At 65.4% G+C, this 113,670-nt stretch carries 109 protein-coding genes, 1 tRNA gene and 6 pseudogenes (2 of these 116 only partly in view); 30 read left to right on the top strand and 86 right to left on the bottom strand.

The genetic code is table 11. The annotated features are described in order from the left end of the window. The 3 genes from ACT9TC_RS10580 to ACT9TC_RS10570 all read right to left on the bottom strand — a co-directional run. Positions 1-421, bottom strand: partial view of an ABC transporter substrate-binding protein gene (locus ACT9TC_RS10580; RefSeq protein WP_458040475.1) — the start only. 632 nt of this gene lie to the left of the window's left edge; the window shows 421 of its 1,053 coding nt (coding positions 1-421); its start codon is at positions 419-421; the stop codon falls past the left edge of the window. Positions 422-467: 46 nt separating this feature from the next. After that, positions 468-1,853: an NtaA/DmoA family FMN-dependent monooxygenase gene (locus ACT9TC_RS10575; protein ID WP_458040474.1), complete on the bottom strand. Its 1,386-nt coding sequence runs from the start codon at positions 1,851-1,853 to the stop codon at positions 468-470. A 218-nt stretch (positions 1,854-2,071) separates the two neighbouring features. Continuing rightward, the gene (locus ACT9TC_RS10570; RefSeq protein WP_458040473.1) at positions 2,072-3,400 is read right to left on the bottom strand and encodes an amidohydrolase family protein; all 1,329 of its coding nucleotides are present in this window, start codon (positions 3,398-3,400) and stop codon (positions 2,072-2,074) included. A gap of 185 nt (positions 3,401-3,585) precedes the next feature. Here ACT9TC_RS10570 and ACT9TC_RS10565 point away from each other — a divergent pair, with 185 nt between their 5' ends. Beyond that, the gene (locus ACT9TC_RS10565; RefSeq protein WP_458040472.1) at positions 3,586-4,623 is read left to right on the top strand and encodes a substrate-binding domain-containing protein; all 1,038 of its coding nucleotides are present in this window, start codon (positions 3,586-3,588) and stop codon (positions 4,621-4,623) included. 559 nt (positions 4,624-5,182) lie between these two features. Here the strand turns inward: ACT9TC_RS10565 and ACT9TC_RS10560 are convergent. The 12 genes from ACT9TC_RS10560 to ACT9TC_RS10505 all read right to left on the bottom strand — a co-directional run bounded on the left by ACT9TC_RS10560 (position 5,183) and on the right by ACT9TC_RS10505 (position 17,936). Beyond that, positions 5,183-6,406 (bottom strand): IS256 family transposase, encoded by a 1,224-nt coding sequence (locus tag ACT9TC_RS10560; protein WP_458040471.1) that lies wholly within the window; start codon positions 6,404-6,406, stop codon positions 5,183-5,185. Positions 6,407-7,107: 701 nt separating this feature from the next. After that, positions 7,108-8,058 carry a flavin reductase gene (locus ACT9TC_RS10555; RefSeq protein WP_458040470.1) on the bottom strand — a complete coding sequence of 317 codons (951 nt, stop codon included), beginning with the start codon at positions 8,056-8,058 and terminating at the stop codon, positions 7,108-7,110. Between the two features lie 110 nt (positions 8,059-8,168). Continuing rightward, on the bottom strand, positions 8,169-8,357 hold the full coding sequence (locus tag ACT9TC_RS10550; RefSeq protein ID WP_458040469.1) for a tautomerase family protein: 189 nt from the start codon (positions 8,355-8,357) through the stop codon (positions 8,169-8,171). Between the two features lie 68 nt (positions 8,358-8,425). Then, positions 8,426-9,730 (bottom strand): amidohydrolase family protein, encoded by a 1,305-nt coding sequence (locus tag ACT9TC_RS10545; protein ID WP_458040468.1) that lies wholly within the window; start codon positions 9,728-9,730, stop codon positions 8,426-8,428. A gap of 43 nt (positions 9,731-9,773) precedes the next feature. Next, complete coding sequence (locus ACT9TC_RS10540) at positions 9,774-10,766, bottom strand: ribose-phosphate diphosphokinase (RefSeq protein ID WP_458040467.1); 993 nt, start codon at positions 10,764-10,766, stop codon at positions 9,774-9,776. Further along, entirely contained in the window at positions 10,763-11,773 is a 1,011-nt protein-coding gene (locus ACT9TC_RS10535) for a ribokinase (RefSeq protein ID WP_458040466.1), read from the bottom strand. Before ACT9TC_RS10535 ends, ACT9TC_RS10540 begins: the two co-directional genes overlap by 4 nt. A gap of 28 nt (positions 11,774-11,801) precedes the next feature. Beyond that, the gene (locus ACT9TC_RS10530; protein WP_458040465.1) at positions 11,802-12,605 is read right to left on the bottom strand and encodes a glutamine amidotransferase; all 804 of its coding nucleotides are present in this window, start codon (positions 12,603-12,605) and stop codon (positions 11,802-11,804) included. Next, positions 12,605-13,294, bottom strand: a complete 690-nt coding sequence (locus ACT9TC_RS10525) for an HAD family hydrolase (RefSeq protein ID WP_458040464.1) — start codon at positions 13,292-13,294, stop codon at positions 12,605-12,607. Before ACT9TC_RS10525 ends, ACT9TC_RS10530 begins: the two co-directional genes overlap by 1 nt. Then, on the bottom strand, positions 13,291-14,796 hold the full coding sequence (locus tag ACT9TC_RS10520; RefSeq protein WP_458040463.1) for an aldehyde dehydrogenase: 1,506 nt from the start codon (positions 14,794-14,796) through the stop codon (positions 13,291-13,293). Before ACT9TC_RS10520 ends, ACT9TC_RS10525 begins: the two co-directional genes overlap by 4 nt. Further along, positions 14,793-15,182 (bottom strand): NIPSNAP family protein, encoded by a 390-nt coding sequence (locus ACT9TC_RS10515; protein WP_458040462.1) that lies wholly within the window; start codon positions 15,180-15,182, stop codon positions 14,793-14,795. Before ACT9TC_RS10515 ends, ACT9TC_RS10520 begins: the two co-directional genes overlap by 4 nt. Before the next feature lie 54 nt (positions 15,183-15,236). Then, on the bottom strand, positions 15,237-16,331 hold the full coding sequence (locus ACT9TC_RS10510; protein ID WP_458040461.1) for an LLM class flavin-dependent oxidoreductase: 1,095 nt from the start codon (positions 16,329-16,331) through the stop codon (positions 15,237-15,239). Between the two features lie 138 nt (positions 16,332-16,469). After that, positions 16,470-17,936, bottom strand: coding sequence for a nicotinate phosphoribosyltransferase (locus ACT9TC_RS10505; protein ID WP_458040460.1), 1,467 nt, complete (start codon positions 17,934-17,936; stop codon positions 16,470-16,472). Positions 17,937-18,240: 304 nt separating this feature from the next. On the opposite strand from ACT9TC_RS10505, the gene ACT9TC_RS10500 reads away from it, so the two are divergent. Then, on the top strand, positions 18,241-19,266 hold the full coding sequence (locus ACT9TC_RS10500; RefSeq protein WP_458040459.1) for a LacI family DNA-binding transcriptional regulator: 1,026 nt from the start codon (positions 18,241-18,243) through the stop codon (positions 19,264-19,266). Between the two features lie 145 nt (positions 19,267-19,411). Here the strand turns inward: ACT9TC_RS10500 and ACT9TC_RS10495 are convergent. The 10 genes and pseudogenes from ACT9TC_RS10495 to accB all read right to left on the bottom strand — a co-directional run. After that, positions 19,412-19,660: pseudogene (locus ACT9TC_RS10495) on the bottom strand (alpha/beta hydrolase); the annotation flags it as partial. A gap of 1,313 nt (positions 19,661-20,973) precedes the next feature. After that, positions 20,974-21,738 carry an IclR family transcriptional regulator gene (locus ACT9TC_RS10490; RefSeq protein WP_458040458.1) on the bottom strand — a complete coding sequence of 255 codons (765 nt, stop codon included), beginning with the start codon at positions 21,736-21,738 and terminating at the stop codon, positions 20,974-20,976. Next, positions 21,735-22,637 (bottom strand): amidohydrolase family protein, encoded by a 903-nt coding sequence (locus ACT9TC_RS10485; RefSeq protein WP_458040457.1) that lies wholly within the window; start codon positions 22,635-22,637, stop codon positions 21,735-21,737. Before ACT9TC_RS10485 ends, ACT9TC_RS10490 begins: the two co-directional genes overlap by 4 nt. Beyond that, positions 22,634-24,610, bottom strand: a complete 1,977-nt coding sequence (locus tag ACT9TC_RS10480) for an acetoacetate--CoA ligase (RefSeq protein WP_458040456.1) — start codon at positions 24,608-24,610, stop codon at positions 22,634-22,636. Before ACT9TC_RS10480 ends, ACT9TC_RS10485 begins: the two co-directional genes overlap by 4 nt. Beyond that, entirely contained in the window at positions 24,603-25,697 is a 1,095-nt protein-coding gene (locus tag ACT9TC_RS10475) for a PEP/pyruvate-binding domain-containing protein (protein WP_458040455.1), read from the bottom strand. The genes ACT9TC_RS10480 and ACT9TC_RS10475 overlap by 8 nt, the downstream gene beginning before the upstream one ends. After that, positions 25,694-27,526, bottom strand: a complete 1,833-nt coding sequence (locus tag ACT9TC_RS10470; RefSeq protein ID WP_458040454.1) for a PEP-utilizing enzyme — start codon at positions 27,524-27,526, stop codon at positions 25,694-25,696. Before ACT9TC_RS10470 ends, ACT9TC_RS10475 begins: the two co-directional genes overlap by 4 nt. Before the next feature lie 2 nt (positions 27,527-27,528). Then, positions 27,529-28,374, bottom strand: coding sequence for an HAD-IIA family hydrolase (locus tag ACT9TC_RS10465; protein ID WP_458040453.1), 846 nt, complete (start codon positions 28,372-28,374; stop codon positions 27,529-27,531). Further along, positions 28,371-29,831 (bottom strand): pyruvate/oxaloacetate carboxyltransferase, encoded by a 1,461-nt coding sequence (locus ACT9TC_RS10460; RefSeq protein WP_458040452.1) that lies wholly within the window; start codon positions 29,829-29,831, stop codon positions 28,371-28,373. Before ACT9TC_RS10460 ends, ACT9TC_RS10465 begins: the two co-directional genes overlap by 4 nt. Then, positions 29,828-31,180 (bottom strand): acetyl-CoA carboxylase biotin carboxylase subunit, encoded by a 1,353-nt coding sequence (locus ACT9TC_RS10455; RefSeq protein WP_458040451.1) that lies wholly within the window; start codon positions 31,178-31,180, stop codon positions 29,828-29,830. The genes ACT9TC_RS10460 and ACT9TC_RS10455 overlap by 4 nt, the downstream gene beginning before the upstream one ends. After that, positions 31,177-31,674 (bottom strand): acetyl-CoA carboxylase biotin carboxyl carrier protein, encoded by a 498-nt coding sequence (gene accB / locus ACT9TC_RS10450; protein ID WP_458040450.1) that lies wholly within the window; start codon positions 31,672-31,674, stop codon positions 31,177-31,179. The genes ACT9TC_RS10455 and accB overlap by 4 nt, the downstream gene beginning before the upstream one ends. Before the next feature lie 205 nt (positions 31,675-31,879). Between accB and ACT9TC_RS10445 the strand changes: the two genes are divergently transcribed. Both ACT9TC_RS10445 and ACT9TC_RS10440 read left to right on the top strand, forming a co-directional pair. Continuing rightward, the gene (locus ACT9TC_RS10445; protein WP_458040449.1) at positions 31,880-33,769 is read left to right on the top strand and encodes an FAD-dependent monooxygenase; all 1,890 of its coding nucleotides are present in this window, start codon (positions 31,880-31,882) and stop codon (positions 33,767-33,769) included. 4 nt (positions 33,770-33,773) lie between these two features. Next, positions 33,774-34,217 (top strand): MarR family winged helix-turn-helix transcriptional regulator, encoded by a 444-nt coding sequence (locus ACT9TC_RS10440; protein WP_458040448.1) that lies wholly within the window; start codon positions 33,774-33,776, stop codon positions 34,215-34,217. A gap of 684 nt (positions 34,218-34,901) precedes the next feature. Here ACT9TC_RS10440 and ACT9TC_RS10435 read toward each other — a convergent pair. After that, a complete protein-coding gene (locus ACT9TC_RS10435) occupies positions 34,902-36,116 on the bottom strand; it encodes a DDE-type integrase/transposase/recombinase (protein ID WP_458040447.1) in 1,215 nt (404 codons plus the stop codon). Positions 36,117-36,377: 261 nt separating this feature from the next. After that, positions 36,378-37,220: a universal stress protein gene (locus tag ACT9TC_RS10430; protein ID WP_458040446.1), complete on the bottom strand. Its 843-nt coding sequence runs from the start codon at positions 37,218-37,220 to the stop codon at positions 36,378-36,380. A gap of 234 nt (positions 37,221-37,454) precedes the next feature. On the opposite strand from ACT9TC_RS10430, the gene ACT9TC_RS10425 reads away from it, so the two are divergent. Continuing rightward, complete coding sequence (locus ACT9TC_RS10425; protein WP_458040445.1) at positions 37,455-40,286, top strand: cation-translocating P-type ATPase; 2,832 nt, start codon at positions 37,455-37,457, stop codon at positions 40,284-40,286. A 79-nt stretch (positions 40,287-40,365) separates the two neighbouring features. Here the strand turns inward: ACT9TC_RS10425 and ACT9TC_RS10420 are convergent, their stop codons facing one another. From ACT9TC_RS10420 to ACT9TC_RS10380, 9 genes are all read right to left on the bottom strand, one after another. Further along, positions 40,366-41,385, bottom strand: coding sequence for a CNNM domain-containing protein (locus ACT9TC_RS10420; protein ID WP_458040444.1), 1,020 nt, complete (start codon positions 41,383-41,385; stop codon positions 40,366-40,368). Continuing rightward, a complete protein-coding gene (locus ACT9TC_RS10415) occupies positions 41,382-42,815 on the bottom strand; it encodes a hemolysin family protein (protein WP_458040443.1) in 1,434 nt (477 codons plus the stop codon). Before ACT9TC_RS10415 ends, ACT9TC_RS10420 begins: the two co-directional genes overlap by 4 nt. A gap of 165 nt (positions 42,816-42,980) precedes the next feature. Next, positions 42,981-44,216 (bottom strand): MFS transporter, encoded by a 1,236-nt coding sequence (locus ACT9TC_RS10410; RefSeq protein WP_458040442.1) that lies wholly within the window; start codon positions 44,214-44,216, stop codon positions 42,981-42,983. Then, positions 44,213-44,593 (bottom strand): ArsR/SmtB family transcription factor, encoded by a 381-nt coding sequence (locus ACT9TC_RS10405; RefSeq protein ID WP_458040441.1) that lies wholly within the window; start codon positions 44,591-44,593, stop codon positions 44,213-44,215. The genes ACT9TC_RS10410 and ACT9TC_RS10405 overlap by 4 nt, the downstream gene beginning before the upstream one ends. 23 nt (positions 44,594-44,616) lie before the next feature. Beyond that, the gene (locus ACT9TC_RS10400) at positions 44,617-45,855 is read right to left on the bottom strand and encodes a Dyp-type peroxidase (RefSeq protein ID WP_458040440.1); all 1,239 of its coding nucleotides are present in this window, start codon (positions 45,853-45,855) and stop codon (positions 44,617-44,619) included. A gap of 2 nt (positions 45,856-45,857) precedes the next feature. Further along, positions 45,858-46,397: a copper chaperone PCu(A)C gene (locus ACT9TC_RS10395; protein ID WP_458040439.1), complete on the bottom strand. Its 540-nt coding sequence runs from the start codon at positions 46,395-46,397 to the stop codon at positions 45,858-45,860. Continuing rightward, the gene (locus tag ACT9TC_RS10390; RefSeq protein WP_458040438.1) at positions 46,394-46,852 is read right to left on the bottom strand and encodes a copper resistance CopC family protein; all 459 of its coding nucleotides are present in this window, start codon (positions 46,850-46,852) and stop codon (positions 46,394-46,396) included. Before ACT9TC_RS10390 ends, ACT9TC_RS10395 begins: the two co-directional genes overlap by 4 nt. Positions 46,853-47,183: 331 nt before the next feature. After that, the gene (locus ACT9TC_RS10385) at positions 47,184-47,789 is read right to left on the bottom strand and encodes a hypothetical protein (protein ID WP_458040437.1); all 606 of its coding nucleotides are present in this window, start codon (positions 47,787-47,789) and stop codon (positions 47,184-47,186) included. A 114-nt stretch (positions 47,790-47,903) separates the two neighbouring features. Further along, on the bottom strand, positions 47,904-48,254 hold the full coding sequence (locus tag ACT9TC_RS10380; protein WP_458040436.1) for an ArsR/SmtB family transcription factor: 351 nt from the start codon (positions 48,252-48,254) through the stop codon (positions 47,904-47,906). A gap of 349 nt (positions 48,255-48,603) precedes the next feature. Here ACT9TC_RS10380 and ACT9TC_RS10375 point away from each other — a divergent pair, with 349 nt between their 5' ends. From ACT9TC_RS10375 to ACT9TC_RS10330, 10 genes are all read left to right on the top strand, one after another. Next, on the top strand, positions 48,604-49,356 hold the full coding sequence (locus tag ACT9TC_RS10375) for a hypothetical protein (RefSeq protein WP_458040435.1): 753 nt from the start codon (positions 48,604-48,606) through the stop codon (positions 49,354-49,356). Position 49,357: 1 nt separating this feature from the next. Next, complete coding sequence (locus ACT9TC_RS10370) at positions 49,358-49,981, top strand: M23 family metallopeptidase (RefSeq protein WP_458040434.1); 624 nt, start codon at positions 49,358-49,360, stop codon at positions 49,979-49,981. Positions 49,982-50,004: 23 nt separating this feature from the next. Further along, a complete protein-coding gene (locus ACT9TC_RS10365) occupies positions 50,005-50,307 on the top strand; it encodes a hypothetical protein (RefSeq protein WP_458040433.1) in 303 nt (100 codons plus the stop codon). A 5-nt stretch (positions 50,308-50,312) separates the two neighbouring features. Then, positions 50,313-51,752, top strand: coding sequence for a hypothetical protein (locus tag ACT9TC_RS10360; protein ID WP_458040432.1), 1,440 nt, complete (start codon positions 50,313-50,315; stop codon positions 51,750-51,752). Beyond that, the gene (locus ACT9TC_RS10355) at positions 51,749-51,946 is read left to right on the top strand and encodes a hypothetical protein (protein ID WP_458040431.1); all 198 of its coding nucleotides are present in this window, start codon (positions 51,749-51,751) and stop codon (positions 51,944-51,946) included. The genes ACT9TC_RS10360 and ACT9TC_RS10355 overlap by 4 nt, the downstream gene beginning before the upstream one ends. Before the next feature lie 63 nt (positions 51,947-52,009). Next, complete coding sequence (locus ACT9TC_RS10350; RefSeq protein WP_458040430.1) at positions 52,010-52,912, top strand: IS982 family transposase; 903 nt, start codon at positions 52,010-52,012, stop codon at positions 52,910-52,912. A 25-nt stretch (positions 52,913-52,937) separates the two neighbouring features. Beyond that, positions 52,938-54,242, top strand: coding sequence for an SCO6880 family protein (locus tag ACT9TC_RS10345; protein ID WP_458042915.1), 1,305 nt, complete (start codon positions 52,938-52,940; stop codon positions 54,240-54,242). Then, a complete protein-coding gene (locus ACT9TC_RS10340; protein ID WP_458040429.1) occupies positions 54,242-55,834 on the top strand; it encodes a hypothetical protein in 1,593 nt (530 codons plus the stop codon). Before ACT9TC_RS10345 ends, ACT9TC_RS10340 begins: the two co-directional genes overlap by 1 nt. Next, a complete protein-coding gene (locus ACT9TC_RS10335) occupies positions 55,831-57,099 on the top strand; it encodes an AAA family ATPase (protein WP_458040428.1) in 1,269 nt (422 codons plus the stop codon). Before ACT9TC_RS10340 ends, ACT9TC_RS10335 begins: the two co-directional genes overlap by 4 nt. Positions 57,100-57,116: 17 nt before the next feature. Further along, on the top strand, positions 57,117-58,925 hold the full coding sequence (locus tag ACT9TC_RS10330; protein ID WP_458040427.1) for a type IV secretory system conjugative DNA transfer family protein: 1,809 nt from the start codon (positions 57,117-57,119) through the stop codon (positions 58,923-58,925). 53 nt (positions 58,926-58,978) lie between these two features. Here ACT9TC_RS10330 and ACT9TC_RS10325 read toward each other — a convergent pair whose 3' ends face one another. Next, on the bottom strand, positions 58,979-59,233 hold the full coding sequence (locus ACT9TC_RS10325; RefSeq protein ID WP_458040426.1) for a hypothetical protein: 255 nt from the start codon (positions 59,231-59,233) through the stop codon (positions 58,979-58,981). Between the two features lie 77 nt (positions 59,234-59,310). On the opposite strand from ACT9TC_RS10325, the gene ACT9TC_RS10320 reads away from it, so the two are divergent. The 3 genes from ACT9TC_RS10320 (at position 59,311) to ACT9TC_RS10310 (ending at position 60,709) form a co-directional block, all read left to right on the top strand. Continuing rightward, entirely contained in the window at positions 59,311-59,790 is a 480-nt protein-coding gene (locus tag ACT9TC_RS10320; RefSeq protein WP_458040425.1) for a hypothetical protein, read from the top strand. A 37-nt stretch (positions 59,791-59,827) separates the two neighbouring features. Then, a complete protein-coding gene (locus ACT9TC_RS10315) occupies positions 59,828-60,274 on the top strand; it encodes a single-stranded DNA-binding protein (RefSeq protein ID WP_458040424.1) in 447 nt (148 codons plus the stop codon). Positions 60,275-60,388: 114 nt separating this feature from the next. Further along, positions 60,389-60,709, top strand: a complete 321-nt coding sequence (locus tag ACT9TC_RS10310) for a hypothetical protein (protein WP_458040423.1) — start codon at positions 60,389-60,391, stop codon at positions 60,707-60,709. A 47-nt stretch (positions 60,710-60,756) separates the two neighbouring features. Here ACT9TC_RS10310 and ACT9TC_RS10305 read toward each other — a convergent pair whose 3' ends face one another. The 13 genes and pseudogenes from ACT9TC_RS10305 to ACT9TC_RS10245 all read right to left on the bottom strand — a co-directional run bounded on the left by ACT9TC_RS10305 (position 60,757) and on the right by ACT9TC_RS10245 (position 77,507). Next, on the bottom strand, positions 60,757-63,528 hold the full coding sequence (locus tag ACT9TC_RS10305) for an AAA family ATPase (protein WP_458040422.1): 2,772 nt from the start codon (positions 63,526-63,528) through the stop codon (positions 60,757-60,759). A 543-nt stretch (positions 63,529-64,071) separates the two neighbouring features. After that, a pseudogene (locus ACT9TC_RS10300) lies at positions 64,072-64,672 on the bottom strand (integrase core domain-containing protein); the annotation flags it as partial. Between the two features lie 363 nt (positions 64,673-65,035). Continuing rightward, positions 65,036-66,007, bottom strand: a complete 972-nt coding sequence (locus ACT9TC_RS10295; RefSeq protein ID WP_458040421.1) for a sugar kinase — start codon at positions 66,005-66,007, stop codon at positions 65,036-65,038. Continuing rightward, positions 66,004-66,627 (bottom strand): bifunctional 4-hydroxy-2-oxoglutarate aldolase/2-dehydro-3-deoxy-phosphogluconate aldolase, encoded by a 624-nt coding sequence (locus ACT9TC_RS10290; protein WP_458040420.1) that lies wholly within the window; start codon positions 66,625-66,627, stop codon positions 66,004-66,006. Before ACT9TC_RS10290 ends, ACT9TC_RS10295 begins: the two co-directional genes overlap by 4 nt. Continuing rightward, positions 66,624-67,394 carry an SDR family oxidoreductase gene (locus tag ACT9TC_RS10285; protein WP_458040419.1) on the bottom strand — a complete coding sequence of 257 codons (771 nt, stop codon included), beginning with the start codon at positions 67,392-67,394 and terminating at the stop codon, positions 66,624-66,626. The genes ACT9TC_RS10290 and ACT9TC_RS10285 overlap by 4 nt, the downstream gene beginning before the upstream one ends. 1 nt (position 67,395) lies before the next feature. After that, positions 67,396-68,418, bottom strand: coding sequence for a zinc-dependent alcohol dehydrogenase (locus ACT9TC_RS10280; RefSeq protein WP_458040418.1), 1,023 nt, complete (start codon positions 68,416-68,418; stop codon positions 67,396-67,398). 1 nt (position 68,419) lies between these two features. Next, positions 68,420-70,903 (bottom strand): gluconate 2-dehydrogenase subunit 3 family protein, encoded by a 2,484-nt coding sequence (locus ACT9TC_RS10275; RefSeq protein ID WP_458040417.1) that lies wholly within the window; start codon positions 70,901-70,903, stop codon positions 68,420-68,422. A gap of 59 nt (positions 70,904-70,962) precedes the next feature. After that, positions 70,963-72,027, bottom strand: coding sequence for an ABC transporter permease (locus ACT9TC_RS10270; protein WP_458040416.1), 1,065 nt, complete (start codon positions 72,025-72,027; stop codon positions 70,963-70,965). Between the two features lie 28 nt (positions 72,028-72,055). After that, positions 72,056-73,546: a sugar ABC transporter ATP-binding protein gene (locus tag ACT9TC_RS10265; RefSeq protein ID WP_458040415.1), complete on the bottom strand. Its 1,491-nt coding sequence runs from the start codon at positions 73,544-73,546 to the stop codon at positions 72,056-72,058. A 125-nt stretch (positions 73,547-73,671) separates the two neighbouring features. Further along, the gene (locus tag ACT9TC_RS10260; protein WP_458040414.1) at positions 73,672-74,691 is read right to left on the bottom strand and encodes a substrate-binding domain-containing protein; all 1,020 of its coding nucleotides are present in this window, start codon (positions 74,689-74,691) and stop codon (positions 73,672-73,674) included. A gap of 193 nt (positions 74,692-74,884) precedes the next feature. Then, entirely contained in the window at positions 74,885-75,775 is an 891-nt protein-coding gene (locus ACT9TC_RS10255) for an SMP-30/gluconolactonase/LRE family protein (RefSeq protein WP_458040413.1), read from the bottom strand. A 52-nt stretch (positions 75,776-75,827) separates the two neighbouring features. Continuing rightward, entirely contained in the window at positions 75,828-76,580 is a 753-nt protein-coding gene (locus tag ACT9TC_RS10250) for an SDR family NAD(P)-dependent oxidoreductase (RefSeq protein ID WP_458040412.1), read from the bottom strand. A gap of 174 nt (positions 76,581-76,754) precedes the next feature. Then, positions 76,755-77,507 (bottom strand): acetoacetate decarboxylase family protein, encoded by a 753-nt coding sequence (locus ACT9TC_RS10245; protein WP_458040411.1) that lies wholly within the window; start codon positions 77,505-77,507, stop codon positions 76,755-76,757. Positions 77,508-77,836: 329 nt separating this feature from the next. Between ACT9TC_RS10245 and ACT9TC_RS10240 the strand changes: the two genes are divergently transcribed. Then, a complete protein-coding gene (locus ACT9TC_RS10240; protein WP_458040410.1) occupies positions 77,837-78,643 on the top strand; it encodes an IclR family transcriptional regulator in 807 nt (268 codons plus the stop codon). Between the two features lie 383 nt (positions 78,644-79,026). Further along, a pseudogene (locus ACT9TC_RS10235) lies at positions 79,027-79,155 on the top strand (IS3 family transposase); the annotation flags it as partial. A gap of 25 nt (positions 79,156-79,180) precedes the next feature. Here the strand turns inward: ACT9TC_RS10235 and ACT9TC_RS10230 are convergent. The 8 genes from ACT9TC_RS10230 to ACT9TC_RS10195 form a co-directional block, all read right to left on the bottom strand. Then, the gene (locus tag ACT9TC_RS10230) at positions 79,181-80,311 is read right to left on the bottom strand and encodes a hypothetical protein (RefSeq protein WP_458040409.1); all 1,131 of its coding nucleotides are present in this window, start codon (positions 80,309-80,311) and stop codon (positions 79,181-79,183) included. 2 nt (positions 80,312-80,313) lie between these two features. Then, positions 80,314-80,616 carry a helix-turn-helix domain-containing protein gene (locus ACT9TC_RS10225; RefSeq protein WP_458040408.1) on the bottom strand — a complete coding sequence of 101 codons (303 nt, stop codon included), beginning with the start codon at positions 80,614-80,616 and terminating at the stop codon, positions 80,314-80,316. Positions 80,617-80,653: 37 nt separating this feature from the next. Beyond that, the gene (locus ACT9TC_RS10220) at positions 80,654-81,781 is read right to left on the bottom strand and encodes a tyrosine-type recombinase/integrase (RefSeq protein WP_458040407.1); all 1,128 of its coding nucleotides are present in this window, start codon (positions 81,779-81,781) and stop codon (positions 80,654-80,656) included. Positions 81,782-81,890: 109 nt separating this feature from the next. After that, complete coding sequence (locus ACT9TC_RS10215) at positions 81,891-82,310, bottom strand: DUF2269 family protein (protein WP_458040406.1); 420 nt, start codon at positions 82,308-82,310, stop codon at positions 81,891-81,893. Positions 82,311-82,339: 29 nt separating this feature from the next. Further along, complete coding sequence (locus ACT9TC_RS10210; RefSeq protein WP_458040405.1) at positions 82,340-82,909, bottom strand: ABC transporter ATP-binding protein; 570 nt, start codon at positions 82,907-82,909, stop codon at positions 82,340-82,342. A 669-nt stretch (positions 82,910-83,578) separates the two neighbouring features. Continuing rightward, positions 83,579-84,622, bottom strand: coding sequence for an NAD(P)-dependent alcohol dehydrogenase (locus ACT9TC_RS10205; protein ID WP_071043064.1), 1,044 nt, complete (start codon positions 84,620-84,622; stop codon positions 83,579-83,581). Between the two features lie 115 nt (positions 84,623-84,737). Continuing rightward, a complete protein-coding gene (locus ACT9TC_RS10200) occupies positions 84,738-85,391 on the bottom strand; it encodes a TetR/AcrR family transcriptional regulator (RefSeq protein WP_458042914.1) in 654 nt (217 codons plus the stop codon). Positions 85,392-85,630: 239 nt separating this feature from the next. Beyond that, complete coding sequence (locus tag ACT9TC_RS10195; protein ID WP_206494301.1) at positions 85,631-85,921, bottom strand: hypothetical protein; 291 nt, start codon at positions 85,919-85,921, stop codon at positions 85,631-85,633. On the opposite strand from ACT9TC_RS10195, the pseudogene ACT9TC_RS10190 reads away from it, so the two are divergent. Beyond that, positions 85,917-86,291, top strand: a pseudogene (locus ACT9TC_RS10190) (excinuclease ABC subunit A); the annotation flags it as partial. The gene ACT9TC_RS10195 and the pseudogene ACT9TC_RS10190 sit on opposite strands and share 5 nt — an antisense overlap. A gap of 105 nt (positions 86,292-86,396) precedes the next feature. Here the strand turns inward: ACT9TC_RS10190 and ACT9TC_RS10185 are convergent. The 5 genes from ACT9TC_RS10185 to ACT9TC_RS10165 all read right to left on the bottom strand — a co-directional run bounded on the left by ACT9TC_RS10185 (position 86,397) and on the right by ACT9TC_RS10165 (position 88,065). Further along, positions 86,397-86,699, bottom strand: coding sequence for a putative quinol monooxygenase (locus ACT9TC_RS10185; protein ID WP_206494300.1), 303 nt, complete (start codon positions 86,697-86,699; stop codon positions 86,397-86,399). Further along, positions 86,696-87,265 carry a DJ-1/PfpI/YhbO family deglycase/protease gene (locus ACT9TC_RS10180; protein ID WP_206494299.1) on the bottom strand — a complete coding sequence of 190 codons (570 nt, stop codon included), beginning with the start codon at positions 87,263-87,265 and terminating at the stop codon, positions 86,696-86,698. Before ACT9TC_RS10180 ends, ACT9TC_RS10185 begins: the two co-directional genes overlap by 4 nt. 1 nt (position 87,266) lies before the next feature. Next, entirely contained in the window at positions 87,267-87,476 is a 210-nt protein-coding gene (locus ACT9TC_RS10175) for a hypothetical protein (RefSeq protein WP_458040404.1), read from the bottom strand. A gap of 113 nt (positions 87,477-87,589) precedes the next feature. Next, a complete protein-coding gene (locus tag ACT9TC_RS10170) occupies positions 87,590-87,760 on the bottom strand; it encodes a hypothetical protein (protein WP_458040403.1) in 171 nt (56 codons plus the stop codon). Then, positions 87,757-88,065 (bottom strand): hypothetical protein, encoded by a 309-nt coding sequence (locus tag ACT9TC_RS10165; RefSeq protein ID WP_458040402.1) that lies wholly within the window; start codon positions 88,063-88,065, stop codon positions 87,757-87,759. The genes ACT9TC_RS10170 and ACT9TC_RS10165 overlap by 4 nt, the downstream gene beginning before the upstream one ends. A gap of 327 nt (positions 88,066-88,392) precedes the next feature. On the opposite strand from ACT9TC_RS10165, the gene ACT9TC_RS10160 reads away from it, so the two are divergent. Continuing rightward, positions 88,393-88,635, top strand: coding sequence for a hypothetical protein (locus ACT9TC_RS10160; RefSeq protein WP_458040401.1), 243 nt, complete (start codon positions 88,393-88,395; stop codon positions 88,633-88,635). A 104-nt stretch (positions 88,636-88,739) separates the two neighbouring features. Further along, a complete protein-coding gene (locus ACT9TC_RS10155; protein ID WP_458040400.1) occupies positions 88,740-89,003 on the top strand; it encodes a hypothetical protein in 264 nt (87 codons plus the stop codon). Between the two features lie 56 nt (positions 89,004-89,059). On the opposite strand, the gene ACT9TC_RS10150 is transcribed toward ACT9TC_RS10155, so the two are convergent. The 13 genes from ACT9TC_RS10150 to ACT9TC_RS10090 all read right to left on the bottom strand — a co-directional run bounded on the left by ACT9TC_RS10150 (position 89,060) and on the right by ACT9TC_RS10090 (position 96,888). Beyond that, positions 89,060-89,419, bottom strand: a complete 360-nt coding sequence (locus ACT9TC_RS10150) for a hypothetical protein (RefSeq protein ID WP_458040399.1) — start codon at positions 89,417-89,419, stop codon at positions 89,060-89,062. A gap of 17 nt (positions 89,420-89,436) precedes the next feature. Then, positions 89,437-89,685: a glutaredoxin domain-containing protein gene (locus ACT9TC_RS10145; RefSeq protein ID WP_458040398.1), complete on the bottom strand. Its 249-nt coding sequence runs from the start codon at positions 89,683-89,685 to the stop codon at positions 89,437-89,439. Positions 89,686-89,935: 250 nt separating this feature from the next. Beyond that, positions 89,936-91,000 (bottom strand): M23 family metallopeptidase, encoded by a 1,065-nt coding sequence (locus tag ACT9TC_RS10140; RefSeq protein ID WP_458040397.1) that lies wholly within the window; start codon positions 90,998-91,000, stop codon positions 89,936-89,938. A 152-nt stretch (positions 91,001-91,152) separates the two neighbouring features. After that, positions 91,153-91,713, bottom strand: coding sequence for a recombinase family protein (locus ACT9TC_RS10135; RefSeq protein WP_458040396.1), 561 nt, complete (start codon positions 91,711-91,713; stop codon positions 91,153-91,155). Next, entirely contained in the window at positions 91,710-92,585 is an 876-nt protein-coding gene (locus tag ACT9TC_RS10130) for a zeta toxin family protein (protein ID WP_458042913.1), read from the bottom strand. Before ACT9TC_RS10130 ends, ACT9TC_RS10135 begins: the two co-directional genes overlap by 4 nt. A gap of 77 nt (positions 92,586-92,662) precedes the next feature. Continuing rightward, on the bottom strand, positions 92,663-92,878 hold the full coding sequence (locus ACT9TC_RS10125; RefSeq protein ID WP_458040395.1) for a hypothetical protein: 216 nt from the start codon (positions 92,876-92,878) through the stop codon (positions 92,663-92,665). Between the two features lie 238 nt (positions 92,879-93,116). Then, positions 93,117-93,371: a hypothetical protein gene (locus ACT9TC_RS10120; protein WP_458040394.1), complete on the bottom strand. Its 255-nt coding sequence runs from the start codon at positions 93,369-93,371 to the stop codon at positions 93,117-93,119. Positions 93,372-93,492: 121 nt separating this feature from the next. Next, positions 93,493-94,281: a hypothetical protein gene (locus ACT9TC_RS10115; RefSeq protein ID WP_458040393.1), complete on the bottom strand. Its 789-nt coding sequence runs from the start codon at positions 94,279-94,281 to the stop codon at positions 93,493-93,495. Between the two features lie 141 nt (positions 94,282-94,422). Then, on the bottom strand, positions 94,423-94,734 hold the full coding sequence (locus ACT9TC_RS10110) for a glutaredoxin family protein (protein ID WP_458040392.1): 312 nt from the start codon (positions 94,732-94,734) through the stop codon (positions 94,423-94,425). Next, entirely contained in the window at positions 94,734-95,045 is a 312-nt protein-coding gene (locus tag ACT9TC_RS10105; protein ID WP_458040391.1) for a hypothetical protein, read from the bottom strand. Before ACT9TC_RS10105 ends, ACT9TC_RS10110 begins: the two co-directional genes overlap by 1 nt. A gap of 167 nt (positions 95,046-95,212) precedes the next feature. Continuing rightward, positions 95,213-95,872, bottom strand: a complete 660-nt coding sequence (locus ACT9TC_RS10100; protein ID WP_458040390.1) for an AAA family ATPase — start codon at positions 95,870-95,872, stop codon at positions 95,213-95,215. A gap of 280 nt (positions 95,873-96,152) precedes the next feature. After that, positions 96,153-96,617: a helix-turn-helix domain-containing protein gene (locus ACT9TC_RS10095; protein WP_458040389.1), complete on the bottom strand. Its 465-nt coding sequence runs from the start codon at positions 96,615-96,617 to the stop codon at positions 96,153-96,155. A 40-nt stretch (positions 96,618-96,657) separates the two neighbouring features. Beyond that, positions 96,658-96,888: a helix-turn-helix transcriptional regulator gene (locus tag ACT9TC_RS10090; RefSeq protein WP_458040388.1), complete on the bottom strand. Its 231-nt coding sequence runs from the start codon at positions 96,886-96,888 to the stop codon at positions 96,658-96,660. Positions 96,889-97,013: 125 nt separating this feature from the next. Here ACT9TC_RS10090 and ACT9TC_RS10085 point away from each other — a divergent pair, with 125 nt between their 5' ends. Beyond that, positions 97,014-97,592 carry a hypothetical protein gene (locus tag ACT9TC_RS10085; protein WP_458040387.1) on the top strand — a complete coding sequence of 193 codons (579 nt, stop codon included), beginning with the start codon at positions 97,014-97,016 and terminating at the stop codon, positions 97,590-97,592. Next, a complete protein-coding gene (locus tag ACT9TC_RS10080) occupies positions 97,585-98,697 on the top strand; it encodes a tyrosine-type recombinase/integrase (RefSeq protein WP_458040386.1) in 1,113 nt (370 codons plus the stop codon). The genes ACT9TC_RS10085 and ACT9TC_RS10080 overlap by 8 nt, the downstream gene beginning before the upstream one ends. Before the next feature lie 59 nt (positions 98,698-98,756). On the opposite strand, the gene ACT9TC_RS10075 is transcribed toward ACT9TC_RS10080, so the two are convergent. From ACT9TC_RS10075 to ACT9TC_RS10065, 3 genes and pseudogenes are all read right to left on the bottom strand, one after another. Further along, a tRNA-Ser gene (locus tag ACT9TC_RS10075) sits at positions 98,757-98,847 on the bottom strand. Positions 98,848-99,009: 162 nt separating this feature from the next. Further along, a pseudogene (locus tag ACT9TC_RS10070) lies at positions 99,010-99,414 on the bottom strand (DUF2231 domain-containing protein); the annotation flags it as partial. Between the two features lie 30 nt (positions 99,415-99,444). Beyond that, on the bottom strand, positions 99,445-99,999 hold the full coding sequence (locus tag ACT9TC_RS10065) for a DUF2231 domain-containing protein (RefSeq protein ID WP_458040385.1): 555 nt from the start codon (positions 99,997-99,999) through the stop codon (positions 99,445-99,447). Between the two features lie 200 nt (positions 100,000-100,199). Between ACT9TC_RS10065 and ACT9TC_RS10060 the strand changes: the two genes are divergently transcribed. Both ACT9TC_RS10060 and ACT9TC_RS10055 read left to right on the top strand, forming a co-directional pair. Further along, positions 100,200-101,597 carry an MFS transporter gene (locus ACT9TC_RS10060; RefSeq protein ID WP_458040384.1) on the top strand — a complete coding sequence of 466 codons (1,398 nt, stop codon included), beginning with the start codon at positions 100,200-100,202 and terminating at the stop codon, positions 101,595-101,597. 51 nt (positions 101,598-101,648) lie between these two features. Then, a complete protein-coding gene (locus ACT9TC_RS10055) occupies positions 101,649-102,602 on the top strand; it encodes an L-lactate dehydrogenase (RefSeq protein WP_458040383.1) in 954 nt (317 codons plus the stop codon). 94 nt (positions 102,603-102,696) lie between these two features. On the opposite strand, the gene ACT9TC_RS10050 is transcribed toward ACT9TC_RS10055, so the two are convergent. Further along, entirely contained in the window at positions 102,697-103,734 is a 1,038-nt protein-coding gene (locus tag ACT9TC_RS10050; RefSeq protein ID WP_458040382.1) for an MFS transporter, read from the bottom strand. On the opposite strand from ACT9TC_RS10050, the gene glpK reads away from it, so the two are divergent. Further along, positions 103,672-105,174, top strand: a complete 1,503-nt coding sequence (glpK, locus tag ACT9TC_RS10045; RefSeq protein ID WP_458040381.1) for a glycerol kinase GlpK — start codon at positions 103,672-103,674, stop codon at positions 105,172-105,174. The two genes, ACT9TC_RS10050 and glpK, sit on opposite strands and share 63 nt — an antisense overlap. 35 nt (positions 105,175-105,209) lie before the next feature. Further along, positions 105,210-106,610, top strand: a complete 1,401-nt coding sequence (radA, locus tag ACT9TC_RS10040) for a DNA repair protein RadA (RefSeq protein ID WP_458040380.1) — start codon at positions 105,210-105,212, stop codon at positions 106,608-106,610. A 15-nt stretch (positions 106,611-106,625) separates the two neighbouring features. Here radA and ACT9TC_RS10035 read toward each other — a convergent pair whose 3' ends face one another. The 5 genes and pseudogenes from ACT9TC_RS10035 to ACT9TC_RS10015 form a co-directional block, all read right to left on the bottom strand. Further along, positions 106,626-107,015 carry a dehydrogenase gene (locus ACT9TC_RS10035; protein WP_458042912.1) on the bottom strand — a complete coding sequence of 130 codons (390 nt, stop codon included), beginning with the start codon at positions 107,013-107,015 and terminating at the stop codon, positions 106,626-106,628. An 81-nt stretch (positions 107,016-107,096) separates the two neighbouring features. Beyond that, positions 107,097-107,798 (bottom strand): hypothetical protein, encoded by a 702-nt coding sequence (locus tag ACT9TC_RS10030; protein ID WP_458040379.1) that lies wholly within the window; start codon positions 107,796-107,798, stop codon positions 107,097-107,099. Between the two features lie 63 nt (positions 107,799-107,861). Further along, positions 107,862-108,647: pseudogene (locus ACT9TC_RS10025) on the bottom strand (IS982 family transposase); the annotation flags it as partial. 71 nt (positions 108,648-108,718) lie between these two features. After that, positions 108,719-109,219, bottom strand: a complete 501-nt coding sequence (locus tag ACT9TC_RS10020) for an amino-acid N-acetyltransferase (protein WP_458040378.1) — start codon at positions 109,217-109,219, stop codon at positions 108,719-108,721. Between the two features lie 266 nt (positions 109,220-109,485). Then, entirely contained in the window at positions 109,486-112,008 is a 2,523-nt protein-coding gene (locus tag ACT9TC_RS10015) for an ATP-dependent Clp protease ATP-binding subunit (protein WP_458040377.1), read from the bottom strand. Between the two features lie 352 nt (positions 112,009-112,360). Here ACT9TC_RS10015 and ACT9TC_RS10010 point away from each other — a divergent pair, with 352 nt between their 5' ends. Beyond that, positions 112,361-112,591: a helix-turn-helix domain-containing protein gene (locus ACT9TC_RS10010; RefSeq protein ID WP_458040376.1), complete on the top strand. Its 231-nt coding sequence runs from the start codon at positions 112,361-112,363 to the stop codon at positions 112,589-112,591. Positions 112,592-112,771: 180 nt separating this feature from the next. Here ACT9TC_RS10010 and ACT9TC_RS10005 read toward each other — a convergent pair whose 3' ends face one another. After that, positions 112,772-113,670, bottom strand: the 3' portion of a protein-coding gene (locus ACT9TC_RS10005; RefSeq protein ID WP_458040375.1) for an endonuclease domain-containing protein. Its footprint extends 64 nt past the window's final position; only the last 899 of its 963 coding nucleotides appear in the window; its start codon lies off the right edge, out of view — the gene reads right to left on this strand; its stop codon occupies positions 112,772-112,774.

Genomic DNA, 113,670 nt, shown 5'->3' with positions numbered 1-113,670 from the left:
CGAGCGAGACGATCGCGTTGGAGGAGTACTGGTAGACGGCAGCGACGCCGACGAGCGGTGCGCCACTCAGTACGGAATTCGCGAGCGATTCGGTCGTCATGAGCCCGACGAGCGCACCGCCGCTGACGATCTGTGCGTCGACGGCGACTTCCGGTCCGCCGGGAAGGATCTCGACGTCGAGGCCGAGGTCGTCGTAGTACCCCTCCTCAACGGCAGCGATGATGGCGCCGTTCTCGATGTTCGGAAGCCATCCGAATTGAATGGCTGCTGCACCCAGATCTGCCGGCGCTCCGTCGGCGGACGGGACGGATGCGGGCTCGGAGCCCCCCGCGCAGGCTGCGAGGGTGAGGGATATTCCGGTCACCGCCGCGAGTGCGGCGAATCGGCGGGCGGACAAAGAACGGGAAACGCGAGTGGACATCTCGGTGCTCCTTCTGGTGGAGGTGATTGGACGTGCAGTGTTCGGGTCAGATGGATTGGGAGGGATGGAGGACGGGACGCGGGAGCGCCGACAGTGCGGGCGTGGGAGTGCCGATGAGACGTTCGCGAAGTGTGCCGCCACGAGGTTCGGCGGGCATGATGCCGTTCTCACGCAGGAGCGGCACGACTTTGTCGATGAATGCGTCGTATGACACGGTTCCGCCGAAGGTGCACTCGATGAGGTAACCGTCCAGATCGGTCTCGCGCGCGATCTTTTCCAGCTCGGCAGCGCACTGGGACGGTGTTCCCGTGATCTTGAATCCGCCGGTCGTCTCGACGATCCCATCGAGGATCTCTCGCACCGTCGGGCTCTTCCCATCCGGCGACTGATACTTCAACGCGCTCGACTGGCCTACTTCGCTGCGAACGCCGTCGAGTGTGTCTTCCGGGTCGTACTGCATGAGGTCAACACCGCTCCAACCCATATACAGGGCCGCCATCGCGGCGGTGCTGGGTGCTGTCGACAGCGACCGGCGGAGCTCCCGGGCCTCTGCTTCGGTGTCCCCGACGATGACCGAGACGCTATTGACGACCTTCACGGAGTCGCGCGACCGGCCCGCGGCCTCTGCCGCGTCACGCACACGTGCGACCACGGCCTTCGCCGACGGGATGTCCCGCTTCTGTACGAAGACGGCCTCGGCGAAGTCCGCGGCGAAGCGCAGGCCTCTCGGGGAGGTACCGGCCTGCATGAGGGTCGGGGTGCGCTGCGGTGAGGGGTTGGCGGGATAGTAGCCGTCGAAGTCGAAGTACGTGCCGTGGTGCGTGATCCGCCGCACCGCGGACGGCTCGATCGCCACGCGCCTCGCCTTGTCGAAAACCATCGCGTCGTCGTCCCACGCTGTCTCCCACAACTCGAGGCACAGATCGACGAACTCCTCGGCGCGGTCATAGCGCAGATCGTGGGCCATGACCTCGGTCTCACCGAGCAGTCGCGTCAAGGATTCCTGCATGTCGCTCGTGACGATGTTCCAGCCCAGGCGTCCGTTCGTCAGGTGATCGAGCGTGGTGAAGCGGCGGGCATGGACATACGGTCGCTCCACCGTGGTCGATGCCGTCAGGACGAAGCCGAGACGATCCACCGTCGCCGCCAGGCCGCTCACGAGGGACATCTGATCGAGCACGGGAAACTGCACGGATTCGCGGATAACCGCCTCGGGCACCTCGCCCGCCGAGTTCATGGGGTATCCCGACGCATCGGCGAAGAACAGGTAGTCGAAGCCTCCGTCGTCCAGGCGGCGTGCCAGCTTCTGCCAGAACGCGAGGGTGGCGAACTCCTTGGTCTGGCTCAGGGGGTGCGACCACGCATTCGAGAGGAAGGCGGGTGACATCACCTCGAACGCGCCGAATGTGAGCGGCTTCGTGCTGGCGGTCATGTCGTGCCTCCTCTCGATAGAGCCTGCGGAATCGATTCTGCACTCCACGCGAGGTCGGGGCGCACCAGCGAGGCATTTCGTAAACGCCCCGAAAAGATTCGTCATCCGGCCGCAACAAACGGAGGCCGGATCGAAGTCATTCCGTCCCGCTGCGATTCGCGCACGGCGGATGGACCGAACACCGGTGACGATCCGGCCTGCGGGCGACAGGCGCGCGGTCAGGCGATGAGTTCGGCGAGTTCCTTCTGTCGCGACGCCGCACGAGCCCGGATCTCGCGGACGTCCACAGTCAGGATTTCGCCGTCCTGCACCACGATCTCTCCGTCGACCAGGACGTGCCGCACGTCTCGCCCTCCGGCGCACTCGTAGACGAACGCCTCCGGCGAGGCATAGGCCGCGGCATCGGGGCCGTCGGTTCGCAGAACGATCAGGTCCGCGCGCTTCCCGATCTCCAGAGATCCCGTGTGCTGCTCGAGCGCCATAGCGCGCGAGCCGCCGACGATGCCCATCGCGAGCACCTCTTCGCCGCGCACCCCGTTGCGGTTGTGGACGGGCGTCGCCTCAACGAGCTGCTGACCGATCCGTGCGAGCATCGCGACGCGGAAGAGGTCGAGTGTTCCCAGACTGGCGACCCCGTCGGTGCCCAGCCCGATCGCGACCCCGCGTCGCCACATCCGAAGGGCAGGGGGCGCCCCGATGGCGTAGTTCCCCTTCGCGCAGTGCGCGGCCGAGACGCCGTGCCGCGCGAAGGCGTCGATGTCGTCGTCGTCGACGAGGATCGAGTGCGCGCCGTGCAGGGTGTCGTCGAACAACCCCTCCTCAATCAGGTGGTCTATGGGGCGCCGACCGAACCGTTCCAGGGCGAAATCGATCTCGTAGGTTCCTTCGACGAGATGCGTATGGACCTTGACGCCGCGCGATTTCGCTTCGCGGTGGATGCCGGCGACCAGTTCCGGGGTCGAGGTGATGATCTGCCGCAGCGACATACAGCCCGTGACGCGCAGCGACCCGTCCGATGCGGACGGCAAAGACTCGACCACCGCGATGTTGCGCGCGATGGCCTCATCGGTGGTCATCCGCATGGAAGCGGGAATGCGTTCGCCGCTGTCCATAGTGTTCTGCGAGACGGCGCCGCGTATGCCGGTCGTCCATGCGGCTCGCGCCATCGATTCCGGGTGCGGTCCACCGGCTTCGAAGAAGGCGGTCGTGCCGGTGAGGAGCATCGATGAGTAGGCCAGAAGGCCCGATAGTTCGACGTCTTCGGGACGGAGGTTCGATTCGAAGGGAACCAGGTACTCGCGCCACGTCGGCACGCGCAGAGCGCCACGCGTCGCGAGTTGCGGTAGCAATCCTCGCATCAGTGTTTGGGCGGTGTGCAGATGCGCATCGGTCAGCCCAGGCAAGACAATGTCGCCGCTGGCGTAGATCCGATGGGGCGAGGTCCAGCGAGCGTTGACATCGCTCGTCGTGCCGAGATCGACGATGACCCCGTTCTTGATCGCGACGGCACCATCGGCGATGACGCGAGAGCTTCCGTCGAATGTCATGACGTGCGCATTCTGGATGATCTGATCTGCGTGGTGGGTCATTTGTCCTCCAATAGAGGGGGCGACGGGAGTCGCATGTGCCAAATCGATTCGTCTCTTTGCGGAGAATGTCTATCACACACCGAGCGCCTACTCCCGCCGCCCTAGGATGGTCGCACAGCCCGACCTGGCGGAAAGCACGGGGAATGACAATCGAGTACACGCGGGCGACGATCGCCGATGTCGCCGCCGCAGCTGGAGTTTCACGGACCACCGTCTCCGTCGCGCTTTCGGGACGAGGTCGCGTCGATGAGCGCACTCGTGAGCGAGTCAAGACGATCGCCGATGCCCTCAACTACCGTCCGAGCGTGCGCGCGCAGAGGCTGCGCGGAGGCACGTCCAGGACTGTCGGGCTCATCACCGCACTGTCGAACGAGGTCGTGGGCGGCGACTCGCACCTGAGCTTCCTCTTCGCGCTCGCCATGCCGTTGGCACGGATTCTCCTGGAGCGCGGCTACTCCACTCTCCTGCTGCCGCCGGTACGCGACGGCGACGAACTCGATGCGATCGACGCAGACGCCGTCGTTGTCATCGATCCTCGAGAAAATGATCCCCTCGTCGCGAGTTTCCGAGCACGCGGGATGCAGGTCGTGGCGATCGGCGACGTGCCCGGGGTCGACGTTAACGGCGTGGTGGAGCGGGGATATGCCGAGGCCGAGGTTGCGATCGATCACCTCGTTGAGCGCGGCGCGCGCAACATTGCGGTGCTGTCCACGATCGAGCAGCACTCGCTCGCCGCGACGCTGAGACGATTCGTGCGCGATCGCGCCGGCGCGGTAGACGCGCGTCTGCGCCTGGTGGAGGTCTCGACGCAATCGGGTGAGGAACGCGCCTACCGTCGGACGACCGAACTCCTCGCGGAAGAACCTCTGCTGGACGCTGTATACGCCCCTATCGATGTCTTCGCGGTGGGCGCGGTGCGGGCCGTCCTCGATGCCGGTAAGCGCATCCCCGAAGATGTGATGATCATGACGAACTTCGACGGTCCGCGCGCCCAATCAGCCGCTCCTTCGCTCACCGCGCTTGAGCTAAATTTGACCGCGATCGCCGAAGCGGCCGCACAGCTACTGATCGCATGTTTGTCGCAACCTCAATCGGAACGGCGGATAGCGCTGGCTCCGCGGCCGGGCTTGCGCGAACGGGAATCAACGGGCGGCTTCAGGGCCATTTATTCTCGGCCCTGACGCAGTCATCGGTCGATCACGGGCAGCTCGGGCACCGAGACTGCGAACGGTTCACTGTCGGGCAACACCGCGCGCCCGCGACGCAGCGACCTGGGCCTCGGCTGCAAGCTGCGCCTGAAGCTGCGGGCGGTTGGCCGAGCCAGCAGGTGGATGCAGCTCCGAAGCGCGACGGCCGTCGACTGAGCCGAGATCGAGCACCGTAGACACTCGCTCACTTCGGAGCGATGAGATCGACGAGGTAGCGGCGGCGAATGGGAAAGAAGATGCTGGTGTCAGCAACGGAAGACGTGTGGTCGTGAACACCTTCTTCGGTCACTTCTAACGTACCCTGAGGTTTCATTCGAATGGAAGATGCTTCACACCGCACGCGCTCGAACTGCCACCCGGGTGCGGGTGGGCATCTCGCCCACGGTCACTCAACGCGAGATCTCATGTGGGCTCCCGAGCCCGTACTTCCGAAGTCCGGAAGTTGTTGCCAATCCGTTGCCACGAAAGCGCGGGGTTGCGTCCCGCTGAGTGGTGGAGTTTCTCAACACCGTGCGAGTTCAGTTGTTTGTGATTATGCCGCAGTGAGTTCTGGGATCGCGACCTCCTCTTCGGTGATGTTCAGGAGCTTCATGGAGTGCTCGGAGAAGTAGCGGCGGTCGGCGCCGTCCCATTCGTCGTGCTGCTCGATGAGGACGTGTCCGGCCAGGCGCAGTAGCGCGGCGGGGTTGGGGAACGTGCCGACGACGTCGGTGCGGCGCTTGATTTCCTTGTTGACCCGTTCGAGCGGGTTGGTGGACCAGATCTGTCGCCAGTGCGCGACGGGAAATTGACAGAACGCGAGGATGTCGTTTTGCGCGTCCTCGAGCATCCCGGCGATCTTCGGGTGCGAACGGGTCAGCATCCGGACGACTTCGTGGAACTGGGCGAACACGTGCTCGGTGTCGGGTTGGGCGAAGATCGTGCGGATGATCGACGCAACCATCGGCCCCGCGGTCTTCGGAACGTTCGCGAGCACGTTCCGCATGAAGTGGACCCGACACCGCTGCCAGCTGGAGCCTTGAAAGACGGTGTCGACCGCGGCGATCAGGCCGGTGTGAGCGTCGCTGATCACGAGCTTGACCCCGTCCAGCCCGCGGGCTTTCAGGGACCGGAGGAACGTGGTCCAGAACGGTTGCGACTCTGTGTCTCCGACCTCGAACCCGAGGACTTCCCGGCGTCCGTCCGCCGCGACCCCGATCGCGACGACGACCGCTTGTGAGACGACCCGTCGTCCGACGCGGGCTTTGCAATAGGTCGCGTCGAGAAACACATACGGGTAGGTCGTGTCGGCCAGGGGCCGGTCCCGGAACGCGGCAACGTCCTCGTCAAGGTTCGCGCAGATCCGCGACACCTCCGACTTCGAGATCCCGGTGTCGGCGCCTAGCGCCTTCACGAGATCGTCGACTTTGCGAGTGGAGACGCCGTGAACATAGGCCTCCATCACGACCGCGAACAGGGCCTGATCGACCCGGCGGCGACGCTCCAGCAGCGACGGGAAGAACGAACCCTGTCGCAGCTTCGGGATCCGCAACTCCAGATCCCCGGTCGTCGTGGTGAGCGTGCGGGGACGGGTGCCGTTGCGTTGCGTCACCCGGGCGGGTGTCCGCTCGAACGGGGCAGCGCCGATGAACGCGGCCGCTTCCGCGTCGATCAACTCCTGGTAGAGCGTTTCGGTCGCGACCCGGATCCGATCGTTGACATCGGTGAGTTTCAGTTCCCCGAGCAGCTCGAGGAGGGCAGACTGGTCAAGAGCCATCGTGCGTTTGTGTCCTTCCGTGAGATTCCTAGACAGTTCTCACTGACCATCGCACGATGGCTCACCACGTCAACGACGTGACACCCGAGCCGGGAAACTACACCAACCCAGGGGACGCCACCGGCGCCAACTGCGCCGACCCTGCCTGTGCGGATGTCATTGCCAGTCATTGCCCGTAAGCATTTTCCCCGCTCGTTCCCACGAAAAGGGCCCAGATCTGCGTGATTTACGCGGCGCTGGAGCCCATTCCGTATCAAGTACGCTGCGAGGACATCGGTGAGGATTCTGAATCAGGACACCGCCGTACAAACGGACCGTTCTGAGCGGAGACGGAGAGATTCGAACACCCTCTGACGGGTGCAACCGCAGGGCACTTGGATCACAGGTCGCGGATTCATGCACCATTCCGACGTGCGGGATAGTCACCCAGATCACGTCGACGACACGTGCAGTGATTCAGATATGGGCAGGATGTGGCCACGACTCTAGAGTCGTGCGATCGCGATGTCCTGACGCACGCCGGCACCATACCGCGAGCTCCCTGGTAGGTCAGGATAGCTCGCTCCAGTGCCCTTCGTTCCGGGCTTTCGCGGCGTAGCCTCATCCTCCGCTGCGCTCCGGTCCTCCGGCTCACCTCTTAGATGCATCCACTTATGGGCTCCAACCCACCCATTGGTCCCTCATCAAGGGCAGCGTGCTTGTCACACCTCCTGAAGCGATGCGCCGTCGTAGAACTTTCCGGCCTTGTAGACCATGGGATCCACGTCGGACACCTCAAGATGGCGGACTCGGGCGACGATGACGACATGGGTCTTCGCCCGGAAGCGCTCTTTAATCTCCGCCTCGATCGATGCGGATGATCCGTCGATGAGCGGGGACCCGGCCGGTGCACGGTGCCAGTCGAGCCCCGCGAACTTGTCGTCAGCCTTCGAAGCGAACTGAGCGACAACGGAGCGCTGCGAGTTTGCGATGATGTTGATTCCAAGGTGCCGAGCTTCGAAGAGGGCGGGGTAAGTCGCGGAGGTCTTCTGTACGCACACCACCACCAAAGGGGGATCGAGTGATATCGGCATGTACGCGCTTACGGCCAGCCCTCGCGGTCGACCTGCTGAATCACTGACGGTCACGACCGTCACACCGGTCACGAATTTTCGGTTGAACTCCTTGAGCTCGTCGAAAGTGGGACCGTCGTCAGATTCACCAGTGCCGGCAGCGATACCGGCGGATTCGAATGCCGACCCTAGTCCCGGTGCCCCTAGGTCGGACAGCATGTTGACATTGGGATCCCACGTGACGCGCTCGCGAATGATCCGCCCATCGCGCAATGTGCCCTGCACGGCTCCGCCGGCCCGGAGGGCCCGCCCTGTCGGGGGAACGTCGCCGAAGGCGTTCACGAAGGTTCCCGTCGCAGACCAGAAGATCGCGAAGTCGTCCGCATCGACGACGATCATGTCCACCGTCGTCCGCAAGTCGGGAATCGCAGCCCGCATGTCGCGGACCTGGGCCTTCAGCTCCAGCAGCCCCGAAGTGTCCCGCAGCCCGGCATTCTCCAGCGCGTACTCTGGGTGCACGATCGCGTCCAGAGCATCAGCGTCTCCGTGATTCCATGCCGCATCCCAGGCGGAATGCACCAGAGATTTGAATTCTGACATCTTCTTCCATTCCTTGCTCCGCCCGGCGGGCGGTCGACTTACGTGTGGACTCCCGGCGTTTCCCGGAGGTGGATGTCTAGGGTCCGGCCGCTTATCCGCGGATCGGTGTTTCAGCCCAGAAGAGTGCCGCGGTAGCCCCAGTGCGACGGTTGCACACTGCGCAAAATGACGGATGTGTCGTTTCCCGCATCATCGCCGAGGACTGAGGCGACCGCCTGGGTCAGCGCCTCGACCATCTTCTTGCTGAACTCCGGGTCGTCGAATCGCCTGTCGAAGAATGCCGCCTCGATGTGGGCCATAGTTCTCTCTCCCTCTCTGATGGATCTCTGCGCGGGGCTGGTCCGGCCCCGGCAATGTCGGTGGTTGATCAGTGCCCGTTGGACTGGGTCGGCAGATCGCTCGGCTGAAGATCGAAGGCCTCCGAGGCAGCGCTCAGGTACCCCGCAAGGTCGCGGCCATCTCGCACCACGTGCCTGATGTTCGATGGCTGGGACAGGAGCCGAATGTCGGACAGCACGTTCCCCTCGACGACGACGACGTCTCCCACTGCACCGGGCCGCAACGAGCCGAGCGCCGGCCGGTTCAGCAGCAGCGCCGCGCTCGATGTGGCGGTGGCAAGGGCTTCGTCGACGGACATGCCGTGCTCCACGTACAGTTCGAGCTCCCTGGCGTGCGCCCCAAATGGGCATAACGTTCCTGAAGAGTCCGTGCCCATCACCACCCTGACCCCTGCCGCGCGAGCCAGTGCGAATGACTCGAGGGTTCGGTCATGCGCCTCACGGAGATCGGCGACCCCTTGGGCCGTCAGACCGCGCCGCGTACCCTCCCGCTGACACCAGTCGTTGAACGACATCGTCGGCACGAGGAACGTGCCGCGCTCCGCCATCTCGGCAGCCGTGTCCACATCGAGGTACGAGCCATGCTCGATGGAGTCGACGCCCGCCGCGAGGCTGCGTCGGATCCCCTCGGCGGAGAGCGCGTGGGCGGCCACCCGCAGGTCGAGCTCGTGGGCGGTCTCGACGATGGTCGCCAGCTCGGCGACCGTGTAGTTCGGCCAGGTCGGCTGCTCGCCCTTCGACATCCCCCCGCTCGCCATCACCTTGATGAAGTCCGCGCCCGCCTTCGCCTGCAGGCGCACGAGTTTGCGGCACTCCTCGATGCCGTCCGCCGTGTCCCACTTCCGCCGTCGGGTGTATGGCGGGTAGAAGAGGTCGCCGTGACCGTTCGTCATCGTGATCCACCACGGTGCCACAAGAAGGCGGGGCCCGGCGGCCAGGCCCTGGTCGATGAAGTCGCGCAGCTCGATTTCTCCGACGCCGCGATGGCCCATGACCCGCAGCGTCGTGAATCCTGCGGCGAGCGCGCGGTGGGCGTTGCGCAGACCGTGAAGCAGCTTGCCGGGCTCGGTCACCTGGCCGCGGAAGACGTCGCTCGCAATGACGCGGTGGTGATCGGAGTTCGTCGTTAAGTGCACGTGGGCGTCGATCAGACCCGGAAGAACCGTGCTCCCAGAAGCGTCGAGCCGGGGGGTCCCCGGCGGCACGATGCCCTCCGCGCGCGGCCCGGAGTACACCACGACGCCCGCGCGGATGACGACGAGCCCGTCTTCACGGACCTCGCCCGGGCCCGACCAGACCCGACCGCCCTCGATCGCGATGTCGCCCGACGTCATCGCGAGCCCCGCACGATCGCTGCATCCGACATGACCGCTCCCTTCAGAACGTGTGGTTCTTGCCGCCGAAGACGGCGCTCACGGAGTCGTCCGTGAAGATCCTGCTGATCGAGTCCGCGAGCAGCGGCGCGCAGGTGAGGACCTCGATCTTGGCAGGTGCCCCGGGACCGAGCGGGATCGTGTCCGTCACGACGATCCGCTCGAACGGCGACGCTGCGAGCCGCTCGAACGCCGGCCCGCTGAAGATGCCGTGGGTTGCCCCGGCGAGCACACGGCGCGCGCCGGCGCGCATGAGCGCCTCCCCCGCCGCGCACAGCGTGCCGGCGGTGTCGATGATGTCGTCGATCACGATGGCGGTCTTTCCGCGGACGTCGCCGATGACGGCGTTGATCTCGGCGACCTGCTGCTGGGGTCGCTCCTTGTCGAGGATGGCGAGACCGGCGCCGATCTGCGTGGCGAACTGCTTGTTGAGCTTGACCCGGCCAGCGTCGGGAGCGACGATCACGAGGTCGTCGTCGAAGCCGGCGAAGTACTCGCCGAGGATGCCGATGGCGGTCATGTGGTCGACCGGGATGCCGAAGAAGCCCTGCAGCTGCCCGGCGTGCAGGTCCATCGTCAGTACACGGTCGACGCCCGTCGCCTCGAGCGCGCGCGCCACCATGCGCGCCGAGATCGGCTCGCGCGGCGCCGACTTCTTGTCCTGACGCGAGTATCCGTACCAGGGGGTCACGGCGATCACGCGACGCGCGCTCGCTCCGACGGCGGCGTCCACCATCACGAGCAGCTCGAGGAGGGAGTCGTTGGAGTTGATGCCGGTCTCGGGGTTCGCGCACATCGGCTGCACGATGAAGACATCCGCCCCGCGGATCGACTCGTCGAAGCGGCTGTACACCTCTCCGTTGGAGAACGTCTTCAGCGTCACCCGGCCGAGTTCGATCTCGAGGAGCTCGGCGATCGCCCCCGCCAGCGGCGCGTTGGAGCGGCCGGAGAACAGCATGAGGCGCTTCTCCGGCACCACTCGGGGCCGCGCGATCATGAGTTCCCCTCGTCTCGTTGGCCAGACCCGGTGTCGCGGTCCGACGCGCGCGCGCTCGGCATGCTCGCGCGCGCGCTCGGCATGCTCGCGCGCGCTCCGGCGAACTCGACCGACAGCGCCGCGGCCGCGGCACCGCGACGGGCCGCGCTCTCGACGTCGTCCCCCGCAGCCAGGCTCGCGGCGAACACGCCGTTGAAGGTGTCGCCGGCGCCGGTGGTGTCGACCACTCGACGGGCCCTTCCGGCTGGGATGCGGGTGGTGACCCCGTCGGCGCGGCACAGGAGCATTCCCTCGGCACCCAGGGTGACGATCACCGACGCGCGGGTGACGGATGCCACGGCGGCGGCCATCGCCGCCACCGGCGGGTTGCCGGGCTCGCCGAGGAGCCGGTAGACATCGCGCAGCTCGCCCTGGTTCGGCGTGATGATCGGCGAGTGGGCGAGCAGGTCGCGGACTCCGGGATGGACGGGGGCGGGGTTGAGCACGCACACCCATCCGCGTGCGGTCGCCTCCTCGACCGCGGCGGCGACCGCGGACGCCGGGATCTCGGTGCTGACGAGGACGCATCCGGGCCACCCGGTCGCGCGCTCCATCGCGGCGGTCACGTCGTCCGCAGTGACCGCCGCATTGGCGCCCGGGGCGACGGCGATCTGGTTCTCGCCCGACGAGTCCACGACGATCAGGGCGACCCCGGTGGCGGATCCGGCCTTGACGACGACGTCCGCGACGTCGATTCCCTCCGCGCGCAGCTCGGCCAGCGCTGCCGCTCCGAGCTCGTCATCGCCGACGGCGCCGACGTAGCGGACGTTGGCTCCCGACCGCACCGCGGCGACGGCCGAGTTGCCGCCCTTGCCCCCGCCATGACGCTGGAGGTCGACGCCCACGACCGTCTCACCCGGTGCCGGGAGCCGGGGCACGGGGACGACCATGTCGACGTTCAACGCCCCGATCACCAGCAGCCTCCCGCCGGTCCCGCCGGGGAGAGGCCGTCGATCGAGATCTGTCACGTCCTTGCTCTCTCTTCCGGAACCCGTCTCACGCTCTCGACACCAGTTCGGCGTATGTCCGCTCCACGTGCGCCTGCGCGGTCCACGACAGCATGGCCGTCCACATCCCGGCGTAGTGCGGCCAGTCCAGGAACTCCTGGGGCGCCCAGTGCGGGGCGAGATCGGAGGCGAACGCGGCCGTCCTGCCCTGACCGTACTCCCCGACGACCAGCAGCGGGTCCTTGCCCACGCGGGCCACGACCGTGGCATCCGGCTTGGCGATGAGCTTGTTGTAGCCGAGCAGGTGCGGCCATTCGGACGGCGTGCCGCCGAGCACAGGATGTTCGGGCTCGCACACCTCGACCGTGACCCCCTCCGAGCGCTCGACGCGATCGTCGTACGGAAGCATCGACACCGGCAACGGATCCGCGAGCGGGCTCATGCCGTATCGGCCTTTGCCGTCGATCCCCGTGAAGGAGAGGTAGCCCCCGATCATGACCAGGCCGCCGCCGCGACGGACGAAGTCCGCCACGAGGCCGAGCCGGTTCGGCGACCTCTCCGAGCGCAGGAAGGTCTCGTCGGGCAGCAGGAAGGAGTTGGAGCCGATGTCCGAGATGACGACGACGTCGAACTCGTCGAGCTCCTCCGTCGTGCGGGGGAACCGCAGGCTGACCTCGTGTCCGCGCACGTAGGTGACGTCGACGCCGGCGTCCGCCAGGCAGCCGAGGAAGTAGCCGGCGCCCTCCTCGTACTCGGTCGAGTGGAACTGGTCGAAGCCCTTCATGTGGATGGTGTGCTTGATCCACGACTCACCCACGAACAAGACCTTCAGCGGCGATCTGTTGACACTCATCAGCTTGTACTCCCTTGCGCCAATTGCCTTCTGGTTGATGCGTCGAGGAGGCCACGACCCAGCGCGTACGCCTCGCGGATGTCGCTCCCGATGTAGCTGGACGCCGCCAGTGCGGCCAGGGCAGGCGTGGGATTGACCGCGACCGATTGCGAGTACGTTTTGAAGAGCCACACGTCGCTGGAGGAGTCCCCGTACACGACGCAGTCGTCGGCGCTCAACCCGCGACCCGCGAGCGCCGACTCGGTGATGGTCACCTTCGTCTCGGCGAGCAGCGTGGCCGAGCTCGACAGTGCAGTTCCCACCTCGACCGCCGAGCCGTAGGTCTCGTGGGCGCCCCAGCGCTCGAGGCCGCGCACGAAGAACGTCGGTGACTGCGAGATCACGATCACCGCCTCCCCGCGGGAGCGGATGTCCGCGAAGACTCCGGCGATCCCGTCCATCCACGGCGCGTTCTCGAACGCGGCCTCGAGGTCGGCGGCGGTCGCGTTCGCGCAGATCTCGAGGAGGCACAGCCAGAAGTCGGTGTCCGAGATCATCCCCTCGCGCCACAGCCCCTCGATCTCCAGCCCCGTCTCGAGGCGGCCCATCTGGCGGGCGAGCTCGATGGTGGCGGAGCTGCGCAGGAGTGTGCCGTCCATGTCGAAGACGTGGAGGTGCCGCGCGTCGGCGGGTGGGTTGGCGGTGCTCACGTGGCTGTCCCCGCTGCGGATGCCGCGGCCCGCGGATCCCCGTCGAGCACGAGCGTCTTGTTCTCCAGGTAGGGGAGCAGCCCCGCGACGCCGCCCTCGCGACCGATGCCCGACTGCTTGAACCCGCCGAAGCCGATCCCGAAGTCCGCCCGATTTCCGTTCTGCCCGACCGTCCCCGCACGCAGCCGCCTCGCGACCTCGCGAGCTCGGGCCGCGTCGTGGGTGAACACCGCGGCGTTCAGGCCGAAGGGCGAGTCGTTCGCGAGTCGGATCGCATCGTCCTCGTCGGAAGCCGCGATGACCGAGAGCACGGGCCCGAAGATCTCCTCGCGCGCGATCCGCGACGCGTTGTCGACGTTGCCGAAGACCGTCGGCTGGATGAACCAACCGCGGTCGAGATCCTTCGGTCGGCGGCCGCCGAATGCGAGGGTCGCCCCCTCGTCTTCGCCGATCCGCACGTAGGACTCCACACGCGCGCGCTGGCGCTGGGAGGCCAGGGGGCCCATCTGCACCCCCGGATCGAACGGGTTGCCCATCTCCACCCGGGCGAATCGGTCGGCGAGGGCCTCGAGGAGTGCGTCGTGCCGGTGGCGGGGGACGATGATGCGAGTCAGCGACGCGCAGATCTGCCCCGACAGGAAGCAAGCGCCGCCCGTAAGGGTGTCCGCCGCCTCGTCGATGTCCATGTCCTCCAGGATGACGGCCGCCGACTTGCCGCCGAGTTCGAGCGTGAACCGCCCGATGCGCTCGGCGAGGATTCCGGCGATCCTCTTGCCGACCTCCGTCGAGCCGGTGAACGTGATCTTGTCCACGCGATGATCCGTCACCAGGGCCTCGGAGGCATCCCTGTCGGCCGTCACGACGTTCACGACCCCCGGAGGGAGGCCCACCAGTTCGGCGATCTCCGCGATGACGTAGGCCGCGCCCGGCGCCTCCGGCGACGCCTTGATGACGACCGTGCAGCCCGCGAGCAGCGCGGGGGCGAGCTTGTAGGCGATCAGGTGCATCGGCGTGTTCCACGGGATGATCGCTCCGACGACGCCGACGGGCTCGCCGACGATCATCCCGAACCCTTCGCCGGAGCTCGTGGGCATCTCCTGCTCGAACGGATACCGCTCGGCGAGATCGGCGTAGTAGCGGAACGCCGCCGGGACCTCCTCCATGGCGGCCGGCACGATCCGGGCGATGACGCCGGACTCCCGGGGCCACAGCTGGACGACGTCGTCGATGCGCTCGGACAGGGCTTGGGCGATCGCACGGAGGTAGCCCCCGCGACGGGCGGGCGACATCCGCGGCCACGGTCCTTCATCGAACGCCCGGCGCGCCGCACCGATCGCCCGCGAGACATCCGCCGCTTCGGCCGCGGCGACGGTGAAGTACAGCTCCTCGGTCGCCGCCTCGACGACGTCGATCGTGTGGTCGGTCGACGGGACGACCCACTCGCCGTCGATGAAGAACTTCCTCGGGTGCGCGATGGGCGACACCGCTCTGTCGGTCGTCATGGGATCCTCGTTCCTCCGGCTGCTCCGCTGCGGGACTGCTCTGGGTCGTGCGGTGCCGACAGCACCTCGTCGAAGGGCGCGGAGTCGACGATGCGGCGGCGGATGGCCTGGTAGAGCGGACCGCTCTCCTCGCGGGCCGTCAGAGCCGACACCCAGTGGGGATCGGTGAGGAATGCGCCCCACTTGCGCTCGAGCTCGGCGAGATCGGCGAACCGCATCGTGTAGACGAGCTCGTTGAACGAGTGATCGCCGATCGTGGTGAACCCCACCTGTGTGATGTCCATCTCGTGCCGGCGGAACAACGGGATGACGACCGAGCGGAACATGTCCACGACGTCTCCCATCCGACCCGGCACCGGGACGTACTCGCGCACTTCGTAGATCACCGTGCTCAACTCCTCTGCGGTCCTGCGGGTTTCCGGGCTGCGACTGTGCGGGCGCTAGTCGGCGAACGCCGGCAGGACCTCGGCCGCCATCAGCTCCATGTTCTTGATGACCGCATCGATGGGCATGCCCACGGCGATCAGGCACGCCAGATGGTCCACGCCCAGCCGCTCGTAGGACTTGAACCGCTCGATCATGCGGTCGGGCGTGGTGAGCACGGGGTCGGCGTACTTCTCCAGCAGACCCTCCTTCGAGAAGGAGTGCTGCTCGGGGCGCATCTGCCCGCCGTGCACGTAGTCACGGCTCTCGCCCACGTCGCGGGTGGCGAGACGGTCCTCGCGCGTGTCGACCGTGCCGGGGCCCTTCACCAGGGCCATGTAGTAGTTGTACTCGCTCAAGACGTCGTCGAAGTACTCCAGGGCCTCCTCCTCGGTGCGACCGACCCATGTGTGGCGCAGCACCATGACCTCGCCGCGGGGGTTGCCGGTCTTGACGATCTCGTCGTTGTAGCTCTCAATGAGCACCTCGAGGTCGCCGTACGGCTCGAAGTTGCCGTAGTTGGGGGCCGTGATCAGGTTCAGCCCCTGCTGGGCGACCTTGCGGACCCCGTCAGTGCTCTGTGAGGCGACCCAGATCTCGGGGTGCGGCTTCGTAGCGGGCTTCGGCACGAGGGTCGTCGGGGGGAACGAATAGAACTGGCCGTCGAACGACACGTCGTCTTCGGCGAAGAGGCGGCGGATGATCTCGAGCCCTTCGTCGTACATCGCGCGCTGGTTCTCGGGCTTGACCCCGAGGCGATCGAGCTGGAACCGGCTTCCACCGCGGGCGACGCCGATGCCGATCCGGCCCGGTGCGAGATGGTCCAGAAGACTCATCTCTGAGGCGACCAGGAGCGGGTTGTAGGCGGGCAGGACGACCACGCCCGGGACGATCCGGAGCCGCTTGGTCCGACTGGCCGCCACCGCGGCGAACATCATCGCCGAGGGGTTGGTCACGTAGTTCTGGAACTGGTTCTCATTGATCGTGATCCCCTCGAAGCCGAGCCGCTCGGCGGCGTCGACGATCCTGATCATGCCGTCCAGGACCTCGGACCAGGGCCGGGACATGTCCGGATAGAAGAATGGTGCCGTCACCCAGAATTTCATTGCCATCGTGCGCTCCTCAGTTGTGTTCGTACTCGTCCGCGTCCGGACGATGGCCGCTAGCATGCGCGGCCGCCGGCGGCCCCTGCGACGTTGGACGCCGCGCATGCCCGGGACGGATGCTGAATGCCCCGGGCATGCGTGGGTTCAGGCTGCGGCCTGCTCCTCGGCGGGTGCGGCTTCCAGCATCGGAGCGATCCAGCTCGCGTACCACTCCTCGGGCACGGGCGCCTCGCTCGCGGCGATCAGCTCGGAGAAGTCCCACTTCTTCAGCAGCTTCCCGTTGCGGAAGACGGGTTGGAGGAGGTTGTCCTCCGGCGCGACCGAGTCCCTCGGGACCGTCTTGTAGACGCCGTCCTCCACGATCAGGGCCAGTCGGCCGGCCTTCGACACCTTGAAGCCGGCGCCGCTCGGGGACTTCGAGATGTTGCGCCACTCGCCGTTGACGCACACGGCGTTGGCCTTCTGGCCGAAGTTCATCGTGTCGCGGTTGACGTGCTGGAGCAGACCGCCGCCCATGCCGAAGATCGCGTTGTCCGCGGCCAGACCACGGCGCTCGAGCTCGATGTACACGTCGCGAAGGCTCTCCGCGGTGACGCCGTCGCCCTGGACGACCCGGATGAACGGCGGGAGCAGCTTGAAACCCTTGCTGTTGATCTCGTAGCCGAAGGACTCCATCAGCCATTCGGTCGTGTCGGCCGTCACCTGCACGACGTCTCCGGAGTCGGGGCGCGCCCCGACCAGGCCGGGGAAGTTCTGCACCAACTCCTTCAGCTCACCCCCGAGGATGTTCTTGACGCAGTTCTCGTGGTCGTAGGTGTCGGTGAGGACCAGCGCGAACCCGTGATCGTGATAGGTCTCCAGCATGTTGCGGATGGCGTCGACCTCGTGATCGCGACCCCAAGCGGTGAATCCAGCGTGCTCTGAGTTCGGGCCGGAGTTGGACGGGGCGACGGCGTTGTACCAGCGCTTCGCGGCCAGGATGCCGGGTGTCGTGTCGCTCTGGTTGAAGTTGACCAGATGCGCCATGCCGCCGAGGGCAGCGGACTGCTGGGAGCTGACGCCGCGTGCCCCATAGTCGTGGAGCATGTGGCGCAGGAGGTGTCCGTTGTCGGAAGTGCGCTCGAGGGCCGTGCGGATGACCTGCTTCGACAGCCAGCTGATTGTGCCGATCGACGTCGGGTACCAGACGGCGCGCAGCAAGGCCGTCTCGAAGAAGCTGGTGGCCCAGTAGTACTTCGGGTCGGTATTGATGAGCTGCACGAGGACGTTGCGGGTCGGCATGACCGTACCCTCGGCGACGGCCTCGATCTCGACCGGCAGATAGCCGCCATGGTCGTTGATGATGCCGAGCCAGTTCTCGCGGTTGAAGTGCATCCCCTGCTCACGCATGAGGTATTCCGCGGCATCCACGTCCTCCAGCGTCACGGGGCGCATGAGGTAGTCGCGGATGAAGGCCTGGAGGCCGACGAACATCGTCACGGGGTACTCGCCGCCGCGGGACTCGATGTACGAGGAGACGTACTCGGTTCCCGGCGGGTAAAGAGGATAGTGGCTGTGCTTGTAGTTGTCGGTGTTGATGATGATGTTGTCGAACTGCTCGCCCAAGGACATTGCTCAGCCCTTCCTGTCAGTTGAGTCCTCTCGCATGGTGCGCGGCGCAAGGGAACTATTATCGGTTCTATCTTTGAGACTGAGCAGCCAAGCTTGACCGCTGATTCGCGGTAACGGATGATTGCTCGGGGTGGTAGAAACCTTTCTACACTCCCCATGTATCAACGAGGAATCCGTCGTGTGAACGGCATGTTTCGAACGGGGCGGGCTGGCCACCGGGCGTGGAGCGTGTAATCGAGTACTGTGGGGCGACACGACGTGTGCGCGCACGACTTGCCGACATCGATGGTGAGGTGAGGGAGCAATGCCGACGCCCAGACCCACGATGAAGGATGTCGCCGAGCGCGCGGGAGTGGCGCTCAGCACGGTGAGCTACGTGCTCAACGACAGCGGCCCCGTGGCCGCCGACCGACGCGCCCGGGTATTGGAGGCCGTGCGCGCGCTGGGCTATCTGCCGAACGAATCGGCGCGCAACCTCAAGCGTCGCAGCGTCGCCACAGTCGGACTCGTCGTCCCGGACCTGGTGAACCAATATTTCGCGATGATCGCCGAGGGAGTGGAGCAGGCCGCGTCCGAGAAGGACGTCCTGGTGGTGTTCTGCACGCCAGAGGCGACAGGAGTCTCCGAGTCGTGGAACAGCCGCCTGTTGCGCAGTCAGCGTCTCGATGGCCTCATCTACCTTTCCGGGGCGGAGACGCGGATGGAGGCCCTGGTCGAGCTGACCCGGGTCGGCCCCGTCGTGCTCGTCGACGAGAAGCTCTCCGGCTTCGGGCTGCCCTGCGTGGTCTCCCAGAACCGTCGGGGCGCACGAGAGATCGCGGCCCACGTCACCTCGCTCGGGCACGAGCGGCTCGCCATCCTCGGGGGCCCGGTCGAGCTGTGGACGGCGGAGCAGCGCCTCTCGGGGTACCGCGAGGCAATCGCCGCTGCCGGCCTGGATCCCGACGCTGTACCGGTACTCACCGGCGACTACCAGATGTCGTCGGGTGAGCTGCTGGCTGCGGAGGCGCTCGACCGCCCCGCGAGCGAGCGCCCCACAGCGCTGATCTGCGCCAATGACCTGATGGCGATCGGCGCGCTCTCGTACTGTCGCCGAGCCGGACTGAGGGTGCCCGAGGATGTCTCGGTCGTCGGGTTCGACGACCTCCCGTTCGCCTCCCTCCTGACCCCCGGCCTCACCACGGTCCGCCAGCCCGCACGCGAGATGGGGAAGGCCGCGGTCAAGCTGCTCCTCGACATGGTCGACGGGGCCGAGGCGGTCTCGCCTCCACCGGTGCCCGTCGCGCTGAAGATCCGGGAGTCGACGGGACCGCACTCGCCTCGGGAGTGACACCTAGTGAGGTCTCAGCTGCTCGGCGAGAGCGCGCGCGGTGTGCGCGATGTCGGGTATCGGGTCGACGCCGACAAAGCAGTGGTCGGCACCGACAACGCGTGAGTGTGCTCGTCGCCCCCACTCTCGCCATCGCTTCTTGTAGAGCCACGCTCTGCTCGACGGAGACGATGGTGTCCGCATCACCGTGGATGAGAGTCGGGGCCGCCGCGGATGACACGTGCGCGATGGGACTCGCCCGCTCCGCGGCCAACGAATCCGCGGTCACGGAGGTGCCGATGAGCGTCGTTTCCGGGGAGTCGAGCTGATCGTGACCGATCGCCGATCCATGTGACCGCGGTTGCCGCATCGCGGTGAGATCGGTGGGTGGATACCAGACGACGGCCGCCTGCACACGTGAGTCGACCCCGCGGACGCCGACGCCTCGCGGCCGCCGATGAGCAGGTCGAGTCGTACCTTCGACGACCGAAAGCTAGGCTCACTCAGGCTCTCGTCGATCTCAAGATAGAAGTTGTGCGTATTGATCTCGACGACGCGACGGCACAAGCGCTCCGGAATGCGCAGACGATGCAATATCGATAGCCGAAGAACTCCGCAAACACGGTGCGGGGATCGTTCAATGCACAATGACACCTCATTGGTGGTGTGCGGCCGAGAACTCGGTTGGTTCTCGTCAAAAGCCGCACGCCATCAATGAGCAACAGTAGTGCCGGGCGTCTGCGTGACCCATCGCGAGCGCGGCACCCTCTCAGTGAACGGCACCGGGGAAGCTTCGACAACGGTCCGCTCGGACAGTACCGCCACGCAGATGGGTCCGCCAGGCAGTTCGGAGGAAACGCGAATCAGGACACCCGGGTGAATCAACTCATCTACGAGCGTTACCCTGTGCTCGACAATTGGATGAGCCCGACGACCGAGCGACCGACCATCAAGAGTCCGAAGGCTACACCAGTGAGTGCAGCAAGGCCGACCCAGAACGGGGTCTGAAGTCTGCCTAGGCTATCTGCGGCCTTGTCACCCAGAATCTTTCGTTCCCACCAGATCGTCATGTCGCGAAATTGCTTCCGCAGGAGGAAGCCGAAGATCCCGAGCGAAATGGCGAGGACGCCCCCAATGAGGGTGACTGGTATCGATCGGGGATCAATGGCCATGTCTACCAACTCGTACCCCCTCCGATACTGCAGCCAACGCGAACCCAAAGGTCAGGCCTCTGGACGGTTTTTCTCAAATTTTTCTCACGGGCACTACTCGATAATGAGAGAAGCCCCGCGATCCCAGTGTTTCCAAGGGTTCGCAGGGCTTCCACGGTGGCGGTGACGGTGGGATTTGAACTCAAACGCAGACACATTTCGAGGATGTGCAGACCGTCCTCGCCCGTGATTTCGGGGATCTCGACATTTCGGGAGTGTGCCCAGCGGGCCCGGGTGCGACACCTTCTTTCCCACGGGTTTACCCGGGACAAGAGGGAGACCGTCCGGAACTCCGCCCGCGAAAGCCTCGTAAGCCTGTTTCTTGCCGACCAGTGCTTAGACGGCCTCCTGAACTGCGGTGAACCTATCCTTTGGTGCGCCAACAACTCGAGCGCATCGAGCCCAGTAGCCGACATGTCGATCCCGAGTTCGTCGACGGCCCTGAACTAGTTCGTCGAGGGCCTTGAAATGATGGCTGGCCACTCGTGTTGTGCTTCGCACCTCGCCAAGAGCCAGCTCAGTCCCCTTCCTCGAGCTGGGCACGGAAGTCGTCGGCCGCACCTATGAGAGCGTCACGCATCTCGTCGATCTGATCTCGCGCGAATCGCGAGGAGGGAACAGCGACCGTGAACGCAGCGATCGGGCGGTCGAGTCGGTCGTGCACGGCGACGCCCACTCCGCTGACGCCCTGCTCGGTCTCCTCGACGTTGACGCCGTACCCCTGACGACGCACCCGGGTGAGGTGGCGCTTGAGCGCAGGCAGGTCTCGATAGCGAGCAGTCGGCCAGTCCGGCAACCCGCGCGCGTAGAGACGGTCGAGATCTGCCATGGACATCGCGGCCAGGATCGCCTTGCCGCCTGCCGAACAATGCGCCGGCATCTCGTCGCCGACCCGCACCCCGACCCGCAACGGCAGCTCGCACTCGATGCCGTCGAGGAATCGGATGTTCTGCCCGTGCCGCACCATGATCTGCACGGTCTCACCCAGCCGATCATGCAGCTGCTCGAGAACAGGATGCGCGAGCGAGCGCACTGAGCTGAGCGTCAAAGGTTCCGACCGCGGAGCGAGCAGCGCGGGACCCCGGCGATACCGCCTGTCTCGATCCTGGACGGCGAAGTCACGATGCACGAGGGACGCCAGCAGCCGATGAGCCGTCGACGGCGCGACGCCGAGCTTCGCCGCGGCATCCGTGACGCTCAAGACCTCCCCGTCGCGCAGGGCGGTGAGCAGCACGAGCGCGCGGTCCACCGACTCCACAGGCGACGCGCCGACCGCGGTCATGATCCGACCTCGCTGCGCAGGCCGAGGAGCCCCGCCGCGTTTCCCTTCATGATGAGGTGTCGCGCCCCATCGGGGATTTCAAGAGTCGCGAAATCCGACATCCATCGCTCCGGAGTGATCAGTGGATAGTCCGACCCGAACAGCACTTTGTGCTTAAGAATTGTCCCAGCCTGGCGCACGAGCTGAGGCGGGAAGTACTTGGGCGACCAGCCGGACAGATCGATGAAGACGTTCGCCTTGTGGGTGGCCATGGCGATCGACTGGTCGACCCACGGGACCGCCGGGTGCGCGAGAATGATCCGAAGAGAGGGAAAATCCGCGGCGACGTCGTCGATCAGCATCGGCTCCGAGAGCCTCAAGCGGATGCCGCGACCTCCAGGGAGGCCGGCGCCGATTCCGGTCTGTCCGGTGTGGAAGAGCGCGATCATGCCGTGCTGTGCAAGCAGGTCGTAGAGCGGCCAGTGTTTTCGGTCCGAGGGATCGAAGCCCTGCAGGCTCGGATGAAACTTGAAACCGCGCACTCCGTGATCCTCGATCAACACCCTGGCATGCGCCACGGCGTCAACACCGTTGTTCGGATCGACCGAGCCGAAGGGGATGAGTACGTCCGCGTTCTCGCGACATGCCTCGGCGAGCTCCACGCTGCTGAGTGCCGGCTGCCCGAGTGTGCTGCTCGCATCGACCGTGAAGACCACTGCCGCCATCCGCAGGTCACGGTAGAGGGCTGCGATGCGATCGATCGTCGGGGTGCGATCCGCGCCGCTGCGGAAGTACGCCGCCGAGGCGTCGAGCAGCTCCTGGTCGAGAGCGAAATGTCCGTGTCCGTCTGCCTCGACATGCACGTGCATGTCGATGGCGACAAGGTCATCCACCCGGATCTCCGGGGCAGCAGCGCTCATCGAACAGCCGCCAGGTCGACGAACTGCTGCAATGCTCCCGCATCGTCCACGGCATCCGGGTCGACGGCATCGCTCAGGGCCTGACCCAGCAGGATCCGCTTGACCGGCACTTCGAGCTTCTTGCCGGTGCGCGTGTGCGGAAGCGCCGCAACTGGCACCACGCTGTCTGGGACGTGGCGTGGCGAGAGCTGCGTTCGAATGGCCGATCGCAGGCGTTCGACGAGCTCCGCTTCGATCGGACTGCCGTCGCTCGACACCACGAACAGGAGCAGCTCCCCGTTTCCGCCGTGAGCATCGTCCAGGTGGACGACCAAGCTGTCACCCACCTCGGGAAACGTGTCGACGATCCCATAGAAGTCCGCCGTCCCCAACCGCACGCCGCCACGATTGAGCGTGGCATCGCTACGCCCGGTGATGACGCAACTGTCTGCGTCGCTGAAGCGGATCCAGTCCCCATGACGCCAGACACCGCGGTATACGTCGAAGTACGCCGCGCGATAGCGACTGCCGTCGTCATCGCCCCAGAACTTCACCGGCATCGACGGCATCGGAGTCAGCACGACGAGCTCGCCCAGTTCGCCCACCACGGCGCGACCCGACTCGTCGAAAGCGCGAACGTCGACACCGAGGCTCGGTCCGGCCATCTCACCCCGCCACACCGGCTGCCATGGTCCGCCCTGAACGAGACCGGTACAGACATCGGTGCCGCCGCTTCCGACATTCAGCAGCACACTGTCCCCGAACTGCTCGTGGACCCACTCGAAAGCGGACGTCGGGAGCGGGCTGCCCACCATGCCGAGCTGTCGGATGCTCGTGAGGTCGAACTGCTTCGCGGGCTCGGTCCCCTCGCGGATCTCGTGCATCAGGAAGGCGGCGCTCAGACCCACCACCGTCGGTCGCCACGCCTCGATGAGCTTCCACTGCAGATCGCTGTCGGGGCCAACCGGGTTGCCGTCGATGAGGACGATGCCCGCCCGGAGCATCAGCGCCGACACGACCGCGTTCCAGACCATCCACGACGTCGTCGTGAACCACATGAGGCGGTCACCGGGGCCGAGATCCCAGTGCAGAGCGTGATTCTTGAGGTGCTCGAGAACGATGCCGCCGTGCCCGTGCACGATGGGCTTGGGAAGCCCGGTCGTTCCCGAGGTGAAGAGGACCGAGAGCGGATGGTCGAACGGCACCGGTTCGAAGGCGAGCGGCCGCCCGGTGCTCTCACCCAGTGCGAGGAAGTCGTTCCAGGACGTCGCGTCCTCGACGACGGCGCCGAGGTAGCGGACACTGACGACGTGTTCGACGGTCGGAAGGCCGGCGCGGACGTCGCGCACGTCGCCCCGACGATCGACGTCCTTCGTGCCGTACCGATAGCCGTCGACGACGAACAGCACGGTCGGCTCGATCTGGCCGAGTCGGTCCAGCACCCCTTTGACGCCGAACTCGGGTGCACACGCTGCCCAGATCGCGCCGAGGCTCGCCGTGGCCAGGTAGGCGATGACGGCCTCCGGGATGTTCGGCAGGTAGGCGGCCACGCGGTCGCCCGCCCGCACCCCCAGTTCCTCGAGTGCGGCGCGGGCCTGCGCGACACGCTGACGCAGCTCACCGAATGTCAGTGTCAGCTCGTCGCGAGTCTGCGAGAACGCATGAATCGCGACCGCTTCGTCGTCAGACGCTTCCGCGGGGTCGCGCAGGGCGTGCTCGGCGAAGTTGAGGGTCGCTCCCTCGAACCAGCGCGCGCCCGGCATCACCCGCTCAGCCAGCACGGAGGTCGCCGGCGAGTGGGAGATCACCTGGAAGCAGTCCCAGATGGACTGCCAGAAGTCCTCGAGGTGATCGATGGACCAGCGGTGCAGCGCATCCCAGTTCTCGAAGCGCAGACCGAGCTCGGCATCCAGCCACTCAAGATAGCGCGCCGTCTCGGAGCCCTCGCGCGGGAGCGCGGGGGCCGGGATCAGCACATCGGGGACGTCAGCCATGTCGGTGCCCGTTGCCGCTCTCCACCTTCGTGGGCACAGTGATGCTCGAGGTGATCCACGACATCATCTTCTCCTTGGGGTCGAACGCGGGTGCGCGCTCCACCCCGCTCCACACCGTCTCGGGCCGGCACTGCAGCAGAAGGAGGTTCGCCCCCGCCGGCAGCTCTTCATCGACCGCGAACTCGATGTCCTGCGGTCCGCCGTTGCGCTTCTCGAGGCGCTTGCCGAGTTCGGCGAGCGCGACGACCTCGTCGTCGCTCAGGCTCAGCTGGTCGCGGCGCTCCTCCGGCACCTCGACCGATGAGTCGCCGCGGCGATATTCGACGCGCTTGTCCCCGAGCACCCGCGCCTGCACACCCAGTCCCACCTTGTTGACCGTGAAGCGATCCGGGGTGACCTCGCCGCCTACGACCGAAAGACCGAGGCCCCAGCTGGCTTCCAGCACGACGCGGGAGCGGTCCCCACTGATCGGGTCCAGCGTGAACATGACGCCTGCCGTGCGCGCGCGGACGGTCTTCTGGATGACGACCGCCATCTCGATGACCGACAGATCGATCCCGCGCTCCAGGGCGTAGCGAAGCACCCTCGGTGCGTACACGCTGGTGTAGCAGCGGTGCACGTGAGTGAGCACGTCGTCGATGCCGCGGATGTCGACCCACGTCTCGAACTCACCGGCGAAGCTGTCGGCAGACGAGTCCTCAGCGGTGCCGCTGGAGCGCACCGCCACCGAGACGTCGTCCGTGCCGGTGAGCTCGCAGAGCTCTGCATACCCCTCGCGGATCTTGTCGGCGACATCGCGAGGAAGCTGGGATGCCGCCATGAGGATGTCGATGCGTTCGGAGGCCCCCTCGATCGCCGCGTAGTCGCGCGGGTCGAGCCCCTCAAGCTGCGCAGCGATGTCTCGGCGCAGGTTGTCCTGATCGAGGAAGCGGCGGTATGCGTTGGCGCTCACGGCGAACCCGGGCGGGACGGGATAGCCGGCGGCGGTCATCTCACCGAGGCCCCTGCCCTTTCCGCCGACGAAGCGCGCATCGGAGCATCCTTCATCCTCGAAGCGGAACGTGAAGCTGTGCGGATCGAAAGTCATTGTGCTTCCTCCTCCAGGATCGTCACGACGCCGGTGTCGCCGTCGACGCGGACGCGCTGTCCGGTCTTCAGCCGCGCGGTCGCGAATCCGGTGCCGACCACGGCGGGGATGCCGTACTCGCGGCACACGATCGACGCGTGACTCATCATGCCGCCGATGTCGGTCACGACGGCTGCGGCAACCGAGAAGGCGGCCGCCCAGCTCGGGGCGGTGATGGCAGCGACGAGCACCTCACCCGGCTGGATCGTGGCGACGTCCTTCTCCGTCTTGAGCATGCGCACGGGGCCTTCGTAGACACCCGGGCCGCCCGGAATGCCGGAGAGTGCGTTGCTGTCGGCGTCTGAGGCGCCCAGCCAGTCGAGCACACGCTCGGTCGTGACGCCGTAGTTCATCACCGCGAACGGGTCGGTGACCTCTACCGGCGGGATGCCATACGCAGGCGGCGCACCCTGCGCCTGCAGCGCCGTCACGATGCCGCGGCGCTCCTCGATGATCGCTGCCCAGCGCTCCTTGCCGCGGGGCGGAACACCGATGGCCCAGGACTGCACGACGTCGGCCAGAACCTCATCGAGCTCGAACCGATTGATGTAGAAGACGTCATCCTGCTGCGCGGTGAAGCCCGCCGCGACGAGGAAGTCGCCGAGCTCCTTCGCCTTCTCCCAGAACACCGAGTGGGCCCAGTGCTCGATGTAGATGTTGTGCTCTTCGATGAACGGGAACACCGTGCGCGACAGCCCGAGGAGCTCGTCGAACTGCGCACTCTCCGCATCGGTGAGCAGATCGCGGTAGCCCGAGACGAGCTCGTCCCGTTCGCTGCGAAGCCTCTCGATCGGGCGTCTCACGTCGTCGCCCTCGGCGATGCGCCGCGCGTAGCGACTGATGCCCTGCATCGGGATGTTCGGGTCGGAGACCCAGGTCTCCTGGTCGTTGGTGAAGCCGTACTCGGCGAAGTAGTCGAACCAGGGGTCCTTCGACGTCTCGTATTCTGCGAGCCACTGCCGTCCGTTCTCGCTCTCGGCCAGCACCGCGAACGTCTCGGCTGCGTCACGAGCGGCCGCGATCTCATCGACCAGCTCCAGCTCGACGGCAAGCGTCGCGAGGCGACGGAGTTCGTCGTCGGGGCGGAACGCCAGCACCTCGACACCTGCGACCATGCGCGCGATCTCCTGATCGCTGATCTGCGGGAACGCCTGCTTGCAGAACTGGAAGAAGACGATGTACCCGCCGTACCCGAGGTTGAGGAACTCGAAGTGATGCTGCCAGATGACGAAGAAGTCGTCGATGAGGCGGTGGTAGTTCGCGATGATGTCCCACGACGTCGAGACACCGCGCGCTTCGGTGACGACCTCGATCGGGTCGAGATCGCCGAGCGGCGGGAAGGAGATCGTGCGCATCCGCTCGACCGCGTCGGACACCTTCGTCTTCCACTTGCCGTAGAGCTCGTCCCAGTTGGCGTAGTAGTAGCCGGCACGCTCCTGGAACAGCTCGGCGCGACGGCCGATCTCCTCGGGGTCGGTCACCGCGATCGGGCGGATGTACACGTACCCGTTCATGACGCGCACGTCCAGGCCCAGAGCAGTGGGCAGCACGAAGATGCGCGTGCTGTTCTGTCCTGCGCCGAGGTAGACCGCCTCGGCCCCGATGCTGTCGAACGGATGCACCCCACGCGACCAGTGCATCGTGTCGGCGAACCAGAATCCGGAGTCCTCCTCGTCCCGGCGCTCCTGACCGGGCACGAGGTAGTACGGATACATCGATCGCCAGTTCTCGGCGCCTTCTGGCGCGGGAACCTCGTGGAAGAACGGGAAACGGCGCTGGTTCTCGGTCATGTTCATGCTCCTTGTCGGGTGGATTGCGGTGCGAGGCGACGGTGCAGCACCGCGACGTCGTCTACGACGATGTCGGGACGTTGGGGTTGCGGGAGGGTGTCGAGATCGGAAAGGCTGGTGGCGCCGGAGAGCACGAGGATGCCGGTGCCGCCCATGTGGCGCGCAAGCTGGATCTCCACGAGCGCGTCTCCGACCACGGCCGCGGCGCTGCCGGGCACGGCGAGGCGTCGCAGCAGGCTCTCGGCCAGCACGGCGGACGGCTTGCCCGCCACGATGGGCTCTCGGCCCGTGGCGAAAGAGACGCTCGCGGCGATCGCCGCAGACACGGCGAGAGACCGGCCACGGCCCCCGTAGAACCAGGGTGTTTCGACCGTCGTGTAGAACGTGGCACCGTCCGCGACCGCGAGCGCCGCGGCATTGAGCGTCGCCGCGTCGTAACTCGCGGCGGCGCCGACCACCACGACATCCGCGAGAGGGCTGCTCGACTCCACCAGCTCGAGTCCGTGCTCACGCATGGGCGCCGCCACACCCTCGGCTCCGACGACCAGGACGCGTGCGCCGGGGTGGTGCGCCAAGACGTGATCCGCGGCGGCGCTGCCGGCCGTGACGAACGCGTCATCCCGCACCGGCAGGCCGATCTCTCGAAGGTGCTCGGCGTAGACCGCCGGCGGGCGCTCAGAGGCGTTGGTGCAGACGATCACCTCGTGTCCGGCATCGTGGAGCTGGTCCAGGATCTCGCGGGCGCCGGGGAACAGCTGCCCGCCGTGTCCACCCGCGGACGCGGTACGGATCAGGCACCCGTCCACGTCGAACACCCATCCGCGGATGTCTGAGAGATCAGCGTTCACGAGGCTCCTCCCGGACGGGTCAACTCGAACGTCACGTCCCGGTTGGAGAAAGCGACGCTGACCTTCGGCCGATCCTCGACCGCCTTCAGCAGAGACCTCAGCGTGGATGCCGCGGACGCACCCCGCGCGGCCTGCATGGCGTCCACGTGCTCAGCCGGCATGACGGCGCGGAGCAGAAGCTCCTCGTCATCGACGCCCCCGAACCGCTTGCGCATCTGCTCGAGCGTCTCGTCGCTCGTTCCGTCGGACGGCGGCAGCTTGCCGCGGGGCGTACTCATCGCGCGATCGAGAAGGTCCTGGTCGACCTCGCCGGGCAGAGGCCCGAAGTCACCGCGAAGCAGATCCACGACCTCATCGCTGAGCTGCTTGTAGCGCTCCCCGGTGATCACGTTCAAGGTCGCCTGCGTGACGATGTACTGCGCGAAGGGCGTCATCACGATCGGCCAGCCGAGGTCGCGGCGCACCACGACGGACTCCTCGATGACTGAGTCGAACAGCTCGGGACGACCCATCTCGCGCAGTTGCCGCGCGAGCGTGGACTGCACCCCGCCGGGGATGGTGTGTCGGTAGTAGTCCTCGTCGTACTCCCGGGGGACACCCGCGGGCAGGCGCTTGATCTTCGCCTGACGCGTCCAGTACGCCGACGCGCGCTCCATCGCCTCGACGTCCACATCCACACGGTGGCCGCGGGCACGGAGATTGCGCACCATCGTCAGGCCGGACGGATGCGAGGATCCGTTCGCGAGCGGGGGGAGAGCCGTGTGCAGCTTGGTCATCCCGAGGTCAGCAGCTTCGAGGAGCGTCAGCGGCGCGACGCCGGTGGTGGCGTGGCTGTGGATCTCGTCGAGGCGCAACCGCGTGAGGCGACCCTGCAGCATCGGGACCATGGAGCGCAGCCGTTCCGGGGTCATGAGGCCCGCGGGGTCCTTGAGGTAGACGCTGTCGATCGCGCTGCAGTCCTCGAGCTCGGCGATGCGGTCGGCGTAGTAGCCGTCCGTATGCACGGGGCTCGTGGTGTAGCAGATGCCTCCGACGACTTCGGAGATTCCGGCATCCTTCGCCATCCGCGCGATCCGGCCGGCGCCGACCATGTCGTGCATGGGATCGATGACCCACAGACGGCTGACGCCGTTGCGGGCGAGCAGTCTGAAGGCGAGTTCGAACAGCACGTTGGGGGTGCGGGAGAAGGTGATGAAGCGCTTGCCGGTGGTCAAGAAGCCAAGGGGCGTGTTCGGCATCAGCCGCTTGGCCGTGCGCAGCATCTCCCAGGGGTCCTGTTTGTGGGTGCGCACCGACATCGCCAGGAGGGTGCTGCTGGCTGCTTCGATGGCCCGGTAGCCGACCTGATCGAGGTCGGGTGCGGCGCCCGCGATCATGCGAGTCGTCATGCCGACCGCACCCCAGAGGCTCTGGTTGCCGTCGCGAATCGACACGTCGACGAGTTGCACGTCGGTCACGATGCGCCTCCTGTCAGGATGCTGTCGCCGAGCCAGTGCGTGGTCACGCTGTTCTCGCGGAACGCCGGCTCGGCGACGATGCGTCGCACCAGCGGTCGGGAGGTCACCACACCGTCGATGAGGAAGTCGTCGAGGGCGCGGAGCATGCGGTCGATCGCAGCCGCCCGGTCGGCGCCCCACGTGATGAGTTTTCCCATGAGGGCGTCGTAGTACGGCGGGAACAGGTAACCCTGGTAGATGTGCGAGTCGAGGCGGATGCCCCCGCCGGCCGGCGGTCGCCACGTGGTGACACGACCGGGCGTGGGTGCGAGGCCGCGGTCCGGGTCCTGCGCAGTGATGCGGACCTCGATCGCGTGGCCTTCGATGGCGACATCGTCCTGCGTGATCTCGATGGGCTCGCCGAGCGCCGCGAGCAGCTGCTGGCGCACGAGGTCGACGCCGGTCACCTGCTCGGTCACGGGATGCTCGACCTGCAGTCGTGGGTTCACTTCGAGGAAGGCGACTTCTCCGCCGCGGGTGTCGTAGAGGAACTCGACGGTGCCGAGGCCGACGTACTCGAGCTCGGCGGCGATCTTCAGCGCGCTCGAGGTCATCACCTCACGAGTGGCGTCGTCGATCGACGTGGAGGGCGACTCCTCGACGACCTTCTGGTAGCGGTACTGCACGGAGCACTCCCGCTCGCCGAGGTGGATGCGGTTGCCGTGGCGATCACCGAGGATCTGCACTTCGATGTGCTTGGCATCTGTCACGTAGCGCTCGAGGAACACGGTCCCGTCGCCGAATGCGGCGGCCGCCTCACTGGATGCAACACTCCACGCGTCTGCGAGGTCGGCGGCGCTGCGCACGAGCTTCATACCGCGCCCGCCGCCGCCGTACGCGGCCTTCACGAGCACCGGGAACCCGATCTCCTCGGCCAGGCGCGAAACCTCATCCCAGTTTTCGGCGGTACCGCCGGCCGAGACGGGAACCCCGAGCTTCTCAGCGAGCGCGCGCGCGCTGAGCTTGTCGCCCAGGGCATCGAGCGCCTCAGGGGACGGCCCGACGAACACGACGCCGTTCTCTGCGCAGCCGCGCGCGAGATCGCTGCGCTCCGACAGGAAACCGTAGCCGGGGTGCAGGGCCGTGCATCCGGTCTCGATGGCCGCGTGCAGCACAGCGGGCACTGACAGGTAGCTGTCGCGGGACTGGGGACCCCCGAGGACCACGACACGACCCGCGCGCCGGGCAGCGAGCGAGGTGCGATCGGCGAGCGAGACGCCGAGCACGGTCTCGTAGCCGAGGCGGTCGCATGCCTCGATGATGCGCAGGGCGATCTCGCCGCGATTGGCGACGAAGACGCGCTGGGTCACGACGCCCTCCGAAGGACGAACAACGGCTGGTCGTACTCCACCAGAGCGCCGTCGCGCACGAGGACGCGTTGAATGACACCCGCCTCTCCCGCAGGGACCGAGTTCATGAGCTTCATGACCTCGATGATGCAGAGCACGGCGTCGGCGCCGACAAGCTGGCCCTCGTGCACGAATGCGGCATCTCCTGGCTTGGGGGCGCCGTAGAAGGTGCCGAGCATCGGAGATCGAACAATGAACTCGTCGGCGGCGACGTCCTCTGCCGAGCCTGAGGCAACGGGAGCCTCCTCGGAGTGTGCCCGGGCAGACGGTGTCGCCGGACCGGTTGCCGGGGAAGCCGCCGACGCGGGCGCCGCGCCGTCAGCGGGGCTCGTGGCCAACGGCTCACCACGGCTGACTGCGATCCGCAGCTCGCCCTTCTCGAACCGGAATTGAGTGAACTCGGTCTTGTCGAGCAGCTCGATGATCGCGGCCAATTCTTCGAGGTCGACCTCCACGTGACGACTCCTCACATCTTTGTGGGTTGGACGGTGCCGAGGCGGCGACCGATCGTGACGAGAGTATGTCGTCATTCCTGACCACGCAATGGAGTTGCTAGGGCATTCCGTTCTACGGAATGAAGGTGGAAGCCGCAGCGTCTTGACATTTTCGTTGGAGTACTGACTATAGTGGCGGCAGTGACTTGCGATCGAAGGAGATCACGTGCAGTTCTACCGAGCCGGCTATCGCCCGGGAGACCCCGACATCCACCCCGCGGCGCCTGACGCGCACTCCGCGGAGATCCCCGAGGACATCGACGTGCTCATCGTCGGCACAGGACCTGCCGGGTGCGTGCTTGCCGCGCAGCTCGCCGCGTTCCCCGGCATTCGCACGCGGATCATCGAGCGTCGCGATTCCCCTCTGCAGGTCGGGCAGGCCGACGGCGTCGCATGCCGCACGGTCGAGATGTTCGAGGCATTCGGGCTGGCCGACGCGCTCCTGCGCGAGGCGTACTGGGTGAACGAAGTCCGGTTCTGGGGACCGTCCGCGACCGATCGATCCCGTATCGAGCGCACGGGCTGGGTGGAGGACACCCCAGCAGGCCTGAGCGAGTTCCCGCACGTCATCGTGAATCAAGCGCGAATGCAGCAGTTCCTGCTGGATCACGCGGCCCGGTCGGCAAGCCGGCTGGTCCCGGATTACGGAGTCGAGTTCGTCTCGCTCGACGTCGAGTCGGCGGATTCGCCTGTCACCGTGACTCTGCGCGACGCGTCAGGCGAGCTGTCGACGGTGCGCGCCCGCTACGTCGTGGGATGCGACGGCGCGCGGAGTTCGGTGCGGCGTGCAATCGGGCGAGAGCTGAATGGGGACGCCGCGAATCACGCGTGGGGTGTGATCGATGTTCTGGCCGTCACCGACTTCCCGGACTGGCGCACCAAGAATGTCGTGCAGTCCGCCGGAAAGGGCAGCCTGCTCATGATTCCCCGCGAAGGCGGCAATATGGTGCGGTGTTACGTAGACCTGGGTGAGACCACGGGCGACAGAAGTGTTCGTGACACCACCTCGGAGCAGATCACAGCCGTGGCCAACAGGATCCTCCACCCGTACTCGATCGATGTGCGCTCCATCGCGTGGTTCTCGGTCTACGAAGTCGGCCAGCGACTGGCCGATGCCTTCGACGATCTGCCGACGGGCGACGATGATGGCGTGCCGCGCGTGTTCATCGCGGGCGACGCATGCCACACCCACTCTGCGAAAGCCGGCTTGGGGATGAACGTGTCGATGCAGGATGCGTTCAACTTGGGCTGGAAGCTCGCCGCCGTGCTCGAGGGCCGGTCGGAGGCCTCGCTCCTCCGGTCCTACTCGCAGGAGCGGCAGGCAGTGGCCAAGGAGCTCATCGACTTCGACCGCTTCTGGTCGTCCTTCATCGCTCAGCCGATCGTCGATCCCGACAATCCGACGCAGGGCGGGGTCACCTCGGAGGAGATGCAGTCGCAGTTCGCACGCCAAGGCCAGTACACCGCGGGAGTCGCCACGCGCTATCTCCCGTCCGTGCTGACCGGTCATGCCGATTATCAAGCAGTGGCGACAGGGTTTCCCGTCGGCGCGCGCTTCCATTCCGCGCCGGTCACACGGGTGTCCGACGCCAGGCGCATGCATCTCGGCCACGCATTCCGCGCGGACGGCCGCTGGCGCATCTTCGCCTTCGGGGACCGCGATGACTCGGACCTTCGAGCGTTCACGACCTGGCTCAAAGCGGCCCCGGAATCGCCCGTGCGGCGATTCACGCCGCCCGGCGCGAGCATCGACAGTGTCATAGACGTTCACGCTGTGTTCCAGCGAGACCATCACGACCCCGCCTTCGCGGACATTCCCGACATTCTGCGACCGCATTCGGGCCCGCTCGGCCTGCAGGACTGGGAGAAGGTCTGGGCCGTGGACCCGGGCGAGGACATCTACGAGACACGGGGCATCAGCCGTGACGGAGCGATCGTCGTCGTGCGCCCGGATCAATATGTCGCTCACGTCCTCCCATTGTCGGCACGTGCCGAACTCTCCGACTTTTTCGCTGGAGTGCTCGTGGAGCGGGCGGCGATCGCGCTGGCAGGATGAGGAGGTGCCGACACCGCCCTCTCCTGTCCGCGACCTCGACTCCGAGCCGCAGCGCTACGTCGGATATCTGATTCGTCGCGCCCAACAGCGGCACGTCGCGCTGTGGTCGACGCTGGTCTCCACCGAGACCTCGAGCGTTCAGTACTCGATCCTCGCCGTCCTCGACCGACTCACCGAGGCCAGTCAGAAGGAACTGTGCGACGAAGTCGACCTCGATCGCTCCACGGTCGCCGACCTCGTCGCGCGGATGGAACGACGCGGCTTGATCGAGCGGCGCCGGGACTCCAGAGACTCGCGGCGCAACGTTGTCAGCCTGAGCGCTTCCGGTGTCGCCGAGCATGCCCGCCTCGAGCCGCTCGTGGAGAGTGTGCAGATCGAACTCACGCGAAACCTCACCGACGAGGATCGCGACGGTCTGGTTCGCATCCTCCGCCTCATGCTCCGCTAGCGCTCGAGGACGACGGCGAGCCCCTGGCCGACGCCGATGCACAGTGCGGCGACAGCCACGCCCCCTCAGCAGCGGCGGCGGCGCTCGTGAGCACGTGACTCGACCTCGAGCCGATCGTCCATCCCGCATGTAGTAGCCCACTCGGGAATCTCGAGTGCGTCAGCGATCTCCTTGCGCCCGTCGTTCGGATGCGCGCGCGGGTGGCCGATGATGCAGGCCTTGAACATCCTGCCGAGTGGGTTGAGGGGATCCTCCGCGGCATCAAGCGTCTGAGGGTCGGATCGTCTCCGGCGCGGTCCCTGGACCGATTCCGCTCAGAATGGCGCACGCAGGAATGTCCGATTCCCGCCAGAAACAGAAAAGCGTTCCCGCTCCCGTTCAACGGGAAGCGAAAACACTATCTGATCAGGCATTTATGGCGGTGACGGTGGGATTTGAACCCCAAAGAGTCCCGCTCGGACCCATTCCAGTTCGATCAGAAGGCCGCGGATTCATGCGGTTCCAAGCGTGTTGCGGTCGGTGTTCGACCCCTTTCGGTCGGTCTCGTTCGTGTTGAGATGTGGGCACCGTGTGGGCACGGACCCGGGGCGTGCGGATGTCCTGATAGTGTGATGTATCAGGACATGCCTGACGATTCTGCATCAGGACATCTCTGACGGTTGATGTATCAGGACATCGCTGACGTTAGAGGGTCTTGCGGGGCCCGGGTCGACGGCCGTTGCTGACGTATTTGGTGCCGGGTTTGGGCCAGGGGTGCTCGATGATCAGCGTGCCGCGGAGGTCGAAGACCATCACGGTCTTGCCTGCGTCCATCACGCAGACTCTCTGCTCGGCGAAGGCGCGACCGATTCCGAATCGGATGCCGCGGAACTCGACCGCGCCGGTGTTGCCGACCAGCTTCACCCGGATCTCCTCCGAGGGCCCAGGCGTCGGTGCTCGCGGAGCGACAGGGCGGGGCGGTTCAGTCCTCGAGGTGGCATCCCAGGCGGTCCGCGGCGTGACCCGACCCGGAAGGCCTTGATGAGGACGCTGGGTGTTGTAGATGAGGTCGAAGTCGTCGACCTGGGTTTGCAGCAGTTCGAGGGTGGCCGCGAGGGGCTGCTTGTCGAGGAATCGGAACAGGGTCTGGTGGAACCGCTCGTTCTTGCCTTGCGTGGTCGGTTTGTAGGGCTTCCCCGTGATCGGTTCGACGCCGAGAGAGCGCAGGTAGGCGACCAACTGCCCGAGCACTCCTCGTCGGGACGGGTTCAGGGCAGCGCCGTTGTCGGAGAGCAGTCGCTGCGGAACGCCATGAGCGGCGATGCCCTTCTTCACCACGACGATCGCGGCTTCGGACGTTTCGCCCCAGGCGACGTGGGAGGCGATGGCGAGGCGGGAGTGGTCGTCGATGAGTTGGAAGATCACGCATTTGCGGCCGCCGGTGAGGACGTATTCGGTCGCGTCGAGCTGCCAGCACGCGTTCGGTGCGGGATAGACGAACCGGCGATAGGACGAGCGTGGCTTCTTTTTCGGCTCGGTCTTCGCGACACCCGCGTCGCGGAAGATGCGAGACAGCGACGCCGTCGATGGCACCGGCTCCATTCCGAGCGTGCGCATCTTCTCGTGAACACTGATCGGGCCATGGTCGAGCCCGGACTGTTCCAACGCGGCCCGCACCGCAATCGCCTGCGCGGCGATGTCGTCGGCGAGCTTCCGCGGGCTGTGCTTCGGGCGCCTCGACCGTGGCTCCAACGCAGCGGCCGGCCCCTCCGAGGCGGCACGTCTTCGGATCACGTAGAACGTTTCCCGCGAGATCCCGTGCTCGAAACAGAACGTCGTCACCGATCCGCGCGGAGCGTCAGGTGGCCACTGCGTGATCGCGAGGCGGACACGGGGATCAACAGGCTCAACACGGCTCATCCACCACACATAGAGCGAGAAGTGTCAGGACCACATCACCCAGAAGCGTCAGAGATCTATTGATGCGCCACCGTCAGGGATGTCCTGATAGATCACAGCGGATGTCCTGATAGATCACAGCGGATGGCCTGCACGGGGACATGCGCGAAGACAACGAGCGTCCAGGACCGCAATCTAGCGGAGAGAGCCGTGTGTGCACTAGTCGGGCAATCCGGGCTTGATGGGCGCCGTCGTCCGCCACTCAAGACCCGGATACACCTGTCACCGCACGACGACGGTTGCGGTCGCTAGCCGGTTGAGAACCTGCTGGCTGGTGGATCCGAGGATGAACCGGGCGATCGGTCCACGGCCGTGGGAGCCGATGACCGCGAGCCGCGCGGTCATCGCGAGCCGGTTGATCACCGCATCCGGGCTGTAGCTGCTCTCGACGACACTGCGGACGACCAGATCGGGGTAGAGCTGCGCGAGGCCGGCAAGCGATATCGCCAGCGACTCCTCCGTGAGGATCTGCATGTTGCGCAGGTACTCATCGGGATACGTTCGCATCCCGAGCGGGATGGCGACGGTCGACCAGGTGCTCACCGCGATGAGCGGCTCACCGGAACGCTCCGCCTCCGCCGCCGCAAAGGCGATCGCAGCTTCCGATACCGCCGACCCATCCGCTCCGACGACCACGCCCTCGCGCGCCGCCATATCGAGGTCGGGTACGACGACGACCGGGCAGTGCGCGCCCGCGGTGATGCGGATCCCGTGCGGCCCGCGAGCAGGACCCGACTCGGGGCCCCGGTAATCACTACCGATGACCAGAAGGGCTGCTCCCGTCGAGGCCTCGATGAGCTGTTCAACGGGATTGCCCCGACCCACGCGCGTCTCGACGGGCACTCCTCGTTCGCGAACGCGCTCGGCTTCTCGATCGAGCAGGTGCTGCGTGAGCTCGAGCGCCTCGTCGATCACTCGGCCTTCGCCGACGACCCCGACCGCGCCTCCGACGATGGAAACGAGTTCTACCGCATCGCCCCGACCGGCGGCTCGATCGGCGGCCCAGTCGACGGCCCTCCGCGACGCAGCCGCATCCGTCACACCGACAACTACTCTTTCGCGCACTTCGCACTCCTCTGCTCGAGGCGACGCTGTGGCGGTCGCCGCGCTGCTTCCACCTCCGACTATTCCCGATCACGGTGGGCACGCGCCAGGACATAGGTCCCGCTCCCTCCTCGTCGGGCACAGAGGGACCATGGGCCCTATCGGTATCGCTCGCGGTGGCGCACTGTGGGAGTACAGCGGCGAGCGATCTGTGTTGCTTCGCCGAGTTCTGAGAGACGACAGGTATTGGGCGTTATGACTGCAGTGAACTCCGCCGAATCTCTCCAGCCCGGCCTGCCGTCCGAGCGCCCGCCGGAAGACCTCACGCACCACCCGGGCGCCTCGTCGGGCTCACCGAGCAAGCCGCATGCGCACCACGCCACCGATGTCCTCGCGGGGCTCGACACGAGCCGCTCGGGGCTGCGGTCGAGCGACGTTGATCGGCGTCACGCGCACTTCGGTCCGAACAGCTTTCCTGAGCCAACGCGAACGCACCCCATCGTGCGCTTCCTCGCACAGTTCAACAACGCCATCATCTACGTGCTCCTCGCGGCGGCCGTCATCAAGCTCGCCTACAGCGACTACATCGACGCGTCCGTGATCCTCGCTGTCGCGATCATCAACGCCATCATCGGCTTCGTCCAGGAGGGGCAGGCAGAGAAGGCGCTGCTCGGCATCCGCCGCATGCTCTCGCCACAGGCGACGGTACGCCGGGACGGCGGGTGGCACGACGTCGAAGCCGCCACGCTCGTGCCGGGCGACATCATCAGGGTGAGCGCCGGCGACCGCTCACCCGCCGATGCGAGGCTCGTCGAAGCACGCGATGTGCGCGCAGACGAGGCGGCATTGACCGGCGAGGCGGTGCCCTCCGACAAGCACACGGATCCGGTCGTGCGCGATGCCCCCGTCGGCGACCGCGACAACATGCTGCACGCGGGGTCGGTCGTGGTCGGCGGGCGGGCCGTCGCGGTCGTGACTGCGACGGGCACGCGCACAGAACTGGGACGGATTCAGCAGCTGGTGCGCGACGTCGAGCAGACCGATACCCCACTCATCCGCTCGATCAACCAGCTCGGACGCCAGATCACGGCGATCGTGCTCGCGCTGATGGTCATCATGGTCGTGTTGGGGTTCGTCCTGCACGGCGACCCGTTTGACACCCTGATCTCTTCTGCGATCGCCTTCGCCGTGGCCGCCGTCCCCGAGGGGCTGCCCGCCGTCGTCACGATCACGCTGGCGCTCGGCGTGCGACAGATGGCCGCTCAGCGCGCGATCACGCGCCGACTCGCTGCCGTCGAAACCCTGGGGTCGGTCACCGTGATCTGCTCGGACAAGACGGGAACCCTGACGAAGAACGAGATGACCGTGCGGGCAGCGGCGACCCCGAATCGCCGCTACACGGTCACGGGCGAAGGCTACGACCCCGAGGGCACCGTGCTGGCGGAGGGCGCCACCGACGAGTCGGGCCCGGAACATCCGCACTCGGGCGATCTCACCGAGATGGCCACGATTCTCGCGCTCTGCAACGACGCTCGCCTCGACCACGCCGAGACGGGCGAGTGGCGGGTCGTCGGCGATCCCACCGAGGGCGCCCTGGTGAGCTTCGGGCGCAAGGCGAACGTCGAGTTGACGCCCTTCACGCGTGTCGACGAGATCCCCTTTGACGCCGACTTCAAGTACATGGCTACGCTCGACAGGTCGGCTACCGGCGAGCAGTTTGTCTCGGTCAAGGGTGCGCCCGACCGGGTGCTCGCGCTCTGCGCGTTTCAGCGGGCCACCGACGGAGGTCATGCTCCCCTCGATCCCGACGCGTGGCAAGCGCTCATCGATGACTACAGCGCCCGGGGCATGCGCGTCCTCGCTGCGGCGCGCCGCGACCTGCCGACGGATGCCGTGACCGTCGAGACCGGCGACCTTCGCGAGCTCGTCATGCTGGGCGTCGTCGCGATCGCCGACCCGCCTCGACCCGAGGCGACCGCAGCAATCGCCAAGTGCCAAGATGCCGGCATCCGCGTGAAGATGATCACGGGTGATCATGCGCTCACCGCCCACGCGATCGCGGCCGAGATGGGACTGACTGACGCCGATGCGAGCGTTCTGACGGGCGCGGACGTGGATGCCCTCGACGACGCCCAGCTGGAGGATGTCGTCACCGATGTCGACGTTTACACGCGCACAAGTCCCGAACACAAACTCCGCATCGTCGCGGCCCTCCAGGCGCGCGGCGGTGTCGTCGCGATGACCGGTGACGGTGTCAACGACGCCCCGGCGCTCACCCGCGCCGATGTCGGGGTCGCGATGGGCATGAAGGGAACAGAGGCGGCGAAGGATGCGTCGGATGTCGTGCTCGCCGACGACAACTTCGCCACGATCGAGCGGGCCGTCAGCGAGGGCCGCCGCGTGTACGACAACCTGCAGAAGTCGGTCGTCTTCATCCTGGCGACGACGCTCGGCCAGGCGCTCGTCGTCTACACCGCCGTCGTCGTCGGCTTTGCGGACCCTCTCCAGCCCACGCAGATCCTCTGGGTGAACCTCGTCACCGCCGTCACGCTGTCGCTCGCATTCGCCTACGAACCTGTCGAGCCGGGAACGATGACGCGCCGCCCACGACCGCCCGGCGAGTCGATCCTCTCGGGCAAGCTCTTCCTGCTGGCAGGCATAGGGGTCGTGGTGGCCGCGGCGACCACGACCGCATTCTTCGTCGAGCTCAACAGGAGCGGCGACCTGGAGATCGCGCGAACCGCGGCGGTAACCGTGCTGGTCGTCACCCAGATCGCGGTCCTGTTCAACGTCCGCCTGCTGCACGGCTCGAGCTTCACTCGCCGTGTCTTCACAGGGAATCGTGTGATCTGGATCTCGATCGCCGCGCTTGCCGTCCTGCAGACGGCCTACACCTACCTGCCTCCCCTCCATCTGTGGTTCGGCTCGGTGCCCCTCGGCTTCGTGCAGTGGGCGACCGCATTCGCCTACGGCCTCGCCGTCTTCCTGGTCATCGAGGCGATCAAAGCGATCGGTCGTCGTGCCGCGCCCGCCGGGTGGCGGCGCGCCGATCCGTCCGGTCGGGGAATCGGCGTAGTTCACGACTAACCGACACCCAGGGCACCCGCCTCGCACTCACCGGATCTTCGTCAGCATCGACCTGGAAGTGCTCGCCGCGAGCGTGCCGTCACGATACCGCCACAACGACCGTCGGCCCCGGGAGCACTTCGCTCAGCAGGTCATCCATCGTCACGATACCCAACAGGCGGTCGCCGTCCACCACGGTCGCGAGCTGCACACGTCCGTACCTCATCCGCGCGAGCGTGTCGTACGCCGACGCATCGGGAGTCGTGACGAGGGCGTCCCGAGCGATGTCGACAGCGGGTGTCGCGAGGTCGACCGCCAAGGTGTCACGAACGTGGGCCACCCGCGAACCGGCACCGGTTCCAACGAGAATGCGCAGATGCCCGGACGAGGCCGCGACCTCCTGGATGTCGGCCGCGGTCGCGGTCAGCGGCACGTAGGTCGGCACTCTGTCGGTGCGGACGATATCGCCGACGGTGAGTGTGCCGAGCGCGATCGCTCGCGCGATGGGTTCGGAGTACTGCAGATCCAGGGTGCCGGCCGCACGAGAGTGCGCAACGAGTTCGCGGATGGTGTCAGCATCCTGTCCGCCCGCGGCCGCCTTCTCGACGGGCTCGACACCGGACGCCTTGACGAGACGGTTGGCGATCTGGTTGATCCACAACAGGAACGGTCGCAGCGGCCACGTCAGCGCCCGAGCGGTGATGCCCGTCGCCTTCGCAGCGACCTCAGGGTGCGCGATCGCCCACGACTTTGGCGCCATCTCACCGATCACGAGGTGCAGGAAGGTCACGACGATGAGCGCGAGCATGAACGCGATCACTCCCGAGAGCAAGGAGGGCAGACCCCATTGCTCGAGCACCGGCGCGAGGGCGTAGTCGATCGCGGGTTTGGTGATGGCACCGAGCAAGAATGTGCAGGCGGTGATGCCGAGCTGGGCGAAGGCCAGCATGACCGTGAGCTCGTTCATCCCGCGCAGTGCCGCGCGGGCAGACGCACTGTGGTCGGCTTCCTGCTCGAGTCGGTGCCGCCTCGCGGCGAGCAGCGCGAATTCGACGATGACGAAGAACGCGCTCGCGAGGATCAGGGCGGTCGTGATGATCGTGACCATCCACCAGCTCATCGGGTCGCCTCCTCGTCGCGAACTTCGACCGGGGTGACGGCACGTTCGCCGTCCCCCTCCGCGGTGCCCTCCGCGATGTCGCGGTCGACTTCGCGAAGCCTCACGACAAGCCGCGAGGGCACATGGCGTTCGACTTCAATGACCTCTATATCGAGCCAACGCTCGATATGCAGGCCCTGGACTGTCTCGCCCGGTTTCTCCGGCAAGGTGATCCGAACCGTCCCACCCTCGGGGAGAAGATCGCCGTACTCGGTGATGATCAAGCCCGCGATAGTCTCGGCGTCGCCGCGCGGGAGGTCATGACCGATCAAGCGCTCGACCTCGTCGAGGTGCACGTCACCCGGCAGGGTCCAGTGATCGTCCCCCACGTTCACGACTTCGTGGACATCCATGTCGTGCTCATCCGAGATCTCGCCGATGACTTCCTCGGTCAGGTCTTCGATGGTGAGGATGCCGTCGAAGTTGCCGTACTCGTCTACGACGCAGGCCAGTTCGTTGCGGGTTTGGCGCATCCGCTGGAGTGCGACCGGCAGCTGCATCGTCGTGGGGATCACGACTGCGTCGCGCATGACCGTTGAGACGGGCGCGTCGTTGTTGTGCTTGTTGCGGAGAAGGTCGATGAGCTCGACGACGCCCACGGGGTCGTCTTCTTCGCCGATGACCGGATAGCGTGTGTGTCCGGTCGCCATGAGTGCCCGCACCGCGCCGATCGTGGTGTCGGGTGAGATCGAGTCGATGCGTGAGCGCGGAACCATGGCGTGCTCCACGTCGCGCTGTGGGAAGTCGAGGATGCGGTCGATGATCATCGACAGGTCATCCGGCAGGTCGCCACTTACGCGGGACTCTTCGATGATGGCCTCGAGGTCGCGCGCGGTGGCGCTTTCGTCGACATCTTCCAGTGGCTCGATCCGCAGCAGACGCAGCAGCGCGTTCGCCGCGACGTCGAAGACCGTGATCAGCCATCCGAACGTCAACAGATAGATCCGCGTCGGCATCGCGAGCGCGCGGGCCAGGGGCTCGGGGTTCGCGATGGCGAGGTTCTTCGGGTAGAGCTCACCGAAGATCATCGTCACGATCGTGGCGAGCAGCAGGGCGCCGATCGTGCCGACCAGGATCGATACCGCCGGGTCGATCCCGACACCGCCCAGCAGAGTGCCGAGGGATACACCGATCAGCGGTTCCGCGACGTAACCGATCAACAGGCCGGTGACGGTGATGCCGAGTTGCGCGCCCGAGAGCATGAAAGAGGTGCGCTTGGTGATCGCGAGCACGCGCTTCGCTTGCGCGTCGCCCTTCTCCGCGAGCGCCGCCATCCGCGAGCGGTCCACGGACATATAGGCGAACTCTTGCGCGACGAAGAAGCCGCACGCGACGATGATCGCCAAGGTCACGATGACGCCCACCAGCAGGGTCAGTGCTGCCTCGAGCATCGAATTTCACCCCCTCGAAGATTGAGGGGGCCGGGTGATCGACCCTCCTGGTCAGGGGAGGTACGACGGTGGCTCACGGGGTTTCTCTCTCGTGGGTCATTAGCAGATGAAACAACGATACGTGAGATCACACGCTCTCGATCGCAGCGCGGACCCTGCAACGGGTCAGTGCGCGTCTACGGCAGAACGGATTCGACGCCCGACGCCGATCGCCGGCACTCCGGCACCCACGACGATAAGGAGCAGCACGATCGCCGCGGCGGTCAGATTTGCCGCGCCCAACCAACCAGCGATCGGGTAAGTGATGAGGAAGCATGCGTGGGAGAGCGAGAACTGCGCGGTGTAGACGAGGTTGCGGTTCTGTTCCGTGGACGCAGCGAGCAGGAGCCGGGCTGAGGGCGTGTTGACGAGAGATGTTCCGGCGCCGAGGAACCCCCATACGACGAGCAGCACGCCCCAGACATCCGTTCCGCTCGTCGCGACGATCGTGCAGACCACGGCCGCGACTAACCCGAACGCGATCGTCGCTGCGCCGGCGGTCATGGTGCGGGTGACACCGATCCTGTCGACGATGCGCGGCGTGTTCAGGGCAACGAGCAACGACCCGATCCCGTAAGCGGCGTAGGTGAGTGCGAGGGCGCTGTCGTCGAGGGCAAACAGGCTCTTCACATACACAACGCTGTTGACCAGCACCAGCGCGGTCGCGCCCGCAACGACGACGTTCATCAGAAGGAGGAAGCGGAGACTCTGGGTGCGGGCGAATACCCGGACGCCCTCGCTCGTGCGCCGCCAGAACGACAACGTCGCGGTGCTCACGACACGAGGCGGAATCGCCGTGAGCGCAACAAGCACCGCCGAGATCGTGAAGCCCGCCACGGTCCCGACGAACAGATTGTTGTAACTGATGACGGTAAGCAGTGCCGCGGCGACGATCGGGCTGACGATCGCTTCGAGGTCATACGCGAGCCGCGAGAGGGACAGCGCCTTGGTGTAGTCGCGTTCATCGGTGAGGATGCTCGGGATCGTGGACTGGAAAGCCGGCGTGAAGGTCGCCGACGCCGACTGCAGAACGAAGATGATGACGTAGATCTGCCATGTCTCGGTCACGAACGGCAAACTCAACGCCATCGCAGCGCGCACCACATCAGCACCGATCAGAACAGCCTTACGTGGAAGACGGTCCACCGCGGCCGCCACGATCGGGGCAACGGTCACGTACGCGACCATCTTGATCGTGAGCGCTGTTCCGACCACCGCCCCAGCATCGGCCCCCGCCAGGTCGAAGGCGAGCAGCCCCAACGCCACCGTCAACATGCCCGTGCCCAGCAGTGCGATCACCTGCGCCGCAAAGAGGCGTCGATAGTCGCGGTTGCGGAGAACGGACGAGAGTCCCCCGCTCACCCCTGCTCGTCCTCGACCGACTGGGGATTGCCGCTTTCGTGGTGTGCAGGAGCGTCATCCACGGAGTGCTCGGCCTGCAGCAGTGCCTCCCGCACGACCCGGATGGCGTGCTCGTCGACGAGCGAGTAGTAGGCACGGTTGCCGTCTTGCCGGACCCGAACCAGCCGCGCCCACCGTAACTTCGCCAAATGCTGAGACACCGCGGGGCCCGACCGGTCGACGACCTCCGCGATGCGGTTCACCGACAACTCGCCGTCCCGCAACGCCAGAAGAATCCGCACCCGGGTCGCATCGGACAGCAGCCGGAACACCTCGACCGCGACGTCCACGTACTCACTATCCGCACTCAGCCGCTCAGCATTAGTATCTGCATGCATGCTTAGATACTAACCCTTCTTGTTCAGGCCAAGATCCCGGCCCCGATGAACGAGTTCTCAGCACACCCGGGTGGCACGGCGAAAACCGCAGACCCGATCGGGGTCGTCCACTGATTGAGGAGATCGAGCTCGTCCAAGCGCCGTTGAATCGGCACGAATTGGCTTGCGACATCCGCTTGGTAGCTGGCGAAGATCAACCCAGAGTTCGACACCTGCTCGCCTGCGGGTGTGTCGTCGTAGTTATACGAGCGGCGGAAGATCCGTTCGTTCGGGTTGTCCGATCGGGCTCGACGCATGTGGGAGAACTCGGGAATGACGGGGAAGCCGATCGCGGTGACCGCTTCGAAATTGGGCTCGTCGTGCTCTCGGGAGCCGGTCAGTGGCGCGCCATTGGATAGTCGGCGTCCGACCGATTGCTCACGCCCGGGTCTGTCCAGTTCGTCCCAGGTGTCGAGGTTCATCGCTATGCGCCGCACAACGAGCCCTGTTCCGGCGGCGAGCCAGCGTTCGTTCGACCACACCACGGCCTCGAAGTCGGTCGTCCCAGGCTCGGGGTTGACCGTCTCGTCAACTTGTCCGAAGAGGTTCCGCATCGCGGTGCCCTCTGTGGCCGTGCCGTACGCGCGCCGAAACCCTGACTGGCTCCACCGCACCGTCGTAAATGCCCGCGCATCCTTCAACAGCATGCGCGACGCGTGGGCCACGCTGATCGGCTCGTCCGCGGCAACCTGGATGAGGAGGTCGCCGTGCGAATACCGATCTTCAAGACGGTCGATCGAGAATGCCGGCAACGGTCCGAGCCAGCCGGGAGCGGCGACCGAGGCACGCCGCACGAACTCCGGTCCGAACCCGAACGTCACGGTCAACCGTGCCGGAGTAAGGGCGAGCTCCGGCTCCGTATCGGCAAGGGCGGGCTGGCCCTGCGTGAGACGTGCGGCATCGTCGGTGAGGAGCTGCATGAGTGCCCGAAGGCGTCCACGATCCACCTCCGGACGGAGATCTAACGCCAGGAAGGTGCTGTGCGCTTGCGCGGGTGTGTCGATTCCCGCCTGATGCGCCCCGTAGAACGGCACGGTCCGGCTGCCGTTCATGACCGGCACTTCAACCGGCACCGATTCGCCCGAGTCGCGGTTGTTCGTGATGGCGTAGGTGCCGCCGATGGTGGCCGCGGCCCCGAGGCCGGCGACAGCCCCTCCAAGGAGGAACTGTCGCCGGCTGTTCGAGGCAGGGCGGCCGGAATCAGTTTTCCGGTCGGAAGCCATCGTTACTCGTCGCCGCCCATGTCCATGTCGCCCATGTCGTCGCCCACGTACTCCTCGTTCGCTCCGGAGTAGTCCTTCACGACCGCCGTGAAGTCCAGCGACGATCCGTCAGCAAACTCCAACACGAACGGAACTTCGTCACCCGCGACGAGAGCGCCGGTCAGGTCCATCATCATCAGGTGGTTCGCGGCAGGCTCCAGCGGGAAGGACTCGCCTGCGGGAAGCGTGAAGCCGCCTTCGATCTGCCTCATCACCATCGCGCCGGCATCATCCACGACGGTTTCGTGCAACTCTGCCGAAGCGGCGACGTCCGTAGACACAGAGGTCACCGTCACATCGTCGGTGCCACTGTTGCGGAGCATCCCGAAGCCGGCGGTCATCCCGGAGTCCGCCGACTTGACCCAGGCGTCTTCGATCGTGACGACGCTCGACGCGGTGGCGGGGACGTTCGATACCTCGGGTTCTGTGGACGAGCATCCGACGAGAGTGGCAGCGAGAGCAGCGGTCAGGACTGCGAGGAGCGTGCGGTTACGAGTGTTCATGAATCGTGCCTTTCAAAGTTGTCCGACGACTCCATGGGCCGTCGAGTTTCGTCGTCGGACCGGGCGCGCCGACGACGATTGAGGAAAGAAAAAAGTACGAAGAGGAGGACTGCACCAGCCGCGCCCCCGATACCAAGAAGGGCCAGCTGCCACAGCTCGGGCGCCTGATCCCGGTCCGCGGTAGCTTCCACCTCGGCATCGGCATCGGCATCGGCCTGGAAGCTGACCTCGGGGCTGGGAGTCGCCGATACGTATGGCTCTCCATCCCCGACAGTGAATGGAATGACCGAACTGATCGGGTGACCGTCGCCGGACACCACCCGCCACCGCACTTGATAGCCGGCGTCCGGCATGTCGGGCGCGAGAGGAGCGGTCAGGGTAGTTCCAGTGATCGTCAGGTCCCCAGACACCCAGTCCTTTCCGCTTTCATCCACGACCAGCACGTCAGCGCCCATCGTCAGGATGTCGGCGTTGAAAACAAGCCGATCTGCTGGGGCGCTGTTTCAAGTTGCTCGTCCTCGCTAGGAGAGCTCGACCCCAAGCTCTCATGCGCGCTAGCTGGCGCGGTGGGCGTCGTCACAAGCGCAACTGCCAATGCGGCAGAAGCGGAGACGAGAAGTAATCGGTACCAATGGGACATAAGGCATCACCTTTTCGAGACGGCTCGAAAACGCAGTCCGAGCCGGACGTCGTCAAACGGAATGCGCGCAACAGCGCGCTAGCAACCACCAAGGGAATGCGCGCAACAGCGCGCTAGCACCAAGAGGGGGTGGTCGAGAATTCAGATCAGATGAGGACGAAACGCGGCGGGCCGCGGCGGGATACGGAGTTCTCAGAGAATGCTGGGGGCGCGAACGGAGCACGCTCGATCGGGCACAGTCGGAACCATTCGCGGCGGACAACCGGCAGACTCGGATCCACCCAGAGGCTGCGCAGCCAGCAACCCACCTGCGCCACGATGCCGTAGGCGTATCGCAGCATCCGCGAACCCGAATAGAGCGCGGCGATGGTGACGACGCCAGCGACCGCGTGACCAACCCACATCGCGGGCGAGGCGTGGACGTGCTCTGCACCGCCCACGGCGAGCACTGCCTGGGCCATCCCGTGGTGATGGGCGCCGCCGCTGACCACCGGCTCGCCACCGCTTCCCAACACGAACAGGGAGTGGAACATCACCTGGCTCACCGCAACAGACAACGACATGCGAACCAGAGACACGCGCCGGCCTGCGACAGCCGTGCAAATCAAGAGCGAGATCGCGAAGGGGACAGCGATCCCCACCCAACCGGGCGGCACACCCCCGGCCGCGACATGAGACATCAACGCCGCGAACGTCGCAATGGCGGCCGCGAGCGCGCCACGACGGACTCGAGAGGCCCGTGATGCACGCATGCATCCATTGTGCTGGACGACAGGCCGGGGAGGGGACGGACAACAAGACCGGGTTCTGGCGCAACAACCAGTTAGCCAGTGAGTATGGTCTCGCTCAGTCGGTAAGAGGGTTGTCTAGAGTTCGCCGATCGCCTGCCCCAGCTGCAGGTACATGTCACTGACCGCAGCGTCGTCCACTTGGTACCGAACACGCTGCCCCTGCCGCACCTCGTCCATCGGTGGGTCCGAGATCAGCAAACCTGAAGTCATCAGAGCGGCGAGCGACTTCGCCACCGTTGGCACCGGAATCTCTAGCGCGCGGGAGATCTCAGCACGGGTGGCCGGACCGTTGGTCCGGAGGAAACCGATGATGCCCGCGCGCACCATGTTGCCAAGGGCTTTGATGGGGTCCTCCGCATGCTCGCTATGACGAGGGCGGGCGTATTTGGGCACCTGACCATTGTGGCGCACCGGCTGCGCGAGCACTCGGCAAACTGGGTAATTTAGTGATTCACATTGCGAGTGTATCGCTGTAGTATCCAGATATGTCAACCGTCGAGGCGAACAGAAACCAGCCACGAACTGGTCAAGGCGGCGGCATGTCCCCCATAAGCCCTACAGACAAGGGCCGATTGCAAGGGATATTCTGCGAATCGCGATTCGTATGCGCCCCGACATCCACGGCCAACGCCTCCTCGCTACTGGTACGCCGTAATCTGACACCTCACCCTTTCCGATTTTTTCGCACCTGCATAGGATGCCGGAAAGGCAGCTCGAGCTGGCCCCAACGTCGCGTCTCGCTCCACTGCTCACGATCAGCAGGGAGGGCAGCGCCATGACGACGCCGACGACACCACGCCGCTGGAGCGGCCTGCCTTGGGCAATCGCCGGAGGACTTGTCCTCGTTGCCGGCATCGCAGCGCTCGTGGCCATGGCGATCATCAACGGAACAACGCCCGATGCTGGACTGCCCAACCCACCCACCAGCACGACCACAAGCGCCACCCCGTCCGCCCAGCCAACCGTCGAGCCCACGGATACGTCGGTTGTCGATGAGAGCGTCACGGCGCAAGGTTGGACACCCGAGCCCATCACCCGCGACGAAGAGGTCTACATCCGTGGGGCGCTCTCGGCCGCCGCGACGTTCGACACGACCCGCGCGACACGTGACGAGTGGCTGGCCTATCTCGACACCTGGTTCACGCCCGACACTCGGTACACCTCACAAACAGACCGCCAACCCCAACTCGATCAGGCCCGCCTGGAACTTCGGCAATCCGTCGTTCTCCCCGAAGACATGTGGAACTCGCTGGCGGCCGAAGACGGCCGAGTCGAGGGAGCCGTGTTGGACGAGATCACCTACTCGCCCGTGCCCGAGAACCCTGCTGCGGACATGTTCATAGGGGAAGCAGACGTCGTACTCACTTTCACCTCGGTGACAGAGGGGGCGCAGGAGACGAGCTACGAGCAGACTGCGCGAGTCCGCGTGCAGGTGCTGTGCGGTGGCGAGTCAATCCCGGCCCCCGGCTCGGCGCAGCAGGTTGGCGATTGCAAGGTCGTCCGCTTCTTCGGCGCGGACGGCAGTTGACATGCCGCATCCCTCAGTCGTTGCCGCCGGTATCGTCGCGCGGTCAAAGACGTTGCGCCGTCTGGTTCTGCTCGCGGTGCTTGCGGTAGCCCTGGCGGGCGGGGCCATCGTCACTCCGCTCGTTGCGCTTCCCCTTGCCATCGCAGCGCACGGTGCACCCGCAGCGCAGCCCGGAACGATCGACGGAAGCACACCAGTCGTCGTCGGCGATTGGGGTTACCCCCTCGCGGGCGGCTACACAAAAGGACGCGGGTACGGCTTCCACCCAGTAAAGGGATGCTCGTACTGCCCCGCAGACCATAAGGGCTATGACATGTCGCAGGGATGCGGTGCGTCGATATTCGCTGCTGGTCCTGGCACCGTCACAACCGCCGGAAGCATGGGCCAGTTCGGCAACAGCGTTGTGATCGACCACGGCGACGGCATCGAAACGATCTACGCCCACCTCGAGTGGGGCTCGATCGCCGTCGAGAAAGCTGAGCAAGTGACGGCCGGCACACGCCTGGGAGCCGAAGGAACCACAGGCCTCTCCTGGGGATGCCACCTCCACTTCGAACTGCGCATCGACGGCGCCCGCCTCGACCCCGCTGCATTCATGGCCGCCCGCGGTCTTCCCCTCGCCTGACCAACAATCACCAAGGAGACCGGATGCCACTCAACGACCTACTCGTCCCGCTCGACGTGGACGTGCCCGAAATCCAACCCGACTTCTCGGCGCCCTTCTTTCAGGGCTTCCAAGTGATCGCGTCCTACATTCTCGCGGGCGCAATGATCGTTGTCTTCATCATGCTCGTCATCGCGGGCGCCGCCCTCGCGTTCCGCGGACTCGCCCCGGACCGCGTGCGGTCGTGGGCGGGCGAGAACATCGCCTGGATCTTCATCGCTGCCGCCATCCTGGGCGCCGCGAGCGGCCTGTTCGCCTGGTTCGTCAACTTCGACTTCGGATTCTGACCTCCATGCGTCGGCTCGGGATGTTTCTCCTCGGCGCGCTGCTCGCTGGCGCCGTTGTGGGCATCGCCGAGCCTGCACACGCAACAGACGAAACGAAGCCCACCATGCGGGTGGTCACGGCAACGCCCGTCACGGGTCAAACGTGGTCTGCGCCGGCGTTCCCGGTGACCTGCTCGAGAGAGACCGATCAGGTCAGTTGCACCCCCGAAAATGCCGCTGACATCAAAGCGCAGCGATGCTTCACGGGCGTGCTGGTCGCGGGCGAGAACGCGATGGTCTGCACGACCTACGAAGGACACCACCAGCAACTGAAGGATGCCGGCGGCAAAGAACTCACGGTCGGCTACGACTGCAGTGTGGGTGATCTCGTCTGCGTCAGCTTCGAGAACGCGGGCCGCGGGATGGCTCTGGCAACGACAGGCGGACTTTTCGTTCTCGCTTCGAATATACGGTTTGACACCTCAAGCACCCTGTGGGCAGCGGCTGTCGAGGAATGGTCCTTCTGGAACTGGGCCGTGCTCGCGGTCGTCTTCGCAGCAATGATCTGGGCAATCGCAGCGGCCATCGTCGCGCGGGACCGCGAGCAACTCGTCGGTGCAATCATCCGGTCCTTCATCGCGATCCCCGCCGTCCCGATCACTCTCTGGCTCACCGGGCATGTCGTCAACGCCGTGGACGACATGGCGATGTACATCCTGACCCGCGACGGAGACTTCGCCCTCATCTCCACTCTCCAGAGCGTGATGTGGGCAGGCGGTCACGCTAACTACTTCTTCGCATTCCTCATCCACGGCCTTCTGATGGTCGCGACCGTGCTTCTCACTCTGGTCTTCGCATTCCGAAACCTCGCCCTCGCCGTCCTCATCATGGTCGGGCCCGTCGCGTGGATGATCTTCCCGGTTCGCGGAATCGGACCGCAGTGGGTGGTTCGCTACCTCAGCGCGGTCGTCGTTCTGCTCCTCACCGGGCCACTCACGATCGGATTCCTCGCGTTGATCATCAACGGGCTTTCGACTGTTCGCACGATTTGGGACCCTCAATCTTGGCCTCTGCTCATCGGCCTCGTTCTGGTCGCGTTCGCGCCCTTTGCGGTCTTCGGCCTCTTCACTTTCACGGGTGCCGTGGCCGCTGACTCGTTGGGTTCACGACTCGGCGGTCAGGCCGGCCGCATGGGTGCCAACGCGGCGCGGAGCGCCTCGCGTCTTCCTTCTCGCCTCGGTAGTGCGCCAGCAGGTGTCTCGCCCGGATCGACCCGTGGCCGCGCTGGCATCACCGGCGCATCCGCCGCCACCCCGAAGAGCAGTGCCTCGCGGCCGACATCCGGACCAATCTCCCCCGCTGGTTCAGGTGCTTCCGGCTCGACCCCACCGAAGCCGGCGACAACGTCCGCTTCTTCCACGCCCCCGACGCCAGCCGCGTCTCGACCCGCGAGGAGCACACCGTGACTTCTACCACGACGGACCACGCACGCCCAGTCCGACTCCCCCGTCGTTCGCGCCAAGGGATCGTGCTCGGGCTCGACCCGTGGCAGATCGGATTCGTCGCCGCAGCCGCCCTTGTCCTGCTCATCGGTGTCAATGGGTTCGGTCCCGCGGGCATCCTGTACGCAGCACCCATCTATCTCCCCCTAGATGAGTGAGTCCGTTTGGCTGGGTCGGCGTGGATGCTGTTAATCGCAGGCGGAGGGTGTTAACCCCGGTGTGTGAAAACTGAACTCAACACCCTCCTGATCACACTCTACGTCCACCTCGATGACCGGATCCTGCCCGCGATCGGCTTCACCCGCGATCACCACCCGGGCCGCAAACCCGCCCTCAACGACGCGGAATTGCTCTGCCTGCTGGTCGCGCAACACCTGCTCGGGATCGCGTCGGATCGGAAATGGATCCGATACGCGCACGCTCACCTGAAGGGCATGTTCCCGAACCTGCCCGGCCAGTCCGGGTGGGGCAAACGCGTCCGCCAATCCACCGGGCTTCTCTCTGCGGTGATCACCGAGCTGGCCCGTGACACCCCGTCCTGGGGTGAGGTCACCCGGCTGGTGGACTCGACCCCGTTACCGTGCGGGAAATCGCGGGAGACCGTGAAACGCTCAGACCTCGCCGGGCACGCCGACTACGGATACTGCGCATCCCACTCCCGATACTTCTGGGGCTTCCGGCTCTATCTGATCTGCACTCCCGACGGAATGCCCGTGATCTGGGGACTCGCGAGCCCGAAGATCGGTGAACGCGAAGCCACCCAAGCGATGCTCGACCACGACAGACACCTCATCCAGCCTGGACAGGTCATCGTTGGCGACAAAGGCTTCGCTGGGAAGCAGTTCGAGGACTTCGTCACCAACGAACTCGGCGCGCACCTGATCCGCCCCGACCGCAAAGACGAGACCCCCAGGTTCGGGAAACTCGGCAGCATCCGACAATGGGTCGAGTCCGTGTTCGACACCCTCAAAGGCCAACTCACCCTCGAAGACCACGGCGGCAGAACCCCCGCAGGCGTCTACTCCCGCGTCGCCGCAAGACTCCTCGCCCTCGCCGCCGGCATCTGGCACAACTGGCTCACCAACGCCCCCGCCAAACGCTCCCTCATCGCCTACGACCACTGAACCAAACGGACTCACTCATCTAGGACTGGTCGCCGTGACGACCGTGCGGGGTATCTCCGCGCCCCGGATGCTGGGACTGTGGCTCTCGAAACAACTACGGCACTCCGCAGGCGCTACGACCCACGCCTACCGTCCAGAACGCGTCCAGCTCGAAGGAACACTCAACCTGCCCGGCACGCGCGCGTCCGTGCAGATGTGGGACGTCGACGGGCTCGCCTGCGTCTACAACCCGCACGACCGATCGGTGTCGGTAACGGCGGAACTCGAGGTGCAGGGATTCCTCATGAAGGACACCGCCGACCGCCACGACCTCGCACAACAGTGGGCTCAGGTACTCGCCACGTTCACACAGCGCGTAGGCGTCAAACGCGTGACGCTGCAAGAACGTACAACGCCCACCACGATCCGAGCGGGCCGCGAACACTTCGAGACGAGCGCGCATCGTGCGGGCATCGACGACGACGCAGACGTGACAACGAACTATCGGCGGGTGATGGATGCTTCGGAGCGCTTCGCCGTCGCCCACCGCAACTATCTGACGCTGACGTTTGACCTCGTCGCGCTCGGCCCGCAGGTTCGCGCGCTCGGTGGAGGCAAATCCGCGATCCAGGCACTAGCTCATGTCGAGGCCAGCAACATCTCCGACGCCCTACGCTCAGCCCGCATCACCGTACGACGGTGGCTATCGCCGAGAGACATCGCGAGCCTGGCTCGTACCGCGTTCGATCCGGAGTTTCTGTCCACGGTGCAGAACCGTGACGCCGAGAACACCGGTGTCGCATTGAACGCAATCGGTCCGATGTACCTCGAAGAGCCGCGCGGCAAGAACGGCGTCGTCATCACAGACTCGGGAATTCACACCACGATGTGGGTACATGAATGGCCTCGGTCCGATGCCGCGGTGGGGTTCATCTCGCCTCTCGTCTTCGCGCGTCATCCCGTGACTGGCGAAGCCGTGACGCACATCTTCTCTATCGTTTTGACCCCGGTGCCCGTGAACAAAGCGCTCAAGCGCATCCGCGAAGAGAAGAAGGTCTGGCGGGGCAACGAAAGGTTGCGCGCCAAGCGTGGCGCTGACGGCTCCGCCGCTGACGAAGCGGATTGGCTCGCCCTCGAGAAGCAGGAGGACGAACTCGTCGCTGGTCACGGCGAGTTCCGCTATGGCGCCTACCTGACCGTGACGGCAGACGACGAGAATGCTCTCGAACAATCGATCGCAGGCGCCCGCAACGCACTTTCGCGGGCAGGCATGGAGGCACAGATCCTCTACTGCCAGCAGGCCGAGGCTCTCCTCGTGAACGCGCTGCCGCTCGGGCTGGGGATGAAGTAATGGCCCGCCGAACCTTCGTCGTCTCCCCCGCCGGTCAGACGCGTGCCGAGCGCCGAGCGGTGCAGCGCGAGATCGCCGCACGAATGCAGGAATCGCAGCCGACCAGAACTTCAAAACGGGACCGCGCGCTACCGGAGCCAGCGGTACCAGGTCCCTTCGGTCCGGGACTCACCGAAGGGGGCTACTGGAATCTGTCCACTCCCGCGGTCCCGGCCCACCAGGCAACGTCCCAGCACCTCGCTGGAATCTATCCCTTTGTCGCGGACGCGGGATTGGGACACCGCGGCCCGATTGTCGGCGTCGACCTCAATGCGGACGCGCTCTGGCACTTCTCACCATGGGAGGCCTACGCCGATCCCACCGAGCGCGGATCTTTCTCTACCAACGTCTTGGTGCTGGGGTCGTACCGGTCGGGCAAGAGTTCAACGATCAAGTCACTAATCACCCGCTCCATCCCTTTCGGACACCAAGCTGTGGTCCCCTCAGATCCGAAAGGCGAATGGGTGGTCGTTGCCGAGGCTGTCGCAGGCACCGTCATCAGGCTTGGCGGAGCGACAGGCGCGCGACTTAATCCGCTCGATCGCGGCCCTCGGCGCACGGGAAGCAGTGATGAGCAGCACGAGCAGATGGTGCGCCAGCGCCGCATCGCGACGCTGGTCTCACTCGTCGAGATGGCGGTCGGCGGCGCCAAGCTGTCTGCGGTCGAACACGCGTGCATCCACCTCGCTCTCGAACGCGCGATCACGGCCACGGGCGACGAGCCGACGCTTCGGGAGGTGTACCGTCAGCTCGCCCGGATCGGTGCGGGCGAACTCTCCGACGAGCCTGAGCTCAGCGCCGCAGCCTCACAACCTCGATTCGTGTTGCGCCGCTTCGTGGAAGGCGACCTATCAGGTCTGTTCGAGGATGAATCCACCGTGCAGTTCGACGATGCATCTCCGCTCGTCGTCGTCGACACCTCCGAACTGTTCGCCCGTGGCGACCTCGTCGCGCAGCTCACCCAGGTATGCACAACCTCGTGGGTTCAGGCAGTCATCTCCGATCGCGACGCGAAACGCACGCGGTACGTCGTCCGTGAAGAAGGCTGGCGCGACATGACCTCGCTCGCTGCTCTCCAGATGTACCAGCAGTGGCTCAAGCTCTCACGCCACTACGGCATCAGCAACATCGTCATCCTGCACAAGATGGGCGACCTTGACGCTGTGGGCGATGCCGACTCGCAGGAACGAAATCTCGCCTACTCGATTGTGGGAGACATCGAGAACAAGTTCGTCTTCCGCGTCAACCACCAAGAACACGCGAGCCTGCGAGACCGTCTCCAGATGCCGACCGCGCACGTGGACATGGCTCGACAACTCCGGAAAGGCGAGTTCCTGGCCTACGTCGGCCAGTACTCCTACCTCGTCGACTGCTTCGCCACATCCACCGAGTGGGAGTACGACCTGTTCAAGACGGACGATGCCATGCTCCCCGTCGCCGAACTCGCCGGACCCGACGAGCTGATAGTGCCGATACCGCTAGATGACGTCTGGCCGACCGAAGACGGCACCGACCTCGCCGGTTGGCTGACTACCGATAAGGAGACAGGATGACCATCGCCACCAGACCGCTCGTCTTCGCCAACGTGAGCGGCGATACCGCGGAGTTCATATCTATCGATGGAAACACCGAGAGCATTCACGCGGCTCCGGCAGAAGACATCCGTGCATCGATCGTCCGTCGCGCGATCGCCGAAGCGCAGGTAGCGGACTCGGAGCTTGAACTGGTCACCTCCGGCGACCGCGGCGATCATCGCCTACTCATCCATACAGATGGCAGCGTAGAGGGGGTCAACGTGGGCGAACCCGTCGAGGAATCCGCCGAGGATGCGACTGATGTCGCGACCGGCGGCGATGTTGCGAGCGATAGCGAACACCCCACTACGCGCCGCGCTGCTCGCACAGAACGCCGGTCCTTCATCACCATCAACGAGGAGACCGAGACCTCTCCGTCAACCGGATGGCGAGCTGTCCTCGCCCGTCTCGGCATCACCGTTCGTCCCTCTGCAGAGGACCTGCGGCGCGAGGCCGACCAGCGAGCGGTCGCCCAACATTGGGCCGGATGCCGCACGATAGCGGTCGCCAACGGCAAAGGCGGCGTCGGCAAGACGATGACCACCGCGATGCTCTCCGCCGTTTTCGCCCGCTACGGCGGCGGTCCCGTGCTCGCATGGGACAACAACGACACACGAGGGACCCTCGGCTGGCGCACCGAAAGCGGACGCTACGACTCGACCGTGCAAGACCTGCTGCCCGCCGCCGACTGGCTACTCTCGCCCGACGCACCAATCTCTGACATCGCCAACTACGTCCACCACCAGACGCAAGACCGGTACGACGTGCTGCGTTCCAACCCCGAGCTTCTCGCCGCCCGGCAGCGAATCGAAAGCACCGAGTTCGATCTGCTCATGCGCGTCGCCGCGCGGTACTTCCGGATGGTCGTTTTCGACTCTGGTAACGACGAGTCCGCCGAGCGCTGGCTCAGGATGGTCGACGCCTCCTACCAACTCGTCATCCCCACGATCGCGGCACGAGAGTCAGCGGAATCGGCTGCCCTGCTACTCGAAGCGCTCTCGGGTCGCGATGACCACTCGGCAGAGCTCGCACGAAACGCCGTCGTGGTAGTCACGCTTTCGGAGCGTGCAACCGCGTCTGAGATTCGGCCCATCGTCGATGGATTCAGCGACCTCGTCCGCGCTGTACACGTCATCCCGTTCGACCCTGCACTCAAATCCGGACCGCTGCGCTTCGACGCACTTCGCCCCGCAACTCAACGCGCATGGGTGCGCACGGCCGCGTCGGTCGCGGAGCAGCTGTAGAGAACAGGCATCCACTCATGGTGAGCGACGGCATTTGGCCCAAGATCGCGGCGATCGGCATCGCCGCCGTCATCCTGCTCAACATCGGATTAGCGTTCGCTGCCGAGGCAGTCACACATATCTTCTGCGGCGCGCGACCGACTCCCACCGGTTTCTTGTCGGGGTTGTGGCTTGCAATTTCCGGCGATACGGGGGCGTACACGATCGACGGATGCGCCCTGCCGGTGCCGGCGATCAGAGTCGCGGATCTCGCGCTGGTGCTTGTACTCGCGTTCCTGTTGGCATGGGGCGGCGTCGCGTACTCGCGATACCGGCAGTCGGATCGCTACTTCATCAACGATCTGCAGAGTCGACCCGGATTCGCCCCCGCATCCGAGATCCGGAGGCACCTCTCCGCGCGGGCTGTTCTGCGCCGCGCCCCGCAGTTGCGACCCGAAATCGCCCAGCCCAGCCCCGTAGACGTGGGCTGGCGGGTCGGTTCATCTCGAGGCATGGACGTCTACGTGTCTATCGAAGATTCCGTCGCGCTCGAGGGTCCGCCCCGCTCGGGCAAGGGATACCGCGTCCTCATCTCCGCGATCCTCGACTGGTCGGGTCCGCTGATCACCACCTCAACGACGAACGATAACCTCACCGCCACGATGAAGATGCGTCAGCGCCGCGGTGCCGTCAGCGTCTTCGACCCTCAGGGCCTGTCGGGCATTCGTGAAGCCATGAGAATCAGCCCTTTCGCGGGATGTGAAGACCCGCTCGTGGCTCTCCAGCGTGGTTCGGCGATCATCACAGGCACCGCACTCGGAGCGTCAACGACGAACGGTGAATGGGCCCAGGCATCCACCATTGTCCTCTCCCGCCTGCTCCACGCCGGGGCGGTCGGCGGACGGTCAATCGCCGACCTCTACGACTGGGGCACGAGCCCATCCCTCGCACGGTCGGCCGTCGAAGTCCTGCGGTCCGACGGAGCGCCCGGGTGGGGCGACAGCTTGGAAGCCCTTGTCTCGGGTGACGAGCGACTCGTGTCATCAACGTGGTTCGGCGTGCAGAATGCCGTCGCACCGTTGGCGGTGCCGCAGATTCGTGAAGCACTCTCTCCGCGATCCGACGATCTGCGCTTCGATGCCGACGAGTTCCTGACCGGCGAAAACACGCTGTACTTGATCGGCTCATCGTCGGGGTCCGCCGCGATGGGCGGGTTTCTCGGTGCCCTTCTCGACGATGTTGTCGAAGTGGCCCGGCGCAAAGCGCTCGCATCCCCCAGTTCGCGACTCGCACAACCTCTCGGTTTGATCCTCGACGAGATCGCCAACATGTTCCGGTGGGCGAACCTGCCACGCACGATGGCCGACGGCGGCGGTCGCGGCATCTGCACCTTCGTCGTGTTGCAGGCACTCTCCCAAGCAGAAACCGCGTGGTCACGGGCCGAGGCAGACACGATCTGGTCCGCCGCAACAGCCAAGATCCTTCTCGGTGGCGCAGCGCAAGTCGACCACCTGCGCGACATCGAAGCGATCCTGGGCTCACGGGAACGCCGCCGCACCCAGCTATCCTGGAGCAGCAGCCAAGCCGGCGTGAACACGAGCGAGCAGCACGACCGACTGCCCCTCATGACAGTGGACGAGATTCGACGGATGCCTCAGACCGTCGGCCTCCTCGCCTACCGCAACCGCCGAGGCGTGCTCCTCGACCTCGCCGGATGGGACAAGCGCACTGACGCGCGAGCGGTCAGCGCCGGCAAGCGCGAAACGGAACGTGAACAACGCGCCGTGTTTGCCGAGGACCTCGCGCGAGCGACGGGACCCGCCGCGAACGAGACCCCGGAACCATGAGCAACATCCGGAAACCCCGCCGCATCAACTCCTACCGCCGTGGGTATCTGCGCTCACCCGCTTGGTTCGCCCGTCGCGACCAGTGGTTCAGAGACGAACAGCGCCGAACGGGCACCGTCGCCTGCGCAGCATGCCTTGTTGACGGCACCGCCCGAACGCTGGAACTGCACCATCTCGACTACTCCGGCGTCGAGCGCACCGATGGCGGCTGGCGCGCGCAGGAAGCGCACTCGGACCTCGTCGCTGTTCACCCCTACTGCCACGAACTGCTGCATCGACTGCTCGACCGCGACAGGGTGTTGGCGCATCATCGTGACCGACGGACTGCATCCCTCTCGGCACTTCTTCACCTGCGACGCAAGTTGCGCGCGATGGGAGGCGCGGCGTGAGCGATGAGACCGACGCGGCATACGAGGCGATGCTCGCCGCCGAACTCGCCGAATGGGATCCGGACGACCGACGCGGAAGCTCGGCGCCCCTAGGTGCCGCTGTCGTTGATTGGAAGGAGCTACCCGACGCGCAGGCGGCCGACGCGTGGCGAGCCCTGCGCGACTGGGTCGAGTGGCTGACGATCCGATACGACATCCCCGTGACCAGCATCCCGGACTGCTGGTGGAAACACGGAGCGCTCGTGGAGGAACTCTCCGCACTGCACACCGCCCATCGTGCGTCGTTCGATGCAAGCGACAGCGGTTACGGGCCCGTCGGGTGGCACGAGCGGCTCGCGCAGGCGCGCGGCCGCTGGCGGCAGGCCTACGCGGGCGGCTGTACTCACGGGCACCAGCCGCAAAAGCCTCGCTCATGGTCGTCCGCGACCGACGAGCAGGAATGGGATGCGTGGACACGCCAGTCTCACGCGCCATGACGCACCGACCGGTGCATGACAGAAAGGAACGAACACCATGTCCACACGAATACCGGTCACCATCGAGGGCAACCTCACTGGTGACCCCGAGCGCGGCACCGCCGACAACGGCACCGACTACGCGCGGTTCAGCGTCGCGGTCAACGACCGTCGCCGCAACGAGCAGAGCGGGGAGTGGGAAGACGCGGGCTCGGTCTTCCACCGCGTCGTCGTCTTCAACAGCCAAGCACGGCACGTCGCCGACTCGCTGCGTAAGGGTGATGCCGTGCTCGTTGCTGGCGACCTGCGGTTCTCCACCTATACCGATCGCGAAAGCGGCGCGACCCGAGAAGCGCGGGACATCGTCGCGGACAACGTCGGAGCGTCGCTGAAGTTCGCCGGCGTCGAGGTCGAGCGATCCCCTAAAGCTAACGGCCCCGTAGCTCACGCTCCGGGGCCGGAAGCCACACCGGTTTCGCACACCGGCGCAGGGTTCGCTCGCTGACCATCCGCAAAGACAGAGCGGGCGGGAGTTACGTTACTCCCGCCCGCTACTGCATGTCACGGATGGGGGTTCGTGACGACTTCCATGAGTCGTACCATTTAGAACATATGTTCGATGGGAGGAATCGTGGGCACGAATCGTCGATATGCCGCCCAGATCGACGAGCGCATGAACCAGAAGATCCTCGACCAGCTCGCGGCAAGATATCCGATTCAGGCACTCACCGAGCGCGAGCTACGCTTCGACCTCTACCCGGTGACCACCGATCCTCAACCACGGCGCGTGCGCGCCTGGGTCCGATTCGGCGCGATCGCCTCGCAGATCGAAGGAGATGCGGTCGCCTGGACGCCTCGGGCCGTGCAGGTCAAGTTTCTGTTGGACGGCAAAGATCAACGCGTTTGGGTCTGGGCATCGGCCGTCGACCGCGTGGAGTGATCCCGTCCGCCGCGGCGAGCATCTCGTGCCGTGAGCTTGGCTAGTCGTTAGCTCAGTGAGGGTCCGCCGTGAGTCGGCACCGACGAGACGATCGGGTCGGACTTCATGATCTGCGGCCTTGTGCCCTGCTCGATACCTTCCCGCAGCGTGGTCGCTGCCCGGCCAAGCTCGAGCCACGCCGCCTGCCGGCTTTCTTCCATCGTGGGTTCAATGGAATGGCGCATCATCCTGTCCGCTACATCTTCGGATGCGTCCCTATCGGTCGCGAGGGCAATCACGGAGTTCACCGCTCGGCCTCTTGTCATTCCGACGTACATGCCAGCCGCGTCGACACCTGGACCAACGATCGCGGCGTCCGTACTCTCGCCTTGGACGCCATGGACCGTTGACGCGTAGGCGAGGTGCACGTGCTCAGCGACATAGTCGAGAGGGACAAGTCGAGTATCGCCAGAGTCAGTAACACTCACGAGCCGGACTCCTTCCGGCTCGATGCGACCAACGGTCCACATCGAGCGATTTTCAACTCCCAGGCCCTTGTCGTTCCGTCGCGTCTGGACAATATCGCCCTCCAACAACCACTGATCATCCCTGCCAATGACGGCGCGCGCCGAGTCGAGTTCCCCCTGGTGCACCCGTCGCTGTTGGATAGCTTCGTTGATCGTCTGAGCTTCGGCGTTCCTCGCTGTCACGAGCGCCACGCGCCTTCCTGCGGACGCCCAGGCGAAGTACTCGTCAATCATGATCCGCTCCGCCTCCCCCTCGTTCGCGGCGCGACGGATTAGCCCGCGGGCATCCAGCTCACGCGCGACATCGAGGGCGTCATCCTTCGTCCGTGGCTCGCGCATGCGGAGCGTCAGCGCGGCATAGGTGGGATCGCGGAAGCGATGTACCGCGGTGAGTTCGACGGCTGCGGTCGAGCGTCGCACCATGATGGCCATGGCACCCGAGTGTCCGACGGGGCGAGCTTGTAGATGGTCACCGACCATCGCGATTCCGGCGCCGGTCTGAGCGGCGACGGATGCGAGTGCGTTCGCTACGCGTAAGTCGACCATGCCGGCCTCATCTACGACGATCCGATCGCCGGCCGTCATACGGAATCGGCGGGGCCCGCCGTAGACCTGCCCCGTCGCGTCCGTGTCGCCCACAGCGAGTTGCCGCCATTGCTCAGCGCCTGCGGCGTCGGTATGCCAGCGCCATCCGTAGTCGAGCAGCAGAGCGTGCAAGCTCGATGCACTTGCACCGATCTCGTGGGCGGCCACACTCGCGGCCTTCTTCGTCGGCGCGACTACGAGCATGGACCTGCGCTGCCGCTCGAGGGCTCTCTTTGCCGACACGAGCATGGTCGTCTTGCCAGTGCCGGCGGGACCGGTGACCGCAACCAGCCGATCCGTTCCGGCGATCGCCGAGGCAGCGTGGAGTTGACCCGTGTCGAGCTCACGTCCTTCGGGTAGAACGGTCGTCGATATGTCTCGGACGACTTCGAGCGGAACCCTCGCGCCCTGCTCGGAGAGGCCCTCGAACTGGTCGGCGAGGTCGGTCTTGAGAGCAGCCGTCGTAACCGCCATGAAGCCCTTCACGTGGGACGGGACAGCTGCACGGTCATCCAGCAGATCCACAACGTCGCGAACGGCTCGCGCGACGACATCGTCGATCACGTGCTCAAGCAGTTGGCGGTCAGCGATGACGCCGGATGCTGCCACCGCGCGCATCGCGCCCGCACGAACATCGAACAGGCTGAACCGCCCACCACAACTCGCAGACCGATTGTCCGCATCCACCACCGCCATGCGCGCGAGCAGATCTCGGTCGAGGTCTGCGATCACGACGTGGTGCGGCTCAGCAGGCGGCCGAAAGCCGAGCAGCGCGGGATCGAGCGAGGCAAGCTCGTCGCGGACGCGCTGCTCCCAGTCATCCTCATCAATGTCGTCGGGTTTGTTCGGGCGTCCTTGCGCCCACGCCCACCGATCGATGGCTGCGACAACGTCGTGGGATGGCTCCTGTCCTGGGTGCGCGGCGCGCCACTCCGCAGTCTTCACCTGCCGGTTCGTCTCGATCTGGTTCGATCGGCGCGACATCGGCCTCACGGCATGAGCGAGCTGAGCGATCTCGCCGTGCTCATCGAGCGTGTATCCGTGGCGGGCGAGCGCGGCGATCCAAGCGGGGTCGGTTCGTGCGGCGATCTCACCCTCTGCGTTGATGACCGTGTGTAGCTTCATCGCGACCCGCGAGTCGACATTCGACCACTTTCCGTCCATCCCCTCCACCTTGACGTTCAGCCACAGGTGGCGGTGGATATGCGGGTCGAGTGCCCGCGACCGCCGGTGGCGCAACTCGACGACTTCGATGCGATGCAGATCCTCGCGGATGCTGCCGCCCGCCCCCCGCCGCGCATTGAGTTCAAGCTGCCAGGTCGTGACGATGCGGTCACGAAGGCGGTCCTGCAGCGCCTCAAACTCGATTGCGAGCTCGGGATGAATCAGTGACGCGAGGCTGAACGACTTCGGTGCGTTGATCGTCCCGTCGAGTACGAGATCAGCGTCGGGCGACTGGAGGTCACGTCCCCGCCGCTCCCCCGTCGCGGGGTCTTCGCCATTCACCCACCTACGAAGCCAGGTCTGGTCGAGAGTGTCCTCGCGGATCTGTCCGGCCTCGACAGCGAGTCGGGTTACAGATGCCGCGGAGGAGTACCCGGCGAGCGCGCCAGCGCCGCGCGGCGCAACGAGATGCGAGTCACACGTGCCCTCGAATGCGTAGGCGACCGCCTGTCGAACTCCGCCGGAGTCGACGCCCCGCTTCCAGCGCTCGAGCCCACCTCTCATGACGCAAGGCTATGTGAATATGTTAAATCGCGACAGCGTTACACAGAAAGTGCCTGCGTGCATCGCTGTTCTTGGCAGTTGTCTTGATCGCTGTTCTTGTAGCTGTCTTGCTTCGTTGGCTTGTCGCCGCCATGGTCGCACATTCGATTACCGATGTTCGGTAGGTCCCGAGGTGGCGAGGCGGGACGAAGGTCAGCACATTAGAGCGCGTATTTCCGACGGTCGCGCTGTGCCGACTCTGCGGTCTAGCGGACGGAGGCCTCTGCACAGTCGACTAGCAGCCCTCCCGTTCCGAATAGGGCCGCTTGCGTGGGATTCCTTGCGGGCACCCCATACGCACGCCGTACTCCGCGCGATCGCGTGTCCTGGCTGTGCCGCAGGAGCGTTCCGTATGACGATCCCCATGCGGACACTCTTTTCACCTCACACTCGCGTGATCAACATCGTCGTTGTCGCCGGTTTGAAGGTACCCAGCGTGCCCGGGTGGTGGCGAGCGCCCTGAGCAAGCCTGTGCAGCCACACGGTCGGACTGGGCCGCCCCCTTCAGCCGGTCCGGGCGGTGTGTGCGTCGTCGGTTTCGATTTGATGCGTGCATTGCCGAGCGCAGTCGAGGGGTGCGAGGTAGCCGACGGATGAGTGGCGGCGATCGTGGTCGTATTCGGTCTTCCAGTCGCCGATCACGACCTGCGCGTGCAGCAGCGAGTAGAAGCTGTTGATGTTGAGACACTCGTCGTGGATCCTGCTGTTGAACGACTCGACGTACCCGTTGTGCCAGGGCGAGGCGGGCGGGATGTAGCTGAGGCCGGTGCGGGTGCCGGCCCAGTCGGCCGTCGCGTCGCTGATGAACTCCGGACCGTTGTCCGACCTGAGCACGGCTGGGGCGCCGCGCACGGCAACGAGGTCTTCGAGGTGGGCGGTGAGCCGGTCGGCGGTGATCGACCGTTCGACGAGCCCACCGATGCATTCGCGGGTGTGCTCGTCAACGATGGAGCAGATCTTGATTGGTCGTCCCTGTTCGTCCGCGTCGAACTGGAAGTCCACCGCCCACACCACGTTCGGCGCGTCCGCCGTCGGCGTCGACCCTCGAGGATCCGACGCGTTTGCGCCGCCGCCGCTGGGAGACGCGGAGGCCTTCCTCACGCCAGAACTACTGCGGATGCTATTGATTGATCAGTCCGGACGGACTGCGGGACCGTCGCGGCGTGAAGGCCTGCGCGACGTAGTCGTCGACGCGAGCCGGCCGTCGATCTAGCCGAAAGAGCGCGACGTCGAGCGCCTCGGCAGAGGCGGTTCCGGGCGCCGACGACGTCTTCTTCCGCAGCACGGGGCGCACCCCGACCTCGGGTGGATCGTCGGCGAGGAATGCCTCCCATTCTTCGACGGCAGCTGCCCGAGCAGCGGCTTGTCGGCGAACGAGACCAAGCGCCCAGACTAGCCCCGGCCGCCGACACGGTCGCGGTGGGGGACTGCGGCTCGGCTGAGCCGTGCTCACCGGTCATCGCGTGCCTCAGCGCAGGACGGGCTCACTCGCGCCGAGCAACGACAGCTCCTCGCGAAACGGCATGCCCTCCCAGTCGCCCGCCGTCTCGCAGGCGAAAGCCCCCGCACGAACGGCGGTGGCCAGTCGCGTACGCGGGTCCTCGCCCGCGAGGAACTCAGCGAGATACCCGGCCACAAACGCGTCGCCGGCGCCGACCGAGTCGACGACGTTCGCAGGAACGGCCGCGACCGTGAACTCCTCGTCGTCGATGGCCGCGAAACACCCGCGCGCGCCCAGCTTGATCACCACCTGACGCGGCCCCAACTCGCGGATGGCACGAGCGAGCTCGACCTCACCCGTGCCATCGACGATGATCCGCGCTTCCTCGTCGCCCGCGAAGACCAGGTCCGATGCTGCAGCGAGCGCTGCGAGGGTTTCACAGGCTTGGTCCTGGGACCACAGCCGCGAGCGGAAATTGATATCGAACGACACGGGCACCCCCGCCGTCTTCGCGCGGAAGACCGCCTCGAATGTCGCGTCCCTGGCCGTGGCCGAGAGTGCGGGCGTGATGCCGGTGACGTGGAGGAGCGCCGAGCGCTCGATGAGGCCTTCGGGGATGTCCCCGGGCGCGAGCCTGCTTCCTGCGCTCTGCGCCCGGTAGTACCAGACACGCAAGGCACTCTCGCTGCGTCGTTCCTTGATCATCAGGCCGGTCTGTGCAGGATCCCGGATCGCGATGACCTCGAGCCCCTCTGCGCGCAGCTCCCGCTCGACCAGGTCTCCAACACTGTCGTCACCCCGCCGCCCGACCCACGTGGTATGGACCCCAAGCCGCCGAAGTGCGATGGCCACATTGCTCTCGGCGCCCCCGATGCCCAGGCGAGCGGTGCCCGCGTGCGCGAGCGGTCCCGGGTTGGTCGAAACGAACAGGCCCATCGTCTCGCCGAACGTCACCACGCCGCCGGTGCGAGGGGCGGCGGACGTGCCCGCGGCACTCACACGGGCCTCCGCCCCGACGCAACAAACGCGGTACAGCGGTGACGGATCTCGTCGAAATCGCCCTGGGCGATCAGCGCGCGCGGTGCGATCCAGCTCGAGCTGACCGCAAACACCGACGATTTCGAGAGGTACTCCGCCGCGTTGAACTGATCCACTCCACCGCTCGGCATGAACGTCACCCCCGCGAACGGACCGGCGAGAGCGTCGATCACCGCCGTCCCGCCGAGCTGCTGAGCCGGGAACAGCTTCATGCGCGCGATGCCTGCACGGGCGGCCCGCTGAACTTCCGTCGCTGTAGCCACACCCGGAATGTAAGGCGTCCCGGCCGCCACAGCCGCGGCGAGCACATACATGTCCAGCCCTGGACTCACCAGGAACCGTGCCCCGGCGTCGACCGCGAGCGCCACATCGTCCGCGGACAAGACCGTTCCAGCTCCAACCGTGAAGCTGTCGCGTCGCGCGAGCGCCCGGATTACATCGAACGCCGCTGGGGTGCGCAGCGTGACCTCCGCGCAGCGGATGCCTCCCGCGATGAGCGCGTCGGCGAGAGGATCGGCGTGCGCGGCGTCGTCGATGACCACGATCGGGATGATCTCGCCGAGAGCGGTGTCGATACTCATCGCCCGAGCCAGCCGCCATCGACGGGCAGGGTCACCCCGTTCACGTAGTCGGATGCCGGTGCGGCCAAGAACACTGCCGCACCCTGCAGATCGGACGGCTTGCCCCATCGCGCGGCGGGGATGCGCGACAAGATCTCCGCACTGCGCTCGACGTCAGCGCGCAACGCAGCCGTATTGTTAGTCGCGATGTAACCCGGCGCGATCGCGTTCACGTTCACGCCCCGGGCGGCCCACTCGTTCGCGAGCGCCTTGGTCAGTCCGGCGATCCCCGACTTCGCCGCGGTATAGCCCGGAACGAAGACGCCCCCTTGGAAGCTCAGCAGCGACGCCGTGAAGATGATCTTCCCCCGGGCGCGCGCCAGCATGAGCTCTCCAATCGCCCGTGTTAGCACGAACTGTGACGTGAGATTCACGGCGATTACCTCATCCCAGTACTCATCGCTGTGCTCGACGGCGGGTTGGCGGCGGATGGTGCCCGCGTTATTCACGAGGATGTCGACTTCGTCGGCGCGCAGTTCCTCGAGCACCCGGTAGACGCTTGCTCGATCCGAGAAATCGGCCGTATACGACTCGAACGCCTGGCCGGTCTCACGTACCCGCCTGGCCGCCTCGCTTTCCGGGCCCTGCATGTTTGTGCTGACGCACGCGATGTCAGCTCCGGCAGTCGCGAGCGCGCAGGCGATCTCCAGCCCGATGCCCCGGTTCCCGCCCGTGACGACGGCACGCTTCCCACTGAGGTCGAACAGTTCGATCTGAGTCGCGTGCATGTCACACCCCTTCCGATGCCTGGCAGTCGATGAGGATCTTCATCGCTTTGCCCGATTCAAGAGCCTCGAAAGCCTCCATAGTGTTCTCGAGGGGAACAACCCGCGAGACGATCGCGTCGACCGGAACCGTTCCCTCAGAAATCAGCTGAATGGCTTGGACGAAGTCGTCACGTGTGTAGACACGTGCGCCGAGGATCTCGAGTTCGCGCCAGAACACGCGCGGCAGGTCGAGTGGTTGAGCATGCGCGTGGATGCCAACGACCACCACTCTGCCTCGTACACGGGAGAGCGAGGTGGCCACCAGAATGCCGTGCGCGGATCCCGAGACCTCGAACACGACATCCGCCCCGTCGCCGTCGCTCCACCTCTCCACCCATTCCACCTGATCGACATCGAGTGGATTGATCGTGGAGAACCCGAGTGCCGCGATGTTCGCCTGCCTCTCACGATCCACTTCGATCACGAGAACCTCGGCTCCGAGGTCGCGTGCTACTACCCCGATCAATGCGCCGATCGGCCCGCCGCCGATGATCACGGCCCGCTCGCCTGCCGTGAGCCGCGAGCGAGTGACATCGTGGACGGCCACGGCTACGGGCTCGACCAGCGCGGCATCGCGAAGTGAGATTCCGGCGGGCAAGGGGATGACCAGGTTCGCCGGCACGTTCCACCTGGTTTGCATCGCACCAGGTGAGTCAATGCCGACGAACTCGAGATTTTGGCATACATGGTTGTGGCCGTCACGGCAGGCACGACACTCACCGCACCACGCGAGGGGCATGACCGTTACGCCATCACCGAGCTCGAAACCGTCGACCCCCTCACCCACCGCCGACACGTTGCCGCTCATCTCGTGACCAATGACAGTGGGCGACCTATGGTCCATATGACCGCGCAGGATGTGCAGATCGGTCCCACAGATGCCCGTGTACGCGACCGCGAGCTGCACCTCTCCGGCACCCGGCTCCGTCGGCTCGCTCGGGCGTATGTCTATCGCGCCATGTCCCACATACGTGACAGTCGTCATCTCATTCCCCTCGCCCGTCCAGGGCCGCGCCTGCTCCCTCTGACGCATCGGAGGCCGGCCACTTGTACGGCCACTCCATCTCGCCGAGCATGTACTTCTCGACGTTGAATACGCCGTTCGTTGTGTCTTCGAGCGACTTCGGCCCATCGAAACCGACCACGTCCCAGCCCACGCGATTGCGGTTTCCGCCGTAGACAGGGTCGCCGTAGTACCCCTGTCGTGTGTGCAGCAGGAGGGCAGAGAAGAAGTCAGACCCGTTGTCTGACGCCCCACGATCGGATGCCGCTGCCCCCGCCGGGACCCAGGCGACCTCGTCGCCGAGCACCGTGGACTCAGGTTTCGGCGCGCCCGAAAGCGCCACGAGCACCTCGTCTTGCTGCTGTTCGTCGAGCGCGACGAACTCGACTCCGTATGCCTCGCGGCTGAGGCGATCGAGCTCGCGTACCCCCTCGTGGTACGTCGCTTGAAGCTCGGCGATCCTCCCCCGCCACGCGTCGGCCTCCTTGCCGCTCATCGCGAGGAAGCCCGACCCGTCAGCAGAGGCGTAAATGTAATCAATGCCCGACAGGTACCTGTCGATGAAGAGCGTAACCCCGGCCTCCTTCGCTCCCGCATCGTGATCCGTGGGCATGACCCGCGCCGTCGCAGCCTCGATCGTGTCCCACTCGTGATCGCTGAAGAACAGCCTCTCAGTGGAATCCGGGTCAATGGGCGGGATGTCGTTGCTCCACGCAGCCTTGCTGGCAGGATGCACCTCGTCACTTGGCAGGCGGCCGCCGTCCAAGGGCACATAGGGGCGCGCACGTCCGGCAGCGCGGTCGGCGCGGCGCCGTCCGATGCCGGGCGTGGCGGCAATGTGCTCGGCACAGCGCCATGCGTTCGCCATCATCAGCGGCGTGGGGTTGACTCCGGTCGACGTCGGGAACCCGCTGCCGTCGAGCACGAACAGGTTGTCGACATCGTGTGCCTGGCCCCAGCCGTTGAGCACCGATTTCGACGGGTCCGTGCCCATACGGGCCGTACCGTGCTGGTGAGTCGTGGTACCGGGAATCATGTCGGCGAGACCGACGGTGTGGATGCGCGAGGCACCCGCGGCCTCAAGGATCTCGGCATTCTTGGCCACCTGCCAGTTCGCCATCGCGATGTCGTTCGGGTGGCTGGTGTAGGTGATACGTGGAACAGGTATGCCCCACGCGTCTTGAACGTCGGGGTCGAGATCGACCCGGTTCGTGTGCCGCGGCATGTCGTGCAGGATCATCCCGATCTTCATCGCGTAGTTGAAGTAGTCGCGGTCCGCGTTCTTCATGGCCTGACCCCACAATGGGCGGTCGGGCATCGACCAGTTGATGGGCTGCAACGTCCCAGACGCCGTGATGAACGATCCGTTGATGTGCCCTCGTGACGCGTCCGATTCGTAGAACTGGAACGATCCCCCGTTCAGGTAATAGCCAGTCCAGCCGTACAGAGGGTCGTTCACCAAGTTGTCGAATAGGCCCGTGGCGTAGCAATACTCGTGGAACGTCGCATTGCGACCGACAAGGCCGCTGCTGTTTGCAAGACCGTCCGGAAACAGTGTCGACGTCGACAGCAGCAGCAAGCGCGCGGACTCGATCGCGGTCGAGCACAACACGACGATCTCGGCTTCTTGCTCGACCTCGCGACCCTCGGGATCAAGGTAGGTGACACTCTTCGCGCGCCCGTCCCGACCCACGTTCACCCGCGTCACGTAACTGTCGGCCCGCAACTCATAGAGGCCTGTGGCGAGCGCTTCGGGAATGAAGCTCGTAAGCGTCGTCGATTTGCTCAGCCCCGGGTCACCATAAAGGTTCCAGAAACCCGTGCACTGCGCGGGCGGGCGTCCGTTGTGCTCGCGCGTCACGAGACCTTGCGGTACAGGTGCGGCGTCGATACCGAGGCGGTCACACGCCTCGTAGAACTTCCGTCCGAACGCCGTGACGGGCGGCGGGGGCGTGGGATATGGGCGACTGCGGCGCACCTCATATGGGCTCTCACGATCGAGACCGCTCGTGCCGAACGCCCACTCGACCTTCGTGAGGTAGGGCTCGATATCGTCATAGGTGAACGGCCAGTCCGCGAGACTGGCGCCCTCGACCTCGCCGTGAATGGTCAATTGCCGGAAGTCGGAGGGACGGGGGCGCGGCATCCACGCATTCCAGTGCACCGTCCCGCCACCTACCTGCTGCGGGAGTGGAGAGAACGGAAAAATCTCGGCCTTAGTGTTCTCGTCCGGGCGACGGGTCCTCGGCTTGATACGCACATCGGGGTGCAGGTAGTTGCGTCCGAGGTACTTGATCTCGTCGAACGAGAAGTCCTTCGGCGTCAACCACGGGCCGCGCTCGAGGCCGACCACGGACAGCCCCTTCTCGGTGAGCACCTTTGCCACCGTTCCGCCCGTCGCACCAGCCCCGACGATCACCACGTCAACCTTCTCCGGCTTCCGCGCATACCGTGATGTTCTACTCATTGTTGTTTCTCCCTACTATTTGAGCCGTTGATGCATGCTTCGAAGATGGTTCCGGGCGTTCAGTTCGAGATCTGCGCGTAGTTGCGCCGTCTGAACAACGTGCTGAACCCGCGCGAGATATCCTTCGAACCGCCCGACGTGAGATACACCGCGAGCAGCACGAGGACGCCCTGAATGACGAGCTGACCCTCCGCCTGCACATTTCGAAGGTTCATGATGTTGGCGATGGTCCCGATGAGCAGTGCCCCGAGCACGGCGCTCACGGGATTCCCTTTGCCGCCGAAGAGCGCGGCCCCACCGACCACGGCCGCGGCGATCGAGTCGAGCGCGTAGTTCTGACCTGCCAACGCGCTGCCACCCGAGAGCTGTGCGGCGAGGATCAAACCGGCGAGACCGGCCAAGAACCCTGAGATCGAATAGGCAAGGATGACGTTCCTGCGAACCGGGAGCCCCGAGAGCAGCGCCGCATGACTGTTGCCGCCAATGGCGTACTGCTGTCGCCCGAAGATGGTGTATCGCATTACCAGCGCCGCGACGATCGTGACGATGATGAGCAGGACGGTGGGCGATGAGATGCCGAGTACCTGGCCGTTGAACAGACTGATGAACTCCTGGTTCGTTATCGCGATAAGCGAACCGCCCTGCACGAAGAACGAGATGCCCTGGATGATGCTCAGCATGCCGAGCGTCGCGATGAACGGGGTGATTCGCCCGAAGACGACCGCCAGGCCGTTGAGCACGCCAACCCCGGCGCAGATGACCAGGGCGCCGCCGATCGCTACGAGGAGCGAGCCGCCATGGGCCAGGATCCACGCCGAGAAGACCGTCGCGAGGGCGGCGATCGCGCCGACCGACAAGTCGATTCCCGCAGTGACGATGACCATGAACTGTCCGATCGCGAGGATCGAGACGATGGCACCCGTGAGGATGATGTTCTGGAGGTTCCGGCCGGTGAGAAAATACGGCGACGCGAACGAGCCGATAATCATGACCACCACGAGAGCCAACAGAATCGGGACGTACGACCCCGTGAACAGGCGCCGCACGCGTAAGCGAAAGGCCTGCTGCGGGTCGGAAGCAGGCGCAGTGAGCTGCTCATCGCGGTTCTTGAGTGTGTCAATCATTTTGGATGATTCCGTTCTCTGACATGACCTACCGCAGTAGACCCAATAGATGATCTAGATCCGTCATCTCGTGCTCGAAGGAGTCGGTCAGCCGTCCGTTCTGCATGACGTAGATGCGGTCGGCCATGAGCGCCTCGCTCAGCTCGGACGTGAGCAGCAGCACCGATCCGCCCTCCGCGAGATACCTGGCTATGCCGTCGTAGATGCTCTCCTTGGCCGAGACGTCGACGCCACGGGTCGGCTCGTTGATGATGAGGACGTCGGCGCCGGCGGCGATCCATTTGGCGAACACGACCTTCTGCTGGTTGCCGCCGCTCAGCGTCCCCACGACCTGCTCAGCGTCCCGCACCTTGATGCCGAGCTCGCGGATCATCTCGTCGGCGATGTCCGATTCCTTCCCACCTTGTCGAATGCCGAACCGATTGATCGACCCGAGGCTGGCCAACGAGATGTTTGCCTTGACCGTCATGTCGAGCACGAGCCCTTGAGACTTTCGGTCTTCGGGGATCATGCCGAGCCCCGCGCCGATCGCTTCGCGCGGCGCGCGGCCCCGCAGCCGATGAGTCGTGTTGACTTGGATCTCACCAGCTGTGCGCGCCCTGCTGCCGAAGAGCGCTGCACCGAGCTCGGACTGCCCGCTGCCCACCAACCCCGTGACCGCGACCGCCTCGCCCACCTTGACGGTCAGCGAGATGTCACGCAGCAGATTCGAGTCGCTGAGGCCGCGCACGTCAACGATCGCCGGCGCGTCTCTGGAGACGGCCTTGGGATTGATCCGGCGGCGAGTTCCACTCGTGATCTGCCCCAGGAGATCGTCGACGAGACTCTCACCCACCATCGAGCGAACCGCGGCGTCAGGGGCGAGTTCGGAGACCGATCTGGTCTGTATCCGGCGCCCGTCCCGCATCACCGAGATTCGATCGCACAACCGGTAGACCTCATCGAGCCTGTGCGAGATGAACACCACGGCGACGCCCTCGGAGCGCAGCTTGTCAACGACTTCGAAGAGTCGATCGACATCGGGCTGCGGTAGCGTCGCCGTGGGCTCGTCCAGCAGGAGCACTCGGGCCTTGTGATGCACAGCCTTCGCGATCTCAACCACCTGCTGCTCGGCCATCGAAAGCATCCCTACTGGGGTGTCGACAGGGATGTCGAAACCAAGGTTTCGGACGGCGGCCGCGGCGTTGCGGCGTACGGCATTCCAGTTGATGACGCCCAGCTTGTTCCGCGGCAAGTCGGAGATGTACACGTTCTCGGCCACAGTCAGAGCCGGCGCAAGGCTGAGTTCTTGATGGATCGTGTAGATGCCGGCCTGCTGCGCGTCGATCGGGCGAGAGAATCGCACCCGCGCGCCCTCGAGGTACAACTCCCCTTCGCTCGGAGCCTCGATTCCGGACATAATCTTGACCAGCGTCGACTTCCCCGCGCCATTCTGACCCAGCATCGCGTGACACTCGCCAGCCCAGATGTCGAGATCGATGCCGTCGAGCGCCCGCACACCCGGGTAACTCTTCGACACCCCGACGAGCCGCAACAACGGATCGCCGCGTCGACCCTCCTGACCAATCGGATCGGATCCTGATCTCGAATCAGTTCCCATCGTCATTCCCTCCTCGCTGAGTGTCAGACGACTCGGCGGCAGTCTCAGAACTTGGCGTTCTCTTTGAGGAACTCCGCGGCGTTGCCAGGGGTGTAGAGCGGTGTGTCAATGTACTTGATGCCCCCGGGGCAGGACTCGCTTTGGGGAACGCCCTCGATGGCGGCCTTCGCCATCTCGACGGCCACTTGACCTTGCACGTCCGGACTGTTTGCGCCGTCCGCGAAGATCGGACCATCGGGGTTGTCGATCATGAACTGCACGGTGGACATGGCGCCGTCGTAGGTTCCGATCACTGCCGTGTCCCAAATCCCCATGCTCGTCAACGCTGACTGGACGGACGGGAGCATTGAGTCGCTCGCGACGAACAGCAGCTGCAGATCAGGGTTCGCCGTCGCGACCTCCCGCAACGGCGCGAGGGCGCCATCGGCCGTCCACTCGCCGAAGACCGTCGGCAGCATGTCAAGGTCAGGTGCGCCAGGAACCGACTCATAGCCGCTCGTGAATCCGGAGGTACGAAGCTCGGTCACAATCTCTCCGGGGAAGCCGCCCACCATCACCGCCTTGACGGGGTCGGGGCCGGCGTTACGTGACTTCATCACCTCGGCGAGTTCGGCCCCGACCCCGGCAGCGGTCGCCTCCTGGTCTTCGGCGACGTAGCAATAAGCGCTCGATGCGAGCGATTCATCGAGGTTCGAGTTGACCGCAATCAACGGAATGTTCGCTTGCTTCAGCGCGGTGACGGAGCTAGCAACGCCCCTCGGGTCGGCGGGGTTGATGATGACGGCTCCCACACCCTTGGTGATGAAGGTCTGCACGTCGGAGTTCTGGACGATCGGATCACCCTTGGCATCGGACTCGAGCAGTTCGATGCCCTCTTCGGCCGCCGCGACCCGCGCCCCCTCGGACTGAGCGGCCCACCAGTCACTCTCAAAGTTGCGCTGGGCGAACCCCACCGGCGCGGAGGTTTCTTCTGCCGCGCCGCCCACAGCCCCCGATGCGCAGCCAGCCAAGGCTACGACGACGGCCGACACGGCGGATACTGCGATGAGCTTGCTTGTTTTCATGGTGATGCACCTCTTCGTGAATCAGGTTGGGAACAGCTCGGTCGAACTGTCCGGATGATGCAGGCAAGGGGGTACCTACGTTCGCGCGATGGCGAGCTACCCTTGACCGCTACGAGGATCTTCGGGAACGCGGACCCCCGACGCACGCCGTGCGTTCCTCGTTGAAGTCGTCCGCGTGACGTGCACGTAGGGTCTACTGGCTCCGGCCGGCGCGCATGTATCCCAGCTGATTTCCCCTCACCTTGGTTCGAACTCGATACACCGATGTCGAGGCCGTGATGTACAGCGTTCGCCAATCGGAATCGCCCCAGTTGAGGTTGGAGACCTTCTCCGGAACCTCGATCGTGCCTATCCGGTTCCCCGCCGGGTCGAAGATCCAGATCCCCTCGGGGCCGGTCACGTACAGGTTGCCGAGTTCGTCAACCTTCATGCCGTCGACGAAGCCGTCGGAGTTGTCGCTGACGGCGCTGATCCCGGATGCGAAGACGCGGTCGTCCGACAGGGCTCCGTTCGCGTCGTACTGGAAGGAACGGATGTGCGCGCGCTCGGTATCACCGACGTACAGTCGCGACTCGTCCGGTGACAAGCAGAGGCCATTCGGCTGCCCGAAGTCCGCGGCCAGAAGCTGCAGTTCGCCAGCGCGCGTTACGCGGTACACGCCGCGGAATTCGAGCTCCAAGTCGCGTTCGACGCCGAAGACGGGCATCCGGCCGTACACGGGATCAGTGAACAGTACCGCGCCATCGCTCGCGACGATCACGTCGTTCGGGCTGTTCAGCTCACGACCTTCCCAGCGTTCGGCGAGCACGGTGCGCGAGCCATCGGCGGCCTCACGCACGACTCTGCTCGTCGAGTGCTCACACACGATCAATGCGCCGCCATTGTCAATCGTCATCCCGTTGCACTTGTCGCTCTCAGCGCGTTCGATCGTCACCCCTTCGTATTCGCGCCAACGCCGCCGCTTGTCGTGAGGCATGTCACTGAACAACAGCGACTGATCCGGCATCCAAACGGGACCCTCAGTGAAGCCGAATCCGCTCGCCACACTCTCGAGACGCGACATCGGTTCGATCAGGTCGGCCATCCGTCTCTCAGGCGCTCCCCCAGACACCGCCCTCGCATGGCGCGCCGGCGCGTTAGCTCGCAATTTGTCCTCCATCGGCGTAGAAGGGCGCCCCGGTCGAGAAGCTGGAGTCGTCGCTCGCGAGGAACACGACCAACGGCGCGATCTCGGTTGGCAGCCCCGCCCGCCCGATGGGGTTGCCGCTTTCGGCTGCATCCGGATCAGCCTGGGCAGCGAGAAAGCTCCGCCCGATACCGGTCATGATGAGTCCTGGGACGAGAGCGTTCACAGTGATGTTCTCCCGAGCATGGTCCATCGCCATGGCGCGGGTGAGGGACATCACTGCCCCTTTCGAGGCGATGTAGGCCGCGTTGTCCGGCCAGCCGAGAAACGAGCTCGGCGACGCGGTGTTGATGATGCGCCCGCCTCCTCCGCGCCGCATCTCAGGGATGGCGAAGCGCGAGCAGAAGAAGATGCCGTCGACGTTGATCGAGAAGATTCGCCGCCACTCGCTGGTCGGCAGGTCGACGACGTTGCCCTCCATGGGATTGATGCCCGCGTTGTTGAACAGAACGTTCACGCCGCCAAAGGCCGCGACGGTCTCCTGGATGAGCCGACGCGCGTCGTCCTCCTGCGAGACGTCACAACGGACGGCGATCGCGTTGCCGCCCGCCTGCTGGATCAGCTCCGCCGTTTCCTCGGCACCGGCCGTATCGACATCGCTGACGGCGACACTGGCTCCTTCTGCCGCGAGTGCGATGGCGGACGCGCGCCCGATCCCCGAAGCTCCGCCCGTGACGATCGCCGTTTTTCCGGTCAGTTTCACGTTGTCCTTATCCAATGACTAGAGGGGTACGAGCTGCACCCAAGAGCGACTGCGTAACCACACGGAGTGCGTGCGGCTGGCGCACGGCCCCTCGCAATGCGCGGGAGCGAATCGCGAGAGCAAGATCTGCGATTGCCCGCGACTGCAAGAGGCCGTGCTGCCCGAACGGTCGAGTCAGACCAGGGCCGGCGCCTCACCCGCACGTGACAGATCGAGCGGGCGTGCCAGATCATCCGTCTGAACGACTCGATCCGCGACACCGTAGTGGTTGAACGTGCAACGACCGAAGTACGACGTGAAGTCGCTCAGCGGGCCGATCGGGATCTGATCGAACGGACCGTCCTGGATCGAGATGTTGCCCGTGCCCTTCATCGTGTCCGCGGCCTCGAACTCGAGGTGGACCCAAACGAGTTCGTTCTTCTCGAGCCCGATCTCGGTGTTGGCCGGGGTCTGGCGGTAACAGATGGAGTACGCCTTTCCGAAGAACGGGAACTCCTCCTTGTCGATCGGCTTGAGGTCCTCGACCACGCCCGACACGAGGTGTGATCCCCGGCGTCCGACCGTGTACTCATAACGGTCGGAATCCTCGGCGGAACGAGGGGTGATTGCCATCTGGCCGATCTTCTTCGGGTAACCCCACACCTCACGCCCATGAACGAGCACCAGATCGTCGTCGACATAGAGCTGCACGAGGAACAAGCCCTCAGAGTCCGGGTCGTCAGGCAGATGCGTCTTGATGCCGATACCCCACTCATGGAACGGGTATGCCCACGTGCGAACGCCCTCCTTCTCCGTCTCCTTGAAGTACCCCATGTAGATGACGACTTCGTCTGTGGCCACGAGCGGTGCCGGCACGAGTTTGCGCAAGTGCTCGAGGTCGCCCTTGGCGGTCATGATCAGATAGTCGGCGTCGATACGCCCGATCATTTCGCCGTTGTCGCACGCCATCCAGTCGAGTTCGTAGTTCCTACAAACTTCTCCCTGCTTCACAGGTTTCTCCCATCTCCATTGATTGCGGCAGTGGCGAGAGTGGTACAGCAACAAGCTCACCGCGGATGGGTCGTGTTTGAGCATCCGGGCCGGACTTCAGAGCTTTCGCCAGGCAGTTCCCCCGCCGTGTTCCCGATGCTATGTCAGGCTCGAACGAGATGTCAACATTTGGATATTGTGTCACTCTGTTGGCACACTTAGACTTGCTCATATGTCGGACCAGGCGGGCACGATCCAATTGGTCAGACGAATTCAACCGGGAAAACATGACTCAACTTTCTGAACCGACCAGTCGCTGGTCGAGCGCGTCGGCCTCGCCCGCAGTCACACGTGCGGCCGTCATCCTCGAGATACTGGCCAAGAGCCGCGGCCTGCCGATCTCCATCGGCCAAATAGCCGCATCCGCCAAGATCCCGCGTTCTTCGGCGGCGAATATCTGTGCCGCACTCTCGGGCTCCGGGATGGTGATCGAGACTGACCGTGGCTTCATGCTCGGGCCGCGACTGTTTGAATTCGGCCAGGCCTACGTGTCCACCCTCGACCCGTTGCGGAGCTTCACTGAGGCCTGCCAGAATCTTCCTCCCAGCATGAGCGACAAAACCATCCAGCTCGCCACACTCGACGGGCTCGATGTCATGTACCTCGGTCGACACGACGGTAATCAGCGCATCCAGATCGCATCGAGTGTCGGCCTTCGGCTGCCGGCAAACTGTACTGCGCTCGGCAAGGCCATGCTCGCGGATCTCCCCAGGGACGAGAGCGCCGAGCGACTGCACGCCGCGGAGCCGCTTCCGTCGCTGACGAGATACTCGAAAACGACGGCCGCGGAGCTCGAACTGGAGCTCGAACAGATCCGGCACACCCGATACGCCATCGACGATCAGGAGACCACGGAAGGGATTCTGTGCGTCGGTGTTGCGGTGCCCGACATACCTCAGGGGTCCGGCAGGTTCGGAGTCAGCATCACCACCCTGAAGAGCCTCGCCACTCGGGCGCGGATCGAGCAGCTCGTCAAGACCGCCACCGACCTCGCCCGCGCGGTTTCACGCCCTGCCGGTGCTGTTCTCGGCTGACTGACGGAGCGGGATACCTCGCCGAGTGGGGTCCTAGCGGCCAGCGGAGCATCTCGGCGCACGTGAGAGAGGTTCCCCTTACTCCTCTGTTTCTGCCTCACGTGGGTAGCTGGATAAGCCCGCAGAACGGACATCGCCAGACTGGAGTGCGCTTCGGGTTATCGACGGCCTCGAGGTGTACGAGGCATTGGCGGCAGTTGGGGGCGAAGCCGCGCCAGGTGGTGTCCTCGTCGGGGGTCATCGGGTCAGGGTAGGCGTCTGCGCGTGAGGGTGTAGGTATGTGTCCACAGGGTTTGCTGGTGGGCTGACCCCGTTTTGTAGGTCCAGCCGTTGTGTGAGTTGTCCTGTTGCCCGAGGGTTCGGGCAGGGAGACTGGTCAGATCATGTCGAACAGCAGGAAGCGTCACACTCCGGAGCAGGTCGTCCGCAAGCTCGGGCAGGCCGACAGGATGCTCGCCGACTGGCAGGACGTCGCCGCGGTGTGCCGGGAGCTCGGGGTGTCGGAGCAGACGTAGTACAGGTGGCGAAACCGACGACTCACACACCGCCCGGACCGACTGAAGGGTGCGGCCCACTGGTGCTGGCGATGATGCGGGCGGCGCCTTCAAGGGTGAGGTCGGTCAGCCCGGTCTTGTCGAGGGCGCGAGCAAAGGTTCGTTCGAGTCCGTTTAGCCCTTCGTATCCGGCGTGTAACGCATTGTCGAAATGTTCTGTCTCGGCCTCGCGCACAAGGATCGGGCCGACTGGATAGGGGTTTGGCTTTCGTTGAACGAGGGAGACGTTTTCGATGTAGGCGTGCACGACCTTGTTGGCAAGGTCTTTGATCTGAGCGAAAGCGGGACGCGCGTTGATGTGCGCGAGGTAATCGTCAAGGGTCGATTGGTCGAGGTCCGCGAGGGTGGTGCCTTGCGCGCTGATCCAGCTGAGGAATCGTGCTCTGGCCAGAGTTGCGCTGCGTTGGTTTGTGAAGACGCCGATCGTGATGTCGTTGCCGTTGTCGCGGTAGCGCCGGAGCAGTTGCGGGAGGACCACCCATCGGTGGAATCGGCGAAGGATGGGCGCGTGCTCGCGCGGCAGGTGCGCGGCGTGGGTGTCGACGAAGATGTTGAGCTCGTGGAGGAGTACGGGGATCGGCGGGAGTGTGTCGGCGTCGATCAGGAGTCGGCGGAAGTATCGGGTCCGTGGTCCGGGCGGGAGTTGGTCGATTGTGAAGTGGCCGATGGGCAGGTTCCCTGACGCCATGTCACGCAGCGTTCGGTCGATATCTCCTCGCCGTAGCCAGCGGACGATGGACCGTGGATCCATCGGCGCGGTCGTGAGGTAGTCGCGCAAATTGGCGAGCGGCGGCGGGAGGGAACCGTCGTTGCCGAGGAGCTCCTGGAGGCGTTCGTCCAGGCGACAGTGCCCGCACTGTGCGCCGGTGAGGAATCGTTCGCTTCCACAGGTGCTGCAGGCGAATCGGCGGGGTTGGCCGGCGCATTCCGCGCAGCAGACATCTCCGCGCTTGTTGATGAAGGCGAGAACGCGCGTCTCGGAGCAGGACGGGCACGTCGCGGGGTTGCGGCGGAGTGCGCTGTAGCAGGCGTTGCAGATCTGTCCGCCGAGGAGGAAGTAGCGGCGCGGCGCATCTTTTTCGCAGCGGGTGCATGTGTGTGCGGTGCCGGGCATGGTCAGTTGCCGGGCTGGTCGGGGCGGTGTAAACGTGCGCGGACGGGGCGGAGATCCCCGATGGAAATGTCGCGAGGTCCCTGGCCGGCCGCGTCGGCATGGGTGGTGATGCGCTGGGACTTGATGGTGAGGAGTTCACTGGGCCCGCAGTCGAAGATCTTGCAGAGCGCGGCGAGCACCTCGATGTTCAGCCGTTCTGGGGTGCGGGTCACCAGGCGGAAGACTTGCTCCCGGGAGAGCTGCACGCCGTGGTCTCGTAATGGCTGGATCAGGTCGGTGGTTTGGAACATGCCGACGTCGGCCATGAGAGTGCGGAGGTTCCAAACCACGGGGCCGTCTTGGTCAGTTGCCATCGTTGTCTCCGTAGATTTGTGAGAGCGCGCGGGCGAGGGCGCGGTTCTTGAAGTCGTCGCCGACAGAGGTGTAGATCGCGGTGGTGGACGCGTAGGCGTGACCGACTTGGTCTTGGACGAACTTCTCGCTGTAGCCCCACTCAATGAGGTTCGTCACGTAGGTGTGCCGGAGCGCGTGCGGCGTCAGCTCAGTGGGGAGACCGACCTGGTCACGCAAGTCCGCGAACCGCATGTTCAGGTAGCGGGTGCTGACCCTTGTGTGCCGCTCCGTGGGCCAAAGAACGTCGGTGTGCCAGTCACTAACGAACCGCGGACGAGCGAGGTCGACCCATTGCCTCAGCCCATCAACGACCCACCCGATCTCCGGGACGGTCAGGACGGTGCGTCGTTTCGGACCGGTCCCCCGGGCTGCCTTCCCATGCCGCACGTAAAGCGCGCCGAAACTGCCGAAGCGCGGTGCCGCCGGATTCGACCGTAGATCAGCGATGTCGAGCCCGACTACCTCGGCGCGACGTAGCCCGAAGGCGTAGATCGTCTTGAATATCTGCGAGTCTCTGAGGGCGTTGAGTGCGCCCTTCCGCCGCGTCCGGAGGATGGAGTCCACGCGGTCGTCGGCGGCATCGAAGAACCGTTGCAACTCATCCGTCGTCAGCGCCCGCCGGCCGGGACGCGCTTCGAAGTCGAGAAGATGCGCAATGGTGTTCCAGTCATGGCAAATCTGCTGAGAGGCTACCCCGAACCTCTTCGTGCACTCGGCCGGCCAGCCGTAGCGAATGTCACTGATGAAGTCGCAGAACAGCCGGATCGTCAGCTGATAGCTACGAAGTGTGGCGCGGGTCAATGGGTTGGCACCAGACCGCGCGCGCGTCGTGAAGTCTTCCAAGTCTCCCGGTGCCCACCGCCACGGATAGTCCTCACAGAACAACTGAAACCGGCGGATGAACTGCTGCCGCCGCTCGACAGTCCTCGGCTGCAGGCCACGACTCGCCTGCTGGTCGCCCCAGCGAGCCACCATCGCATCGAAGACGAACCGTTCTTCGTCCAGAGCAACCACATTCGCCGCGAGGACGATCAGTGACGGCGAACTCCCCGGCTCGTGGTGGATCACGGGAACCATGTTGCATCCAACGCATCATCGTTGCAATAGGTTGGACTCGCCCGCAGTCGACACGTCTACCACCCGCTGCGACTGCGACCGTCGAATCCGGGACGTTCGCGGAGGGGTCTTACGGCTTCCACACCATCAGCACGACTACCGAGACCAGGCAGATGGCTGCAATGCCCGAGCTCACCGCGACGCGCGTGTAGCGCTGCTTCGGTTCCCGCCGTTCCGGGTGCAGGTATGTAGGGATGACGATCCCGAGCGTGAGCGCAACGGCGATCACATAAAGGATGAGAGATCCCAGAACCCAGGGGGTGGTGATGGAGAGGTCATATTTCGGGTCGGCCATACCCATGACCCCGAATCCGGTGACAATCACAAGGAAGGACAGGTAGGTCAGGAGGCGGAGGCTCTTCGCTGACGCCGTTGCGCGGGCGTTGTCTCCGGTGCGAAGCGCGCGCAGGGCGGTCATGGGCATGATGGCGATGGGGCCGATGATGAAGACCGCGGTGGCGACGTGCAGGATGCTGAACAGAAGGTCCAAGGGGATTTCCTTTGCTGAAGGGCTGCTTGTTAGGCGGCAGGGACGGTGGCGACGAGTGTGCCGTCGACGAGGTTGACGACGCCGTGCATCCGGGGCAGGTGGACGAGGTCGTGGGTGACGAGCAGCGTCGAGGTATTCAACTCGTCGGTCAGGCGCAGGATGAGCTGGATGATGCTGGCGCCGCGTTCCTGGTCAAGGGCGCTGGTGGGTTCGTCAACGAGGAGCACGCTGGGGTCGTTCATCAGGGCGCGGGCGATGTTCACTCGCTGGCGTTGACCTCCGGAGAGCTGATGGGGTCGTTTGTCTCGGTGGTCGGCGAGTCCGACCGCGTCCAGAAGTGTCTCGGCTCGTTTGGTCGCGTTGCCACGGTTTCGGCGGGAGTGGCGTGCGCCGAGCTCGTTCATGACGGACAGCTGCTCGAGCGCGGTCAGGGACGGGATGAGGTTGGACTGCTGGAAGACGATGCCGATCTTGTTCCGGCGGGTCTCAGTCGCTTCGCCGGGGGTGAGGCGGGTGGCATCGATGTCGTCGATGAGGGAAGCACTTCCGATCGGACGATAAGCGACGCGGGAACCACGACGCCTACCGCCGCGATTCACATCGCTGCGTGCACCGCGCGCTGGTCGGCCTGCTCAGAATCGATCGATTTCGGTGCCTCGTCGTGTATTAGAGGATTCCAACAGTTCTGTTCCGAGCTGTCAGAGGGTGTTGCAGATAGCGCACCTATGCGTGCATCTTCATCGTGCGAGGTATACGTGCATCCCGAAGCCAGCCGGATCGCTTGCGGTCAATCGCGGTAGGCGTACACGGTGAGGGACCGGCTTGCGGGCGCGTCGTCGTTCGTTTCGCTTCACCGTGTGGAGGGCGCAAAGCGGACTCCTCCGGTCTCGTGACGGGCGTTCACGCCGGGTGCCTGTGAGTCCGTCGACACGCTGTCCTGAAGCGCGGGACCCAAATTCGTAGTGTGGTCGAGCGGAGGTTTCCCGAGGATCTTCCGCGCTGCATCCAGAGTTGCGAGCGCTTCCCCGAAGATGAGCGAGTCCAAATGCTTCATGTTGATGTGGACCAACTTCTGATCCTGGGGATCGTGCTCGACGCGGAGCGCGCAAGCGGAGCCAATCGGCTCAATTTCCCGACAAGTCGAGCGATATAGTGCACGTCCGCGATCAGTTCCGCTTGCGTCAACGATTCCCGATCGTGGTGGCGAGGACGATGCCCCAGCCTGTTGTTCTCTCGTGGGAGGGGCATCGTCCTGGCCGTTGGGTCGCTCAGCCGTTCGAGGAGGGCGCTCCTGGGACCAGCACGGCCCGTCCGGGGATCTGACCGGTGGCGAGGCGCTCGAACACTTCGTTGATTTCCGAAAGTGGGTGTCGTTCAATCGCCGATACCAGGCGCCCAGAGCGGGCTAGCGCGAGTACCTCCTCGAGTTCATTCCGGGTACCCCAGTTGCTCGTCATCATCACTGCTTCGGCGGCGAAGCGGAAGAACGAGAACGGGAAGCTGCCGCCCGCGAGCCCGACGAGCACAAAGATACCGAGCCGGTCCACCGCTCCAGCACCAAGGGCCATGGTCGTGTCGATTCCGACAAAGTCAAGAACAGCCGCTACCCCGTCCTGGCCGGCGGCAGTGCGAATCTGTTCCGCGGCATCAGCATCTCGAGGGTCGACGGTGACGTCGGCGCCGAGCTCGTGTGCGGTCTGACGCTTCTTCTCGTCGGTGTCGACGACGATCACCTTTGCCGGGGAGAGCAGCTTCAGGAACTGGACCCCGTACTGGCCGAGCCCTCCAGCGCCGATCAAGACCGCGCTAGTGCCGGGCACGAGGTGGGGCAGTGCCTTCTTGACCGCCGAGTAAGGCGTAAGGGCTGCATCGGTGAGAGCGGCTGCTTCTACCGGGTCGAGTCCGTCTGCCCGGAGCAAATGCCGCACGGACGGCACGACCATGTACTCCGCATACCCGCCTGCTGGGCCCATGCCGCCCCACAGGAATGTGTTGCAGAGCTGTTCCTTGCCTCCCAGGCAGAAACGGCAGTGACCGCAGCCCCAGCCGCCGAACACGACGACCGCGTCGCCGACCTCGAACCCGTTGCCTTCTGCGCCGGGACCGAAGGACTCGATCCAGCCTGCATTCTCATGACCCAGGGTGTGTGGGAAAGCGACACCCGGAATCTCGCCGGACTTGACGTGCAGGTCGGAGTGGCATGCCCCGGATCCACCGATTCGTATCAGGACCTCCCCAGGCCCAGGTTCTGGAGTCGGAACGTCCTCGATGACGAAATCCGACCCTACTTCGTTCAGTCGTGCTGCTTTCATATTGTGCGTCCTCTTCTGTTCACAGATAGGCCATTAGCAGGCCTTGTTCGGGATGGTGGTTCGCGGTCGCCTGCGATCGCAGGGTGCAACTCGTAGAAGCGTCGGTGCTGTTCGATCAGGGCGTTGGGTTCGCACCTCCCATCGACGTCAGGTTCACGTGGCGAGGCGGGCTGCCCATCCCGGGGAGGCGGCGCGGGGCGGCAACGAGAGGTCCCGACGTGAATTGCACGAGGGTCCGCACGTAAGCGGTCTCCGGATCAGCGCCCGCTGTGACCATGTCCTCGAGGGCGATCCGAATCGAACTCGCCACGGCTGCGGCAGCCGCGCGGGCGGCGACAGAGTCCGCCGCCAACCCGAGCCGGGGCGCCAACACGGGCGCGACCGACAGCTCACCGTCATGAACCTTTCGCATGAACACCGACCACATCTCCGAGTTGCGGAACACGAGGGGAAACAGCTGCAAAGTGCGCTCAGCAGATTCGCCCAGCAAGCTTGCCCGGAACGCGAGGCGCAGCACCTCCGTCAGGGCGATGTCTGGATCCGTTTCGACGATCACCGCGTTGAAACGTCGAATGAACCAGTCGAACACTGGCCCAATCGACTCGGCCTTGACCGGAAAGTACCGATAGAACGTTCGCTGCGAAATGCCGATCTCGCTCGCGATCTCAGTGATCGTCAGGTCCGTGGTGCCACGGGCGATGAACAGTGCGCAGCATTGTTCCGATGCGCGAAGACGCGCGCCCTCTCGCGGCTCGATTTCGCACTCCATCACGGGGGTGATGCTACACCTGCGTGGCAGAAACTGCCACGGCCTACCCAGGTGCGAAGTCTCCTCGCTGGAGGTTCGACCCTGCAGCAGATCTCCAATCACATCCGGCTCTCAGTTCCCGCCGGCACTGCTGCCTGCTGCCTCCGTGTCGTGGTGCGCAAATCTATCCGAGCCTCTTGCCGCATCGGTGAGCAAGGATCTTGTTCACCCAACGTCGGGCTCGTGTGTCCGTCAGCGGATCACTCACGGACGAGCTGCGCGCGCTGAGACCTCGCTGCCTCTTCTTCAGCGACGGTCCCTACAAGTTCCGCGATCTTCACGACGATGTCTCGCATCGGTTCCTCCGCCGTGCTGAACCCTCCACGAGGGGCAAGCGTCGGGCTCACCTGATCGAGTTCTTCGAATGTCACGCCATGCATAACCGGGACGAGAAGGCTTCGGCGGAGCAAGGCGCTCAACTCATTGCTCCCTATGCTCCGGTCGGCACGCAGCTTCTCAAGCATTGCGGGCGTCACCAGCACGATTCCCATGCGCGAGCTCTCCGGAGGTGAGGCCCAGCGCGTCAAGCTCGCGACCGAGTTGCAGCGTGTGCAGCGTGGAGACACGCTGTACGTACTGGACGAGCCGACGTCAGGGCTCCACTGCGCCGACACGGATCGTCTGGTCACGCATCTGCAGACGCTGGTCGATGCGGGCAACACGGTCGTCGCCGCCGAGCTGGACATGCGCGTTATCGCGGTGGCCGATCACGTGATCGATCTTGGCCCCGGCGCGGGCGACGCCGACGGGACCGTGGTTGCAGCTGGCACGCCTGCGCATGTCGCGGACAAGGGCGTCGGTGCTTCGGCGAGATACCTCGCCGCGGCATTGGAGGAAGCCACAGGCGTGACTCGATCGTGACGGCAGAACCATCGCGCGGGTACTCGCCGCACCGTCGCCGGTACCTCACCCGTGGACTATGCCAACAAGGGTGAGGTACCGGCGACGCTCGACGAGATCATGGTCTCAGGCGGGGAGTTTGGAGCCCAGGACGTCCAACTTTTCGATCGTGGGCTCGCTGAACAGTTTGCCGGTCTGCTCGCCGAGAGCGACCGCGACGGCGCCGGACAGGTGCGCGTCGCGGCCGGCGTCATCGGGGAACACGTCGAAGATCCCGAAGGAGGACGGGCCGAGACGGATCGCGAACCATGCGACGGTGGCCGGTTCCTCCTCGACGAGCCCTCGCCCGATGCCGAGGAATTCCTGGACCTCGTCTTCCTTGCCGGGCAGGGCCTCCACCCTGACAAGCAGTCCCTTCGTCACGCTCATGACATCACCTCTTCCTGGGTCGAATTACTCGCAAATTTCGCCACGACCGTATCGCAGAATGCGGACAGGTCATCGGGCGAGCGGCTGGTGATCAGGTTGCCGTCCACCACGACGTCCTGGTCGACGACGTCAGCACCGGCGTTGCGCAGGTCCGTGCGGATACTCGGGAAGGACGTCAAGGTGCGACCTTCGACCACGCCTGCCTCGATCAGCGTCCACGGCCCGTGACAGATCGCCGCCACGGGCTTGCCGCTTTGGACGAACTCGCGGACGAAGGAGACGGCGTCGGGGTCAACCCGGAGTTGGTCGGGGTTCACCGTGCCGCCCGGGAGAAGCAGGGCGTCATAGTGGGTGACAGAGGCGTCCGCGACCAACCCGTCAACGGTGAACGTGCCTGCTGCATCCAGATCGTTCTCACGCGCCTGAATCTCACCGTCATGGATCGACAGGACCTCGGTCTGTGCACCAGCCTGCTCCAGTGCCTCGCGGGGCTTCTCGAGCTCGACTCGCTCAACCCCGTCGGCGGCGAGGATGGCGACTCTCCTGCCCTGTAGCGTCTCGGTCATATCAGCTCGCCTTCTTCTCGGTCGACATGCCGGGCTTGATGAGGACCTTGGTCCAACCCTTGGACCTGGCGTCGAAGTTCTTGTAGGCATCGGCGGCTTGGTCCAGCGAGATCTCGTGGGAGACGATCCACGAGGGGGTCGCCTTGCCGGCCGCGATCAAGTCCCGCAACTGGCGGTTGTACCGCTTGATGGGGGCCTGTCCGCTTCCCATGGTCTGCCCCTTGAACCAATGCGTTCCGAAATCGATGGCCGCCTTTCCCTGCCTCGCGAGATCATCCTTGCCTCCAGGGTCCTGGGGGACGAACACACCAACGGTGCCGATTCCTAGTGTCCGTTGATTTCTATCCAGCGCCGCCATCCGGCGTCGAGCTCGTCGGGATGGTGATAGTCGGTGACCAGGCGCCCGAGCGGCACCCCATTCCACTCAGGGAGGGCCTTGACGTGCTCTTCGTGCAGGAGATCGTCGATCATCTCCATCAGGGTCAGGGTGCTCACTGTGCGCCTTCCTGCCGGATCGAGTCGCTGGCCAGGTCTTCGTAGGTGGTATCGCTCGTGATGACGATGGCGGGCCGGGTGTGGGCGCGGGCCAGGTAGAACCGCAGGAGTTCGGTCGCGAGTTTCCGGGGCAGTTCGTGGAGCGGATCACCGATGAGCGGTGCCGCGTTCTCGGCGGCTTGCCACGCCCATAGCGCCTGGTAGTTGGTCAGGTTCTGCGCATCGAGGTCGTAGCCACCCTCGATGATGCGCAAAGCGATGGTCGCGTAGCCGAGCGGGCTTGGTGTCAGGTCGATCGTTTCCATGCTCTTCCTCCTCGTTGTTCCCGGTGGGTGCCGGGGGCACGGAGTGGCCGGTACCGGTGGCGGAACGCAGTGCCCGGAGGGGGCGGTACCGGACTGAGCGAAGCGAGGGAGGATAAGGAGCCCCCGTAGGGAACGGAGTGATAGAGCCGGTTTAGGCTCGGAGGTCCCCGACACCCACGGGATTGAATCTGGCCGCGTAGCGGCTCGCCCAGCGGCCGTCAGGCCGGCTCTCCCCGGAGGGGTACGACGACTGGCAGTCGACGCGGGACCGCTCGGAAGTAGCTGTGATCAGTGGACACCTCCTCTGCGTGGTGGGAGGTTTAGGGCATGAGTAAGCGGGAGCGGATCGCGAGGACTGCTGCGATCTCGAACGGCATGGTCTGGTTCGGGTTAGCGACGTTCGTTGGGTTCTTCGCCGCGGAGCTCGCGCCTGCAGCTTTCACAGGCGGGTGGGTGAGCATCGTCGGCTGGATTCTGCTGACTTTGGCTGCACTCGGCTTGCTGATCATGGGGCTCCTCGAGCAGCGCACGATGCGCGATGCCCGGATCAGTTCGCGCACGGCGCCCTGAGAGGCGAGTCGGTGGTTACCGAGTAGCCTGGATCGTTCTCGGCCGGAGATTGGAGACCGGTCATTGGTGCTAACCGACGCTACGCGGCGCATTTTGATCGTTTGATGGACGATCGCATTCTGGAGAAGATCGCGGCCGAGTTCCCTCTGCAGTCGCTGACGGACCAGGAACGTCAGGCCGAAGAACTACCGATCACTCGCGATCCGAAACCCAAACGCTGCCGCGCCTGGGTGCGGTTTGGTCCGCACGCGATGCACGTCGACGCGGTGGTGGTGGCGTGGACCGATGACGCCTGCGGCGTGGAGTTCCAGGTGCGCGATCGCACCCTGCGCTGCTGGGTGTGGCGCAATGCTGTCACGCCCGTCTGACGGCAACGATGAGGGGGGCAAGGCTCGCCGCCTTGCCCCCTCATCGTTCGCTTTGATCAGCGGTGGTCCCGAGGATTTCGAGTAACGACAGCCGTGGCGTGTCCGAGGTCAGGTCCGATGTGGGTGGCGTCGATCACGCGACGGTAAACCACACCCGCGTCACCCTCGAAGGATGCATCTCGCTCCTTTCCGATCACGATCACGGCGTCGCCCTTGTGCAGGGATGCCACTGTGCCTTCGCCCAGCTCGAACTTGGCTTCGATGTCGTGCGCGAGCGGCTTGAGTCCCTCCACCCGCTCTCCCCCGCGATATTCGGCTGTGTTCTCCAGGACGGTGAAACTCACGACCGTGGTCTTGCCTGCGGCGCGTGACTCCGGGTCCGCGGCGAGGTTTCCGGTGACGAATCGAACGGACATGATTGCTCCTTCTCTCTTCAGCAATTGGCGATGAGCCGGTTAATCTGGTCAGGTTGAAAGCCGCTCCAGTGGTCCTGGTCTGAAACGACTACGACGGGGGCTTCTGTGTAGCCGAGTTCTTCGACCACGTAGTCACGAGCTGCGGTGTTCTCTCGGATGTCGACCACTTTGAAGGGCACTCCCTTCGCCTCGAGCACGCGCGTCGTCAGGGTGCAACGAATGCAGGTGGGACCGGTCGAATAGACGACCACTACCTGTTCGTTCATTTGCTCGTTCCTCTCCCCCACCAACCGTTTTTCTTTGCCTTCCGGCAGACAGAGATAAGACGGAGTGCGGAGCGTGCAGTGCGCACCATCTCGGGCGAAATAAGCCTGGAGGGCGCGTCCGCGATGGTGGGAACGGAGTCGCGAGAGCCGACGTATTCTCGCCAGCCGGAAAGGTCAAAGAACCGCATGTGCTGCGCCGTGTAAACGGCTCCACAGTGTGCTGTGGCGGTGTTGGTTTGCGTCATGAAGGTCACCTGATCGGTAGCTCAGTACCGTCGATCGGGGGCCTTCTACATTCGCCGGCACCGCCGCAGAGTTCCATCCCGTAGAGCGCGTAGAACGCTTCTGGGTTAACGAAGTCGACGTACTGCGCGAAGGCTCCTTCGTCTTGCGAGCGCACGAGGGTGTCGAGTTGGGGGTTCACGTTGCCGGCGACGTTGATGCGTAGGTCCAGGTGGCACCCGCCCGAGGGCCCGGAATTGCCGACGGCCCCAATCGGCTGTCCCGCGGTCACATCGTCTCCGACAGAGACGATGACGTCTTTCGGCCACATGTGGAGGTAGCCGAGGTCGTAGCCGTCTGGGTGCTTAATCGTGACCTGGAAGTCCCCGGTATAGGTGACCCGGCCTTCTTGGATCGCGTAGACGGGATCGTTGCAGTTGTTGGGCCAGTGCTGGAGGTCGATCGCGACGTGCCAGTTGGTCGCGCCGGGGATGTTGATCTCGCGCGGGCCGTAGTCGGAGGTCATGTTGTAGCCGTCCGCGAGCGGATATACGAGTTCACCGGTCGCGCACGTTCCCACGGCTCCGGAGAGGGCCGTGACGATCTGCTCGGTCGCAGTGCCGTACTTCTCATAGTGGAAGGGATCGGCGTTGCGTTGGACTTTGTGGATGGCGAGTGTGGGTTCCATCGTTGACCACCCCTCCACAAGGACGAGCCGGTTGTAGAAGAGGGTCGCCGCAGTGGTGGGGTTCATCCGATCTTGCGGAGTTCCCCAGCTGTCTTGCTGCTGAAAGAGGCCGATCGAGGTCGTCGGAGAACCGTCAGGGTTGCGGACCCCGTTGGTTTCCCAGTCGCCGTACTCGATGTTGACGAGGCTGGACTCCCCCATCGCTGTCATGACGCCGAGTACCTGTGCGTCGCGATCGAGCCCAAGATCGATCGCTGCATTCATGATGTAGGCGGCATTGAGGAGCTGATCAGAGTCATAGCCGGCTACGGGTTCCGTCAGCATCGCGTCGACGTTGACACGCGTCCCAGTTCCGGCTCCGCAGGCAGCCGCGGGCGACAGAACGAACAGAATGATGCCCATCATGATGGCGACGACAAGAAGCCGCGCACGATGACGAGGACGAGGCCAGCTGCGCCCATCTTCGTGTCGGTCACCTCAAGTCGCACCGGTCGTATGCGTTCTGGTGCCGCGACGGCCGCGAGACAGCACTGAGGTCACGCTCCCGATCGTCCCCGTTAGATCGCGTTGAGCGCGCGGCGAACGGTGCTCGGACTCACCCCGACGACGTTTGCGATGTGGGGAATCGAACGACCGTGAGATCGCAGCTCGGTAGCGATGCTGATCTTCTCGGAGGTCATAACCGAAGGCCGACCTGGACGGCGACCCTCCGCTGAGGCTACGCGGAGACCGGCCCGGACGCGGTCCCCGAGCATGGCACGGCGCACATCGTCGAGTGTGATCAGGTAGCTGCTTGCACCGGAAACGGCAGTAGGGGTGACGTCCAGAACGGGCTCGGCGATGGAGCGGAAGACAATCGATCCATCATCCAGCGACCGAAGAGTCGCGACCAAGTGGTTCAGGGTGTGGGAGATGCGTGCTGCGCTCGTCACCAAAAGGGTGTCTCCCGCGCGGAGTCTCGCCAGACACTCCTTGAGTTCGGGCCGGTCGCGCGGATGCCCCTTCCCCAGATCGGCGAAGACTTTCTGGGCGCCGTGCGCTTTCAGCACGGCCGAGTCCTCACCGACAGAAGCAGCGTCGTGCAGCGCACGCGTGTAGCCGACGATATGCGCTGTCATCGGCCGATCGCAGGGAGCTCTAGCCCGGGTTCTGGCACGGTCACGGGTTCGCTCGTGGGCAATGCCGCGCGCTGACGCCGTAGCGACTGTGCCGCGGCCGCAAGCCGAGACTCAAGTTGTGGGCCTGTGGTCGAGCTCGCGGGCAGGTTCATTGCCGGGACGACCTGGCGGAGAGCCGCCTGATGCAACTCGATGAGGAAGTCAAGGTCTGTGGCTCGCGGCGGTAGCGAGCGGGCAAAGTCTGTGATGCGGCGCAGCTCTCCCAGCCACTCGACTGCGGCTCGCTTCGTGGGTCCGCCGGCGCGGCCGCGATTGAACGAGTCGATCGAATCGACGGGCAGTACGTTTCCGGACCCGTCGAGCATCGTCACCTCTACGCTCGGTTCGGCGGAAACAGCGGCCAGCACGTCGCGGACATTGGTCCAACGTGCATCGTGGTCAGCGACGGATGCCTCGACGGCATCACCTGTCCGTTGGATCTGCCGAAAGTGTGCCGACGCGACAGCAAGCAATGATTCTGCACGCCGGGGTAAAACAACGACCGCTTGCACTTGGTAGCCCGCATCGAGGAACTGCTTTGCGACACCCAGCGCCGCGACGGGCGTGCGGAAGTCGCCTTCGACAATGAGAGAGCGTCGCACCTCACGGGCATGGGAGATCGCCGCACGCAGCCACTCAGCAACATCCGCGTTCACGCTCGCAGTCGATGTAGCGCCCGTCGCTACGACCGCAGCGTGAAGGGCGCGAAGTTCAGTCGATGAGAGCACCGTGGCGGTCGGCGAGACCTCGAGCGCACGCGCGATTGCTCGTCCCCGGCCGCTCCCCGGCCCCCCAGCGATGAGAGTGAGGTGAGGTGAAGCATCCCCATCCACGGGTGGGAAAAGTAGCGGCTCGATAGTGCGTTCGTATTCGTTGAGGGGATCTCTGTTGCGCCCGGCTGCGACGTCGCTCACGTGTTGCTCGCGACGTTTGAACCGCGTGATTCGAGTTCAGCCGTGAGCCGGTCCACAGCCGCACGATCGAACCCATCGACGGCGTTGGCCTGCGCCCGAAGGCTGATAACGGAGTCCACCGACGCACCGCTCTGTTGGGCCCGCTGAAGAAGCTGAGACGCGAGCGCGCTGGCACGCTCACGCATCTCGTCGTACGCAATGGCGTCGTTCACGCGCCATGCAGATTGGCCAGCCGCCATGTTCTCCGCCTCCTGGCGCGAGTTTAGCTGGCTAAACCGAAAAGGCTGAAGGCGGTATTTCGGCGTTCCTGTCCTTCGCCGTGATATCTAGCTTCCTCGCGGCGGTGTGCGGTTGTCAGGGGCACGGCGCCAGCCGTGTCGCGACGCGACGCGAAGCGCCCTTGACGGCCGCGCGCCGTCGCGTACGATCGCGGATCACAGGTCGAAGGGATTACTGACGTGTGAGAGAGGTGATGTCTCTGATGAATGCGCGCCGGTCGGCGGTGGGATCGGTGATGAGTCCAGCGATGCGCAACCGCCACGCCCCGCGCTCTGGCCCTTGCAAGCCGACGAGTGGCTTGATGCACCATGCGACATCCTCGCCGAGGGTGTAGCCCGGCTCCTCGGTCGCGCGCTCGGGGTAGTAGGTGAAGGCCGCAACTGCAACGCGCGTGATGGTCGCTTCGACGTCGGTTCTATCGATCATGCTGTTCCCTTCGTTTCGTGCTTGCAGAAGCGGCTGCGCCAATATTCTCGTTCCCCGCGATGCACAGGGCTAACTCGTGAGTTCACGTGAGGATCACACCAACGACGCGCATGGGGAGGAATCATCGCCCCATTCCTTCCCTCTGAGAGTTCGGGCCGGCGTGTGGTCGGGCGGCATCTGCTCGCTCGATGGCGCGGCGTTCGCCGATCCGGAGCCGTGCATTGATCTCGCGCGCGACGTCCTCCATGCGTTGCTCTTCGGCGGAAAGCCGGCCCGCAACATCGTGTCGGAGTTCGGGGTTGCGGTAGGCGTAGTGGGCGGTGCGGGCGCGGTAACAATCGCGTTGCCATTCGTCGAGGAGACGTTGCGGCGTGCGACCTTCGTCGCGGAGGGCAGCGACCGCATCCGCCTCCCGATACCGCGCGAAGAACAGCGTGGCGCTCTCGAGGTTGGTGTCGCGTTCGATGGATGTTGTGCGGTGTCGCCTATGCGGTGGAAGCCCGGCCTCGATGCGGCGGCGTTCTCGTGCCTTCCAGGCGCGAGCCGCCGCGAGTTGGCGGTCCTTGTTTGCCGCGTAGTACTCGCGCCTTCTCGCCTTGATCTGCTCGGCGTTGCGTTCGTAGTGGCGGCGCGCGTTTGCCTTCTTCTGCTCCGGGTCGTCCCGATACTTGTCACGGCGTTTCGCCGACTGTTCTTCTCTATGCCGCTCACGCCACTCCGCGTTCGCACGTGCGCGCTCCTCGCGATACGCGTCGGGATCTGCGGCCTTGCGTCGAGCAAGGTAGTCACGCTGGTACGCACGGCGTTGCTCGATGTTGGCGTGGTAATAGTCGCGGGCCTTCTTCGCGTTCTTCTCGCGGCGCTCTTCCTCACGCCGCTTCTGCTCCGCCGCGCGGCGGTTGCGGTCCACCTCCCTCCGATTTATCCGCTCGCGGTTCACGGCGTCATAGTTCCTCCGGTATTCGCGAATGTGATCCTGATTGTTCTGCCGCCACTGCCGTTTGTACTCACGGGTCCGCTCGCGCGCCTCCTCCGATTCCTCCACTGGGCATCACCGCCCGATCCTGGCCATGAACGTGGGAGCTGGACGGGCTGCTGGCGAATGGGTCGTGCCTGCGCTGGCGAGCCGGTCGATGAGATCGGGCCGGAACCCCGACCAATGGTGCTGTGGCTCATCGTCGACGATGACCACAGGGGCCTCGCTGTACCCAAGGTCTTCGGTGATGAACTGGCGAGCGGCCAGGTTGTTCGCATCCGTCACGTCAATGACGGTGAATCGGATGCCGGTCGCCTCCAACTTGTGGATCGTCAGCCGACACCGCTGGCAGGACGATCCGGTCGAGTAGACGGTCACGGAGAGCATCAGGTCAGCCCCCGCGCCGTTACATCGACAGCCGACGTCCCGATCCTCGGCACTCCTGAAGTTGCAGAGTCCGGGGCTCCTGCAGCGGCAGAGTTCGGAACTTTCGAAGTCCCAGAGTGCGTACGTTCCGAAGTCACGGACCGCAGGAGTTCGTCCTCGCTGTCACCGACAAGCTGATCCGCGTTCGCCAGCAGCAGGTCGATCGCAACGCGGACGAGCGTGTTCTCGGTGATCCGCTCCTGACGGTCGGTGCGGCGTCGCATCAGTGCGCGGGCGAGTTGGGTGAGCGCGACGTACTGGTCCTCTCGCACCCGAGTTTCTTTGCGGGTGAGGCGGGCGTATTTCGCCGCACCCCGCGCGGGCGGAGACGTTTTCGCCGCCGTCTCATTGGCCATTGCGCGCCCGGGCGGCGGGGTAGGTGACGCGACGCGCCCTCGGGCGTCGCCAAGTTGTCCTGCGAGATCGATCTTGCCCATCATCACCACCTCGAGTGCAGTCCGGATGGCAGGTAAGACGTGAGCTCGAACCCGACGCGCGTGATGTCAGCGATCGATCCCTCGGTCCGGCGAGTGTCGGTGAGGTTGGTTACCAGCCGACCGAGCATTGGCGCGTGCGCGTGAATCAGGTACTGGCGCAGGTAGGCCTGGAAGGTTGGCAACCCGAACGACTTCTGCAGGACCGTTTGCCATTGCTGGTACTGGCCCGAGATACGCCCGTCAACGCGGTTCAGCAGCACCCGGTAGGGCAGTCCGCGAGGTTCGATCAGGCGAGTAACCGTTCGGACAGTCGGGTCGATCGCCATCGGCTCAGGGACGACCGGAACGATGACGTAGTCCGCCGCATCGAGGACAGCTTCGAGCGTGCGTGTGTCCTCGAGGCTGCCGGGCGTGTCAACGACGACGAGGTCGTACAGATCACCCAGATCCCGGAGTCGAGTGAGCACCGCGGGGTCGTGGTCGTCAGCAAAGTCGAAGGGAATGTGTTCGGCCATGTTCTGCGCCCACCACGTGGTCGAACCCTGCGGATCGACATCAACGACCAGCATCCGATACGTCCTGGAGAGGTGAGCCGCGAGTTGCATCGCAACCGTCGTCTTGCCGACCCCACCCTTTTGGTTGGCTACAGCGATGATCTTCACGATGCGCCTACGCAGTGCCGAACTTCGGAACGTGGGATGTGTCGGAGAACGGAAGTCCCGAGGTTCGAGAGTGTCGGAGTTTCGACGCCAGCGGTCCCTCCCCGTAGTCGGGTAGCCAGGATCCGCGGATTTGCCGTTCGGTGTTCCCTTCTCTGTTCACCTCCCTGATCTCTCACTACTAGTGAGACACCAGACCGATAGGCGTGGGACGTGACGCCGATACCCCTCTCGGCGTGAGGCCGATACCGACCGGACAAGAGACCGACGCCCGCTGCCGGCCCTATCGGTGTCCTGTCCGGACGCGGCCCGGCGATGGCCGGCCATCGGACGGTGCGCCGACATTGTGGATAGTGCCGTTCGCTGCTGCGAATCTCCGGCGATGCATCCACGCCTGATCCTTCTCGCGGTACTCCTCGGGAACCGCGGGGAACCGGTAGATGCTCGACAGCCACCGACCGTCGACCCGCCGGTCGCGTGCGATGTGCACCAGTCCCGACTCGCCAAGCACCTTCACGACGCGTTGCACCGTTCGCACGTTCAGGCAGGTGCGGCGAGCGATCGTCGCGTACGACGGATATGCGTACCCCTCTGCGGCGCTCTCCAGCTCTGCGAGGCACAGCAACACGAGTTTCTCGGCGGGTGATAGCGGAACCCACGGGACATCCTCCGGCCCTGCCGGTGCATCCGTTGCGATCCTGGGACGATTGTCCGTCTCCCAGGCCCAGTTGCGTGCGCTCAGGCTCATGGGCAACTTCTGCCGTCGGCATCCATATGCACGTCACGACTCACACGCCCTCGGACGCGCCGTTGCGAACCGACGCTTCGACCCATTCCTCCAGCTCATCCAGCGCGTACACGATGGTCCGGCCGAGCTTCCGATACTGCGGACCCTTCTTCTCGTATCGCCACATCGCGAGCTTGCCTCTCGTCACGCCAGGCAGCATCGCCACCACCTCGTCCGGGCTCAGGAACGTGTGGGCGAGTCCCGTTCGTGTGGTGTTCGTCGTGCTCGTCATGATCCAACTCCTTTGCGTATACCCGACAAGGTTTGACGAGAGTGAATCAGATGTGGCAGACTGCGTCAAGGTTATACATGCACATTCGTGACGCGGAGAGGCAAACTGAGGAGGTGATAGTCGACGTGCGAACACTCGAAGGCGACCCCGTCACGTGGCGTGACGCCACCCTGCTCATCGGGTCCGCGTTACGCATCGTCCCGGCATTCCGGGCGACCGTCGAAGAGGCGGACCTGCCATACGACACGACAGTGCAGGCGCGCTTCGACCGAGATCTCGGCCGCTATCGCGTTACCTCCGTCAATGTCGTCATCGCCGAGCCGGACGGCGAGATCAACGGATCAGCGCTGCGCCGCGTGCGTGTCCAAGAGATCGTGCAAGCGGCGACGCCTTCATGCATTGCAATCTCGTTTGATGACGGCAACGACCCAACGCCCCTGAGCGAACTCACGACCACCGAAGGTCGCCTCATCCCCGAGTGGATGGCGGAACAAGCCCGCCAACGCGCCAACAAGGACGCGCGCATGGATCTCGTTGAGTTGATCTACAGCGCCGCTGCTCTATCAGGGCAAGCACCGACCAAAGCCGTTCAGGCAGAACTCAACGTCCCTTACCGCACCGCCGCGGACTGGATCTCCAAGGCCCGCACCGCAGGACGCCTCGAAGGCATGAGCTACATCGCCGGCCGACAGGCGGATGGGTAGCGTCCACGCTTACAACACCAAGAGCGGCAAGCGATATCGGGCCCTGTACCGACGTCCCGACGGCTCGCAGGGCCAGAAACGCGGTTTCGCGACGAAGCGAGACGCTCAGCTGTACGTCGGAAGCGTCGAGACAGCGAAAGCCCTCGGCGACTACGTCAATCCCACTGACGCAAAGGTCACCGTCGACACGCTCGGGACAGATTGGCTCGCCAACCGACGTTCAGACCTGAAGCCGTCCACGTTTCGGTCGATCGATTCGGCGTGGAGGATCCACGTGCAACCGAAATGGGGAAACCGCGCGGTCGGTGGCATTCGCCACTCTGAGGTGCAGACCTGGCTGTCAACGCTCGCTCGCACGCACAGCGCCACCACCGTGCTGAGGGTGCATGGGGTTCTGGCGAGCATCCTCGACGTCGCGGTCCGCGATCGGCGGATCACGATCCATCCGGCCCGAGAGCTAAAGCTCCCGAAAAAACTGCGAAAAGCGCGCGCCTACCTGACACATCGTCAAGTGACGCAGCTCGCGAGCACGGCGCGCTACCCCACGCTGATCAACCTGCTCGCATACACGGGCCTCCGGTGGGGCGAGGCGACCGGTCTACGCGTGAAGCACGTGTCTTTCGAACGGCGTCGACTGTTCGTCGAAGAGAACGCCGTCCTCGTCAACGCCGAGATACACGTCGGGTCTCCCAAGACGGGTAGGTCCCGATCGGTACCGTTCCCCAACTTTCTTGCCGAGGACCTCCGACAGTTGTGCAGCGGCAAACGTGCTGATGACATCGTCTTCGGCGACGGCTACCGGCACATGAGACTTCCTCAATCTCAAGACGGGTGGTTTGCTGCGGCTGTCAAGCGAGCCCGAACTGCCGATCCGACGTTCCCGGTCATCTCGCCTCACGACCTCAGACACACTGCGGCAAGCCTCGCGATAAGCGCTGGCGCGAACGTGAAGGCCGTGCAACGCATGCTGGGCCACGCCTCCGCTGCCATGACTCTGGACACCTACGCGGACCTGTTCGACGACGACCTTGACCGCGTTTCGCAGGCGCTCGATCAAGCTCGTTTCGATTCAACTGTTGCCAATCCGTTGCCACAGGACGGCTAATCGATCAAGAAAGCCCCCGAGAATCCGCGTAATTACGGGGTTCTCGGGGGCTTTTGAAGTGGCGGTGACGGTGGGATTTGAACCCACGGTAGGGGGTCACCCTACACAACTTTTCGAGAGTTGCACCTTCGGCCGCTCGGACACGTCACCGCCGAATAGCTTACGTCCCCGCGGGTCCACCCGCCAATCGCACGAAATCACAGCACCCCGCCTCACTCCCCCGCGAAAGCCCTCGGCCTGCTTGACCTCACTCGCCACCCGCACTCCGTAGCGGTAGGAGAGCTTGCCGCCCAGCCATCCCGAAATGCTCAACACCAACAGACTCAGGATGCTGACGACAAACGTCCCGACCGGGATCTCGTCCGTGGTGCTGCGGAAGAACAGCTGCACGGCGTATGCGCCGCAGACGGTGATGTTCAGGCCCATATGGAACGTCGCCGTACTCGCGGCCTGCGTGCGGTCGGGGATTCGTAGGTAGTCCAGCACGCCGAAGAAGATAGCGGCGATGCTCCCCAGCACGCCGATCACGATCAGCACACGCGACCCGATCGCGAAGGGCTCGGGATCGGTCGAGACGAGTCCGATGATGTCGAAGACGAGGCTGGCGATCCACGCGCCGATCGGGATCGTCACGGCGATCGGATGAAACGGATGCCCGTAGGGCCCAGCCAGAACAGTAGCCGGACGCTTCGCGGGCGAGATGTCTTCATCGGGCATGCGTACCTCCTGAGCGGGTGAAGATTCGGTTCACGGCAACGGTTCGAGACCCTCGCGCTGGGTTTGCTCGTCCGCGACGCGAACACCGAAGGTGTGCGCGAGCTTGCCACCGAGCCAACCCGAGATGCTGAGGATCGCGAGGCCGCCGATGCTCAGGATGACCGCCAACGTGGAGACGCCTTCACTTGAGCTGCCGCTGCCGCTGCCGCTGCCGCTGCCGCTGCCGCTGAAAATGTCGCCGCGCAGAAGCAGGCTCGCGAGGAAAATGCCCATCGCGATCAGGTTGAGGATCATGTGCGTCGTGCCCGTGGCTCGGGCGGGCGTGCCGCGCGGGATGGTCAGCCAATCCAGAAACCCCAGGACGGCGGCGACGACCGCGACGATCAGCCCGATGAGGATCAGGATCCGTGCCCCCATCACGAACGGTGCGGGTGAGGACTGCGTGATCGCGATGAGGTCGAACACAACGCTCGACACCCACGCCCCGATCGGGATGATCACGGCAATCGGATGAAACGGGTGACCGTACGGGCCGGCGATCCGGGTGAGCGGGTACTTGGCAACGGGGCGCGGTGGACTGTGCATCGGGGCCTCCGAGACGAGTCATGCAGCGAACGAGCAACGCGGAGCGAAGCCAGGTGAGGTGACGAGATTACGGTCGACCCCGTGGGTTCCCATCGGGGGTTGACACGGTCGCCGTTCTGCCGCATCGTGGGCGATCGGCCGCGCACCACATCTGTCCGCGAACTCGCCTGCTGCCGCCCAGTCGGGGTTAGGTTGTCCCCATGGCTGCCCCGATGACCCGCCAACAGCGCCTCGTTCTGACAGTCGCCGTCCTCGCGTCCTTCGTCGCCTTCCTCGACGGCACGGTCGTCACGGTGGCACTCCCCGCAATCGACCGCGAACTCGGCGGCGGGCTCACCACCCAGCAATGGGTCGTGGATGCCTACCTCATCACCCTCGGCGCGCTCATTCTGCTGGCGGGTTCGGTGAGCGACGCATTCGGACGCATCCTCGTGCTGCGGATCGGCCTGATCGGCTTCGGGATCGCCTCGGTCGCGATTGCCGTCGCGCCCGACCCGATCGTCCTGATCGTCGCCCGTGCGGTCCAAGGCGCCGCAGGGGCCTTCCTCGTGCCGAGCTCGCTCGCCCTCATCACCTCGACCTTCCGCGACGCCGCCCAGGGCCGCGCCATCGGCATCTGGACCGCCCTGACGACGTGCGCCATGCTCACGGGTCCCGTCATCGGCGGCGTGTTCGTCGACCTGTTGTCGTGGCGACTCGTGTTCCTGATCAACGTCCTGCCTATCGTAATCACGCTCTGGCTGCTGACGCGCCTCACGCATCGCGACGTTCGGCGACCGGATGCCTCGATCGATTGGCTCGGCGCGGCGCTCTGCACCCTCGGGCTCGGCGGGTTCGTCTTCGCCCTCATCGAGCAGCCGAACCTGGGGTGGGGGTCCCCCGGCATCCTGATCCCGGGCATCGGCGGTCTCGCCCTGTTCATCGCTTTCCTGCTGCGCCAGCGCACCGTGCGGTCGCCGATTCTGCCGCTCGATCTGTTCCGCGTCCGCAACTTCTGGACCGGCAACGTCGCAACCACTTTCGTCTACGGCGCGCTCAGCCTCAACGGCTTCGTCGTCGGCGTCTACCTGCAGCAGGGTGCCGGCCTGAGCGCGACGCTCGCGGGGCTCGCGAGCCTGCCCGGGACTATCCTGCTCATCCTGCTGAGCTCTCGGGTGGGAGCTCTGTCGGGCCGCCTGGGTCCGCGGTTGTTCATGACCGCCGGACCCCTCGTGATGGCGGCGGGCGCGCTCCTCCTTCTCACCGTTCGCGAAGACTTCTCGTACTGGACGCAGGTACTGCCAGGCATCCTGGTCTTCGGTCTCGGTATCTCGCTGACGGTTGCTCCGCTGACGTCGGCCATTCTCGGAGCGATCGACACGGAACGGTCGGGTATCGCCTCGGCCGTGAACAACGCCGTTTCGCGCGTCGCCGGGTTGATCGTGATCGCGCTGCTGGCGACGATCGTCGGCGGATCGCTCGACCTCGACGGTTTCCACCGAGCGGCGATCGTCACGGCCGCGCTCATGGCGATCGGCGGCGCGGTGTCGTTCCTCGGCATTCGCAATCCGTCCCGCGCCGCAACCGTCGCAGACGAGTCATCCGAATCCACCCGTTAGTTCCGGCGCTGACCCCTGCCGTTGTGGTCAGCCCCCTGCGAGACTGACCGCATGAGCGCTATCGAGAACTCCAAACTCACCGTCGTCGGCGCGGGAAGCGTGGGCGCGAGCACCGCCTACGCCGCACTCATCCGCGGATCGGCCCGCCACGTCGCTCTGTATGACATCGCCACGGCGAAGGTCGAGGCCGAAGTGCTCGATCTCGCGCACGGCACCCAGTTCACGGGCGCGAGCGACGTCATCGGCGGCAGTGACCTCTCGGTCGTCGAGGGATCGCACGTCGTGGTGATCACGGCCGGTGCGAAGCAGAAGCCGGGTCAATCGCGCATCGAGCTCGCCGAGGTCAACGCGGGGATCCTGCGCACGATGATGCCCGAGCTGCTGTCGGTGGCGCCCGATGCGGTCTACGTCGTCGTCACCAACCCGTGCGATGTCCTGACGGTTCTGACCCAGGAGGCCACGGCGCTCCCGCCCGAGCGGATCTTCGCCTCGGGAACCGTGCTGGACACGTCGCGCCTGCGTTGGAAGCTTGCCGAGCGGGCCGGGGTGTCGACGTCGAGCGTGCACGCTTACATCGTCGGCGAGCACGGCGACACCGAGTTCCCCCTGTGGTCGAAGGCCACGATCGGCTCGGTTCCGATCCTCGACTGGGTGTCGCCCGGACACCCGCGGATGTCTCCGGACGAGCTCGACGCGATCGCGATCGATGTACGGGATGCCGCGTACAAGGTCATCCTCGGAAAGGGTGCGACCAACTACGCGATCGGGCTCTCGAGCGCACGCATCGTCGAGGCGATCCTGAACGACGAGCACGCGGTGATGCCGGTCAGCACCGTGCTGCGCGACTTCCACGGCATCGACGGGGTCGCCCTGTCGGTACCCTCGATCGTCAGCGCACGCGGCGCGGTGCCGATCCGCGAGACGGTCTTCTCGCCGCACGAGCTCGACCTGCTGCGGGACTCGGCTGATGCCCTGCGCACGGTCGCTGAGTCGCTGCGAGCCTGACCCGCACGGAGTATTTCAGCGCCGCGAGAGGATGTCCGGGGCCGAAACGTCCTCATCTCGCGCCGAAGTCCTCCGTTTCGGGCGCGCCGGAGCGTCAGCGCCGGCGCAAGGGCGCGGCCGCGACGCCTCCAGCGACACCGAACAGCACCACAGCGCCCGCCACGACGGCGAGCACCGGCAGCCACGAGTCGGCAGCCTCGTGGATCGCGCCCAAGATGATCGGGCCCGCGGCCGCGAGCCCGTAGCTGACCCCCTGGACGATCCCGGAACGCCCGTCGACCGTGTGCTCGCGGCCGCCCAGTGCGCCGATCATGATGAACACGACGGTCAGTCCACCGCCCTGCGCGACACCTCCGATGATGCACCAGAGCGGCCACAGGCCAGGATTCAGGGCGAACCCGATGGGGATCGCGAGCCAGCCGACCGCCACGAACAACACGCCGGCGAAGATCGAGACACGTGTCGTGATGATCGGCACGAGCAGGGCGCCCGCGATGCCCGAGACCTGGAACACCGCCGAGATTCCGCCCGCGGATGCGGCGTCGTACCCCGCGTCTTCGAGCAGCGACGGCAACCAGGCCGTGACGCCGTAGAAGCTGAACGCCTGCCCGGCGAAGGCCGCACCGAGCAACCACGTCGAAGCCGAGCGGGCGACACGCGGATCGACCTCGTCGGTCGGCCGCGGCACGGTTCCCCCGCGGGGCAGCAGCGCACCACGGACGCCGCGCAGGCCGAGCCACACGGCGAGCGCGACAACACCGAAGCCCACCCAGACCACGATTGCGCCGCGCCATCCGATCTCGGACGCGAGCGGCGCGGTCGCCAGGGTGACGGTCATCGTTCCGACGTTGATCGCCGAGGTGTATAGCCCCGTCATGAAGTGCGCACGCTCGCGGGGAAACTCCCGCGCGATGACTATCGGCACGACGACGTTGCCGATCGTGAGGAATAGGCCGATGACCCGGAACGAACGAGTCCCGCCGAGTGGGATTCCGTACTCTGGGTCCAGGCCCCGAGGCTCGACGACCGTGAAGACAGGGAAGTCATCCAGACAAAGGAGCGCACGTCGATGACCTACATCCTCGCCCTCGATCAGGGCACAACGAGCACGCGAGCGATCGTCTTCGACCACCGCGGCCGCTCCGTCTCATCCGGCCAACTCGAGCACCGCCAGATTTTCCCCCGCGCCGGCTGGGTCGAGCACGATGCGACCGAGATCTGGCGAAACACGCAGGAGGTGATCGGGGTCGCCCTCGCGCGCGCCGACATCACGCGGCACGACATCGCCGCCATCGGCATCACCAACCAGCGCGAGACGGTCATCCTGTGGGACCGACGCACGGGTCAGCCGGTCCACAACGCGATCGTCTGGCAGGACACCCGCAGCCAGGGCATCGTCGATCGCCTCGCCGCGGACGGCGGAGTCGACCGGTTCCGTGGGCTCACCGGGCTTCCGCTGGCGTCATATTTCTCTGCGACGAAGATCGCGTGGGTGCTCGAGAACCTGCCCGACGCGAAACGCCTGGCAGACGAGGGACACCTCGCCTTCGGCACGCCCGATACCTGGCTGCTGTGGAACCTGACCGGCGGCCCCGAAGGGGGCGTGCACGCGACGGATGTCACGAACGCCAGCCGCACCCTGCTGATGAATCTCGAGACGCTCGAGTGGGATGCATCGCTGCTCGAGGCCTTCGGCATCCCGGAGTCGCTGCTGCCCGACATCCGTTCCTCTTCGGAGGTCTACGGGCATGCTGAGCCGTCGAGCCTGCTGCGTGAGGTGCCGATCGCGGGCATGATGGGCGATCAGCAGGCGGCGACATTCGGCCAGGCGGCCTTCGCGCAGGGCGACAGCAAGAACACGTACGGCACCGGCAACTTCCTGGTCGTGAACACGGGCGATCGCCCGATCATCTCCGAGCACGGTTTGCTCACGACTGTGGCCTACCGTCTCGGCGACGGCACCACCGCGTACGCCCTCGAGGGATCGATCGCGGTCACCGGATCGCTCGTGCAATGGCTGCGCGACAACCTCGGCATCATCGGCACGGCCGCCGAGGTTGAAACGCTCGCGAACGAAGTGGAGGATGCGGGCGGTGTCATCATCGTCCCCGCGTTCTCGGGCCTGTTCGCCCCGCACTGGCGGCCCGACGCACGCGGTGCGATCCTCGGTCTCACGCGATTCGCCGACCGGCGGCACATCGCTCGTGCGGCGCTCGAGTCGGTCGCGTTGCAGAGCCGCGAAGTCGTGGACGCAGCGTGCGCAGACCTGGGCTCTGCTATCACCGAGCTTCGCGTGGATGGCGGGATGGTCGCCAACGGCACGCTCATGCAGATGCAGGCGGATGCCTTGGGGATTCCCGTCATCCGACCGGCGAACGTGGAGACGACCGCACTCGGCGCGGCCTTCGCCGCCGGGCTCGCGGTCGGCTACTGGTCGGGGCTGACCGAGCTGACGGGTCTCTGGAGCGAGGACCGCCGGTGGGAGCCGGCATCGACCGAGGCCGAGCGCACACACATGCTCGCGCGGTGGCAGGACGCCCTGGGGCGGACGCTGGACTGGCCGCTCGGGTGACGCCCTCTGTCGGTGGTGGCGCCTAACCTGGGCCCATGGCAACTCGAAAGCCCAGCACGGCCTACCGCTGCGCGGAATGCGGGTGGACGAGCGTCAAGTGGGTGGGCCGCTGCGGAGAGTGTCAGCAGTGGGGCACGGTCACCGAGGTCGCGGAGCAGACGGGCATCCTCCGCGGATTCACCCCTCACGCACCCACCGCTGATCGCATCGCGCGCCCGATCACCGACGTTGCGACGATCGAGGCTCCTCGCCGCCCCACGGGTGTCGGCGAATTCGACCGCGTGCTCGGCGGCGGACTCGTCGCGGGCGCGACGATCCTGATCTCCGGTGAGCCCGGCGTCGGTAAGTCGACGCTGCTGCTCGAGGTCGCGGCCCGTGCGGCCCGGTCCGGTCGGCGCGTGTTGTACGTGAGCGCAGAAGAGTCCACCGCGCAGGTCCGGCTCCGTGCCGAGCGCACCGGTGCACTCCACGACGAGCTGTTCATCGCGAGCGAGACCGACCTGGCGACACTCGTCGGCCAGATCGACCAGGTCGTCCCCACGCTTCTGATCGTCGATTCGGTACAGACCGTCTCGTCCTCGCTCAGCGAGGGACTGGCGGGGCATCCGAGCCAGGTGCGTGAGGTCGCCGCGACTCTTGTCCGCATCGCGAAAGAACGCGATCTGCCGGTGTTGATCGTAGGTCACGTCACGAAAGACGGTTCCATCGCGGGCCCTCGACTGCTCGAGCACCTCGTCGACGTCGTCTGTCACTTCGAAGGCGACCGGCAGACCGCGTTGCGCTTCGTACGCGTTCTGAAGAACCGCTTCGGGCCGACGGACGAGGTCGGATGCTTCGAGATGACCGGCGACGGCATCGCCGAAGTTCCCGACCCGAGCGGGCTGTTCCTGGGGCACGGCACCCCGGTCAGTGGCTCATGCGTCACGGTCGCGCTCGAAGGCCGTCGTGCCCTGCCCGTCGAGATTCAGTCCCTGGTCAATCCGAGCTCGACCCCGAACCCCCGTCGCGTCGTGAACGGCGTCGATTCGTCCCGCGTCGCCATGATCCTCGCGGTCCTCGAACGCCGTGCCGGGTTGAAGCTGAGCACCCTCGACGTCTACGTCTCGACAGTAGGCGGAGTCCGCCTCACTGAACCCGCCGCCGATTTGGCCATCGCCTTGGCCATCGCCAGCGCTCTCGGCGAGTTCGCCATCCCGCACCAGGTCGCGGCGGTTGGCGAGCTGAGCCTCTCGGGTGAGATCCGAGCGGTCGCACAGCTGTCACAGCGTCGCAGCGAGGCATCCCGTCTCGGTTTTGTGCACTTCGTCGATGCCGGGTCGAAGCACCTGCCGGCGGCGCTGGACACTGTCCGCGGTCACGCTGACCGCGGAGCTCGTGGCGGGCGCGCTCAGCTCGATCGTCAGAGCCGGGGACCGAGCGACGTTCCGGAGTTCTAGCCGCGCCAGGCGGCGTCAGTCGGCGAGAGCGTCGATCAGGTCTGCGGGCGACGCCTGCATCGGATGCGGACCCGCGATGTCGAGGAACACCGTTGTGATCGCATCGCGATGCGTGCGCAGAAACGCGAGCAGCCAGCCGGGCGACTGCAGGCCGATCGCCGGCGGAAGGTTCTCGGGCTTGTGGGCCGCGTCGCTGAACAGCAGAAGCGCGATCTCGCCCGTGTTGGGGTCGCGGTAGGTCCACACCTCGCCGACATCGAGCGGGTTGTCGCGGTCCGTCGGCGCCATCAAGGGCACGACCGTGTTGCCGTTTCGCAGTGCGAGGGCGACCGCGGCCACGTCCTGCTTTGCGAGCGCCTGGGCCAGCGCTTCGGATCGGAACACCGCGGCGCCCGCCTTCTTCACGCGCCCCTCGGGTTTGCCGGGTTTGCCGCTCTTGCCGGGTCTACCGCTCTGTCGCGCCACCCTTCCAGGGTAACCGGGGCGTCAGTAGAGCAGGATCTGTCGCGACGTCTGCGACGGGATGCCGCCGATCGAGACATCCAGGTGATACGACGCTCCCCCACCCGGTGCACGCTGACGGTCGCCCTCGCAGGTGTCGACGGACGAGCGGGTGCGGTCCCACGCGATCGGCGCCGAACTCTCGACGACCTGCCCAGCCGCGAGCGTGACGACCATGTCGCTCGGTGCGGCCTGGCAATCTGTCGAACGCCACCAGACATCGTTCCCGCTCGTGATCGTGAAACTCTGCTGCGTCGTGCCGACATTGATCGTGCACGGGGTGGCGCTGGTGTTCGTGAGACGGATGCTGAGCTGTGGGACCTCACCCGCTGCGTAGGACTCTTTGTCGGTCAACGCTTCGACGAGCACGCTGTCGGCAGCGCAGGCCTCGGGGGTGAGTTCGGCCGCAGCATCCGTCGCCGCTTCTTCCGGGAGGGCATCCGCCGGATTGGAACCGCCTGTCGCAGCCGGATCGGGCAGCGTCGGTGTCGTGTCGCTCGGCGAGGGCGACGCGGAACTCTGGCTTGCAGCCGGCGTCGTCGATTCGGCGGATCCGCGCCACGGCTGTGCGACGAGCAACCACACGACGAGGGCGACGACCACAAGCAACCCGATCAAGACGACGGCCCGCCGCCGCCGGTACACCGCGGGCGACGGACGCCGCCGTCGCGTGCCTTCGCTGCTCATGCAATCAGGCTAAGCGTGGGTCTCTCAGTCCTCGGCACGGCACGCCCTCCGTGGTGACACCCGGGTTCTGCCGCCGTGGTCTTCGAGGGTGAGTTGGCCTTTGAGGGTGTCGAACACGGACTCGACCCATTGTCGGATGCCTCCGAGTTTCCCGAACCTGGGGGTCTCGTCTTTGCGGTCGGGGCGGACAAGGTGCGCGCCGAGTTCGTTGGTGACGAAGTCCTCGAACTGCTTCCCAGCGAAGCCTTTGTCGCCAACGATCACCTGTCCAGGCTGGATGAGGTGTCGGTCGTGGTCGAGCATCGCTTGGGTGGCTTCGCGTTCACCGATCTTCGGGCTCGCGAGTCCCCAGACCACGGGCATTCCGTCGGGAGTGCAGATCAGATAGAGCCGGAAGCCCCAGAAGTATCGGGAGTGGGATGCGCAGTATCCGTAGTCGGCGTGCCCGGCAAGGTCTGAGCGTTTCACGGTCTCCCGCGATTTCCCGCACGGTAACGGGGTCGAGTCCACCAGCCGGGTGATCTCACCCCAGGACGGGGTGTCACGGGCCAGCTCGGTGATCACCGCAGAGAGAAGCCCGGTGGATTGGCGGACGCGTTTGCCCCACCCGGACTGGCCGGGCAGGTTCGGGAACATGCCCTTCAGGTGAGCGTGCGCGTATCGGATCCATTTCCGATCCGACGCGATCCCGAGCAGGTGTTGCGCGACCAGCAGGCAGAGCAATTCCGCGTCGTTGAGGGCGGGTTTGCGGCCCGGGTGGTGATCGCGGGTGAAGCCGATCGCGGGCAGGATCCGGTCATCGAGGTGGACGTAGAGTGTGATCAGGAGGGTGTTGAGTTCAGTTTTCACACACCGGGGTTAACACCCTCCGCCTGCGATTAACAGCATCCACGCCGACCCAGCCAAACGGACTCACTCATCTAGAGCGTCTTCAGCATCCGGGTATTGCCGAGGGTGTTGGGCTTGACGTGCGCGAGGTCGAGGAACTCGGCGACACCCTCGTCGGGGCTTCGCAAGAGCTGCGAGTAGACGTCAGGCGGCACGACCTGCTCGCCGATGGTCGTGAAACCGCGGCGTGAGAAGAAGTCGACCTCGAACGTGAGGCAGAACAGCCGCGTCAGTTTGAGCTGGCGGGCGTTCTGCTCGAGCGCGTCTACTATCCCCTTGCCGACTCCGCGGTGCAGCCAGTCATCCGTCACGATGAGGGTGCGGACCTCACCGAGGTCCTCCCACATGACGTGCAGGGCACCGCAGCCGACGAGTTGACCGTCGACCTCGGCCACGACGAACTGCTGGACGGATTCGTACAGCACGACCAGGTCCTTGCCGAGCAGAATCCGGCGCTGCACGAAGGGCTCGAGCATGTCGCGGATGCCGACGACATCCGTCGTCCGCGCCGCACGCACCGTGAAGTCGCCCATCCCTCCAGCGTAGGCCCCCGGTTACCCACCGTCCGGGGTTCACAATTCAGTCTCTGCAGTTTGGCGACAGCAGCCCGCGCCCGCAATTACGTGGGCCGCGCCACCTCCGCTGCCCGCGCAGACTGAATTATGAACGCGGCTGCCCCTCAACGACCCGCGCCCCGGTCGTTGAGCGAGCGCAGCGAGACGAAACGAACCGCCGAAACGACGAAGAGCGGATGCCTCACGCATCCGCTCTTCGTGTGTCCGGGTCGAACCCGGCAGTGTCAGTCGCTCGTGATCGCGAGGTCGGGCGTGGACGAGATCTCGCCAGCCGATGTCACTCCGACGGCCACCTTCTCGCCGCGCGGCTTGGTCTCGAACACGAACTCGCCGTTCTCGACGTCGACCTTGATGTGGTCGCCGGGATTCAGCTCGCCGTGCAGGATCCGCTCACTGAGGCGGTCTTCCACCTCGTGCTGCATCGCGCGGCGAAGCGGGCGGGCACCGAGAGTCGGGTCGAAGCCGATCTCAATCAGGCGTTCCTTGGCCGACTGCGAGAGCTTGATCGTCATGTCGCGGTCGAGCAGGCGGTCGGCTAGGCGCTTGGTGAACAGATCGACGATCTGCACCAGCTCGGGCTTCGACAGCTGCGGGAACACGATGACGTCGTCGAGACGGTTGAGGAACTCGGGCTTGAAGTGGCGCTTGAGCTCTTCGTCGACCTTGCCCTTCATCCGGTCGTAGCTCGTCTGCGCGTCACCCTCGACCTGGAACCCGACCGGTCCACCGGCGATGGCCGACGATCCCAGGTTGGTGGTCATGATGATGACCGTGTTCTTGAAGTCGACGACGCGGCCCTGACCATCGGTCAGGCGACCCTCTTCGAGGATCTGCAGCAGCGAGTTGAAGATGTCGGGGTGGGCCTTCTCGATCTCATCGAACAGCACGACCGAGAACGGCTTGCGGCGCACCTTCTCGGTGAGCTGCCCGCCCTCTTCGAACCCGACGAAGCCCGGAGGGGCACCGAACAGGCGCGAGACGGTGTGCTTCTCACCGAACTCCGACATGTCGAGCGAGATCAACGCGCCCTCGTCGTCGAACAGGAACTCGGCGAGCGCCTTGGCGAGCTCGGTCTTACCTACTCCCGTGGGGCCGGCGAAGATGAACGAGCCCGAGGGACGCTTCGGGTCCTTGAGCCCGGCGCGCTGACGACGGATCGTCTTCGACAGGGCGGCGATGGCCTCTTCCTGGCCGATGACGCGCTGGTGCAGCGCCTTCTCCATGAAGACCAGGCGGCTGGTCTCTTCCTCGGTCAGCTTGAAGACCGGGATGCCGGTCGCCTGCGCCAGAACCTCGGCGATCAGACCCTCGTCGACAACGGCGTGGGATGCAACATCCCCCGAACGCCACTGCTTCTCGAGCCGCAGCCGCTCGGCGAGGAGCGACTTCTCCTCGTCGCGGAGGCCGGCGGCCTTCTCGAAGTCCTGCTCTTCCGACGCCTGCTCCTTTTGCTGGCGAACGGCGGCGATCTTCTCGTCGAACTCACGCAGCTCGGGGGGCGACGACAGGATCGACAGGCGGAGGCGGGCGCCGGCCTCATCGATCAGGTCGATCGCCTTGTCGGGCAGGAAGCGGTCGGCCACGTAACGGTCGGCGAGGTTCGCGGCGGCGACGATCGCGCCATCCGTGATCTGCACCTTGTGATGGGCCTCGTAGCGGTCGCGCAGACCCTTGAGGATGTTGATCGCGTGGGGCAGCGACGGCTCCGCAACCTGGATCGGCTGGAAGCGACGCTCGAGCGCGGCATCCTTCTCGAAGTGCTTGCGGTACTCATCGAGCGTGGTCGCACCGATCGTCTGCAGCTCTCCGCGGGCGAGGAGCGGCTTGAGGATGGACGCCGCGTCGATCGCACCCTCGGCGGCACCGGCACCCACGAGGGTGTGGATCTCGTCGATGAAGACGATAATGTCGCCGCGCGTACGGATCTCTTTCGTGACCTTCTTGAGGCGCTCTTCGAAGTCACCGCGGTAGCGGGAGCCAGCGATGAGCGAACCGAGGTCGAGCGAGTAGACCTGCTTGTCCTTGAGCGTCTCGGGCACATCGCCCTTGACGATCGCCTGGGCGAGGCCCTCGACGACGGCGGTCTTGCCGACGCCAGGCTCACCGATCAGCACGGGGTTGTTCTTCGAGCGACGCGAGAGGATCTGCATGACCCGCTCGATCTCCTTTTCGCGCCCGATCACCGGGTCGAGCTTGTTGTCGCGCGCGGCCTGCGTGAGGTTGCGGCCGAACTGATCGAGCACGGCGGATCCGCCCTGCGCCCCCTGCGTCTCGTTCGCGGCACCGCTAACAGCGGCGGGCTCCTTGCCCTGGTAGCCCGAGAGCAGCTGGATGACCTGCTGGCGCACCTTGTTGAGGTCGGCGCCGAGCTTGACCAGCACCTGGGCGGCTACGCCCTCGCCCTCGCGGATGAGCCCGAGCAGGATGTGCTCGGTACCGATGTAGTTGTGGCCGAGCTGCAGCGCCTCGCGAAGCGAAAGCTCAAGCACCTTCTTGGCGCGCGGCGTGAACGGGATGTGACCCGTTGGCTGCTGCTGGCCCTGGCCGATGATGTCCTGCACCTGCTCACGAACGGCGTCAAGCGAGATGCCGAGGGATTCGAGCGCCTTCGCGGCGACCCCTTCACCCTCGTGGATCAGCCCGAGCAAGATGTGCTCGGTGCCGATGTAGTTGTGGTTGAGCATCTTCGCCTCTTCTTGGGCGAGCACAACCACTCGACGGGCACGGTCGGTAAATCTCTCGAACATTGCAGACTCCTCGGCATCGGCCGCACGCGTCCCTACGGCTCGCGTGTTACATCGAGGGTAACCAGCGGACGGATGCCTCACGCCTGTGTTCGCCGTGGGCGTGACGGCTTTGCGGGGTTGACGCGCGGCCCCCGCGTGCTTATCGTTTCTCGATAACAACGATTATCGATAAGAGGTTCACTCGTGACGACCCCGACAGCCCCGAAGCGCTCTGGCCCGACAGGTTCGACCGGCTGTCTGTTGTGTTGACACGCACGAACTGGCTGCTCGACGGCGTCGGCGGAATCCTCCTTGTCATCGCAGCGGCCTTCCGGCGCGGGACCGCGATGCAGTGCGACACCGAGGGCCTGGTGTGACCCCCGCCGAAGACGAGGGGCCGAGCGGCATCCACTGCCGACTCGACGAGCTCCTCGCCGAGCGCAGTATGACTCTCACCCGCCTCTCGGAGATCGTCGGTGTCTCGATCGTCAACCTGTCAGTGCTGAAGAACGACCGGGCGCGAGCCATCCGCTATTCGACGCTCTCGGCAATCTGCCGGGCGCTCGACTGCGAGGTCGGCGATCTGCTGGTCACCACCGACTGACCCGCTCAGCCCGCCCGGCCATCTTTCACTCGTCGCGAATGGCGCCTGTGAGGTATCCGAACCCGCCATATGTGACGAGTGAAAGTTGCTGGACACAGTTGACTCGTCACGAATGGCGTCCTACGCGGCCCAACATCCGCCATCTGCGACGAGCGAAAGCCGGGAACCGCCAAGGAGACCTCAGCGCGAACGACGTGCCTCGATCGCCGTGCGCACCCGCTGTACGACGACGACGCCCGACATCGTGAAGATGTGCCGCTTCGTCGCGCGGATGACGCGCCAACCCTCTTCAGCTAACCGGTCGAGTCGGTCCACGTCCCGCGCCCATTGCACAGGATCGGTGCGGTGGTGGTCGCCGTCATATTCGATCCCGATCTTCAGCGCGGGGTAAGCGAGGTCAAGGCAGGCGACGAAGCGGCCATCATCATCGAGCACGTCGTAGTCCAGCACCGGCTCAGGCAACCCCGCGTCGATCAGGATCAGGCGCAGCCAGGTCTCACGGCGCGACGACGCGCCGGTTCGCACCCGCGGAAGAGCCGCACGCAGGGCGCCGATGCCCGGACGACGACCCGCGCCGACGGCCGACTCGAGCTCGTCGATCGTCGCCCACGCCGGACGCGGCGGCGGTGCGAAGCCGCCCGGCCTGCGCGGGATACGCACGAAATAGTCGGCCGCCGCGACGAGATCGTACGGATGCGTCAACCGAGCCCCGAGCATCGCCCAGGTCGTTGCGGGGCTTGCCACGCGCCAGCCGAGCTCGGGGTGACCGCGAACCGATCCGTGCGACGGCGCGAGCGCGTACCCCTTCACCCCGCGACCCCGCGGGGCGCGACGCGGTGCGAAGACGGCCACGTCGAGCTCATCGTGGATGACCGTGGCAGAAAGCGGCACGCCCCAGATGACGGCGGCGGTCACATGACCGAAGAACTGGGAGTCCCGCATAACCGTGGCGAATTGACGCGCACGCGCCAGCATCCGCGACTCCGCCGTCTGGACAATGGGCGTGTGCGACACGGACCGGACGGCGTGGAACGGATGCTCGAGGTCGCGAGCCCGCAGCCGAGAACGCGAGACGCCCG

It is taken from the genome of Microbacterium sp. HM-570 (assembly GCF_054165885.1).
This window is presented reverse-complemented; position numbering and strand designations above follow the sequence as displayed.

Coding starts and splice junctions, on each gene's coding strand:
- ACT9TC_RS10200 (WP_458042914.1), bottom strand. CDS start 85,391: ATGGAGTGCGAAATCGAGCCGCGAGAGGGCGCGCGTCTTCGCGCATCG.
- ACT9TC_RS10375 (WP_458040435.1), top strand. CDS start 48,604: ATGACGACGCCGACGACACCACGCCGCTGGAGCGGCCTGCCTTGGGCA.
- ACT9TC_RS10030 (WP_458040379.1), bottom strand. CDS start 107,798: ATGAGCAGCGAAGGCACGCGACGGCGGCGTCCGTCGCCCGCGGTGTAC.
- ACT9TC_RS10505 (WP_458040460.1), bottom strand. CDS start 17,936: ATGTCCTTGGGCGAGCAGTTCGACAACATCATCATCAACACCGACAAC.
- ACT9TC_RS10490 (WP_458040458.1), bottom strand. CDS start 21,738: ATGACCGCGGTCGGCGCGTCGCCTGTGGAGTCGGTGGACCGCGCGCTC.
- ACT9TC_RS10545 (WP_458040468.1), bottom strand. CDS start 9,730: ATGACGTCGGGCGACATCGCGATCGAGGGCGGTCGGGTCTGGTCGGGC.
- ACT9TC_RS10405 (WP_458040441.1), bottom strand. CDS start 44,593: ATGCATGCAGATACTAATGCTGAGCGGCTGAGTGCGGATAGTGAGTAC.
- ACT9TC_RS10145 (WP_458040398.1), bottom strand. CDS start 89,685: ATGAACGAACAGGTAGTGGTCGTCTATTCGACCGGTCCCACCTGCATT.
- ACT9TC_RS10220 (WP_458040407.1), bottom strand. CDS start 81,781: ATGGTTCCCGTGATCCACCACGAGCCGGGGAGTTCGCCGTCACTGATC.
- ACT9TC_RS10060 (WP_458040384.1), top strand. CDS start 100,200: ATGGCTGCCCCGATGACCCGCCAACAGCGCCTCGTTCTGACAGTCGCC.
- ACT9TC_RS10135 (WP_458040396.1), bottom strand. CDS start 91,713: ATGACAGCGCATATCGTCGGCTACACGCGTGCGCTGCACGACGCTGCT.
- ACT9TC_RS10330 (WP_458040427.1), top strand. CDS start 57,117: ATGGTGAGCGACGGCATTTGGCCCAAGATCGCGGCGATCGGCATCGCC.
- ACT9TC_RS10120 (WP_458040394.1), bottom strand. CDS start 93,371: ATGATCGATAGAACCGACGTCGAAGCGACCATCACGCGCGTTGCAGTT.
- glpK (WP_458040381.1), top strand. CDS start 103,672: ATGACCTACATCCTCGCCCTCGATCAGGGCACAACGAGCACGCGAGCG.
- ACT9TC_RS10240 (WP_458040410.1), top strand. CDS start 77,837: ATGACTCAACTTTCTGAACCGACCAGTCGCTGGTCGAGCGCGTCGGCC.
- ACT9TC_RS10325 (WP_458040426.1), bottom strand. CDS start 59,233: ATGCGCCAACACCCTGTCGCGGTCGAGCAGTCGATGCAGCAGTTCGTG.
- ACT9TC_RS10520 (WP_458040463.1), bottom strand. CDS start 14,796: ATGACGACCGACAGAGCGGTGTCGCCCATCGCGCACCCGAGGAAGTTC.
- ACT9TC_RS10160 (WP_458040401.1), top strand. CDS start 88,393: ATGAGTAAGCGGGAGCGGATCGCGAGGACTGCTGCGATCTCGAACGGC.
- radA (WP_458040380.1), top strand. CDS start 105,210: ATGGCAACTCGAAAGCCCAGCACGGCCTACCGCTGCGCGGAATGCGGG.
- ACT9TC_RS10565 (WP_458040472.1), top strand. CDS start 3,586: ATGACAATCGAGTACACGCGGGCGACGATCGCCGATGTCGCCGCCGCA.
- ACT9TC_RS10260 (WP_458040414.1), bottom strand. CDS start 74,691: ATGAAAACAAGCAAGCTCATCGCAGTATCCGCCGTGTCGGCCGTCGTC.
- ACT9TC_RS10470 (WP_458040454.1), bottom strand. CDS start 27,526: ATGACCGAGAACCAGCGCCGTTTCCCGTTCTTCCACGAGGTTCCCGCG.
- ACT9TC_RS10285 (WP_458040419.1), bottom strand. CDS start 67,394: ATGCACGCGACTCAGATCGAACTGTTCGACCTCAGTGGGAAGCGTGCC.
- ACT9TC_RS10110 (WP_458040392.1), bottom strand. CDS start 94,734: ATGCTCTCCGTGACCGTCTACTCGACCGGATCGTCCTGCCAGCGGTGT.
- ACT9TC_RS10560 (WP_458040471.1), bottom strand. CDS start 6,406: ATGGCTCTTGACCAGTCTGCCCTCCTCGAGCTGCTCGGGGAACTGAAA.
- ACT9TC_RS10365 (WP_458040433.1), top strand. CDS start 50,005: ATGCCACTCAACGACCTACTCGTCCCGCTCGACGTGGACGTGCCCGAA.
- ACT9TC_RS10230 (WP_458040409.1), bottom strand. CDS start 80,311: ATGCCCGGCACCGCACACACATGCACCCGCTGCGAAAAAGATGCGCCG.
- ACT9TC_RS10340 (WP_458040429.1), top strand. CDS start 54,242: ATGGCCCGCCGAACCTTCGTCGTCTCCCCCGCCGGTCAGACGCGTGCC.
- ACT9TC_RS10150 (WP_458040399.1), bottom strand. CDS start 89,419: ATGTCCGTTCGATTCGTCACCGGAAACCTCGCCGCGGACCCGGAGTCA.
- ACT9TC_RS10275 (WP_458040417.1), bottom strand. CDS start 70,903: ATGAGTAGAACATCACGGTATGCGCGGAAGCCGGAGAAGGTTGACGTG.
- ACT9TC_RS10575 (WP_458040474.1), bottom strand. CDS start 1,853: ATGACCGCCAGCACGAAGCCGCTCACATTCGGCGCGTTCGAGGTGATG.
- ACT9TC_RS10395 (WP_458040439.1), bottom strand. CDS start 46,397: ATGAACACTCGTAACCGCACGCTCCTCGCAGTCCTGACCGCTGCTCTC.
- ACT9TC_RS10435 (WP_458040447.1), bottom strand. CDS start 36,116: ATGAGCCGTGTTGAGCCTGTTGATCCCCGTGTCCGCCTCGCGATCACG.
- ACT9TC_RS10485 (WP_458040457.1), bottom strand. CDS start 22,637: ATGAGCGCTGCTGCCCCGGAGATCCGGGTGGATGACCTTGTCGCCATC.
- ACT9TC_RS10245 (WP_458040411.1), bottom strand. CDS start 77,507: ATGATCGGGCGTATCGACGCCGACTATCTGATCATGACCGCCAAGGGC.
- ACT9TC_RS10480 (WP_458040456.1), bottom strand. CDS start 24,610: ATGGCTGACGTCCCCGATGTGCTGATCCCGGCCCCCGCGCTCCCGCGC.
- ACT9TC_RS10055 (WP_458040383.1), top strand. CDS start 101,649: ATGAGCGCTATCGAGAACTCCAAACTCACCGTCGTCGGCGCGGGAAGC.
- ACT9TC_RS10195 (WP_206494301.1), bottom strand. CDS start 85,921: ATGGGAATCGTGCTGGTGACGCCCGCAATGCTTGAGAAGCTGCGTGCC.
- ACT9TC_RS10305 (WP_458040422.1), bottom strand. CDS start 63,528: ATGAGAGGTGGGCTCGAGCGCTGGAAGCGGGGCGTCGACTCCGGCGGA.
- ACT9TC_RS10225 (WP_458040408.1), bottom strand. CDS start 80,616: ATGGCCGACGTCGGCATGTTCCAAACCACCGACCTGATCCAGCCATTA.
- ACT9TC_RS10140 (WP_458040397.1), bottom strand. CDS start 91,000: ATGATGGGCATCATTCTGTTCGTTCTGTCGCCCGCGGCTGCCTGCGGA.
- ACT9TC_RS10370 (WP_458040434.1), top strand. CDS start 49,358: ATGCCGCATCCCTCAGTCGTTGCCGCCGGTATCGTCGCGCGGTCAAAG.
- ACT9TC_RS10290 (WP_458040420.1), bottom strand. CDS start 66,627: ATGAGTATCGACACCGCTCTCGGCGAGATCATCCCGATCGTGGTCATC.
- ACT9TC_RS10555 (WP_458040470.1), bottom strand. CDS start 8,058: ATGTCAGAATTCAAATCTCTGGTGCATTCCGCCTGGGATGCGGCATGG.
- ACT9TC_RS10020 (WP_458040378.1), bottom strand. CDS start 109,219: ATGGGCGACTTCACGGTGCGTGCGGCGCGGACGACGGATGTCGTCGGC.
- ACT9TC_RS10280 (WP_458040418.1), bottom strand. CDS start 68,418: ATGACGACTGTCACGTATGTGGGACATGGCGCGATAGACATACGCCCG.
- ACT9TC_RS10080 (WP_458040386.1), top strand. CDS start 97,585: ATGGGTAGCGTCCACGCTTACAACACCAAGAGCGGCAAGCGATATCGG.
- ACT9TC_RS10205 (WP_071043064.1), bottom strand. CDS start 84,622: ATGAAAGCAGCACGACTGAACGAAGTAGGGTCGGATTTCGTCATCGAG.
- ACT9TC_RS10500 (WP_458040459.1), top strand. CDS start 18,241: ATGCCGACGCCCAGACCCACGATGAAGGATGTCGCCGAGCGCGCGGGA.
- ACT9TC_RS10420 (WP_458040444.1), bottom strand. CDS start 41,385: ATGAGCTGGTGGATGGTCACGATCATCACGACCGCCCTGATCCTCGCG.
- ACT9TC_RS10570 (WP_458040473.1), bottom strand. CDS start 3,400: ATGACATTCGACGGAAGCTCTCGCGTCATCGCCGATGGTGCCGTCGCG.
- ACT9TC_RS10540 (WP_458040467.1), bottom strand. CDS start 10,766: ATGATCGCGCGGCCCCGAGTGGTGCCGGAGAAGCGCCTCATGCTGTTC.
- ACT9TC_RS10180 (WP_206494299.1), bottom strand. CDS start 87,265: ATGACCGAGACGCTACAGGGCAGGAGAGTCGCCATCCTCGCCGCCGAC.
- ACT9TC_RS10165 (WP_458040402.1), bottom strand. CDS start 88,065: ATGGAAACGATCGACCTGACACCAAGCCCGCTCGGCTACGCGACCATC.
- ACT9TC_RS10385 (WP_458040437.1), bottom strand. CDS start 47,789: ATGCGTGCATCACGGGCCTCTCGAGTCCGTCGTGGCGCGCTCGCGGCC.
- ACT9TC_RS10510 (WP_458040461.1), bottom strand. CDS start 16,331: ATGGCAATGAAATTCTGGGTGACGGCACCATTCTTCTATCCGGACATG.
- ACT9TC_RS10400 (WP_458040440.1), bottom strand. CDS start 45,855: ATGGCTTCCGACCGGAAAACTGATTCCGGCCGCCCTGCCTCGAACAGC.
- ACT9TC_RS10390 (WP_458040438.1), bottom strand. CDS start 46,852: ATGGGCGCTGACGTGCTGGTCGTGGATGAAAGCGGAAAGGACTGGGTG.
- ACT9TC_RS10550 (WP_458040469.1), bottom strand. CDS start 8,357: ATGGCCCACATCGAGGCGGCATTCTTCGACAGGCGATTCGACGACCCG.
- ACT9TC_RS10415 (WP_458040443.1), bottom strand. CDS start 42,815: ATGCTCGAGGCAGCACTGACCCTGCTGGTGGGCGTCATCGTGACCTTG.
- ACT9TC_RS10360 (WP_458040432.1), top strand. CDS start 50,313: ATGCGTCGGCTCGGGATGTTTCTCCTCGGCGCGCTGCTCGCTGGCGCC.
- ACT9TC_RS10475 (WP_458040455.1), bottom strand. CDS start 25,697: ATGACTTTCGATCCGCACAGCTTCACGTTCCGCTTCGAGGATGAAGGA.
- ACT9TC_RS10255 (WP_458040413.1), bottom strand. CDS start 75,775: ATGGCCGACCTGATCGAACCGATGTCGCGTCTCGAGAGTGTGGCGAGC.
- ACT9TC_RS10175 (WP_458040404.1), bottom strand. CDS start 87,476: ATGGGAAGCGGACAGGCCCCCATCAAGCGGTACAACCGCCAGTTGCGG.
- ACT9TC_RS10530 (WP_458040465.1), bottom strand. CDS start 12,605: ATGAGTGTCAACAGATCGCCGCTGAAGGTCTTGTTCGTGGGTGAGTCG.
- ACT9TC_RS10155 (WP_458040400.1), top strand. CDS start 88,740: ATGGACGATCGCATTCTGGAGAAGATCGCGGCCGAGTTCCCTCTGCAG.
- ACT9TC_RS10185 (WP_206494300.1), bottom strand. CDS start 86,699: ATGAGCGTGACGAAGGGACTGCTTGTCAGGGTGGAGGCCCTGCCCGGC.
- ACT9TC_RS10090 (WP_458040388.1), bottom strand. CDS start 96,888: ATGACGAGCACGACGAACACCACACGAACGGGACTCGCCCACACGTTC.
- ACT9TC_RS10310 (WP_458040423.1), top strand. CDS start 60,389: ATGGGAGGAATCGTGGGCACGAATCGTCGATATGCCGCCCAGATCGAC.
- ACT9TC_RS10065 (WP_458040385.1), bottom strand. CDS start 99,999: ATGCACAGTCCACCGCGCCCCGTTGCCAAGTACCCGCTCACCCGGATC.
- ACT9TC_RS10270 (WP_458040416.1), bottom strand. CDS start 72,027: ATGATTGACACACTCAAGAACCGCGATGAGCAGCTCACTGCGCCTGCT.
- ACT9TC_RS10315 (WP_458040424.1), top strand. CDS start 59,828: ATGTCCACACGAATACCGGTCACCATCGAGGGCAACCTCACTGGTGAC.
- ACT9TC_RS10095 (WP_458040389.1), bottom strand. CDS start 96,617: ATGAGCCTGAGCGCACGCAACTGGGCCTGGGAGACGGACAATCGTCCC.
- ACT9TC_RS10425 (WP_458040445.1), top strand. CDS start 37,455: ATGACTGCAGTGAACTCCGCCGAATCTCTCCAGCCCGGCCTGCCGTCC.
- ACT9TC_RS10015 (WP_458040377.1), bottom strand. CDS start 112,008: ATGTTCGAGAGATTTACCGACCGTGCCCGTCGAGTGGTTGTGCTCGCC.
- ACT9TC_RS10335 (WP_458040428.1), top strand. CDS start 55,831: ATGACCATCGCCACCAGACCGCTCGTCTTCGCCAACGTGAGCGGCGAT.